General features: G+C 45.6%; 109 protein-coding genes (2 of these 109 cut by a window edge). 35 read left to right on the forward strand and 74 right to left on the reverse strand.

The features are described 5' to 3' along the window. Both MKY23_RS27230 and MKY23_RS27235 read right to left on the reverse strand, forming a co-directional pair. Positions 1-576 carry the 5' portion of an anthranilate phosphoribosyltransferase gene (locus MKY23_RS27230; protein ID WP_336121637.1) on the reverse strand. Its footprint begins 501 nt before the window's first position, so the window shows 576 of its 1,077 coding nt (coding positions 1-576); the start codon lies at positions 574-576; its stop codon lies beyond the left edge, outside the window. Between the two features lie 18 nt (positions 577-594). Beyond that, on the reverse strand, positions 595-1,188 hold the full coding sequence (locus MKY23_RS27235; RefSeq protein ID WP_339833770.1) for an ANTAR domain-containing protein: 594 nt from the start codon (positions 1,186-1,188) through the stop codon (positions 595-597). A 648-nt stretch (positions 1,189-1,836) separates the two neighbouring features. Between MKY23_RS27235 and nirB the strand changes: the two genes are divergently transcribed. From nirB to cobA, 4 genes are read left to right on the forward strand one after another with little or no spacing between them, the layout of a single operon-like run. Next, positions 1,837-4,278 (forward strand): nitrite reductase large subunit NirB, encoded by a 2,442-nt coding sequence (gene nirB / locus MKY23_RS27240; RefSeq protein WP_339833773.1) that lies wholly within the window; start codon positions 1,837-1,839, stop codon positions 4,276-4,278. Positions 4,279-4,294: 16 nt separating this feature from the next. Continuing rightward, positions 4,295-4,612: a nitrite reductase small subunit NirD gene (gene nirD, locus MKY23_RS27245; protein ID WP_154959575.1), complete on the forward strand. Its 318-nt coding sequence runs from the start codon at positions 4,295-4,297 to the stop codon at positions 4,610-4,612. A 49-nt stretch (positions 4,613-4,661) separates the two neighbouring features. After that, positions 4,662-5,543 (forward strand): formate/nitrite transporter family protein, encoded by an 882-nt coding sequence (locus MKY23_RS27250; RefSeq protein WP_339839742.1) that lies wholly within the window; start codon positions 4,662-4,664, stop codon positions 5,541-5,543. Further along, positions 5,540-6,310: a uroporphyrinogen-III C-methyltransferase gene (gene cobA, locus MKY23_RS27255; protein WP_339833776.1), complete on the forward strand. Its 771-nt coding sequence runs from the start codon at positions 5,540-5,542 to the stop codon at positions 6,308-6,310. Before MKY23_RS27250 ends, cobA begins: the two co-directional genes overlap by 4 nt. Positions 6,311-6,379: 69 nt before the next feature. Here cobA and MKY23_RS27260 read toward each other — a convergent pair whose 3' ends face one another. After that, the gene (locus MKY23_RS27260; protein WP_339833779.1) at positions 6,380-7,015 is read right to left on the reverse strand and encodes a TetR/AcrR family transcriptional regulator; all 636 of its coding nucleotides are present in this window, start codon (positions 7,013-7,015) and stop codon (positions 6,380-6,382) included. A gap of 222 nt (positions 7,016-7,237) precedes the next feature. On the opposite strand from MKY23_RS27260, the gene MKY23_RS27265 reads away from it, so the two are divergent. Further along, the gene (locus MKY23_RS27265) at positions 7,238-8,005 is read left to right on the forward strand and encodes an SDR family NAD(P)-dependent oxidoreductase (protein WP_154889991.1); all 768 of its coding nucleotides are present in this window, start codon (positions 7,238-7,240) and stop codon (positions 8,003-8,005) included. 728 nt (positions 8,006-8,733) lie between these two features. Here MKY23_RS27265 and MKY23_RS27270 read toward each other — a convergent pair. The 4 genes from MKY23_RS27270 to MKY23_RS27285 all read right to left on the reverse strand — a co-directional run bounded on the left by MKY23_RS27270 (position 8,734) and on the right by MKY23_RS27285 (position 12,621). Beyond that, positions 8,734-9,852 (reverse strand): IS110 family transposase, encoded by a 1,119-nt coding sequence (locus MKY23_RS27270; RefSeq protein WP_154985940.1) that lies wholly within the window; start codon positions 9,850-9,852, stop codon positions 8,734-8,736. Between the two features lie 262 nt (positions 9,853-10,114). Then, complete coding sequence (locus tag MKY23_RS27275) at positions 10,115-10,402, reverse strand: hypothetical protein (RefSeq protein ID WP_312027643.1); 288 nt, start codon at positions 10,400-10,402, stop codon at positions 10,115-10,117. Between the two features lie 141 nt (positions 10,403-10,543). Beyond that, positions 10,544-11,944, reverse strand: coding sequence for a HAMP domain-containing sensor histidine kinase (locus MKY23_RS27280; RefSeq protein WP_154984320.1), 1,401 nt, complete (start codon positions 11,942-11,944; stop codon positions 10,544-10,546). Further along, a complete protein-coding gene (locus tag MKY23_RS27285) occupies positions 11,944-12,621 on the reverse strand; it encodes a response regulator transcription factor (protein ID WP_339833786.1) in 678 nt (225 codons plus the stop codon). The genes MKY23_RS27280 and MKY23_RS27285 overlap by 1 nt, the downstream gene beginning before the upstream one ends. 249 nt (positions 12,622-12,870) lie before the next feature. On the opposite strand from MKY23_RS27285, the gene MKY23_RS27290 reads away from it, so the two are divergent. From MKY23_RS27290 to MKY23_RS27305, 4 genes are all read left to right on the forward strand, one after another. Next, positions 12,871-13,704, forward strand: a complete 834-nt coding sequence (locus MKY23_RS27290; RefSeq protein ID WP_339833789.1) for a polyphosphate polymerase domain-containing protein — start codon at positions 12,871-12,873, stop codon at positions 13,702-13,704. Beyond that, positions 13,697-14,377: a DUF4956 domain-containing protein gene (locus MKY23_RS27295; RefSeq protein ID WP_251508150.1), complete on the forward strand. Its 681-nt coding sequence runs from the start codon at positions 13,697-13,699 to the stop codon at positions 14,375-14,377. The genes MKY23_RS27290 and MKY23_RS27295 overlap by 8 nt, the downstream gene beginning before the upstream one ends. A 66-nt stretch (positions 14,378-14,443) precedes the next feature. After that, positions 14,444-16,867: a carbohydrate-binding domain-containing protein gene (locus tag MKY23_RS27300; RefSeq protein WP_339833795.1), complete on the forward strand. Its 2,424-nt coding sequence runs from the start codon at positions 14,444-14,446 to the stop codon at positions 16,865-16,867. Positions 16,868-17,251: 384 nt separating this feature from the next. Continuing rightward, entirely contained in the window at positions 17,252-18,370 is a 1,119-nt protein-coding gene (locus MKY23_RS27305) for an IS110 family transposase (protein ID WP_154985940.1), read from the forward strand. Positions 18,371-18,939: 569 nt separating this feature from the next. Here MKY23_RS27305 and MKY23_RS27310 read toward each other — a convergent pair. Together MKY23_RS27310 and MKY23_RS27315 are read right to left on the reverse strand one after the other, a co-directional pair. After that, on the reverse strand, positions 18,940-19,518 hold the full coding sequence (locus MKY23_RS27310; RefSeq protein ID WP_154959567.1) for a class I SAM-dependent methyltransferase: 579 nt from the start codon (positions 19,516-19,518) through the stop codon (positions 18,940-18,942). Between the two features lie 140 nt (positions 19,519-19,658). Continuing rightward, a complete protein-coding gene (locus MKY23_RS27315) occupies positions 19,659-20,339 on the reverse strand; it encodes an FHA domain-containing protein (RefSeq protein WP_123063975.1) in 681 nt (226 codons plus the stop codon). A 241-nt stretch (positions 20,340-20,580) separates the two neighbouring features. On the opposite strand from MKY23_RS27315, the gene MKY23_RS27320 reads away from it, so the two are divergent. Then, positions 20,581-20,736, forward strand: a complete 156-nt coding sequence (locus MKY23_RS27320) for a hypothetical protein (protein ID WP_167375744.1) — start codon at positions 20,581-20,583, stop codon at positions 20,734-20,736. A 116-nt stretch (positions 20,737-20,852) separates the two neighbouring features. After that, positions 20,853-21,278, forward strand: a complete 426-nt coding sequence (locus tag MKY23_RS27325) for a hypothetical protein (protein WP_154984315.1) — start codon at positions 20,853-20,855, stop codon at positions 21,276-21,278. A gap of 136 nt (positions 21,279-21,414) precedes the next feature. On the opposite strand, the gene MKY23_RS27330 is transcribed toward MKY23_RS27325, so the two are convergent. From MKY23_RS27330 to MKY23_RS27345, 4 genes are all read right to left on the reverse strand, one after another. Continuing rightward, complete coding sequence (locus MKY23_RS27330; protein ID WP_339833804.1) at positions 21,415-24,087, reverse strand: DUF2339 domain-containing protein; 2,673 nt, start codon at positions 24,085-24,087, stop codon at positions 21,415-21,417. Positions 24,088-24,347: 260 nt separating this feature from the next. Then, a complete protein-coding gene (locus MKY23_RS27335; protein ID WP_154984313.1) occupies positions 24,348-25,664 on the reverse strand; it encodes an MFS transporter in 1,317 nt (438 codons plus the stop codon). Positions 25,665-25,957: 293 nt separating this feature from the next. After that, a complete protein-coding gene (locus MKY23_RS27340; RefSeq protein ID WP_154889973.1) occupies positions 25,958-26,602 on the reverse strand; it encodes a bifunctional 2-keto-4-hydroxyglutarate aldolase/2-keto-3-deoxy-6-phosphogluconate aldolase in 645 nt (214 codons plus the stop codon). Positions 26,603-26,697: 95 nt separating this feature from the next. Further along, positions 26,698-27,495, reverse strand: a complete 798-nt coding sequence (locus tag MKY23_RS27345) for an IclR family transcriptional regulator (protein ID WP_339833811.1) — start codon at positions 27,493-27,495, stop codon at positions 26,698-26,700. A gap of 288 nt (positions 27,496-27,783) precedes the next feature. Between MKY23_RS27345 and MKY23_RS27350 the strand changes: the two genes are divergently transcribed. Continuing rightward, a complete protein-coding gene (locus MKY23_RS27350) occupies positions 27,784-28,374 on the forward strand; it encodes an ATP-binding protein (RefSeq protein ID WP_154984312.1) in 591 nt (196 codons plus the stop codon). A gap of 117 nt (positions 28,375-28,491) precedes the next feature. Here the strand turns inward: MKY23_RS27350 and MKY23_RS27355 are convergent, their stop codons facing one another. Beyond that, a complete protein-coding gene (locus MKY23_RS27355; RefSeq protein WP_339833815.1) occupies positions 28,492-29,553 on the reverse strand; it encodes an LCP family protein in 1,062 nt (353 codons plus the stop codon). Between the two features lie 112 nt (positions 29,554-29,665). Between MKY23_RS27355 and MKY23_RS27360 the strand changes: the two genes are divergently transcribed. Further along, the gene (locus MKY23_RS27360) at positions 29,666-30,640 is read left to right on the forward strand and encodes an aldo/keto reductase (RefSeq protein ID WP_339833818.1); all 975 of its coding nucleotides are present in this window, start codon (positions 29,666-29,668) and stop codon (positions 30,638-30,640) included. Positions 30,641-30,776: 136 nt separating this feature from the next. On the opposite strand, the gene MKY23_RS27365 is transcribed toward MKY23_RS27360, so the two are convergent. From MKY23_RS27365 to MKY23_RS27375, 3 genes are all read right to left on the reverse strand, one after another. Beyond that, positions 30,777-31,238, reverse strand: coding sequence for a MarR family transcriptional regulator (locus MKY23_RS27365; RefSeq protein WP_154889966.1), 462 nt, complete (start codon positions 31,236-31,238; stop codon positions 30,777-30,779). Positions 31,239-31,381: 143 nt separating this feature from the next. After that, positions 31,382-32,059, reverse strand: coding sequence for a TIGR00266 family protein (locus tag MKY23_RS27370; RefSeq protein WP_090921470.1), 678 nt, complete (start codon positions 32,057-32,059; stop codon positions 31,382-31,384). Then, a complete protein-coding gene (locus tag MKY23_RS27375; RefSeq protein WP_090921468.1) occupies positions 32,056-32,454 on the reverse strand; it encodes a winged helix-turn-helix transcriptional regulator in 399 nt (132 codons plus the stop codon). Before MKY23_RS27375 ends, MKY23_RS27370 begins: the two co-directional genes overlap by 4 nt. A gap of 168 nt (positions 32,455-32,622) precedes the next feature. Here MKY23_RS27375 and MKY23_RS27380 point away from each other — a divergent pair, with 168 nt between their 5' ends. Together MKY23_RS27380 and MKY23_RS27385 are read left to right on the forward strand one after the other, a co-directional pair. Beyond that, positions 32,623-33,843, forward strand: coding sequence for an MFS transporter (locus MKY23_RS27380; RefSeq protein ID WP_339833825.1), 1,221 nt, complete (start codon positions 32,623-32,625; stop codon positions 33,841-33,843). A gap of 207 nt (positions 33,844-34,050) precedes the next feature. Continuing rightward, positions 34,051-34,893 (forward strand): aldo/keto reductase, encoded by an 843-nt coding sequence (locus MKY23_RS27385; RefSeq protein ID WP_154890337.1) that lies wholly within the window; start codon positions 34,051-34,053, stop codon positions 34,891-34,893. Positions 34,894-34,942: 49 nt separating this feature from the next. Here MKY23_RS27385 and MKY23_RS27390 read toward each other — a convergent pair whose 3' ends face one another. The 8 genes from MKY23_RS27390 to MKY23_RS27425 form a co-directional block, all read right to left on the reverse strand. After that, a complete protein-coding gene (locus MKY23_RS27390) occupies positions 34,943-35,122 on the reverse strand; it encodes an aspartyl-phosphate phosphatase Spo0E family protein (protein ID WP_154984310.1) in 180 nt (59 codons plus the stop codon). 252 nt (positions 35,123-35,374) lie between these two features. Continuing rightward, the gene (locus MKY23_RS27395; protein WP_261764580.1) at positions 35,375-36,775 is read right to left on the reverse strand and encodes a transcriptional regulator; all 1,401 of its coding nucleotides are present in this window, start codon (positions 36,773-36,775) and stop codon (positions 35,375-35,377) included. Between the two features lie 565 nt (positions 36,776-37,340). Beyond that, the gene (locus MKY23_RS27400; protein WP_339833831.1) at positions 37,341-38,387 is read right to left on the reverse strand and encodes a pectinesterase family protein; all 1,047 of its coding nucleotides are present in this window, start codon (positions 38,385-38,387) and stop codon (positions 37,341-37,343) included. Next, a complete protein-coding gene (locus tag MKY23_RS27405) occupies positions 38,384-39,496 on the reverse strand; it encodes a glycoside hydrolase family 88 protein (RefSeq protein WP_154984308.1) in 1,113 nt (370 codons plus the stop codon). Before MKY23_RS27405 ends, MKY23_RS27400 begins: the two co-directional genes overlap by 4 nt. A 357-nt stretch (positions 39,497-39,853) precedes the next feature. Beyond that, entirely contained in the window at positions 39,854-40,822 is a 969-nt protein-coding gene (locus MKY23_RS27410) for a LacI family DNA-binding transcriptional regulator (RefSeq protein WP_154889954.1), read from the reverse strand. Between the two features lie 38 nt (positions 40,823-40,860). Beyond that, positions 40,861-42,456 (reverse strand): extracellular solute-binding protein, encoded by a 1,596-nt coding sequence (locus MKY23_RS27415; RefSeq protein WP_090921452.1) that lies wholly within the window; start codon positions 42,454-42,456, stop codon positions 40,861-40,863. An 81-nt stretch (positions 42,457-42,537) separates the two neighbouring features. Beyond that, the gene (locus MKY23_RS27420) at positions 42,538-43,419 is read right to left on the reverse strand and encodes a carbohydrate ABC transporter permease (protein ID WP_090921438.1); all 882 of its coding nucleotides are present in this window, start codon (positions 43,417-43,419) and stop codon (positions 42,538-42,540) included. 29 nt (positions 43,420-43,448) lie between these two features. Further along, entirely contained in the window at positions 43,449-44,354 is a 906-nt protein-coding gene (locus MKY23_RS27425; RefSeq protein WP_090921738.1) for an ABC transporter permease subunit, read from the reverse strand. Between the two features lie 466 nt (positions 44,355-44,820). On the opposite strand from MKY23_RS27425, the gene MKY23_RS27430 reads away from it, so the two are divergent. Next, positions 44,821-45,606, forward strand: a complete 786-nt coding sequence (locus MKY23_RS27430) for an ABC transporter ATP-binding protein (protein WP_339833842.1) — start codon at positions 44,821-44,823, stop codon at positions 45,604-45,606. Between the two features lie 188 nt (positions 45,607-45,794). Here MKY23_RS27430 and MKY23_RS27435 read toward each other — a convergent pair whose 3' ends face one another. The 6 genes from MKY23_RS27435 to MKY23_RS27460 form a co-directional block, all read right to left on the reverse strand. Continuing rightward, entirely contained in the window at positions 45,795-46,523 is a 729-nt protein-coding gene (locus tag MKY23_RS27435; RefSeq protein WP_090921416.1) for a class I SAM-dependent methyltransferase, read from the reverse strand. Between the two features lie 169 nt (positions 46,524-46,692). Next, entirely contained in the window at positions 46,693-47,988 is a 1,296-nt protein-coding gene (locus MKY23_RS27440; protein ID WP_090921414.1) for a glycosyltransferase, read from the reverse strand. Continuing rightward, the gene (locus MKY23_RS27445) at positions 47,981-48,124 is read right to left on the reverse strand and encodes a hypothetical protein (RefSeq protein ID WP_167375743.1); all 144 of its coding nucleotides are present in this window, start codon (positions 48,122-48,124) and stop codon (positions 47,981-47,983) included. The genes MKY23_RS27440 and MKY23_RS27445 overlap by 8 nt, the downstream gene beginning before the upstream one ends. A gap of 18 nt (positions 48,125-48,142) precedes the next feature. Further along, a complete protein-coding gene (locus tag MKY23_RS27450; RefSeq protein ID WP_154959555.1) occupies positions 48,143-49,018 on the reverse strand; it encodes a diguanylate cyclase in 876 nt (291 codons plus the stop codon). A 138-nt stretch (positions 49,019-49,156) separates the two neighbouring features. Continuing rightward, positions 49,157-50,269, reverse strand: a complete 1,113-nt coding sequence (locus MKY23_RS27455) for a glycosyl hydrolase family 8 (protein ID WP_339833849.1) — start codon at positions 50,267-50,269, stop codon at positions 49,157-49,159. An 85-nt stretch (positions 50,270-50,354) separates the two neighbouring features. Next, the gene (locus tag MKY23_RS27460) at positions 50,355-50,795 is read right to left on the reverse strand and encodes a MarR family transcriptional regulator (protein WP_154959613.1); all 441 of its coding nucleotides are present in this window, start codon (positions 50,793-50,795) and stop codon (positions 50,355-50,357) included. Positions 50,796-51,037: 242 nt separating this feature from the next. Between MKY23_RS27460 and MKY23_RS27465 the strand changes: the two genes are divergently transcribed. Continuing rightward, positions 51,038-51,478: a GNAT family N-acetyltransferase gene (locus tag MKY23_RS27465; RefSeq protein WP_339833852.1), complete on the forward strand. Its 441-nt coding sequence runs from the start codon at positions 51,038-51,040 to the stop codon at positions 51,476-51,478. 98 nt (positions 51,479-51,576) lie between these two features. Here the strand turns inward: MKY23_RS27465 and rlmN are convergent, their stop codons facing one another. The 3 genes from rlmN to greA form a co-directional block, all read right to left on the reverse strand. Beyond that, a complete protein-coding gene (gene rlmN / locus MKY23_RS27470; RefSeq protein WP_221790046.1) occupies positions 51,577-52,695 on the reverse strand; it encodes a 23S rRNA (adenine(2503)-C(2))-methyltransferase RlmN in 1,119 nt (372 codons plus the stop codon). A gap of 153 nt (positions 52,696-52,848) precedes the next feature. Then, positions 52,849-54,204: a sodium-dependent transporter gene (locus tag MKY23_RS27475; RefSeq protein WP_221790048.1), complete on the reverse strand. Its 1,356-nt coding sequence runs from the start codon at positions 54,202-54,204 to the stop codon at positions 52,849-52,851. A 312-nt stretch (positions 54,205-54,516) separates the two neighbouring features. Further along, positions 54,517-54,993: a transcription elongation factor GreA gene (gene greA, locus MKY23_RS27480; RefSeq protein WP_090921402.1), complete on the reverse strand. Its 477-nt coding sequence runs from the start codon at positions 54,991-54,993 to the stop codon at positions 54,517-54,519. Positions 54,994-55,275: 282 nt separating this feature from the next. On the opposite strand from greA, the gene MKY23_RS27485 reads away from it, so the two are divergent. Continuing rightward, positions 55,276-56,148: an arylamine N-acetyltransferase gene (locus MKY23_RS27485; RefSeq protein ID WP_339833859.1), complete on the forward strand. Its 873-nt coding sequence runs from the start codon at positions 55,276-55,278 to the stop codon at positions 56,146-56,148. A 190-nt stretch (positions 56,149-56,338) separates the two neighbouring features. After that, positions 56,339-56,935 (forward strand): 4'-phosphopantetheinyl transferase superfamily protein, encoded by a 597-nt coding sequence (locus MKY23_RS27490; protein ID WP_208606796.1) that lies wholly within the window; start codon positions 56,339-56,341, stop codon positions 56,933-56,935. A gap of 111 nt (positions 56,936-57,046) precedes the next feature. On the opposite strand, the gene MKY23_RS27495 is transcribed toward MKY23_RS27490, so the two are convergent. Next, positions 57,047-57,793 (reverse strand): Bax inhibitor-1/YccA family protein, encoded by a 747-nt coding sequence (locus MKY23_RS27495; protein WP_090921397.1) that lies wholly within the window; start codon positions 57,791-57,793, stop codon positions 57,047-57,049. 242 nt (positions 57,794-58,035) lie between these two features. Further along, positions 58,036-58,392, reverse strand: coding sequence for a nucleotide excision repair endonuclease (locus tag MKY23_RS27500; RefSeq protein ID WP_090921395.1), 357 nt, complete (start codon positions 58,390-58,392; stop codon positions 58,036-58,038). Positions 58,393-59,089: 697 nt separating this feature from the next. Here MKY23_RS27500 and MKY23_RS27505 point away from each other — a divergent pair. From MKY23_RS27505 to MKY23_RS27515, 3 genes are read left to right on the forward strand one after another with little or no spacing between them, the layout of a single operon-like run. Beyond that, a complete protein-coding gene (locus tag MKY23_RS27505; protein WP_339833869.1) occupies positions 59,090-60,547 on the forward strand; it encodes a PLP-dependent aminotransferase family protein in 1,458 nt (485 codons plus the stop codon). Between the two features lie 28 nt (positions 60,548-60,575). Next, positions 60,576-61,496 (forward strand): D-alanine--D-alanine ligase, encoded by a 921-nt coding sequence (locus MKY23_RS27510; protein ID WP_339833872.1) that lies wholly within the window; start codon positions 60,576-60,578, stop codon positions 61,494-61,496. Further along, entirely contained in the window at positions 61,493-61,939 is a 447-nt protein-coding gene (locus MKY23_RS27515; RefSeq protein ID WP_339833875.1) for a GNAT family N-acetyltransferase, read from the forward strand. Before MKY23_RS27510 ends, MKY23_RS27515 begins: the two co-directional genes overlap by 4 nt. Positions 61,940-62,025: 86 nt before the next feature. Here the strand turns inward: MKY23_RS27515 and MKY23_RS27520 are convergent, their stop codons facing one another. The 5 genes from MKY23_RS27520 to MKY23_RS27540 all read right to left on the reverse strand — a co-directional run bounded on the left by MKY23_RS27520 (position 62,026) and on the right by MKY23_RS27540 (position 67,054). Then, positions 62,026-62,811 (reverse strand): glucose 1-dehydrogenase, encoded by a 786-nt coding sequence (locus MKY23_RS27520; protein WP_339833878.1) that lies wholly within the window; start codon positions 62,809-62,811, stop codon positions 62,026-62,028. A 63-nt stretch (positions 62,812-62,874) separates the two neighbouring features. Beyond that, entirely contained in the window at positions 62,875-64,323 is a 1,449-nt protein-coding gene (locus tag MKY23_RS27525; protein ID WP_339833881.1) for a GNAT family N-acetyltransferase, read from the reverse strand. Positions 64,324-64,579: 256 nt separating this feature from the next. Beyond that, positions 64,580-66,130, reverse strand: coding sequence for a copper amine oxidase N-terminal domain-containing protein (locus tag MKY23_RS27530; protein WP_339833884.1), 1,551 nt, complete (start codon positions 66,128-66,130; stop codon positions 64,580-64,582). A 187-nt stretch (positions 66,131-66,317) separates the two neighbouring features. Continuing rightward, positions 66,318-66,446 (reverse strand): hypothetical protein, encoded by a 129-nt coding sequence (locus MKY23_RS27535; protein ID WP_261764577.1) that lies wholly within the window; start codon positions 66,444-66,446, stop codon positions 66,318-66,320. A 140-nt stretch (positions 66,447-66,586) separates the two neighbouring features. Continuing rightward, on the reverse strand, positions 66,587-67,054 hold the full coding sequence (locus tag MKY23_RS27540) for a DUF1877 family protein (RefSeq protein WP_090921209.1): 468 nt from the start codon (positions 67,052-67,054) through the stop codon (positions 66,587-66,589). A 156-nt stretch (positions 67,055-67,210) separates the two neighbouring features. Between MKY23_RS27540 and MKY23_RS27545 the strand changes: the two genes are divergently transcribed. Together MKY23_RS27545 and MKY23_RS27550 are read left to right on the forward strand one after the other, a co-directional pair. Then, positions 67,211-67,675, forward strand: coding sequence for a DUF4385 domain-containing protein (locus MKY23_RS27545; protein WP_090921207.1), 465 nt, complete (start codon positions 67,211-67,213; stop codon positions 67,673-67,675). Between the two features lie 104 nt (positions 67,676-67,779). Next, positions 67,780-69,087: a VWA domain-containing protein gene (locus MKY23_RS27550; RefSeq protein ID WP_339833890.1), complete on the forward strand. Its 1,308-nt coding sequence runs from the start codon at positions 67,780-67,782 to the stop codon at positions 69,085-69,087. Between the two features lie 50 nt (positions 69,088-69,137). On the opposite strand, the gene MKY23_RS27555 is transcribed toward MKY23_RS27550, so the two are convergent. Then, entirely contained in the window at positions 69,138-69,920 is a 783-nt protein-coding gene (locus MKY23_RS27555; protein ID WP_339833893.1) for an SDR family oxidoreductase, read from the reverse strand. Positions 69,921-70,172: 252 nt separating this feature from the next. Between MKY23_RS27555 and MKY23_RS27560 the strand changes: the two genes are divergently transcribed. Beyond that, positions 70,173-70,832, forward strand: a complete 660-nt coding sequence (locus MKY23_RS27560) for a TetR/AcrR family transcriptional regulator (protein ID WP_339833896.1) — start codon at positions 70,173-70,175, stop codon at positions 70,830-70,832. A 161-nt stretch (positions 70,833-70,993) separates the two neighbouring features. Here the strand turns inward: MKY23_RS27560 and MKY23_RS27565 are convergent, their stop codons facing one another. The 5 genes from MKY23_RS27565 to MKY23_RS27585 form a co-directional block, all read right to left on the reverse strand. Continuing rightward, positions 70,994-72,055, reverse strand: coding sequence for an LLM class flavin-dependent oxidoreductase (locus MKY23_RS27565; protein ID WP_339833899.1), 1,062 nt, complete (start codon positions 72,053-72,055; stop codon positions 70,994-70,996). Positions 72,056-72,196: 141 nt separating this feature from the next. After that, on the reverse strand, positions 72,197-73,015 hold the full coding sequence (locus MKY23_RS27570) for a class I SAM-dependent methyltransferase (protein WP_339833902.1): 819 nt from the start codon (positions 73,013-73,015) through the stop codon (positions 72,197-72,199). A 497-nt stretch (positions 73,016-73,512) separates the two neighbouring features. After that, positions 73,513-75,174, reverse strand: coding sequence for a DUF4179 domain-containing protein (locus MKY23_RS27575; RefSeq protein ID WP_339833906.1), 1,662 nt, complete (start codon positions 75,172-75,174; stop codon positions 73,513-73,515). Continuing rightward, positions 75,131-75,688, reverse strand: coding sequence for an RNA polymerase sigma factor (locus MKY23_RS27580; protein ID WP_339833909.1), 558 nt, complete (start codon positions 75,686-75,688; stop codon positions 75,131-75,133). Before MKY23_RS27580 ends, MKY23_RS27575 begins: the two co-directional genes overlap by 44 nt. Positions 75,689-75,885: 197 nt before the next feature. Next, complete coding sequence (locus tag MKY23_RS27585; RefSeq protein WP_090921192.1) at positions 75,886-76,227, reverse strand: zinc ribbon domain-containing protein YjdM; 342 nt, start codon at positions 76,225-76,227, stop codon at positions 75,886-75,888. A gap of 268 nt (positions 76,228-76,495) precedes the next feature. On the opposite strand from MKY23_RS27585, the gene MKY23_RS27590 reads away from it, so the two are divergent. Beyond that, a complete protein-coding gene (locus MKY23_RS27590) occupies positions 76,496-77,647 on the forward strand; it encodes a VanZ family protein (RefSeq protein ID WP_339833914.1) in 1,152 nt (383 codons plus the stop codon). A gap of 182 nt (positions 77,648-77,829) precedes the next feature. Here the strand turns inward: MKY23_RS27590 and MKY23_RS27595 are convergent, their stop codons facing one another. The 7 genes from MKY23_RS27595 to MKY23_RS27625 all read right to left on the reverse strand — a co-directional run bounded on the left by MKY23_RS27595 (position 77,830) and on the right by MKY23_RS27625 (position 85,242). Beyond that, the gene (locus tag MKY23_RS27595) at positions 77,830-79,290 is read right to left on the reverse strand and encodes a carboxylesterase/lipase family protein (protein ID WP_339833917.1); all 1,461 of its coding nucleotides are present in this window, start codon (positions 79,288-79,290) and stop codon (positions 77,830-77,832) included. Positions 79,291-79,718: 428 nt separating this feature from the next. After that, positions 79,719-80,804, reverse strand: coding sequence for a metallophosphoesterase family protein (locus MKY23_RS27600; protein ID WP_339833920.1), 1,086 nt, complete (start codon positions 80,802-80,804; stop codon positions 79,719-79,721). Further along, positions 80,804-81,142, reverse strand: coding sequence for a multidrug efflux SMR transporter (locus MKY23_RS27605; RefSeq protein WP_090921184.1), 339 nt, complete (start codon positions 81,140-81,142; stop codon positions 80,804-80,806). Before MKY23_RS27605 ends, MKY23_RS27600 begins: the two co-directional genes overlap by 1 nt. Next, on the reverse strand, positions 81,139-81,909 hold the full coding sequence (locus tag MKY23_RS27610) for an HAD family hydrolase (protein WP_339833923.1): 771 nt from the start codon (positions 81,907-81,909) through the stop codon (positions 81,139-81,141). Before MKY23_RS27610 ends, MKY23_RS27605 begins: the two co-directional genes overlap by 4 nt. Before the next feature lie 124 nt (positions 81,910-82,033). Next, on the reverse strand, positions 82,034-83,410 hold the full coding sequence (locus MKY23_RS27615; RefSeq protein WP_339833926.1) for an ABC transporter substrate-binding protein: 1,377 nt from the start codon (positions 83,408-83,410) through the stop codon (positions 82,034-82,036). A gap of 51 nt (positions 83,411-83,461) precedes the next feature. Beyond that, entirely contained in the window at positions 83,462-84,316 is an 855-nt protein-coding gene (locus tag MKY23_RS27620) for a carbohydrate ABC transporter permease (protein ID WP_154890331.1), read from the reverse strand. A 50-nt stretch (positions 84,317-84,366) separates the two neighbouring features. After that, complete coding sequence (locus tag MKY23_RS27625) at positions 84,367-85,242, reverse strand: sugar ABC transporter permease (protein ID WP_154889888.1); 876 nt, start codon at positions 85,240-85,242, stop codon at positions 84,367-84,369. Between the two features lie 200 nt (positions 85,243-85,442). Between MKY23_RS27625 and MKY23_RS27630 the strand changes: the two genes are divergently transcribed. Next, a complete protein-coding gene (locus MKY23_RS27630) occupies positions 85,443-85,997 on the forward strand; it encodes a transcriptional regulator (protein ID WP_339833933.1) in 555 nt (184 codons plus the stop codon). Between the two features lie 182 nt (positions 85,998-86,179). Further along, positions 86,180-86,983: a LuxR C-terminal-related transcriptional regulator gene (locus tag MKY23_RS27635; RefSeq protein ID WP_339833936.1), complete on the forward strand. Its 804-nt coding sequence runs from the start codon at positions 86,180-86,182 to the stop codon at positions 86,981-86,983. A 156-nt stretch (positions 86,984-87,139) separates the two neighbouring features. Here MKY23_RS27635 and MKY23_RS27640 read toward each other — a convergent pair whose 3' ends face one another. The 8 genes from MKY23_RS27640 to MKY23_RS27675 form a co-directional block, all read right to left on the reverse strand. Further along, positions 87,140-88,519, reverse strand: coding sequence for an HlyD family efflux transporter periplasmic adaptor subunit (locus MKY23_RS27640; RefSeq protein ID WP_339833939.1), 1,380 nt, complete (start codon positions 88,517-88,519; stop codon positions 87,140-87,142). Continuing rightward, a complete protein-coding gene (locus MKY23_RS27645; protein WP_339833942.1) occupies positions 88,516-90,750 on the reverse strand; it encodes a peptidase domain-containing ABC transporter in 2,235 nt (744 codons plus the stop codon). The genes MKY23_RS27640 and MKY23_RS27645 overlap by 4 nt, the downstream gene beginning before the upstream one ends. 123 nt (positions 90,751-90,873) lie before the next feature. Beyond that, positions 90,874-91,038: a hypothetical protein gene (locus MKY23_RS27650; RefSeq protein WP_339833945.1), complete on the reverse strand. Its 165-nt coding sequence runs from the start codon at positions 91,036-91,038 to the stop codon at positions 90,874-90,876. Positions 91,039-91,092: 54 nt separating this feature from the next. After that, positions 91,093-91,245 carry a hypothetical protein gene (locus MKY23_RS27655; protein ID WP_339833948.1) on the reverse strand — a complete coding sequence of 51 codons (153 nt, stop codon included), beginning with the start codon at positions 91,243-91,245 and terminating at the stop codon, positions 91,093-91,095. An 18-nt stretch (positions 91,246-91,263) separates the two neighbouring features. Then, a complete protein-coding gene (locus tag MKY23_RS27660; protein ID WP_339833951.1) occupies positions 91,264-91,431 on the reverse strand; it encodes a class IIb bacteriocin, lactobin A/cerein 7B family in 168 nt (55 codons plus the stop codon). Positions 91,432-91,435: 4 nt separating this feature from the next. Further along, complete coding sequence (locus MKY23_RS27665) at positions 91,436-91,918, reverse strand: hypothetical protein (RefSeq protein WP_339833954.1); 483 nt, start codon at positions 91,916-91,918, stop codon at positions 91,436-91,438. 274 nt (positions 91,919-92,192) lie between these two features. Next, positions 92,193-96,245, reverse strand: a complete 4,053-nt coding sequence (locus MKY23_RS27670; RefSeq protein WP_339833957.1) for an S-layer homology domain-containing protein — start codon at positions 96,243-96,245, stop codon at positions 92,193-92,195. A gap of 201 nt (positions 96,246-96,446) precedes the next feature. Continuing rightward, the gene (locus tag MKY23_RS27675) at positions 96,447-96,995 is read right to left on the reverse strand and encodes a hypothetical protein (protein WP_154889880.1); all 549 of its coding nucleotides are present in this window, start codon (positions 96,993-96,995) and stop codon (positions 96,447-96,449) included. Positions 96,996-97,093: 98 nt separating this feature from the next. Between MKY23_RS27675 and MKY23_RS27680 the strand changes: the two genes are divergently transcribed. Continuing rightward, on the forward strand, positions 97,094-98,011 hold the full coding sequence (locus tag MKY23_RS27680) for a phosphatidate cytidylyltransferase (protein ID WP_339833962.1): 918 nt from the start codon (positions 97,094-97,096) through the stop codon (positions 98,009-98,011). A gap of 69 nt (positions 98,012-98,080) precedes the next feature. Here the strand turns inward: MKY23_RS27680 and MKY23_RS27685 are convergent, their stop codons facing one another. From MKY23_RS27685 to MKY23_RS27700, 4 genes are all read right to left on the reverse strand, one after another. Further along, on the reverse strand, positions 98,081-98,377 hold the full coding sequence (locus MKY23_RS27685) for a DUF6516 family protein (RefSeq protein WP_339833964.1): 297 nt from the start codon (positions 98,375-98,377) through the stop codon (positions 98,081-98,083). A 53-nt stretch (positions 98,378-98,430) separates the two neighbouring features. Next, entirely contained in the window at positions 98,431-99,126 is a 696-nt protein-coding gene (locus MKY23_RS27690) for a hypothetical protein (RefSeq protein ID WP_339833966.1), read from the reverse strand. Between the two features lie 218 nt (positions 99,127-99,344). Further along, positions 99,345-99,911: a hypothetical protein gene (locus MKY23_RS27695; RefSeq protein WP_339833969.1), complete on the reverse strand. Its 567-nt coding sequence runs from the start codon at positions 99,909-99,911 to the stop codon at positions 99,345-99,347. A 214-nt stretch (positions 99,912-100,125) separates the two neighbouring features. Continuing rightward, positions 100,126-100,551 carry a LysM peptidoglycan-binding domain-containing protein gene (locus MKY23_RS27700; protein ID WP_339833971.1) on the reverse strand — a complete coding sequence of 142 codons (426 nt, stop codon included), beginning with the start codon at positions 100,549-100,551 and terminating at the stop codon, positions 100,126-100,128. Positions 100,552-100,819: 268 nt separating this feature from the next. On the opposite strand from MKY23_RS27700, the gene MKY23_RS27705 reads away from it, so the two are divergent. The 3 genes from MKY23_RS27705 to MKY23_RS27715 all read left to right on the forward strand — a co-directional run bounded on the left by MKY23_RS27705 (position 100,820) and on the right by MKY23_RS27715 (position 103,341). Further along, the gene (locus MKY23_RS27705) at positions 100,820-101,872 is read left to right on the forward strand and encodes a trifunctional transcriptional activator/DNA repair protein Ada/methylated-DNA--[protein]-cysteine S-methyltransferase (protein ID WP_154959524.1); all 1,053 of its coding nucleotides are present in this window, start codon (positions 100,820-100,822) and stop codon (positions 101,870-101,872) included. A 51-nt stretch (positions 101,873-101,923) separates the two neighbouring features. Continuing rightward, a complete protein-coding gene (locus MKY23_RS27710) occupies positions 101,924-102,709 on the forward strand; it encodes an isocitrate lyase/phosphoenolpyruvate mutase family protein (protein WP_154959523.1) in 786 nt (261 codons plus the stop codon). A gap of 116 nt (positions 102,710-102,825) precedes the next feature. Continuing rightward, positions 102,826-103,341 carry a hypothetical protein gene (locus tag MKY23_RS27715; RefSeq protein WP_154984282.1) on the forward strand — a complete coding sequence of 172 codons (516 nt, stop codon included), beginning with the start codon at positions 102,826-102,828 and terminating at the stop codon, positions 103,339-103,341. Between the two features lie 157 nt (positions 103,342-103,498). Here MKY23_RS27715 and MKY23_RS27720 read toward each other — a convergent pair whose 3' ends face one another. The 7 genes from MKY23_RS27720 to MKY23_RS27750 form a co-directional block, all read right to left on the reverse strand. Beyond that, positions 103,499-104,197, reverse strand: a complete 699-nt coding sequence (locus tag MKY23_RS27720; RefSeq protein WP_154984281.1) for a hypothetical protein — start codon at positions 104,195-104,197, stop codon at positions 103,499-103,501. Continuing rightward, entirely contained in the window at positions 104,194-105,075 is an 882-nt protein-coding gene (locus MKY23_RS27725) for an ABC transporter ATP-binding protein (protein ID WP_154959520.1), read from the reverse strand. Before MKY23_RS27725 ends, MKY23_RS27720 begins: the two co-directional genes overlap by 4 nt. Further along, entirely contained in the window at positions 105,072-105,452 is a 381-nt protein-coding gene (locus MKY23_RS27730; protein ID WP_339833976.1) for a GntR family transcriptional regulator, read from the reverse strand. Before MKY23_RS27730 ends, MKY23_RS27725 begins: the two co-directional genes overlap by 4 nt. A gap of 142 nt (positions 105,453-105,594) precedes the next feature. Further along, complete coding sequence (locus MKY23_RS27735; protein ID WP_090921152.1) at positions 105,595-105,765, reverse strand: aspartyl-phosphate phosphatase Spo0E family protein; 171 nt, start codon at positions 105,763-105,765, stop codon at positions 105,595-105,597. Between the two features lie 256 nt (positions 105,766-106,021). Continuing rightward, positions 106,022-107,407, reverse strand: a complete 1,386-nt coding sequence (locus tag MKY23_RS27740; protein WP_312027583.1) for a transcriptional regulator — start codon at positions 107,405-107,407, stop codon at positions 106,022-106,024. A gap of 300 nt (positions 107,408-107,707) precedes the next feature. Then, positions 107,708-108,625, reverse strand: a complete 918-nt coding sequence (locus tag MKY23_RS27745) for an aldo/keto reductase (RefSeq protein ID WP_339833983.1) — start codon at positions 108,623-108,625, stop codon at positions 107,708-107,710. Positions 108,626-108,819: 194 nt separating this feature from the next. Then, the gene (locus MKY23_RS27750; RefSeq protein ID WP_154959517.1) at positions 108,820-109,710 is read right to left on the reverse strand and encodes a diacylglycerol kinase family protein; all 891 of its coding nucleotides are present in this window, start codon (positions 109,708-109,710) and stop codon (positions 108,820-108,822) included. A gap of 261 nt (positions 109,711-109,971) precedes the next feature. Here MKY23_RS27750 and MKY23_RS27755 point away from each other — a divergent pair, with 261 nt between their 5' ends. Beyond that, positions 109,972-111,465: a leucine-rich repeat domain-containing protein gene (locus MKY23_RS27755; protein WP_339833987.1), complete on the forward strand. Its 1,494-nt coding sequence runs from the start codon at positions 109,972-109,974 to the stop codon at positions 111,463-111,465. 276 nt (positions 111,466-111,741) lie between these two features. After that, positions 111,742-113,082: a glycoside hydrolase family 30 protein gene (locus MKY23_RS27760; protein WP_339833989.1), complete on the forward strand. Its 1,341-nt coding sequence runs from the start codon at positions 111,742-111,744 to the stop codon at positions 113,080-113,082. 209 nt (positions 113,083-113,291) lie between these two features. Here the strand turns inward: MKY23_RS27760 and MKY23_RS27765 are convergent, their stop codons facing one another. Next, positions 113,292-114,254 (reverse strand): endo-1,4-beta-xylanase, encoded by a 963-nt coding sequence (locus MKY23_RS27765; RefSeq protein WP_339833992.1) that lies wholly within the window; start codon positions 114,252-114,254, stop codon positions 113,292-113,294. A 254-nt stretch (positions 114,255-114,508) separates the two neighbouring features. Here MKY23_RS27765 and MKY23_RS27770 point away from each other — a divergent pair, with 254 nt between their 5' ends. Beyond that, positions 114,509-115,343 carry the 5' end (the start) of a 5'-nucleotidase C-terminal domain-containing protein gene (locus MKY23_RS27770; protein WP_339833995.1) on the forward strand. The gene runs 1,520 nt beyond the window's last position, so only the first 835 of its 2,355 coding nucleotides appear in the window; its start codon is at positions 114,509-114,511; its stop codon lies beyond the right edge, outside the window.

The raw sequence follows: 115,343 nt of genomic DNA on the forward strand, positions 1-115,343 counted from the left end.
ATTATAATCAATCAGCTTCTCGGCTGTATTCAGTACCGTTCGAAAACCTAGTTCTTCCCGTAATGGACGAAGTCTGCGTAACGGCTCACACCAGTCTTCCGCAGAAACATACATTACACCTGTATGGAGAGCAGCACTCCGGGCATTTTCCCGGTCGATCTTCCGTGTATCAATCCCTGCCTCTCTCAATACAACAGACAGCGTAACTCCCCATTTAGGCGGTAAAGGTTCACTACCGTGTAGCGTAACCGGTAAACCCGCTGCCGCCAGTACAAATGCCACAGGGTATGTCGCCATAAATGACTTGGTTCGTCCGTCGTAAGGACCCGCACAATCCAAGCTATCCTGAAATACGGAGAAACGCTCCGCACTGTTCCGGCACGCATGGACAAAGGCTTCCATTTCCTCGACATTCTCCATCTTCATCCGCTCAGCCATAAGAAATGCGGCCGTCTGGGCAGGAGAAACTTGCTGTTTCAATATATTCTCGGCAACGTTCAATGCCTCTGCATAATTCAGATCACGTGAGCCTCGTTTGCCGCGCCCTACCTCTCTGAGGATCTGAGACATATCCATAGAGCATCCTCCTTCCAATTATGACTGGAGCAGTTGATGTGCTTTCACAATCGCTGTAGCTACATCGACCATCCGTTTGCGTTCATCCATCGCTTTTTTGCGTAACAGATCATAGGCTTCCGATTCGGAGATCTGCTTTAAATCACACAAGATCGCCTTCGCCATATCAATCCATTTCCGATCTTCCAATCTAGACTGCAGTTGCTTTCGCTCTTGCTCCCATTGCTTGCGTTCCATATAACGCCGCGCAGCAAAGTGCAGCGTCCAATGAATCTCCGGCCCAGCCATAGACGGTGTAAGAATGCCATCAAACGAGGTATCAACCTCGCAGTCTTCTACAGAGGAAGATGCTGTATCCGGAGCACACCACCAGAGAAGCGGAGTATCCGACTTCTCCTCACCCAGCCGCTTTACCCAATAAGCCACGTCCGCAAGAGACAAATGCAAGACGGAGGCATCGACTTCACGAGCAAGCTTCATCACCTCATCCTCACTGTCCGAGACCTTAACATGATAGCCAACTGCTCCCAGCAGCTTCTCCGGTGTTAGAGGGATTGCTTCGGACGAGCCGGCCTGAATGGGATGTACACGGATGACCAATATGGATCGCATGATGGATCAATCCCTCCTTATATTGATATACAGTACCCACGTTCACTTTTAATACATTACCACACGAAAGCGCTATAATGTCATGTTACCTAACAAAAATCAAGGAATAAACATCTATATTTCAAAATTCCAGGTGCTCTGAAGTATTCGTAAGTAGCATCATGAGATGCATTCTGATCCTCGGTCTGATCCTAATGAATTAAAATGGAACAAATAATGGGTTAATCATGAGTACTATGGCACATTTCCTACATTATATGGCGTTTACGAAGTGATACATGGATTTATTTTCTTATTTTTTGTAATTTAAAGCATATTTTACGTAGCCGATTCAGCTTTTCTTTAAACTCATGTAAACATAATTAACTTCAAATTTCAAATACTTTTTTATGTTAACTATATTGACATGAACAAATCATTCTTTTATAGTTAACCCATAAGAACTCCATAACTGAAGGATCACTCACAGTTACAACGACGTAGCTGGTTGAAACGGCAATGAAGCCTGTTTTGCAAATTCGGAGATAAGGGATGCGTATGTATATGCGCAGTCCTCCGAGGCATGACAGGCTTTTTTCGATTTTTAGGAACAGACGAAGGTAGCGTAGTAAACAGAATACAGAAATGGATCTGAGGGGGCTAACCACAATGAGTACAACGAAAAAACTGGTGCTGGTCGGCAATGGTATGGCGGGAATTCGTACAATTGAGCATATTCTGAAACTCGCACCACATGCATATGACATTACCGTCTTTGGCGCAGAGCCGCATCCAAACTACAACCGAATCATGCTATCTTCCGTTCTCGCAGGCGGAACATCCATTGAAGATATCGTGATTAATGATTGGAGCTGGTACGAAGATAACGGTGTCCATGTCTATCCGGGTGACCCTGTCGTGCAGATCGATACGGTACGCAAGGAAGTTGTATCTCAGAATGGGGTCCACGCATCCTATGACGAGCTGATTATGGCGACAGGTTCACAGGCTTTCATCCTGCCTCTTCCAGGCGCGAATAAAGAAGGGGTCATCGGTTTCCGTGACATTAAAGACTGTGAAACGATGATGGCAGCATCTCAAAAGTACCGCAAGGCGGCTGTCATCGGCGGTGGACTACTCGGTCTGGAAGCTGCCCGCGGACTATTGAATCTGGGTATGGACGTAACCGTCATTCATATTAATGGACACTTGATGGATCGAAATCTGGATCTGCCTGCTGGATTAATGCTTCAGCGAGAGCTTGAGGAGCAGGGCATGAAGTTCCTTTTGAACAAACATACCGAAGAGATTACAGGCAAAGGCCGGGTTAAAGCACTTCGCTTCACCGACCAAACGGTGCTTGAGGCAGACCTCGTTGTGATGGCAGTCGGTATTCGCCCGCAGATCGAATTGGCTCGAAACAGCGGTCTGGACGTTAATCGCGGGGTCATCGTGGATGACTATATGCATACCAATATCCCTGGAATCTCTGCTGTAGGAGAATGTGCGGAGCATCGCGGTATTGCCTATGGACTCGTAGCTCCGTTATATGAACAAGGTATGGTTCTTGCCAAACGGCTCGCTGGTGCAGCGACCGAAGGATACGCAGGGTCGGTCACTTCAACCAAGCTGAAGGTTTCGGGAGTCGACGTATTCTCTGCCGGACAATTCAAGGACTCGCCAGACACACGCAGCATTCGCATTCAGGATGATGTAGACGGTGTTTACAAAAAGATGGTGATCAAGGACGGCAAGCTCGTCGGTGCAGTGTTGTTTGGTGATACGACCGATGGCGCATCCCTCTTTTCCTTAATTAAAAGCGGTGAGGACATCAGCGGTCGTGAAAAAGAAATTTTGTTCGGCGTGCCTTCTGGCGGTTCCGGTTCCGACCCGTCTGTAGCCGAGCGCATGGCTGCCATGCCAGATGATGAGATCATCTGTGGCTGTAACGGTGTAACGAAAGCTGCCATCGGTGATGCTGTTCTCAATAAAGGATGTAACACTGTCGGTGCTATCAAATCCTGCACGAAAGCTTCCGCTTCCTGTGGAGGATGTAAACCAATCGTGGAATCACTGCTCACCTATTATGCAGGGGACAACGTGGGCGAGCAAACCAAAGAAGGCATCTGCGGCTGTACTTCGTATGACCGGGATGAAATTGTGGCACAAATCAAGGAGATGGGCCTGAAAACCGTCAAAGAAGTCATGAACGTGCTTGGCTGGGATGAGCCAGAAGGCTGCTCCAAATGCCGCCCTTCCCTTAACTACTACCTTGGTATGATCTGGCCTACAGAATATGAGGATGAGCGGGTATCCAAATTCACGAACGAACGTTACCATGCCAATATCCAGAAGGACGGCACGTATTCCGTTATTCCGCGAATTTACGGTGGCGTAACATCCCCGGCAGAACTGATCAAGATCGCAACGGTTGCAGAGAAATACGACGTACCTATGGTCAAATTTACGGGCGGACAACGACTCGATCTACTGGGTGTACAGAAGGAAAACCTGCCGAAGATATGGGAAGAACTCGACATGCCTTCCGGCTTTGGTTACGGCAAAGCTTTACGGACAGTAAAAACATGTGTAGGTAATACGTTCTGCCGCTTCGGTACACAGGATTCCATAGAAATGGGCATTCGTCTGGAGAAGAAACTCGACAAAATGGTCGCTCCAGCCAAAGTAAAACTGGCCGTCTCGGGATGCCCACGGAATTGTGCCGAAGCAACGATTAAAGATCTGGGCGTTGTCGCCATCGATGGCGCATGGGAGCTTCATGTTGGAGGCAACGGCGGTGTGAAGGTTCGCGCAGCAGAGCTGTTATGTACAGTGAAAACAGATGCTGAAGTCGAAGAGTGGACTTATGCTTACCTGCAATATTATAGAGAGAACGCAAGATGGAATGAGAGAACAGCGGCGTGGATTGAACGGGTAGGTCTGGATCATGTGAAGGAGGCTCTGGCAGATCGAGATGTACGTCTCGCACTGGTTGAACGTCTGGAAGTGACACTGGGTCACACGGTAGATCCTTGGAAAGAGATTATTGAAGATGAGAAATTGCGTAAAAACTTCACCCCACTGTCCGGTGCAGAACCGGTAGCTCACTAGAAGAGGAGGATCAGCGATGAGTAGATTTCGCATTGGGCATCTGGCCGATATTGATGAAAAAGGGGCTCGTACCTTTCTGGTCGAGGATACCGAAATTGCCGTTTTCAAACTGAGCGACGGCAGCCTTCATGCCGTAGAGAATCGCTGCCCTCACAAGGGCGGCAAGCTATCGGAGGGCATGGTCTGTGGAACAGCCGTTCACTGCCCGTTGCATGACTGGAAGATTGATCTGCGAAGCGGCAAGGTCCATGAACCGGACGATGGTTGCTTGAACACGTACCAAACAGAAGTGGACGGAGATAGCGGAGATATCTATATTACGATTGCGGGTTAACCAAGCGGTTAACCTTACAAGACAATGCTGACAGAAGGAGGGGTGCATGATGGATTTTGTTAAACCTGCAGAAGTATTGCAAGCTATGGTTGACGTTGGTGAACATAAAGCCAAAATGAACCGGGTGCAGATGTTGATCCGCGGTTTTCTGGCTGGCGCCATCCTTGCCTTTGCCACTACACTGGCGTATACTGCCGTGTCTCAGACTTCGCTTGGTTTGGCAGGTGCACTCATCTTCCCGGCAGGATTTGCAATCATTATTCTGCTCGGTCTTGAACTGGTGACAGGAAACTTCGCATTGATTCCACTCGCAGTGATGAAGCGCAGGGTCAGACTTATCGATATGCTTCGTAACTACTTGTGGGTAATTATCGGTCACCTGATCGGATGTGCATTTTACGCACTATTATACGGCCTGACGATAACCAAGATGGGTACAGATATGAGTAACCCACTCGTTCAAACACTGATTCAAACCAGTGAAACGAAAACACTGGGATATCAGCATTTGGGCGGGGCAGGCATCGTGCTTGTCATCATAAAAGCCATTCTATGTAACTGGATGGTTGCGCTCGGAGCCGTGATGGCGATGACCTCTACATCTACACTGGGGAAAATCGTGGCGATGTGGCTGCCCATTACGATCTTTTTTGCCCAAGGCTTTGAACACGCCGTTGTGAACATGTTTGTGATCCCGGCTGGCATGATGCTCGGTGCTCATGTCACGATTACAGACTGGTTGCTGTGGAATCAGATTCCGGTGCTCGCGGGTAACCTCATTGGTGGTGCTGTATTTACAGGTCTTGGTCTGTATTTTGCGCATCACTGGGGAAGCTCTCTTAAGCTCTCATCTCCGCTGGCGACCATTCAGGGTGTCCGCTCAGGGCTAACAGCTCCCAACACGACTTCGAAATGGGGGACACGGTCATGAGCAGAGGGTTGGTAAGTATCATCGGTGCTGGCCCTGGTGATCCCGAACTGATTACAGTCAAAGCCCTGAAACGGATTCAGTCTGCTGATGTTATTATGTACGATCGACTTGTCACAGATGAATTACTTGCTGAGGCGCGGGTTGGTGCTCTACGCATTTACTGTGGCAAAGCTCCTGGGCTTCACTCTATGAGCCAGGAGATGATTGGACGTATGCTGGCTTCTCATGCAGCAGAAGGCAAACACGTTGTCAGGCTTAAAGGTGGTGACCCGTTCATCTTCGGTCGTGGTGGTGAAGAAGCGCTGGTGCTGGCCGAGTCTGGTATCCCGTTCGAAATTATCCCCGGCATCACTTCGGCTGTGGGTACCTCCGCATCTTCACTCATTCCACTAACCCATCGCGGGGTTGCTTCTTCTTTTGCCTGCGTAACGGGAACCGGCAGTGATGGAAGTGTATCCTCTGTCCGCTGGGACCTGCTTGCGCATAGCGTAGATACACTTGTGATTTACATGGGGATAAGCCAGTTATCACAGATACAGCAAGAGTTGCTTCGTCACGGCAAAGCTGCACATACACCAGCCGCACTAATTGAACGTGGAACAACAAGTGAAGAACGAATTGTCACAGGCACACTTGCCGAACTGCAGACATTAGCTAATATGCATCACATCTGTAATCCAGCTTTAATTATGGTTGGAGAGTCCGTACTCATCCGCGAACAATTGCTCCAGATGCAGCATGCTGCATCTGCTTCAATGACGGGTTAACCTTCAGTTGTACGCAGATCCCGCAGCGGGACGCATTCACATAGTATAATAAGCATGTATTTGCATGTATTAGTCCGACAACATACGCTCATTCACCGTCCGACCCTTCTGCCCAGGCTCAATCAGCAGACGGGTCGGTTTGATGTTAATTAGAGCTGTCAGCTGTTCCCCCATATAATGTGCGGAATATTTGAATCCCACCTCTGCCCAATGCATAATAACCCCCACGGTTGCGGATACGAGATAACTTAACATGATGTCATAATTGATCACTTGCTCACTATCTTCAGTTACCAAAATGAAGTCCTGAGTAAGGTAATCCCGGAACACATTGTTGATCCTGAGCGCCATATCCCCATGCATTGTCATGAGCGCCTTGAATTGATCCTGATGATTCTCAATATATTCAAACACAGGCATAGTTGACGGTAACAGTCCGGTCATATCTACTTCTGTAAGGTTAGCATACGGTGAGGCGTAAGCCTGTCCTAATCCTTGCAGGAAGTCTTCCAGAAGAAATTGCAGTAGCTCCGGTTTGCCGGGAAAATGCAAATAAAAGGTCCCCCGATTATAGTCGGCTCGTTCCGTAATATCCCGGATGGTCAGGGCGTCAGCCCCCTTTTCCAATATTAAAGATACCGCCGCAGCGATGATCGCATCCTGCGTTCTTCGTGCTCTCCGATCCTGAGGGTGTTCAATAATCAACACTTCCGCCTCCTTTGTCCATTATTGTAACCTAAATGAACAACGCTTACATCTGTGTTCAGTAGCTGACATTTGCGCTGTCAATGATTATTGTCACATATTTATGTATATCTTAACATTAAGACAGGAACTAAAGACGACAGGTTTTCACCCACTGAATTTATTATTTAATTCCTATGGAGATTACCTGCCCATTATATATTATAAGGAGACGATTCAATCATGAGTACATCCTACACACAAACCGCTGTTATTACAGGAGCTGCCGGAGGAATTGGTAAAGAGCTTGCACGTCGCTTGGCTGAACGTAAAATCAATCTGGTCTTGGTTGATTTGAACGAAGAAGCGATTGCCAAAACGATTGCAGAATTGAATCTCGATCAAGAGCATACCATTGCGGTCAAAGCCAATGTATCCGATGAAGCAGATGTTAAAAATTACGTACAAAAAGCAATGGATGCATTTGGACGTATCGATTATTTTGCGAATAATGCCGGTATTGAAGGGCCAACGGGTCTAATTGAAGACCTGAGCGTTGAAGCACTTGATACAGTATACAACGTAAATATTCGCGGGGTATTCCTTGGTCTGCAAAACGTCATTCCTGTGATGAAAAAACAAAAATCCGGTGCGATTCTGAATACCTCTTCCCTTGCTGGTCTGATGGGCGCTCCGGCGGTATCTCCATATATTATGTCCAAACATGCCGTTGTTGGTCTCACACGTACCGCTGCTAACGAGCTGGCACCTTTCAACATTCGTGTTAACGCCGTATTGCCAGGTACAATCAACACACGTATGATGCGTCAGATCGAAGCTAACTCCGGCAACGTGGAGGATTACCAATCCGCTACAGTATCTGCTATCCCAATGGGCCGTTACGGTGAACCGGAAGAAGTCGCAGCCGTGATGAACTTCCTGTTGTCCGAAGACGCCTCTTACGTTACCGCATCCCTCTACACTGTAGACGGCGGTATGATGGGTCAGTAATAGGTAATTGTAGTTGTAACACCAACATTATTGGCACATGGATGGGCGTATAGTAGAACCTACAGGCGTGTACTCTATGCGATTTCCTCAAGCGAGGTGCCGTGTAGCGTGTAGCGAAATTTTACTGACATCCGGCCAAGTTGCAAGAGTTTTTTACTTCCACACCGCTTGTTTGATGCCAAAAGACCTCGACACCACCATTAAGGGATTTCCCTTTGTGTGAAGTTGAGGTCTTTTTATTATATGCACCAGCTTACATCCATCGGCACTCTACTTATTTTACGCTAACGATCACCAGAAACCTTATTTCCATCATTTCGGCACATTTCCGAATCTAACGATCACCACGGACGCTATTTCGGTAAAAGTAGCCCTTTTTCATCAAAATGACCTGTAAAATCCGAAAATAACGTCTCTCCTGATCGTTGCTATGAACGTTTTAGTCAAGCCCAGCACAAAAATACTGCAATTTCGTCGAAGTCCTAAGCGCGGGGGTCCATATGCGAGCGACGGTTGGCACGCTGCTATCCGTGGGTTGGTTACCACATGGTATGCCTTCGTCAAGGAGAGCGGTTGTAAGCTAGAAACGCACGTTCAGCCCACGTAGAGCCTAGTGCAAACGATCAACACAGATTCTCTCCTGAACCTTTTCATGAACCCCCGGGCGTAAGACTCCGAGTTTTACCCTATTCCCTTGTGACGAACGTCTTGGACAAATGCAAAACAACTTACTTTGCGTTCGGCTGTTCCATGGTTCGGGCAACCGCCCAAATAAAGCCCATCAGTTCACGTGCTACAGCGGCAATCGCCACATTGGGATGCTTGTGTTTTCCAAAGATCAGACGGCGGTATTTAGCATGTAGCCTGTTCTGCGCTTTCCATGAAATCTGTTGTATGTCCGCGGACAGACCTTCTAAACGGATGGCTAAGTCTCCTTTCACCGCCGGTCGGTGACGGTAACTCCAAGCCGATTCGATCAAGGTTCGACGTAGGCGCCCATTCCCTGTTTTGGTGATGGAACCTCGTTTGGTACTGGCTCCAGACGAATGCTCACGGGGAACCAGGCCCAAGTAAGCCATGAGCCTCGCTGGGGAAGAAAACCGGGCAAATGAACCGATCTCCGAAACCAGGGTAACCGCCGTCAGAAAACCAATGCCGCGAAGGGACTGCAAGATGCGGATCATTTCCGTTTTGGGATGGGTCGCCGCTTCTTCAATAAGTGCTTTTTCCAATCGACTAATCCGCTGTTCCACCTCATTCAGTGTGTGAAGATACTCGGTAAATGCGGTTTGCATCGAGATTTGCGGGAAAGTGACTGTTCCCAGCCAGATCCGATATTTTTTCGTCCAGGCCCGTTTGATGTGTTCCGGCGGATGGATCTGGTGGCGAAGTAAAAACTTGAGCACACGCTGGCGAGCCCGGTGTAAATCCTCTTTAGCTGTTTCACGTGCACGAACCAATTCACGCAGAGCTTCATCCTCTGGAGCGGGAACGTAAATGGGAGTGAGTTCGCCCGCACGAAATAAACGCGCCAGTTGTTCTGCGTCGCGGCGGTCGGTTTTCACTCGATCCCCTGCACGTTTGGGAATGAGGGACGGAGCGATGACCACACAATGTGCACCCATAGATTCAATCCAGCGGTGGGTTTCGTATCCTGTCGGACCAGCTTCATAGCAGAAGGACAAGGTATTTGCAGGTCCAAGCGCTTTGATGAGTTTACGTAAAGCGGCAGGCGAATGCGCAATGGACCCGTAATACCGAGGTTTGGCCTGTCCTTCGTCTGCGATAGCCACCGAAATTTTTTCTTTGGACACATCTAAACCGATGAATTTTGTGGTAGACTGCATAGTGATAGCTCTCCTTTGCTGTGTAGCTCTGAAATGGTGGTTTTGTCACTTTCCATTTTAACCTACGAGTGCAGCAATATGGAGGGCTATCCTTGTTTACGTTCATCATAGCTAGATTTAAAATCACCCAAAAAACACTCAAATAACGTCGCTGGTGATCGTTAGAATTCCGGGCAGCCCCGAGAAACACAATGTAGAGTATGAATAACTCAAACTTTCAGCCTTTCCAGCACAATCTTTCTCTCGTCCGTTTGAATCCGTATTAATCCACGTATCCCGCGTGACCTTTGTCCATCAAATAATCCATTTCCGCATCCAAAATGCTCTCTACAGTCAGCTCGTCAAGCTTCACATCTTTGCGGCTTAGAATGTAGTCAGATAGGTCGTCGCCGTCAATATCGACGTCTTTACCTTTGGCATTCTCATGTGCCTTGTTGATATAAGCTTGCTCATGCTTCAATACAAGTTCGATATTTGCTTGGCTAGCCTTTGTTTTGTCCGCGATATATTGCATCATTTCCTGCTCATTAATTGCGTTGTTGTCTGCCACGTATGTTCATCTCCTTGGTTATCCTTCTTGCTGTCATTGTAGCATAGGTTATCCCATTACGGGCAGAACTTATGCCCAACCTTTTGCGGCACCTTTATGATAAGGTGCTCATTTTCGCCATTCGCTACTTTAGCATCGTACCTACGACAACCGCACATAAAATGTAGCACCCTCACCCACCACACTTTTGGCGTAAATCTCTCCCTTATGTTGCTCTACAATAGACTTGGCAATCGCCAGACCGAGGCCATGTCCGCCGTGTTTACGTGCTCTTGATGCATCCGTGCGATAGAAGCGGTCGAAGATCCGTTCCAGATGCTCTGGCGCGATCCCCTCCCCCGTATTGGAGATGGTCAGCATGACATCATGGTTCTGCTTCTGGAGTGTAATGTTCACAGTCCCTGTTGGCCCGGAATATTTCACAGCGTTATCGAGCAAGATCAGAACCACCTGTTTGATCTGCTCCGGGTTTCCGTGAACCGTCAGATCAGGATCAATGCTGTAATCAAGGGAGATATTTTTTTCAAAAATCACGGCTTCCATCGGTAAAATAATACTTTCCACCGCTTCACTCATATTGAACCTGGTATGGATAAGGGTGGACCGTGAGTCCTCCATCTGAGTCAGATACAACAGATCATTCGTTAGTCCAGACATCCGCTCGGTCTCCGATTTGATATAGTGAAGCCATTTGGCCTGACTTTCAATGGTCTCCTCCTGATTCGCCAGCAAGACATCCGTGTTCGTATTAATGATTGCCAGAGGTGTTTTCAATTCATGGGAGGCATCGGCGATAAACTGTTTCTGTTTCTCAAACGCTTCACGCACAGGCGCAATGGAGCGATTGGCAAAATAACGACTTAGGAAGTAAATGACGATCAACATAATCAGTCCAACCACGGAAAAGGTGTAAATCAGATTGGTCAGGATGCCCTGCTGTGCCGTCACATCCATGAACACGATCATGTGCCCGTCCCCGTTTGGATCAACCACATAGGCCCAGTCCGTGCCATCCAGTGCAAATTGTCCAGTCCACCGACTACTGTCACCTTGGCCGATTTTCTCCTGATCTACTTTTTGCAGCGCTTGCGTGTAAAATGAGTCCTCCATATCAAACCGCGAATGGGTATCGGTAATCTTCCACTGCTTATCAGTCTGGATCATAAAAGAAACCGACCGGGCAGGAGGTGCGCCGAGATCTCCACCCGGTCCTCGATACCCACCAAAGTTCCCACCGTTCATGTCGTTACTGTTGTTGCCCCCGCCCCTACTCGGAGAAGAGGGTACAGTTGCCGATCCGGAATTCGTTCCCGTTCCTGTCCCTACTCCTGCTCCCCCACTCTGCCCTTCACCTCGTGACTGCTGAGCACCCAAACCAAACGGGTTATGGTAGAAATCAGATACCTTGTACAGCTCCATATTCGTCTCGCGTTGCACATTCTGGTACGTAATGGTGTAGATCGTTACAAAGGCCACCAGCATCATAATCGAGATCGACACCAGATTGACAATCAGGAACCGATTACGGAGTTTGTTAAACATTAGCTCATCACCTCAAGTACATACCCCACGCCCCGAATCGTATTAATGCGGACAGCCGAATTCAGGAAGGTTAGTTTTTTGCGTAAAAAAGAGATGTAGACCTCCACGTTGTTATACTCCACATCCGAGTCGAATCCCCATAACTTCTCAATAATCTGCTCTTTGGAGGTAATCGCCTGTTTCCGGGTAATCAGCAACTCCAGCAACTCGTTTTCTTTCAGGTTCAATTTGATTTCCTTGCCTTGAACACTCAGCTTCAACTGAGTGGTATTCAGTTCGATATCACCAAACTTCAAGCCATCCTCCGGAACCACTTCCCCTTTGCGTCTCAAGGCTGCCCGAATCCGGGCGAGCAATTCTTCCGTGGCAAAAGGCTTCGCAATATAATCATCGGCACCGTAATCAAGGCCCGATACTTTGTCCGACAGTTCTCCTTTGGCTGTGAGTAAAATAACCGGAGTATGGTTCCCTTCACTGCGGAGCGTTTTAAGCACCGTTATGCCGTCCATCTCCGGCATCATAATGTCCAGCAGTAACAGGTCGTAGATGCCGCTCTGCGCATAATCCAGTCCTGACCTGCCGTCGTGGACCATGTCCACGGAGTAATTATTTTTTTTCAAAATCTGAGATACAGCCTCTGCCAAATGAACCTCATCTTCCGCAATTAAAATTCTCATCCTCTATTCATCCTCTGCTCACGATGGTTTGTATGTTCTTATTCTATCAATTAAACCTTGAACCAACCTTAATAATTAGAACACCGACACGGTATAGATGAAGGAAAAGAAATGTTAACGCAATGTAAAACGATTTAAGATTCATTCAAGGTTGTTTCGCTAAGATACAGACATGACAGCAACACACCACAAACCAAACATAATTAAAACATACACCAACTTATCCATACCCGAAAGGACTGAACCGTCGTGGCGATTGAAGTATTCAACCGATATGAGAGCAAGTACCTGCTGACCGATGAGCAATACCAGCACTTTTACAACGATCTGCTCCACTACATGGAACTGGATGCCTACAACAAAAAACATGAGTTCTACTCCATCAGTAATCTGTACTTCGATACACCGCAGGATTCACTGATTCGAGCGAGTCTATCCAAACCGAAATACAAGGAAAAGCTGCGTTTGCGAGCTTATGGTGTACCCGAAGAGAATGCAAAAGTATATCTGGAGATCAAAAAGAAAGTGTTCGGCCTCGTTAATAAACGCAGAACTGCGCTGAAACTGGATGAAGCTTACGATTTTGTTCGCTCGGGACAAGCGCCCGAGCTGGCCGACTACATGAACCCGCAGGTGCTGGAAGAGATCAAATATTTCCTCAGACTCTACGATCTTGAACCTAAAGTGTATCTCGCCTACGAACGCAAAGCGTTGTTTGACAAGAACAGCCGCGATCTTCGCATTACCTTTGACACCAACATCCGCAGCCGTAGATATGATCTGAAGTTGGAACAGGGAGATTACGGTGAACCGCTCGTGAAAGACGGGCGCTGGCTGATGGAGGTCAAAGCCGAGAAAACCGTTCCGATGTGGCTGTCCCAATTACTGTCGGGGCACGGGTTGTACCGGACCGGATTTTCCAAATACGGCAATGAATACAGACATCTGGTTCGAACCACCAACCTGAATTATCAGAACGAACGAGAGCTTATCCCGGGTACTGATTTCAATCCTAACGATGCGGCCCCGGCTACTCCACAAGAAAAATTAATTAGAGAAAGAGAGCGTGTACTCTATGCTTGATGCCCTTTTCAGCTCCGCCCTAGAAGATTCAACCTTGAGTTTCAGCAGTGCTGTCATCACGATTGGACTTGCAATTATTCTGGGACTTATCATCAGCCTTACCTATATGAAAACCAATCAGGCCACTTATTCACAGAGTTTTACGCTGACTATGGTTGTGCTTCCCGTGATCGTTGCCATCATCATTCTGCTGATCGGTAGCAATATCGCCCGGGCCTTCAGCTTGGCGGGAGCCTTCTCCATCATTCGTTTCCGCAGCGCTCCTGGTGATCCGAAAGACATTGCTTACGTTTTGTTCACGATGGCATCCGGTCTGGCTTGTGGTGTAGGGGCTTTTGGTTACGCTGTTCTGTTCACCGTTATCCTGTGCGTGCTGATGTTTGTACTGAACCGATTTAACTTTGGCGGGAAAAAGAGTCAACAGAAGACGCTCAAGGTTACCATTCCCGAGAATTTGAGTTATGAAGAGGCTCTGAACGAAGTATTCCATACTTTTAATATCCCATTTGATCTGAAAAAAATCAGAACGACCGAACTTGGTAGCCTGTACGAACTGGTCTATAACGTCACGATTCACGAGAGCGTGAATCAGAAGCAATTCCTCGATGCCATCCGTACACGGAACGGCAATCTGGATATCTCGTTAACGATGAGTCCAACGACAGAATATTAAAATTTGGAAGATTGATTTGCTCGCTTATTCGACTAACCCATTATGATTTGGAGAGGAACGATATATATGAAGAAGAAAAATGCTCAGAAACGTAAAAACATCATTACAGGCAGCAAACTGTGGTCCATCGCCATGATTACCAGTCTGCTCGCGGCATGCAGTGCTCCGGCAACGACAAGCAACACAGCCAATGCAGCCGTCTCCACAACAGGAACAACCAAAATCGTATCCGTCAGCGAGTCTACGTCCGTGAAGTATGCCGATCTGGTCTCCCTGGATGCCGATGATACGAATGTCAGCTGGACTGAAGCGGATTCAACCATGATCAAGCTGAACGGTACGTCAGCAACAATTACAGGTTCGGGTGCAAAGGCAGCGAGCGGTTCAGTTACCATCTCGGAAGCAGGCACTTATGTGCTGAGCGGTGAGCTAACCGACGGCCAAATCGTGGTCAATGTCGCCGATAAAGGCGTGGTACATCTCGTGTTGAACGGCGCAACCATTCATGACAATGACAGTGCAGGAATCTACATTCAAAAGGCAGGCAAAGCGGTGATTACGCTTGAAAAAGGAACCCAAAACGCCGTTTCCGATGGTAAAACATATGTCTATGCAGACAGCAGCACCGATGAGCCGGATGCGGCCATCTTTAGCAAAGCCGATCTTACGTTTAACGGTGCAGGTCAGTTGACCGTCACAGGCAACTATAATGAAGGGATTACAAGCAAAGATGATCTGAAAATCATCAGCGGCTCCATTAACGTCAAGGCAGCCGACGACGGCATCAAAGGCAAAGATATGGTTGCCATTCAGTCGGGTACCATTACTGTTGATGCAACAGGTGACGGCATTAAATCGACCAATGACACCGATACCAGCAAAGGGTTTGTCGCGATTGCAGACGGTACCTTTAACATTCAGAGCGGCAGCGACGGCATTCAGGCGGAAACCGCACTTGTCACCGATGGCGGTACGTATAACATCGTGACGGCTGGCGGCAGTACAAATGCACCTGCCAAGGTCGAAGAAGGCCCCGGCAGTGGTGGCTTTGGCGGTGGCCGTGGTAGCTTCGGAGGTGATGGTGCAATGAATGGCGGTACACCTCCAACCGATATGGGCACCCCACCGGATGGTGAACCGCCTGTCGATATGCCAGCGATGCCAAATAGCAATGGCAACGCCAATAGCGGTACAACAACGAACTCCACGAAGTCGGCAAATACCGGTGCGGCTAGCACTACAGCAACATCATCTGAATCCAACGCTGATACAGACAATGCAACGACGACAAAAGAGGAAGAGTCTACAAGCGCCAAAGCACTTAAAGCAGGAACCGATCTCACGGTGAATGGCGGAACATACACCATTGATTCTATGGATGATGCCTTGCACAGCAATAGCAATGTGACAGTAAACGATGGGACTTTCAACATTCAGTCCGGAGATGATGGCATTCACGCCGATCAGGCGCTGACGATTAACGGCGGAACAATCAAAATTATGAAAAGTTATGAAGGGCTCGAAGGGGCAATTATCACCCTGAATGATGGGGATGTAGACTTAACGGCGTCAGATGATGGGGTGAATGCCGCTGGTGGTGAGGCAACAACGAGCAGCACAACAGCAACTACAACGGGAAAAGCTACAAATAACAGCAGTTCTGCTACCGACACAAACAAATCAGCAGATACAGACACTGCTAACTCCACTGGAATGACGGGTACCACATCCACGTCAGATCAGTCGGCACAAGGTTCGGACGCAAGCCAGCAAACCCGTGGCCCTGGCGGTATGGCAGGCGAATCATCAGGCAATAACGAGCTTCACATCAACGGCGGAACCCTTACCGTAAATGCTGGTGGTGATGGTCTGGATTCCAATGGCTCCATCACAATGACGGGCGGAACGGTTATCGTGAATGGCCCAACGAATAACGGTAATGGGGCACTGGATTATGACGGCACATTTGTAATCAGTGGCGGATATCTGGTGGCTGCGGGAAGCTCTGGCATGGCGCAAGGCACTTCCGATGATTCAACGCAAAATGCAATCGTGATGACATTCCCTGAGACACAAAAAGCTGGAACACTGGTTCATGTTCAGGACAGCAAAGGAAATAATATCCTGACGTTTGCACCAGCAAAAGATTATCAAAACGTAGTCGTTAGCTCACCAGACCTGAAAAAAGATGGCTCTTACGTCATTTACTCTGGCGGAACATCGACAGGCAAAGCGGTAGACGGACTTTATACCGATGGTACGTATAGCGGCGGAACCCAAATCGTTGCCTTCCAATCCACAAGTAATGTGACTTGGGTGAATGAATCAGGCGTAACAACAGCGCGCTCCGGCATGGGTGGTTTTGGCGGAGGCAATGGACAAGGCGGATTCGGCGGTGGAAGAAATCGTTCTCAATCCGGTACATCTACAGATACAACAGGTACGACAAGCACAACTGGAACTACAGGAACTACGGATTCGGCAAAGTAACTGATGATGTACTTGTGAGACGAAAGGGCAAGCCTGTCCTGACCTACGCAAATTTAAAAAGTCCGGCTCTGATTTCACAATCAAGGTGAAATCGGAGCCGGACTTTGCTTGTTTTTCACATGGGGAAGATAGGTCATCCAACAGGAACCTGTAAGCCTAACGCGAATATGGATATATACTCTAAAGGTTGCTTGGACTGATTTTCGGTTAACTGCAACTTTAGCACAGGTGAGAGCGGAGAACGCTCAGGTTCACGTCTGAATTAAATTCTAGCTATGATGAACGTAAACAAGGATAGCCCTCCATATTGCTGCACTCGTAGGTTAAAATGGAAAGTGACAAAACCACCATTTCAGAGCTACACAGCAAAGGAGAGCTATCACTATGCAGTCTACCACAAAATTCATCGGTTTAGATGTGTCCAAAGAAAAAATTTCGGTGGCTATCGCAGACGAAGGACAGGCCAAACCTCGGTATTACGGGTCCATTGCGCATTCGCCTGCCGCTTTACGTAAACTCATCAAAGCGCTTGGACCTGCAAATACCTTGTCCTTCTGCTATGAAGCTGGTCCGACAGGATACGAAACCCACCGCTGGATTGAATCTATGGGTGCACATTGTGTGGTCATCGCTCCGTCCCTCATTCCCAAACGTGCAGGGGATCGAGTGAAAACCGACCGCCGCGACGCAGAACAACTGGCGCGTTTATTTCGTGCGGGCGAACTCACTCCCATTTACGTTCCCGCTCCAGAGGATGAAGCTCTGCGTGAATTGGTTCGTGCACGTGAAACAGCTAAAGAGGATTTACACCGGGCTCGCCAGCGTGTGCTCAAGTTTTTACTTCGCCACCAGATCCATCCGCCGGAACACATCAAACGGGCCTGGACGAAAAAATATCGGATCTGGCTGGGAACAGTCACTTTCCCGCAAATCTCGATGCAAACCGCATTTACCGAGTATCTTCACACACTGAATGAGGTGGAACAGCGGATTAGTCGATTGGAAAAAGCACTTATTGAAGAAGCGGCGACCCATCCCAAAACGGAAATGATCCGCATCTTGCAGTCCCTTCGCGGCATTGGTTTTCTGACGGCGGTTACCCTGGTTTCGGAGATCGGTTCATTTGCCCGGTTTTCTTCCCCAGCGAGGCTCATGGCTTACTTGGGCCTGGTTCCCCGTGAGCATTCGTCTGGAGCCAGTACCAAACGAGGTTCCATCACCAAAACAGGGAATGGGCGCCTACGTCGAACCTTGATCGAATCGGCTTGGAGTTACCGTCACCGACCGGCGGTGAAAGGAGACTTAGCCATCCGTTTAGAAGGTCTGTCCGCGGACATACAACAGATTTCATGGAAAGCGCAGAACAGGCTACATGCTAAATACCGCCGTCTGATCTTTGGAAAACACAAGCATCCCAATGTGGCGATTGCCGCTGTAGCACGTGAACTGATGGGCTTTATTTGGGCGGTTGCCCGAACCATGGAACAGCCGAACGCAAAGTAAGTTGTTTTGCATTTGTCCAAGACGTTCGTCACAAGGGAATAGGGTAAAACTCGGAGTCTTACGCCCGGGGGTTCATGAAAAGGTTCAGGAGAGAATCTGTGTTGATCGTTTGCACTAGGCTCTACGTGGGCTGAACGTGCGTTTCTAGCTTACAACCGCTCTCCTTGACGAAGGCATACCATGTGGTAACCAACCCACGGATAGCAGCGTGCCAACCGTCGCTCGCATATGGACCCCCGCGCTTAGGACTTCGACGAAATTGCAGTATTTTTGTGCTGGGCTTGACTAAAACGTTCATAGCAACGATCACCACGGAGCTTATTTTGCAGTAAAACGTCCTTTTCGGATTCTAACGGTCACCACAGAGCTTATTTCCAAAAATCAAGCCAAAAAACAGCCCGAAAATAGCTTTTCTACCGAAATAGCGTCGCTGGGGATCGTTAGATTTTTAGAATGGTTAAATCCAGCCAAATAACGTCTCTGGGGATCGTTAGAAGTTAGCTGAGACGAAATCAAGGATAAGGAGGGAACCATTTTACAGCTATAGAAAATTCCAACCTTCCCTACTCTCAAAAAGCATACACGTACACCTTGGTTCGCAACGCATCGCGGCAGGTGATGGTGCGTAACGGTTCTTTGCCTGGCAATGCAAAACAGACGCTGATCACCTTCGCCCCCGGCGGCAGCTCGCGTTGGAACTTGTCCACGAGCCGAGTCATCGCACCCGGAAACAGATAACAGATCACACCATCGGCATGCGCATAGGAACATGTATAGATGTTGCCGCGGATGAAGCGCAGACGTCCCTTGAACGAATGCTGTTGTCCTCCAGCACGGCGGAGCCCTATACTCAGCCATGTCAGGCATTGAGAAGTCCACAGTGGGATGAGTGAGTTTTCAATGCCCGTCAGTCTTTTGCCAGGACAATGCTTCACCACATCCATGCCAAGTGTTCCCCATCCCGAACCCGCTTCCATAATATCTGCATAACCCGTTATACGATTGACCTCCTGTATCACTACCTGCCTGACCGGGCGGGATGTCGGCATGGGCGAGATTCCATTTTTCCAACTTACGATTACGATCCATACAACGGCAATCAAAGTTAACACGGCAATCAGCCATGGAATTAATTGAATAATCATCATGAACTCATCATAACAAAGGGAAGCTTCGGCGGTCTATGATCGCTTGGAAGCTTCCCTTTCCTATGCCTATATTCTTTTAAAAGACCTGATCATCATTACTTAATATTACTTGGTATTTCTGTCTAGAGGAAGTGATGTGACTATTCGCCAGTCTCCCCGACATGAGATTTCATGTATACTCCTTTTTTGTAAACGGATTTAATCGTAAAATGAATGCCCAGCTTGCGATTCGTGCGGTAGATGAGCGAGTTAATCTCGTCGATACCCACCGGATCACTCTCCAACATACTTCGTTCCGGCCACACCTGCGCAATGATCTGCTCCCTTGTTACAAAATGATCCAGCTCACTATACAGCAGCTTGAACAATTGGTATTCCTTCTTGGACAGCGGAATTTCATCTTCGTTTACCTGCACCGTCTGCAGATGATCCTGTAAACGCACACCCTCGCCGAGCAAGTCCGATATACGATATTCTCTCGTCTCCCCGAGATCACCTTCCACCCGAAGGTGAATCAAACCGTTGACCAGTGTCAGGCTGTCGCCTTCGCCAAACGGATATTTCTCATATGGGACGAGGCGTTGCCCGTTAAGTTCGGTTCCATTTTTGCTATCCAGATCCTCGATCCAGAGCTGTTCTTTCGTGTCATAATGAATGCGGCAATGCCGCTTCGATATCATCTGATTATAGATGGACAAGTCCAGTTCACTGACACCTGTGTAACGCCCCACCGTAATCGAGCGGCCCTGGCTCACATAGGCGAATGAACCATCGCTCTCCTGTCCCGGCGTACGAATGACGATTTTTGCCGTCTCCCGCATGTTATTCCCCACCTTTAATGTCACTCGATCTCTATCTTTTCATTCGAGTACTGATAAATTCATCAGATTTGTTCCATTGTTTGCATGTCTGCCATTTCATATAGTGATATACAGGAACACCATAGACTTAAACAGGCTTAAACATTCTTTACTCATTCTATAACTATACCAGACGTTGTGCATTTTTTCTCATAACGCCCTGACGGACGCTTTAGCTTATTCAACAAGAGAGGTATTTGCCATGAAGAAAAAAACCATTTTGATATACGTGCTGCTTGCCTTCGCTTTATCAATCACCCTAACCGTGCTGTCACGCGTGAGTAACGATGGCGGTGTATCACCAGAAGGGACATCGGCCTCCGAAATCTCGTGGCTTCGAATGAACAATCAACCTTAAATGTGGCAGCTACTCTATTATAAACGCGACTCCTGTACAAAACGTTTCACGAATGTCATCTATACGAAACATTTGTAGCACGTCCTTCGTTCCACAATATAAGGGGAGGAATTACAGTGAAAAGAAATACCATTCACGCAATCACATGTGCTCTTTTTGCTGCTTTGATCCTTAGCAGTTGTCAAAGCTCTGATCTGCCCAATCCAGCGGAATTAAATAAAACTCCACGAGGGCTGGGGTCTTTCTATCCAGATAACATCACTGAAGTAGATTCAATTGAAATCATGAGTGGCAGTGACGGTTCTACAAAAAGAACGACCAATCCCAAGTTGATCCATGACTGGATTGAAAAGATTCGACATGTAAAAATTGTTCAGTATCCAGACGCAGAAGACACAACAGGCGTGTTATTTCATGTGACCATGTTCAAACAGGACACCGTCGTATTTTATATGACACCTACCAATATAAATCATCAGCCAATCGAGCCACAGGGCGAACTGGCAGACCTCATGACTGAGCTATACGAAGCCATTCCATAGCTTTTGTTGCACTAAAAAGGACTCTGAAATCACTATGATTCCAGAGTCCTTTGACAACGTTCAACGAAGTATACAACGTAGCAAGCACAGCGTTTTCTAATATGATACGTTCAACAACACTCGTTATACGCCTACATCAATGTTGTTCATCATCTGTTTCCTCGGATGTACCTGAGGTACTTTTCTCAGATTCATTGGATCGCGTTGATTGATCTGTTGGATTTATTTTATTCGCTGTAGTGGATATGTTCTGACCCTCACCCTCAACCTTCGCCTGAATCTCCTCCATCCGGCTGGACACCTTTTGATACAGATACGAGATACCCAGTAGCAGCAGACCAAAGCTGAAATACGCGATGATTTTGCTGCCCGCCGTCAACAGACTGACATCGTAGAACACCATCTTGCCTGTGGCGAACAACGTCAGGCCCAGACCGAGACGCCGGATCATGACATATTTTCTCCGGAACCCGTACGCGATATAGAGAATAGCCAGCACCAGGTAGACTAAGCTGAACATCAGTCCTACGTCGCCCCACTGGAACTGAATGGTCAGGAACACGGTGATGACGCCGAGCAAGTAGATGCCCGCAATAACGGGATACCACTCGACACTTTTGAACTGACCACGGATACCCGCGATGAGTAGGTCTCGCCCCGCGAAGAATACACCCACGTTGAAAATAATCAGTACCACCAGTCCGACAATCTCGGCTGCCGTATGCTGCTCTACACCTGGCTGCAATGCAGGCATCGTCAAGGTTACTGCCAGTGCAATGCAGCATCCAACCGCATGCAAGAAAAGTGTATATCCCCGCAGGAACGAGTCACGAAGCCATTTCACTTTGCCCAGTCCATACGCCAAAGCAATCGTCAGCGCAGCGAACATAAGCATTTTGTAGAACATGTGTAAGATGAATGTTTCATCAACAGTCCTGACATACAGTTCATTCGATTCATAGAGCACGTATAACCATACATTTATAAGGACTGCCACCCTGAATCCATCCAGGAAACCGCGTTCCCATGGGGCGTAGTTAAATTGTTTTCCCATTCCTTCGGAGGCATTTCCGCGTAGCGCCCAAGCATAATAAAGCGTAATGAGCAGGGTTCCCAGCGTAAGGCTGGAGTATTTTAACATAAAGTGCGACTGTTCCCCCACAAAGAATAATGATAACAAATCATACTGCACAAAGAATGTAATACATAGAAGCACGATGCCCCAGCCCGCACGCTCGACTGCCTTAAATTTTCTGAAATGTCCAAACGTAACCAGTAACACGCCTTCAATCAACCAGCCCATCGACAGCCATTTCGAACCAAACTGGAACGGAACAAACAGAATGGTAAAGGTGAGCGACGTAAGATAGAACAGTAAAATGGTCTGCTTCTCCTGCGCCATATGCCGCTGAACAAACCTCGCAAGTCCGAGATAGACGAGTGCAAAAATAACAGCAAGCAAGCCCTGCGCATCATTCCAGCCCGCCGCATCGAGCAGTACATACAAGACGAGACAGCTTAAGCTCGTATTCATGGCAAGTAAAGCGAAATCCCACCAGGTCAATTTCACCCGATGTTTGAACGGATACGCAAGCGTAATACCCAGATACAGAGCAAAAGTCACCACAGAATACAGCATACCCACCTGTTCACTCGGTGACAGCCATAGCAGAATCAGCATGGACGGCGCATGGAACAAGAAGCTGATATAGTGCACGACCGGCCATCGTTGCCCGAACGAAATGAACACAATGATACCGTTCAGCAGCAACAGATAGATCATTGCGGTATAGACCGCTGTGCCTTCCAGCCCAAACGTGAACAGGTAAGAGAAGAATGGCAAATATCCACCCACAAGACCAAAGGAACAGATCGTCTTGGACTGATACCTTAAAGACAACAAGACGGACACAGCTGACACCAGCACAGATAAACCCAAACCTGTGTACAGCCCGATAATATGCAGCAGGAAATAACTGTAGAATATCGAACCAAATAACACCGATATGCCTCCGCCAAGCAGTCCCATGGCAAATGTTTTTTGTTTCCGGCGAAACAGCCACTCCCCACCTGCTAGCATCAGTGCGCCAAGCAGGAAAAAGCCCGCGCCCTTCATATCATCGCTAAACCACGTTGAATAGGAGTATCGAAAGGCTGCGCCGACTCCCAGAATCAGGAGCAGTATCGCTACCTTGTTAATCCAGCTCAGCCCGATCCGCATCTCCATCCGATTTTGCTTGATTCGGCGCTGGATCGTTTCCTCGCTCAGCTCCTCCTCTGCCATCTGCTCATAACCATGCTGCATCTGGCCGCGAACTGCCTCAGTTCTCTCCCACACAGCCTGCTTGTGCGATTCGATCCGTGATTTCACCTCGTTTGCCAGGTAGGCAATCCGTTCCTTCATTTCAGCCGCATCCTCTTGCAGATGCTGGGAAGCCTGATTGAAGATAGTATTCAGATTAGCTTTGGTTCGATGCTCCAATTCGCTGATATGGTCGTTATGTACTGCCGTTTTGCCTTGAAAATAGGTCTCCATCTTCTCCCGCGATACCCGGATCAGATTCAGCTTCTCGTCCAGCATCTGCTCGGACAATGCCATGCGAAGACGCGCATTCTCTTCTTCCATCTGGCGTGCACGACGTTCCAGTTGTTGCAGTTTAAGTTGCTGCGTTTCCGTCTGCTCCAGCAACTGTTCGTTGCGAACCGTAAGGTCATCGGACTGATACTCCTGTAGTAAGGCTTGATAGTCCTTAGCGAGTTGCCTCTGCTGCTCCTGAACCTGCCTAAGCCGCTCCTTAAATTCCTTCATGGACTTCCTCCATTGGTTGTCATAAGATGTTTTCCTATATTTTACTATACTTATGTCAAAAATTGAGGTTTTCACGATAACTTTCCATCGGATACAATTCTGATCCGCTACACAAAAAAACACCAGCATTCCAGGTCTGTGATATCACAGATGCCAGAAGATGCTGATGCTTATTTATAGAAGCAGCGTGGAGATATCAAAAAAAACGATTGAACTATACTATGGAAGGTAATTATAGAATGTCATTTTCGTTAATCGACTCAATGCGTCGGTTTAGGGATGGGTTTTTTCAAAAATACACCGTAGGACAATGCACCCAGAAGCAGCAAACCTGCGCCCAGCAAAAATACATTGTTAAAGCTACCTGTCGTGTCCAGAATGTATCCGGTTACAACAGGAGCAAGCGCAGCACCCAGGAATCCGCCAAAGTTCTGTATTGCACCCAAGGAGGCTACTTGTTCACCCGGAGCAATGTCTGCAGCCAGTGTCCATATGACACCTGATGGTAGTTGCGAAGCAAAGTAACCAACAGACAATAGAACGATGCTCACGACCGTACTATCGATGAATGGGATAGGCGCTACCGACGCTGCGGCCAAAATAGCTCCACCAACGATAGGAACCTTACGAGAGGTCACTGCATTTACTCCTTTTCGAATGAAAAAGTCTGAGATTAATCCGCCCAGCAGTACGCCGATAATTCCGGCTACAAACGGAATCGAGGCAATCCACCCCGTCTCCTTCAACGTAAAGCCCTGCTCCTTCTCCAAATAGCTTGGAAGCCATGTCAGGTATACCCAGATCGTAAACATAATACCGAAGTTTCCGATGATCATAAACCAGGTGCTTTTGTGTTTGAACAAAGAACCCCAGTTTGCTTTGGGAGCATCAGCGGTTTTTGCTTTATCCGTACCTGTGCTCTGTTCAGCCGCGGCCTCCGGTCCTTTGATCAGCTGTTTTTCGGCAAATGTCGGATCACGATACACTTTGAGCCAGATTAGCATAATAATCAGACCAATGACACCGACAAAAATAAACATCCCTCTCCACGTCATCGTTAACATTAGAACCGTCAAAAGCGGTGGTGCAATGGCATTTGCAATCTGTGATCCCGTGTTAATAATGGAGGTTGGCAGTCCCCGCTCACTCTTGGCAAACCAGCGCTCGGTTACCTTCAAACCCGAAGTGAAAAAGGGAGACTCCGATACACCAAGCAGCATCCGCATCGCGTATAACAGAGAATACGTATTGGTAAACGCACTGAGTATGGTTGCGACAGACCACAGTCCAGACGCCCAGGTAAACATCTTTTTAGGTCCGAATTTGTCCACGAGCCAGCCAGCTGGCAGATTAGCCAATGCGTAAGGCCACAAAAAGGCGGATAACAGCAAACCCATCTGTGTGGAAGATAGCCCGAATTCCGCTGCTATCGTTGTATTTGCAATACTTAGATTAGATCTGTCCAAATAGTTTACGATAGCACCCAGGAGCAATAATAAAATGATGCCCCATCTCAAACCTACTTTTGGTGTTTGAGGTACCGAAGCAGGGGATGGTGATGGTTTTAATGTTGCCATGGAAGTCACTCTCCTCAACATACATAAATATTAAATTACTCATATTATATATAATGAATAAATATGGAAATTACAGGTTTGAGCAAGCGCTGCTCTTCCCCCAACATGGGAAAGATTTTACTAAAGTATACGTTTTCATAACTGGTTAAAAACGCTCTATATCTCTGTGGTTGTCCCAACACGCTCCAGACCTTCATCCCCCTGCATACTCACAACGACCAGCGTAGTGCAAAACCCTGGTCGCTGTGAACTTCGTTTACCTATGCACGGGTTATCCGATCTGCTTGGGTTAATTAGCGCGCAGCAGCTACCGCCTGCAGAAACTCTTCAGCAGCCTTCGTTACTCGTCCGTAATCACCGGAATCCTTGGCTGCTTTGGTGATATAACTGCCGACACCAACGCCAACACAGCCAGCTGCAAGCCACTCATGCACATTTTGCGGCGTAACTCCACCCGTAGGCGCAATCGCAGCTTGAGGCAGAGGCGCAGACATCGCTTTTACATACTGCGGCCCTACAGCTTCTGCCGGGAACAGCTTCACGATGTCCGCTCCCGCTTCAAGTGTCTCTACGATCTCCTTGGCAGTGAACGCCCCACTAACGGTTACGGCCTGGTACCGGTTAGCCACCTTGATCATATCAGGGTTGAGTTGAGGACTTACCAGCATCTCTGCTCCAGCCAGTATAGCAGCTCGCGCCGTTTCCCCATCGAGAATTGTACCTGCACCGATCAGAATGCCTTGGGAAGCATATTTACGTGATAAAACCTTGATCACATCGAGCGCTCCCGGTACACTCATCGTGATTTCAAGTGCCCGGATTCCTCCTGCGATTGCAGCTTCTGCAACGGATAGTGCCTCTTCTTCACTTTCTGATCGAATAATCAGTACAATGCCGGTTTCGGCAATGGTGTTCAAGTTCTCCAGCTTACGCCACATATCTGTATCCCCCTTAACTCATATGTCTATATAAATTGAACTAAAGATTTTACACAATTCACTCCGATGACAAAATAACCTCTCTCCACATCGCCTTACTCTTGTCTTTGCGGATACAAGCGATCACCGCTGTAGCCCAGTTGACCTGAGAGCTTCCATGCGGCTTCTTTAACCAGCTTTACAATGCTAGCCTCACGTTCCGGGGTCATTCCAGAATACATACTAGCTACACTGATTGCAGCCACTGGCTCGTCCCACTGATCATAGACAGCAGACCCGATGCAATACATCTCCAGATGATCCTCACGGTCATCGATAGAGTAACCGCGCTCACGAATCTCCTGCATATCCTGCAAAATATCGGGGACCGTCACTTTGGAGTAGGATGTGCGCGAAGGGATCTCGCCTTCTCCCAAAATCTCCAGTACCTTGCTGGTTGGAAGAGCTGCAAGCAACGCCTTGCCCAGTCCGGTCGTATGCATATACCGGCGAGAGCCCAGCTTGGCCGTTGGACGCATCACGGAATAACTCTCCGCTTTGTCCAAATATACAATCCTTCCCTTGTCTTCAATGCCAAGAAAGGCGGTACTGCCTGTCTGACGATTCAATTCCTGAAGCAAAGGCCGGGCCATATGGGGAACTCCCATATTAGACAAATAGGCCATACCTGTCTCAAATACTGCAATGCCCAGGCGATAGGTCTTGAGACGTACATCGTCCATTTCAATAAACCCTTTGTGCAACAACGTCTGCACGAGTTCAAACCCGCTGCTCTTGGGCATGTTCATCTGTTTGCATATTTCATTCAGTGTTAACGGAGCACCACTTTTGGCAAATAAAACGAGTAAATCCGCTACACGCTCCGCAGATTTATTCATGCGAATATGGTCCATGTTATCTCCTTCAAATTCTTCGACGTCGAAGTTCGCATATGTGAACTTATTTCACATCACCGAACGATGCCCTCATTATAGATCAGCCATTCCGAAAATATCAACCGCTTTCCCAAATTTTTTTTCTGATTTCTTTTTCCCCAAAAGGGATTGTTTTTCTGAGAGAAACAGTTTACTCTAGAAGCAAATGTTCACCAACGCGAATTAAGTTCGTATATGCGAACTATATAGAGAGTAAAATCCATTTACGATCGATATGATCCTGATATTCTGTAGGGGGAATTGGGCATGAAACCTGTACTGATTTTTCTAATCGGCTCCGCTGGCTCCGGTAAATCAACCATTGGCAAGAAGCTAGCTACCGAGCATCACTTTTGTTACTTGGATAAAGATGTTTTGTGTAACACGTTTACAGGCAAACTTCTGGAAACGCAAGGGTATTCTCCTCACGATCGTGACGGCAACAGCTATTACCGCGATATCGTGATGGATCTGGAGTACGAAACGTTACTCAACGTAGCCAACGACAATCTGCAACTAGGCAGATCGGTTATTCTGGATGCGCCTTTTGTTGGTTATTTTCATAAAAGCGATTACATTGATGGGTTGGTTTCCACGTATGGGTGGGAAGAGGTTATTCCTGTTGTACTCCGGGTCGATGTGAATATGGACGTGCTTGAGCAGCGCTTGCGAAGTCGAGGACTGGAGAGGGACAGATGGAAGCTGGAGCACTGGGATACTTTTGTGCAAGGATTGAAAGCCAACGTTTGTACGTGGGAAAATATACAGCTTGTCTCTGTTGATAACAGTTCAGAACATTTGGACCTGGAGCGGCTGACTTCACAGTTGCCCTTAGCTGTAACCTCACTTGGTTCTTAAGGAAGCAAAAAAGTACACAGAGAGCATCTGCCCTGCTGTGTACTTTAGTGTCCTTTATCTCATCATCAGCAAAACGCGAAGCCCTATTGCTCCATATGGCTCCACATTGCTGCAAACCTAGTTTTTATCTGATGTATCGCTTTTCTCTACTGTGCCGCCCTCATCCGTCGATTCAGGTTCGATAAGCTGCGTTGTATTCGGGTCAAGCCAGCTCGTAATCATACCTCGCACATAGGTCAGATCTTCATCAGACAGGTCATAATACCACGTACCGCTGCGCATCTTCCCATCGCCTTTCAGCATATAGTTGCTGATAGTTGGAATGCTGTCTTTCATATATAGAGACTCGGCAAAATTCACAATAAAGTCCGATTTCATATTCGTTGTAAAATTCGATCCGGCAATCTTGATGATGTCCGGGATTTTGGTCAGATTTTTGACCTCCATCGCACGATTCATGAACGCACTTAGGAAAATCCGGTGACGCATCGTACGGTTGAAATCGGAATCCTCCCGATAACGCACATATCCCAGCGCCTCTTCGCCGTTATAGATCGGTTTGTTAGCTTGCACGAACAGCTTCTCATGCGCTTTACTTTTGTTCTCAATGTCTTTCTTAATTGGCAACTCCACGCCGCCCACCGCATCAACAATGTCCTTCAAACCGTGAAAGTTAATCGCAGCATAGAAATCCACTTTGTTCTCCAGCAGCTTCTCCACCGTATCCATCGCCATTTTGGCTTCGCCGTGGGCATAAGCCGAGTTAATCTTGGACTTCACATCACGACCCACAATTTCAGTGTAGGAGTCACGCGGAATAGACAACAATAACACTTTATTATCCTCTGGACGCACGACAGAATAGATGATCGTGTCCGAACGGCTTGGCTCATTATCCCGCTGGTCAATGCCCAGCAGCAACAATGAAAAAGGATCGGTATGTTGAACAACAGGCGCATCCTTATCCCCTGCGGCTTTATACGAATCATCCAAAGCTTCCTTCACCGTACCTGAGGCGAACAGGTTAAATGCCAGCACAACGAGTTGTTTCTGATAGATGAATCCGATGCCTCCGAGCACAATCAATAAACTCAGTATGATGATAAGGGGCTTCTTCCATTTTTTCTTCGGTTTCTTCGGCTTCCGTCTAGTTAAATGTGCAGCACTGTTTTCCATCATATCTCCTTTAGTTGCGGTTTCTTCATTCATTTAACTATATTAATAACACGTTTTCAATAGATTACGATATAATCGGCTATACAAATACTGGACACCAAAGGAGCGATGAGAGATGGAATATCGACGTTTAGGCAACAGCGGTCTGCGTGTATCGGCACTGGGATTGGGCACGAATGCATTTGGCAAAAGAGCAGATCAGGCCGCCTCGACCCGCATTCTTCATGCAGCGCTGGACAGTGGCATCAACTTTATCGACACCGCCAACATCTATGCTGGCACCGAATCGGAACGAATCATTGGACAGGCACTGGCCGGTCGGCGGGAAAACGCTGTGCTTGCAACCAAAGCCGGCTTGCCCCGGCATGATGGTCCCCATGGGCGCGGTTCCTCGCGCTACCATCTACAGCAAGAGCTGGAACATAGCCTGCGGCGTCTGCAGACGGATTATGTTGATCTGTACCAGATCCATACCTTTGACCCGCATACCCCGCTGGATGAAACCCTGCGCACGCTCGACGACATGATCACGTCGGGCATAGTGCGCTACATCGGCGCCTCCAATTACGCCGCCTGGGAGCTAATGAAAGCCCTCGGCATTAGCGAGATGCGCGGATATGCGCGGTATATCTCCACGCAAACCAGCTACTCGCTCGCCGATCGAACACCTGAGAACGAACTCGTTCCGCTGTGTCTCGATCAAGGTGTAGGCATTATCCCGTATTTCCCACTGGCTGGCGGTATCCTGACAGGAAAATACAATGGACAAGCCAGTATTCCGTCCGGCTCCAGAGCAGATACCGACCCGTCGTTCAACCGCTTCTTGCTGGAGCATAATATTCGGCTGAGCGAGCAGGTAAGTGCCAAGGCAGAGGCCGCCGGTTGCTCTCCAAGTACACTATCCCTCGCCTGGCTATTAACTCGCCCGGCCGTATCCACCGTAATTGTAGGAGCCACGCAGACGGAGCAGCTGGAGCACAATCTGGCCAGCCTCGATCTCAAGCTTTCAGATGAATTGCTGACTGAACTGGATCAGCTGAGCGAGGATTTCCGTTATGGCCAGCCATTCGCATCCTACAGACTGGATTAGATTTCAATGACAAATAAACCTTCCAACCTTACATGGTTAGGGAGGTTTATCCATTTTTCGTCATTTTTCGCGCAAAATATATCATGAATTCACTCATGTAAACGAAAGCCGCTGATGAATCAAAATGTACTCCGTATTAATGTTCTGCTCTATTCCGAATAAACTCCTGCATGATTTCCATATAACCCTCTTTACGATCCGCGAGAAGTTCGAAGAAGTTTTTATCCGATTCCTCCACGAGATTCATGCCTTCAATCGCCAGCCTTGTGCCTTCCGGCGTTGTCGTAATGATATTCGCCCGTGTATCCGTCTGATGACGCTCACGCTTAACGTAACCTCTTTTTTCGAGGGCTCGTAACACTTGGGAGGTAACATTAACGTCTACATTGGCAAAATGAGCAATCTGTACCTGGGTAACTCCCTTGCCTTCCAAGTCACGCTCATTAAGCCATAAACAAGTATGCAATAAAATAAATTGAGGCTGTGTCAGATCAAGGGGTTCTAATACCCTGCGCACTTCCTTCTGCCACATCGTTGTTACCTGCCATAACAGGTATCCGGGACTATCTTGCGGATTCGTGTATCGTGAGCTTTTCATTGTTCTACCTCCGTGATGTACGATCTTGTGCAACAGAGATGTATGTATATATCATACATGGTATAACGAATCTGTTATAATAACGCTTCGAAATACACTTCCGTTGCATCTCTATTCATTCATCTATGAAATAATATAACGATTTATCGTGTAGGAATAAATTGTTTTATCCATTGACCAAATCCCTGCGGATTTCGACTCTGGATCAAGATGGTGCCCTCTCCTCGAAAACGGCAAACCAACCCTTCCCCACTCGTCACACTGGACAACCAGCCTTGGGATGCTTTTTCGATGCGATAATCAACGTAATGAGGCCAAGCTACCAAGTGAGCGTTATCGACAATAATCTCTTCGCCAGCAGCCAATTGTATAGGATGTATCGCACCATATGAGGACAGAAACACAGTGCCTCGTCCACTAATTTCAATTATAAAGAAGCCTTCTCCGGAAAAAAGACCTTTTTTCAGATTCTGCATTTTGGTATTCACCTGAATGCCTTCTGTTCCTGCCAGAAATCCGTCTTTCTGTACATAGAGAGAGTACGAGCCATCTAGTTCTACAGCCTCCACACTGCCCAGAGTTGATGGAGATAACAAAATCTCCGCGCTTCCCCCGGCAGCCGTCAATTCCTGAAAGAAAAATTTCTCTCCACTCAACATACGGCCAAATCCAGCGAGCATACCGCCTTCTGCTGATCCTTTGAGTTCAACGGTAGGCGACATGGACACCATGGCTCCACTTTCAGCCTTGAAACGCTCTCCACGCTGTAAATCTACCTTAAGCATAGCAAATGCGCCGTCGTATAGAATTTCGTATTTCACGGTTTCATCAGCTCCCTGTCATTGTCGGTAGTAAAGTCATTGAGTCCATTATCCTCCAGCACGGCTGCTTTGTCGCCATATTCCTTGATGATATGCTGGTCACCCCAATTACATAGTGCGGTCAGAATAGGCTCTAAACTCCGGCCGTATTCACTCAATTCATACTCTACCTTGGGTGGCACCTGATTGTACACGATTCTTTTTACAATACCGTCATTCTCCAGCTCCCGCAGTTGCTGCGTTAACATCTTTTGAGTGATTGCGGGCATGATACGCTTCAGATCACTGGTTCGTTTCTTTCCATGTGTTAGGTGACAGAGAATAACACATTTCCATTTGCCGCCAATAACCTCCAGCGTTGCTTCAACAGATATATTATATTTTTTGCGCTCCATGGTTGTCTTCCTCCCTGTATAACCTATGATTTGCTTCCGTTCATGCTAATGTATAGGCACCAAAAAGTACGTATGGTACTAAAAAGTACGTACTGTTCATGTTATACCGAATAATTCATAATAGCATTTGCCGGTAAGCAAATCTACATTCTAGGAGTTGAACAGGACATGCATCATGAGACAAAACACAGCACTTGGGCGCTACTGGCATTAGCAATCAGCGCTTTCGCAATCGGTACGACGGAGTTTATCAGTGTAGGACTCTTGCCACTGATCGCAAATGATCTTCATATTAGTGTATCTTCAGCAGGGCTAACCGTTACCATATATGCTCTGGGTGTGATGTTCGGTGCACCGATTCTAACATCACTTACATCGGCTATATCACGCAAAACGTTGCTGCTCGCGATCATGTTGGTTTTTATTGCCGGTAACACCCTGGCATCATTATCCACCGGGATTACTGTACTTCTTATCGCACGGGTGATATCCGCTCTCGCACATGGCTTATTCATGTCGATTGGCTCCACCATAGCAGCTGATCTGGTACCAGAAGGCCGCAGAGCAAGTGCTATTGCCACGATGTTCTCGGGACTGACCATTGCAACGGTAACCGGTGTGCCTATCGGTACATTCGTAGGCCAAAATCTTGGCTGGCGGGCAGCCTTTATCCTGATTGCAGCTGTTGGCATCCTTGCCCTGATCGCTAACCTCTTGCTTGTGCCCTCAACGTTACAACGTGGTACACGTACAGCCTTTCGGGATCAGGTGAGACTCGTCACACGCGGTCGTCTGATGCTTGCTTTTATCATCACGGCTGTAGGCTATGGAGGCACATTTGTCGTGTTCACATACTTGTCTCCGCTATTGCATGACATCAGCGGTTATTCGGATCAAACAATCGCTATCATTCTGCTGTTGTACGGTGTGGCCATTGCCATTGGTAATATGATCGGCGGTAAAGCAGCCAACCGCAAGCCATTGAAGTCACTTCATGTCATGTTCATTGTGCAAACGATCATCCTTGGCATCCTGTATTTCACCCTTCCATTCAAATGGGCTGCACTGGTGACCATTATGGGCATGGGCTTGCTTGCTTTCATGAATGTACCTGGCCTTCAAGTCGTTGTGGTTACACTCGCAGAAAAGCTTGCACCGCAAGCCAAAGATGTCGCGTCGGCTTTTAATATTGCTGCGTTTAACGGGGGTATTGCTATAGGTGCCTATCTGGGCGGAGTCGTGAATGACTCCATCGGTTTGATCCATACCACCTGGGTCGGTGCATTAATGGTGCTTATTGCGGCAATCCTGACGATATGGGCGCAACATCTTGAGCAGCAAGTTACGACAAAATCAGACAGGTTGGAACCAAACCCTGTTAAGGTCTGATCTGGAAGAAAAGCACCTTTCTCGTTATAGATCAGAGACAGCTCGAATCCGTATCCGGCCTCATATTATATATCGACAGACTATATACGTTACTATATAGGTTGGGCGTTATTTGATCTAGTATGATTTAATTTTGTATCATGAATTGTTGGCAATATCACTTTAAATGGAAATATAAACAGATTTCAAGGAGGATTTCTCATGACAATAGCAAAAAATCTACAATCGACAACAACATTGCATAACGGTGTTCACATGCCTTGGTTTGGCCTGGGCGTATTCAAGGTCGAAGAGGGATCAGAACTGATTGAAGCGGTGAAAAGTGCAATCAAACACGGTTACCGCAGTATCGACACAGCAGCGATCTACGGCAATGAAGCAGGAGTTGGACAGGCCATCGCTGAGGCATTGCAAGAAAACGGGTTAAAGCGCGAAGACCTCTTTATTACCTCTAAGGTATGGAATGCTGATCTTGGATATACGGAAACACTTGCCGCATTTGATACCACGATGAACAAGCTGGGACTGGAAGTTCTCGATCTATACCTGATTCACTGGCCCAAAGCCGGCAAATACAAGGGTGCTTGGAAAGCCATGGAGGAATTGTACGCAGCAGGCCGAATCCGTGCAATTGGCGTAAGTAATTTTCAAATTCATCACCTGCAAGATCTCATGCAGGATGCACAAGTGAAACCGATGGTCAACCAAGTGGAGTACCATCCCCGTCTAACACAGGATGAATTGCGAGCATTCTGCAAACAGCATGGCATTCAGCTTGAAGCCTGGTCACCGTTGATGCAAGGTGAGCTGCTGGACAACGCGGTACTCACGGAGATTGCTACATCCAAGAACAAGTCTGTCGCTCAAGTCATCCTACGCTGGGATCTGCAAAATGGCGTCGTGACCATCCCGAAATCAACCAAAGAACATCGGATTATCGAAAATGCTGACATATTCGACTTTGAGCTGTCCACTAAGGAGATGGAACGGATCAACTCGTTGAACGAGAATGTGCGCGTAGGCCCAGACCCTGATAACTTTGATTTCTAATTCAATTCTTTAAAGTAAGACCACTAACCTATCAAACAAAGTCGATTATTCATCCATCGGCTTTGTTTTTGCTTTCTCTTTTATGATTAAACTGGTCAATGAGTTTATCCAGAATCACCGACTGCTTGATTACTTCAGGATGTAGAAGTCCATTGTATTCCTTCGCGAGTTCATGCAGGCGGTTCCTAGCCCGCTCAATTTCTAACTGTATAAGCACACTTTTTCTCATCAAATTCAGCCCCTCTGTAATATTTTAGAATTTGATGTCAGATTATAGAATATTGATTTAAAGGCACAAAAAAGTTGTAGTTAAAAATTAAAAAAAGCGTCCTCTCCAATTGGAGAAACGCTTCCTTTAAACACACTCTTTAGAGTACTTATCTTGTTGTTGTTTCAAAATTCATACAATAAACAACTTTAACCTCCCCAGCCATGTCCCATAGTAGTTAATATTACAGGGATAGAAACAATAATGGTGAAACTAAAGAGAGCCCGGCAGTATAGCATTTTTTTTCTCATTTAAATGATACACCTCACTTGATAATTTTTTAAATAATTCTTTTGCCTTAGCATTTGCAAAATCTCTGTATTTCTCAAAAAGAGCCATACATGTAATTATATTCTTACCACTATTCATTTTAATCGATAACTTCAAACCTTCTAAAACAAGTTTTATCGCAGAAACAGCATCATTATTCTCATTAAATCGATATACAGCCAGATCAGTAAGAAACTGGGCATATCCCTCTTTTATTATTGTAGATTCATACTTGTTGAACTCTGCTCGTTCCCATTCGGTTGGTATATATTTTTTAAAACGTTCCAATATCCCATCGATATTAAAATGATACACATTTGCTGCCTCAATTATGTGTCTTACAGCAATGAATATTTCATCTTCCTGTGGTGCTATGTAATCAATGTACTCTTTCAAAACATCGATTTCTCCAGACTTTAAGCGATACAAAAAAGTGTTAGCAGTAGCCCACTCCGAAAATTGTCCGATGATACTTGCAGATTCCTCATCTTTCTCTTGAATCCAACTCTCTCCCTCTGCATACAAAGCCACAAACTCTAATGCCCTTTTATAATCACCACACTCTTCACTAGCTGTTGCACGAGCCAGATTTGCATATAAAATATAATAATATATAGGTCGACCTGTCAGTCTCTTTATTTCGGATGGCCGTACAGAGCGACATTGTAAATCATATTGAATCGTGGCAATTCGGTGCATCTCTTTAGCTAATATTTCAACTTTTCCCCACTTATGAAGTGTTCCATAAACATGCATTAGCTGCTTCAATGCTTCAAGCTGAATGGCTTCATCGAGACGGTTAACATAGGTTTCAAACTTAGTTGCAGCACGCATATTTTCTTCTAAATCTTCTCCCAGATCGATAACAAACAAACGATACTGACACATCGCAAGACGTTCAGAATGCTGATATTTCTCTGCTTCACACACACCTCTATATAGAATTGCCGCTGCCGAATATCTGTTATCTTCAAACAATTCTTCTGCGATATCAAATAATACAGGAACATATGAGAGGTCTTCCAATAAACGGTCCGTTACCTGTTGGATACAATCAACACGATTCAAGTCAGCGCAACGAAATATAAATGGTCTTATTCGTCTGATTGAAACTAGAAATGAGAAACATTCCTCTATGTAATCATTAAAAAAATAATCTTCAGGCAACCCCATCCCAGAGGTGATTGCTGTGAGTTGATTCATTGATATAGGCCTGCTCCCTTGTAATATACGGCTAAGCGTTCCCGAGTTTATACCTGATGTCATAGCAAAGTGAGAATGTTTAATACGATTATCCTGTATATGCTTTATCAGTTTTTCTCGAATTGAATTTGTCCACTCCATCAGGCTCCCCCCAACACAAAAATATACAAAAAATAGGATAAAAAACCTATATATAACTATATACTAGTTAAGAATCAACCATTGGTCAACAACAAAATATTTATATCAAGTGATCTTCTAAATGGGAGTTAACAAACAAATTGATAGGCACTACCTGTTGAGTTATTCTCTACGCTATATTGTTGTTAACTCAGCTACTTCTATCACGTATTTTATTTAAATGAGAGGTGACATGCTTGGGTTCATCTAAAATAAAGCGATTCTACATTTTTTCAGTCTTCATCGGTTTGATACTTATTTTGTCCGGATGTATTCTTTTCTTCCCCGAGACAACATGATCAGATACATCGGTTATTTAATATTACAATGTACACGCATTACGTTATATCCTCCCAATCTTCGGGATGTTACTAATTATTATTGGTTGATACATTACTTAAAAAGAATTGAAAACACTTCAAGCGGAACACAGAGCATTGGAGAGAAAAATCACAAACTTTTTTAAATAACAAGCACCAAAGAGGCTGTATCTAAACTCGATTCGAAATTTAGACACAGCCTCGGCTTATTCAAATGGATTCCAGCCATCCTCCCCTGACAAAACGAGGGACAACGTATACTCGGCTGCTTCTTCCTCCGTCAGTATGTGAGACCAAGGCACGCGCACATCTGCACGTCCGGCTCCTGGCCCGGCACTTTTATATTCGGCATAATTAACTGTGGTTTCCGCTTCGACCTTGTTCCAGTTATGCCAGCCTTCCTGTTTCACGTGCGCACCGAGCCAGCAGTTCAGGAAACAGACTTTGGAATGATTACGCCACGGCCTGCCCAGATACACCGATTGCGGAGGGGCATTACTGGTCAGATCACATTCGACAAACACATATCCGTAACGAACATCCTCTGGTGTAGAAGCCGCTGTAATCCAGCCATTCACATGTCCTTCTGCAACCTCCACTTCCGTCAAGCGACTCTTCGTGAAGATCTCACAACCCTTGAACACAACCGTAGCCGAGCCAAAAATAAAGTCGATATCCCCTTCGATATAACAATCCTCGAAGTACTGTCTTAACTTCCTGCGCTCGGCACCGTCACGAGGCCCACCGAAATAACTGCGGTCCAGCGGTTGCTCAGGCAATGGTCCAGTAAAGATCGTATCTTGATGACCGATAAAACGGCATCCGCGGAACACAGCACGATCCCCATCCACATAGACTGCTAGCGCCTGTCCTACCTCGCTACCTGGCCCAGCCGAGTTCACGAAAGAGATGCCTTCCGCCTTGAAATCATCAGCCCCGATAAACGCTGTGTACGAATGGAATGTATGATACTGTGAACCGTCGGGAAATCGCTTGAGTGCATGGTCATCATAGGTGATAATCGTCTGCTCGGCGCCCTCACCAATCAGATGGATGCCCGGCTTATCCATGTGCAGCTTCTCAACATACACGCCTGCCTTCACTCGGATCGGAAGGCCTTGAGTACCATGATCTGGATGAGCATCCACTGCCGCCTGAATGGTTGTATAATCTCCTGATCCGTCAGAAGCAACCGTAATACAGGGAGTAGATGACTCCAACACGAGATCCGCTGCCGAGCGTTGCTCCGTCATGGCAAACGCTCCATTTCCAGTGCGGCCAGCAACAACGGAGCAACTCCCATAAAGGAATCGCTTACAATAGCCTCGCTAACATAGTAGCTGTACGAGCCATCACGATCCAGACTCAATCCCGCTCCGTGGCAGATGCCGTTCAACCGAACGCCTTCAGTGGTCTCCTCCATTAACTTGGACGTAAGCCCTTGCCACCCTTTTTCCGCCGCAGTTCTGAAGTGAGGTTCCAGATAACGCAAACGTACACCTTTCGCAATTGCATATACAAACATGCTTGAGCCTGAAGCTTCCAGGTAGTTTCCTTTGCGGAATCCTTGATCCAGCACCTGGAACCATAGTCCGCTCTCCTGCTCTTGTACTCGTACCAAGGCATTACACATACGCTCAAAGATACCAATAATCGTACCCCGTTTAGGATGATTCAGCGGGAAATGTTCGACACTATCCACGATGGCCATGGCATACCAGCCCATAGCTCGGCTCCAGAAGTGCGGGGAACATCCGGTCAGGGAATCTGCCCAGATCTGCTCCTTCGATTCATCCCAGCCATGGTATAACAATCCGGTACGTGGATCACGTGTCTGGCGCTCGACCAGCAGAATTTGATGAGCTACTTCGTCAAATAACTCTGGACGCTGAAACGTCTTCGCATATTGGGAGAGAAAGGGAGAAGACATGTACAGTCCATCCAGCCACATCTGGAACGGATAGATTTTTTTGTGCCAGAAGCCACCCTCGGATGTACGAGGCTGCCCTGCAAGCTGCGCTGCGAGCAGATGAGCAGCTTCTGCGTAGCGCCCATCCTCGGCATCATCAAGTAATGCAAACAGGTTCTTCCCTTGATTAATCTGATCCAGATTATATTCTTCCAGGGAGTAGGTTCCGATAGATCCATCTGGCTGTACATACAGATCCATATGTCTTTTCATAAAATCGATATATTCCTGCTTGCCGTATTCTTCTCCTGTTCGTGCCATAGCCATTAACGTCATGCCTTCCACGTATGCCCATCGTCCTGAAGGGAATGCATGGAAACCATCCTCGTTACATTGCTGCATAATCGTTGCTGCAATTCGCTCAGACCAGGATAACTGCGTCTGTACCTGCATCGCGTTACCTCCTAGTAGTTTGTATTGGTTCGAATACAATAACGTGCATCGAATCTGTTACTAGCCACTGCTCTCATTCTACTCATTCGTTCTAAGCTATAATTTGAACTAAAGATGTTTACACGCTTACTCCAATGACAGAACAACCTTCCAATCGATGTTATCACCAGATTTTTTTCGATTCCCTTTTATTAAAGGGAAAATCCGGTGATAAAGGCGAACGCTTCACTTTTTCAGGTTTTTTCTGTCCTCTCCGTTGGTGTGTAAAATAATAACTCAACATGGGATAGTTCTTCATTCAATTATACATTCACTTACTACTTTTAGAGCTGAACTAGCTTTCTATAAAAGCCGGCATTACTGCCGGCACGTTGCTGTTGAATTACGCAGATTCAGCTTCGGCTGGATGACAACCGGTACATCCACCCGCTCGTCACGGATCAGGGATACGATGAGCTCTGCCGCCTGAGCGGCCAGTTCATCCAGTGGTGGACCAATGGTGGTCAATGCCACTTCGGCATACTGCATATCCGGCAGATCGTCATAACCGATAATCGAGATATCACGCGGCACGCTGTAGCCGGCTTCGAGCAACGCCCGAAGTGCTCCCCGTGTCACGAGGTTGTTCAAGCCGATAAATGCCGTGGGAGACTCCGCGCCAAACGTATAGTTCCGGATCGCGAAATACCCGTCCTCCCACGAAGAATGCGCAGGCAACACATCGTCCTCATTGAAAACCAGTCCTGTGCGCTGCAATGCTTCCCGATAACCCTCCAGCTTGACATGCTGCGAGTTACCGATGAATCCAATTCGGCTGTGACCGAGGGATTTCAGATGCTCCACGGCCTTGTACAGCCCCTCCTTACGATCAATCTTGATGTAAGGAGAGTTCGGGGCTTCATCTGTACCGAGTACAAAACATGGCATGTTCAGGGTCGCAAACTTTTTCCAAAATGCATCCCGGTTGTCCAGCGCATAGTCCCACAGAATACAACCATCGACACGCAGCTGGCTGAACACGTCCACCCCGTCATCGGCAACAACCAGAATCATCTGATATCCTCGCTTCTTCAGCTCGGTATGCAGGCTACCCGAAATGTTGGAGAACAATGGATTGCTCAGTTCGTCCAGCACAAAACCGATGATATTGCTTCTGCCGGTGGAGAGTTGCCGGGCCAGCATATTTTTCCGGTATTGGTGTTTTTCCGCTACCGCGAGCACCTTCTGCTTGGTCGCCGGTTTGATCCGGGGATCATCATTCAGTGCTTTCGATACCGTGCTGTAGCTCACCCCCGCCAGTTTGGCAATATCTTTAATGGTAATCAAATTGAATCAACACCTCTCATATGCCTGAAACCTGTCTCTTATTTCTGTGCAGCTTTATAGCGATCATACTGTGCCTGTCTGCCTGCGATCACCTGTTCAACATTCATGCTTTTGAGTGTCTCGATGTACTTGTCGAACTGATCGAGGCTTGCATCACCACTAATAAACTTGAAGTTCATCTCTTCTACATATGTGGTAATGTCAGGCATCGACATGCTCTCTACGCTCGCTTCATCCGGCAAAGCATACACAAACGGGAACGGCTCACGCACATATTTCTCTAATTCTTTGTCCAGCTTCGCATGCCAAGGTGCAACGATCGAATCCGCTGAATCCGTGGACTGGATGTTTGGCAGGTTGACTGGGCCAATTCCGAGCTTTTGGATATATTCATTGTCTTTACCTTTATCCGTGAATTTCTTCACGCCATTCTCTTCTGTATACGTATCATCCTTGATGCCCCAAGTGTAATATGTCTGTGCTTCATCACTGACTGCATAATCCAGGAAGCGGAAAGCCAGTTCCGGATTTTTGCTATCTTTACTGATGCCGAAGATACCACTAACCGGTGTACGTCCGATGTAGAACTGATCTCCATGTGGCCCTTTTAATGGTAGAATACCTTTGATGATCGGCTCTTCGGGCTTGTAATCCTTGAAGAGCGGGCTGTAAACCATCGACATATACCAGCTGAAATTAAACGTCGCTCCCGTTACGTCTTGCGAGATCCGTGAAGTAACCTGGTCGCTTGTAGTGCTCGCGTAGTCCACCCCGAGCAGACCTTCCTTGTACAGACCATTCAAGTAAGTCAGGTATTCCTTGTAGGCTGGCTCATAATAGCTGAAATGCACTTTGCCTTGATCGTCTGCATAGAAATTGTTCGATAGATCAAGTCCAAAGGCTGGACCGAAGGCCATAGGGATAAACTTCGATTCCATGGACAATGGAATCTCATCGGCTTTGCCGTTGCCGTTCGGGTCATCTGTTTTAAATTTGCGCAGCATCGCTGTGAACTCATCAAGCGTAGTTGGCTCAGATAATCCCAGCTTTTTGAGCCAACGCTCATTCACCATGAACACAGGCATGTAGTTACGCGTCAGCGTTTGTTGTGGAACATAATACATTTTACCATCTGGCGTGGTTAAACTGGCTTTCACGGATGGCGACTTTTCATATATTTTTTTGAGATTAACGCCATACTTCTCTACCAGGTCATTAATCGGGATGAACAGACCGCTGTTAATGTACTTCATTAATTGATCCTGATCCGGCAGGTACACGATATCCGGGAGCCCTGTGCCGGCAGCCAGCCTCGGATTAACCGCATCCGCATAGTTTTGAGGAGGGATCAGATCCCAATCTACTTTCACACCCGCATTGCTCTCAATTTTCTTAACGATGGCTGCGGTGGACAGATCCACGTTGGTTGTCCATGCGTTCGTTGCCAGGACTGACAGCTTCGCATCCGGTTGATCCGTTACCGGCCCAGCACCGGTATAATTGAAGGCTTTTTCTGTACTCTCAGGTGTTTTCCCCGCATCGGTTCCTGCACCCGTTCCCCCGCTACAACCCGCCAAACTGATCGCAAGTATCGCCGCAATTACACTTTTTCTTCCTGCCCCTTTGACTTTCATCCATCATTCCTCCTTGGTATGAACCCTTTTGAACTCCCTTGAATGACTTGCTTGAATGACTGTGGTGCTTGGTAATGCACTCTATCCTTTCACGGCTCCGAGGGTAATGCCCTTAACGAAGTACCGTTGGATAAACGGGTAGATCATCACGATCGGCAGAATGCTGACCACGATAGATACATAACGAACCTGCAGCGATGAAACCGCCAGTGCACCGGATGTCATCGTACCGCCCATCTTCTGCATAACTTCTGGCGAAGCCATGATCAGCACCCTTCGCAGGAACATCTGGAGCGGTTGCATATCCTGTTTGCCTAGATACAGTAAGGCTGAGAAAAAATTGTTCCAGTGGAATACGGCGTAGTACAGCGTCAGCACGGCTAGTGTAGGCTTGATAATTGGAACGGCCAGACGATACAACATCGTCATCTCATTCGCTCCATCAATGCTTGCGCTTTCAAAAATTTCATTCGGAATGCCTTCAAAGGCCGAGCGGCAGATCATTACGTTAAACGTAATCACCAGTACAGGTAGCACCATCACCCAACGAGTATTGTACAAACCGAGTGATGTGATCAGCATGTAGACCGGAATGAGTCCACCTGAGAAATACATGGTGAAAGCGATAAAAAAGTTCAGCTTGCGCCGTAGAAAAAACTGCTGTCTCGACAAAGGAAATGCAGCCAGGCAAGTTGCTACAATGTTCAGCAACGTGCCCACAACGGTATACCAGACCGTGTTATAGAAGGACACCCACAGTTCCTTGTACTGCAGTACCATCTTATATCCTGAGAGAGTGAACCCCACAGGCCAGAGCACCACTTTTTGTTTATCGATGGCATCCACCGAGCTGAAGGAAATGCTGACCACGTACAGGAATGGATATAAGGTGACTACAACCGCCAGGATGGTCAGCAGGTAGACGAAGACATAGAATAATCGGTCACTTCTCGATTTTTGCATACAGGCTCTCCTTTGGATCAGTGTGTGTCTTACCAGAGTGACATTTTGGTCAGGCGGCGAGTCAGGGTATTGGCTGCAAAAACAAGGATAAAGGTGATAATGGAGTTGAATAGTCCAATAGCTGTGGCGAAGCCATAGTTCTGACCCTCGATCCCCATACGGTACACATAAGTGGACAGTACATCTGCCGTTTCATATGTGGCTCCGTTATAGAGCAGGTATACTTTCTCGAAACCTACGCTCATGATACCGCCGAGCGACAGAAGAAGCAGAATAACGATGGTCGGTTTGATACTTGGTAGTGTAAGATGCCATAACTCCTGGAACTTGTTCACGCCATCAATTTTGCCGGAGTCATACATCTCGGGGTCAATGCCCATAATGGCTGCGATGTAGATGATGGAGCTGAAACCAAAGCTCTGCCAGATGTCTGAACTTGTGAAAATGGTACGGAACCAGCTGGCATCCATCATGAAGTTTATTTTTTCCATACCGAGTCTTGCGATTAGAGTGTTGATGATACCGTCTGTTGGTGATAGGAAGTTGATAATAATGCCGGCCACCACAACGGTGGAGATAAAGTGAGGAAGATAAGTTACGGTTTGCGCGAAGCGTTTAAAGGTTCGATTCTTAATCTCTACGATGCAGACTGCAAATAGAATGGGGATGGAGAAACCGAACAAGAGTGGCAGAAAGGCCAGTAAAAAGGTATTACGCAATAGCCGCCAGAAGTAAATCGAGTTGACGAACTGCTCAAACCAGCGCAGCCCCACCCATTCGCCACTGAACATGCCTTGACCCGGTATAAAGTTGCGAAAGGCAAGCAATACACCCGGCATGGGCAGATACATGAAGATGAGATAATACAGAAAGATTGGTGAGAACATCAGCAACAAATACTTATCCCGCCGAATCAGACTGAACAGCGTGGACATGCGTTTTTTCAACGTAAACACTCCCCTTCGTCCCAAAATTACAACGTTTGAATTTTTTGATAAAAAAAATCTGTTCCCCTGTAATACATCTGATATTAGGCTAACTCCAATTTTGTAGCGACCTATACTATACCGCATAATCACAAGAAAAATTGCATTTATTCAGTCTCGTTCATGCCTCAACTATACCTTTTCAAATCTTACATCCCCCATAATTACAACGTTGTAATTTTAATTTAAATGTATACGCTTTCATAAACTTTTTCTCATCTTAGCAGAGTCTTGAATGTTTAGCAACAACAAAATCAGGAATACCCTTTAATTTTTATAACGCCATGCCCCGAGGAGCAAACGTGAATATTGCATGGTACCCACATTGGAAAGCTATTGATACTTCCATAACAGTTCCAATACAATAAGTTGAGAAACGGAGGCGCGATATTTATCAGAGAGAAGGAATGGTTCAATGATCATTGATATACAGCATGTGACTTGGAAAAGAGAATCCCTCACCCTGCTGAACGATGTCAGCTGGCGTGTAAAAAAAGGCGAACACTGGGCGCTGCTTGGCCTGAACGGCTCTGGCAAAACAACGCTCCTCAATATGATTACCGGCTACCTGTGGCCTACGGAAGGCAACATCTCGGTACTCGGTCATGAATATGGCAGTGTAGACCTGAGGGAGCTTCGAAAGTCGATTGGCTGGGTGAGCTCCTCCTTGCAAGAGAAACTATACGCTTCTGACCGCACGCAATATGTCGTGATTAGTGGGAAACACGCTACGATCGGTCTGTACGACAAACTGGCAGACGAAGATTTGAATCAGGCAATGCACTGGATGCAAACGCTGGATTGCCAGCATCTGTGGGATCGTGAGTATCGCACTTGCTCGCAGGGGGAGAAGCAGAAATTGCTCATTGCCCGTGCCCTGATGGCGAATCCACAGCTGCTCATTTTGGATGAGCCTTGTAATGGGCTTGATCTATTTTCCAGAGAGCGTCTACTGGACAGCATCAGTGAACTGACAGCACGTTCAGACTCACCTTCGCTGATCTATGTAACGCATCATACCGAGGAAATTTTGCCCGTCTTCAGGCACAGCCTTTTACTCCGTCGGGGTGAAGTTTTTGGGTGTGGATTAACCGCTGATCTCATGACACAGGACGTATTAAGTGATTTCTTTGAAGCCCCAGTAGAAGTAGATCAGCATGGTGAACGAGTTTATGTACGGGCAGCAGCATCTAAAGGTTAAAAACACCCTACCAATGAAAAAGAGCACATCAAATATGGGCATAACAATAAGTAAAACCCAAAGACTTATCCACATGTGGATAGTTTTTGGGTTTTCTACTCCTATATATTGTGTTATCCACGGTTTTCTGTGTAAAACTTTCGCCAATCTGAGTATAACTTCGATTCTATGTTTGCCTCTTCCTTAGCCTACTTCCGTGCGGAGAGAAACAGAAAAAGCGGAATACGCCGTCTGCGCTGATACGTCTCTTCATTGACGAATTCTGCACGCTTAGGTGCTGATTCACGCAATTGCTCCACTCGGAATCCAGCTTCTTGCAGGGCCATGTAATACGATTCAATGGTACGGTGCATTTTTTGGACGGAACCCCCAAGCCACTGCTGCTCCCGATACCCCTCGACGAAGTATTGATCTACGATCCAATTGGTTCGTGTTCCGGAGGGTTGCAGCGTTGAAGTAATCACCGGGTGCTCTACCGAAAAAACAAAGGTTCCATCTTTTTTAAGTGCCCCATACACTTTACGAAAAAGGCTTTCAACATCCTCGATGTAGTGGATCGCCAGTCTTGAAATGGCAAGGTCATATGAATGTACAGGATACGTCCACTCTTCGAGATAAGATTGCTCAATCCGGGCATTCAATCCCTGAACGGACTTGCGGGCAGCCCGAACCATATTCGTTGAACCTTCAATACCTGTATAAGACAAGCCATTATACCTCTCGCCAAGTAGTTCTACCGCAAATTTTGCGTCTCCACAACCGAGATCGAGAATATGTTTACCCGTAACATCCCCGACCAACTCCAGCATAACCGGTCTCTCCAACGTATCATTGGCGTTATCCTGGCCTTGCCGACGTTCCATATACGTCTCAAATACCTCATTATTATCGTAAAAATCAGAACCTCTTTCACTCATATCTGCACTGACCCCCATTCTATGAGTTATACACTAGTGTGGTTCACCCTGCTGCGGGCTATATTCTGTAAAAGTATACCGGATTCAAGCATCTCTCACCATAAAAAAAGCTGCTTGCCGGAGCCCACTCCGCAAACAGCCTTCTACTTTGGTTTGAGTTGTTTAATTCCTAGCCAAATCGCTCAGTTTTGTACCACTTGCTCTCGCGTTTACGAATCTTGTCCATCAGCAGATTGTAGAAGGCCCGGATCGAAATCAGAATAAAGAGCTGAGCATATGTGAAATAGGATACACATGCGTAGATAAAATTCCGGGTGTTGCTCTGCCCGATATCCGCTGCCAGTGCCAGATTGATCTGTAGAACATAGATGAAATACATCAGTGCCCAACCAATGACCAGGTAGACATATGCGTCCCCAGCAAACTGGAATGGAGAACTGACCTCCGGTTTGAATATTGCGATAACCTGATAAACAAGGTTCACCACAAAGATAATGTCCGACACAATAATAGCCAACATAAACCAGAAGTAACTGACCGCATAGTAGAGAACAAGCAATTTATTGCGCCAGCTGGAACGGTTGAACAGGTTATGAATGTTATCCAGAACCACCTGGTAGTTCCCCTTGGCCCAGCGTTCACGCTGTTTCATGTATACACCAAGCTGCTCTGGCTCCTGCTGATATGCTTCCGCTTGCGGCGCTAGGGCCACCAACTGACCCCGGTTCATAATTTCAAACGACAATGCCGTATCTTCCGTAATGGCGGTCACATCCCAGCCGCCGATTTCCCGGATTAGGCTTGTCTTAATAATATAATTCGTGCCCGGAATGGTCCCCAGCTTGAACAGCTCCCACAGCCCGGTGTGGTAGACACGCTGAGACGTTATAATTTCGAGATTAATACATTTGGAGAGGAAGTTCTGCCCACGGTTACGCGCTTTGTTTCGGCCAAATACAACCCCGTACTGTTCAGGATTCTCCAGTGATTTTTGTGCGAGGAACATCAGTGAATTTCGCTCTGGAGCAGCGTCTGCGTCAAATATACAGATCCAATCGCCGGTGGCCAGTTCCAGTCCGTCGTTCAGTGCACCGGATTTTCCACCCGTACCTTTGCGTTCAAGTACCGTGACGTTACGGTGCACATAACTGGTCTGTCCAAGGAACGATTTTAACCGATCGGCTGTGTCATCTGTGCAATTATCTGCAATGACAATCACCTGCACCTTATCCTCAGGATAGTTCAGTCGCAAAATATGCTCCACTGTTGCCACGATGACCAGACCTTCGTTATGAGCAGGTACCATAACCGTGACGTTCGGATAATGATCCATATTTTCCGGAATCTGAATGCCCTTCTTCTCCTGCTTGTGGATAAAACGAATAGCCCCGGCCATAATGACGATCGATTCGAACACAGCGATCCAAATACTGAATATCGACAAGATCAGAATGAAATCAGCCATCCGTTTTCCTCCGATCATACCTTCGAATTACCCTAGAGCGAAATCGGAGCGTGGCAATCGTTAATCCGATGGTAAACACCACAAAAATACAACTGACGGCAATACAGATCGGGATAAACCAGGACATATAATCCATAAGCCTCGCTCCTTTCGGTTAAATATATTCCCCGATTAAATCCGTCTCCGTGTTTCGTTCCAACGCGGCAAGGACAGCGTCCAGATTGTCATACTTGCTGAATTGTTCCTTCTGAAAAACCAGTGCGCCTGATTTGATAATGGTCTGGAGCTGGTTCCCCTTTTTATCGAGCACATCCATATCCATAATATTTTTTTTAATCCGGCGGGTTAACATCGGTAAGTAATCCACATTGACCATCGGACACAAAATGACAAATCGTCCGCGGTCCACAAAAAATTTGTGATCCTCGTATCGAATTTGTTTCTGAATCGACTGTGAGATCTCAAGCAGGAATTGGGAATACCGAACTGAACCAAGTGACTCCTGCACAAGCGGCAGAAATTCAATCTTAAACATGGCGATGCTGAACCCATAGCAGTCTGAATAACGTCTGGCAAGGTTGCTCTGTTTAACCAATGTATCTCCAAGTGCTTCCTTATTGCCCAGCGTTGTATCCAGATCGATCTCTGGATTGTGATCCTTCATCTGCTCCAGACGTTCAATCACCCGTGCACTACGCACAAGTCTTCTTTTGATATAAGCAGCGATTGCCGTGTTCGCCGGAATAAGTAGCCACCAGGAGAACACGAGCGCATTGGGTTCTGCGAAAGTCACGAGCCACACAAAATAAGTGACCAAGTATATAAATATCAGTACGACGGATACACCAACAGGAAGCAAAAGCCCCGCGGCTAGCGCCCCTAGTGACGCTATGCTAAGTACAACATCCAGCTTGGTGTAGCTTTGATTCATGTACAAGTGGAGATATACAAAGAACTGCTGTACGATGGCGAGACTAATCAAGATTGCGTAACCCCAGGCCAGACGCTGGGTAGGTGCGTTATTTCTCATAGTCCTCCTTCTCTGCATCGAATTTCAGAATGACTCGGTGCCAACACCTCTTTTTTTATCAACCGAAAATTCAACAAAAACCGACAATTAAAGACAATAATATAGCAACATATAATCTCTGATTATATAAATAAAAATTTACTTTTTAAGAAAATTATATAAATAAGTTTCGCCAAGCAACGGAAACAAGTTATCAAACAGGTGGGTGTTTCCGTCAAATACGTAACCGCCCGGATATCGTGTGTCTTGCCCTCGCAGTGTGATCATATGTTGATACAGCTGCTTTGCCCAATTTGGATCACCTGAGCGAACAGCAAGCAGGATGGATAGACCATATACCGCTGCCGATTCATAATCTACGGCTGGTTTCTGTGTTCTACGATCATACTGTCCGGGGAGCTTACCCCGAGTGCCGAACTCTTTTTTCAGAAAAGCAATCAGCTTGTCGGGTTTGTGCCCCATCTCCATCACATGATTGGCAACGATGAGCTGATCAATCAGATTGACTTTCTCATCGTAGGTGTAAGCCTTGGTATTGACATTCATGCTCTTCGGATAGAATAATCCATCGTCAGGCATTTTATGCAGTATATCCTCGTACCTGCTGTAAACGTCCGGCTCCAGCATCTGATGGTCTCTCATCGCTTGCAAGGCGAGCAAATCCACATAGACCAGACTTAAGGTGTCCGTGGAATGTCCACTTTTGAAATCATAAAAATCAACCAGGTACCCCTGTTGCTCGGTTCGCTGCGTTAATGTTCGGGAAAGGGCCGATGCGGTCGCCAGTTTGTCTGCTCTGCCTTGTTTCCACTTGTCTGCTGCTTGCAACAGAGCCCCCATAATCCGCAGATCGTCACCTAACGCGTTGGTTGCTACATGGGATTTCCCTTGAGGATCAAGCTTCCAGGCGATATAGATGTCGGGCCTGATCACATAGTATGTCTGGAGCTGCTTGTAGGCCTGCTCGAACATAACTTCGTTATCACTTGCCAAAGCATACTGCATCCACAATCCAAGCGACTCCGACAGTGCCTCTCGGCCAGCAACGATGTCTGCTCTCTGCGACGCCGCTTCCTGCAAATAGGTTGCCAGTGTGCCATTAGGATTCGTCATATGTTCCTTAACAAAGGCGACTGTAGGGGACACCTTTTCCATCACAAACCGCTCCCTCCATAGCATTACAATCGCTACAGATACAACAATCGCAAGTAATATGTACCATGAACGCTTTTTTCGGAAAATAAACTTCACACCATTCCTCCTGACGGGAATATATGACGGAGCAACTGAGCCACTTCTTACATTTTTGGAAGTAGGCCTTATCCACAGTGTGCGCTTAATCATGGATATCCATGTATGAGCGGCGACCGCCCTTTTTGACAAATTTCCAATCGACCTCAATGTTGTGTCTCATCTTCCGCAGCAACTGGATTGCTGTCTCAATCTCTTCCTGTGTCAGACCATCCAACGTTACCTGATCCGAATGCACGCCTTCTTTGCGAATAAACTGCCACGCTTCAAGCCCAGCCTCGGTTGGATACAGCACCTTATTCTTCTTATTACCCAATGCCGGCTGTTTGACAATAAAACCGTCCGATTCCAGTTTGCTAATCGCTCTTGCTGCCGTTGTACGATCCACCTTGATCAGTTCAGCCAGCTGATTCGGAATAATACCGGGGTTCTCGCAAATACGGTACAAATACAAATACTGCCCTCGGGACAAGTTCAGATGCTGAAATTCCACATTACTGATGGAATCCAGACAGCGGGCGATCATGCCAATCTCGCGCAACACTTCCCTCGGCTCGGTCGGTTCTTGCGATTTCTGTGATTCGTCGTTCGGCTGATTCGGTTCTTTGGCTACGTTAGGTTCTTTCGGTTCAGTCACAGAGCTCACACCCCTATAAAATTGTTGCATTCGCAACATAATTAATGATATAACTACACTAGATTAGTGTTAGTGTATCACTTTCAGTTCCAATCCGATATTCCATCCGACTAGGTAAAGGAGAACGATTCATGAATATATCTGTTGTTGAAGCGAACACTCAAGAACTGCTTGATGCGTGCTTTGCCATTCGTATGGCCATCTTTGTAGAGGAGCAAGGCGTATCTGCAGCCGATGAATTCGATTCATTTGATGCGTTAGGGACAGAAGCACGCCATATTCTGCTCTATGTGGACGGTGTACCTGCCGCCTCCTCCAGACTACGCATTGTGGAGCAAGTTGCCAAGCTGGAACGCATCTGCGTGATGTCCGATTACCGCAAGCATGGCCTAGGCCGTGTGTTAATTAACAAGCTGGAGGAGATGGCCAAGGAGGACGGATTAGAGAAAGCCAAGCTGCACGCACAGGTCCAAGCCTCCGGTTTCTATGAACGTCTTGGCTATGCTCCTGCTTCTGAAGTATTCATGGAGGATGGCATCCCCCATCTACTGATGACAAAAAAGCTGAACTAAGAGACATGATCTCTCCGTTCGAAATTAGCTTGCAACTCAAAGAAAACGCCTCTATCTTCACTTCGTCAGTGAGTACATAGAGGCGTCTGTTGTGTTTTTTATCCCAAAGCCAGACGGCTGGCATCTGGTTTTGCAGCTGTTTTTACATCTGCTTTAGCTTCCGCATTTTTCATCTGCTTGCTACGTAGCTGTCCGCAAGCCGCATCAATGTCTGTACCATGCTCCATACGTACCGTAGAGTTGATGTTGTTCTTCTTCAGCGTATCATAGAATCCCAGAATACTCTCCTCCGTACTGCGCTGGTACTGGCTATGCTCATCCACCGGATTGTATGGAATCAGATTCACACTGACCATGCTCTTACGACTGGACAGCAGTTCTGCGAGTTCAGCCGCATGTTCGCGCTGATCATTCACATCCCGAAGCAAAATGTATTCAAACATGATGCGTTTGTTTGTTTTCTCCAAATAATAATCCACCGCATCCATCAATTGTTCAATCGGGAATGCCCGGTTGATCTTCATGATATGTGTACGTAGCTCATTATTCGGCGCATGCAGTGAGATCGCAAGGTTCACCTGCAGACTGCTGTCTGCAAATTCCTTGATTTTATCCGGCAATCCGCTTGTGGACACCGTGATTCGCTTCGCTGCGAGCGCTAACCCTTTGCGATCCTTGATCACTTCGATAAAGTTGCTCATATGTTCAAAGTTATCAAACGGTTCGCCAATACCCATTACCACAACGTTTGTAACGCGCTCACCTTGACCCGCTGCATCCAGATGCCGCTGTACATGCATGATCTGTTCTACAATCTCTCCTGCGGAGAGATCACGGCTCTTCTTGATCAGCCCGCTGGCACAGAAGCTACAGCCAATATTACATCCGACCTGTGTGGTAACACAGACAGTTAAGCCATATTTTTGCCGCATGAGCACCGTCTCGATCAGGTTGCCATCCTGCAAACGGAGCAGGAATTTCACCGTACCGTCTGCCGACTCCTGCTTCACGTGTTCACTCATTGAATTCAAGGTGAAATGCTCAGAGAGCACATCCAAACATTCCTGACGAACATCGGACATGCCGTTAAAATCATGAACCCGCTCCTGGTATAACCACTCCCAGATGCGGGACGCGCGGGATTTCTTCTGCCCATGCTCAGGCAACCAAGCACGTAATTGCTCTAATGTTAATCCATATATGGATGATTTAATCATGGTATAAACCTCTTTTCACAAAAAACATATGGCTCATCGGTCGTCTTACCCAAAAAACCTCTACTCTGTATTGTCCCAAAATTAACAAGGGAACACAAGGGCTTTTGCATTTCTTCCAAGAGGTTTTATGCTTGGTAAATCTGCGCAGACGACCTAGAAGTGAATAATGCCAGACGTATGCAACAGAACGAGCAGAACCAGAACAGGTGCGACATAACGAAGCATAAAGAGCCAGATGCGGAACCAGCCGGAGCTCAGACCAGCTGCTTCAGCAGCCGTTTTCCAAAAGTATCCCGCAAAAATTGTAACTAACAATCCACCTACAGGTAACAGAATGTTGGATGCCATAAAGTCCATCCAGTCGAACACACTCTTCGATCCGATCTTCCACTCTGGGAACAGTCCGAGCGACAGCACGGAAGGTAGCCCTACGATGAAAACAGCGAGAGAGATGACCCATACGGCACGGTTACGACTCCAGGAAAGACGCTCCATGAAGTATTTAACGGGAACCTCAAGCAGTGAAACTGCTGATGTCAACGCTGCGATTGCCAGCAAAACAAAGAATAATCCGGCAAACAGGAATCCTAGCGGCATTGCCGAGAATGCTGCAGGCAGCGCAATGAAGATCAGGGACGGCCCTTGGTCTGGTGCAATGCCAAAAGAGAACGTCGTCGGGAAGATGATCAGTCCCGCGATAAAGGCATAGAGCAAGTCGCCCGCACCAACAGCAACTGTTGCCGCACCCAGGGATTGGCTTTTATCCACATACGAACCATACGTTACGAGGATACCCATACCCAGCGACAGCGAGAAAAAGGCATGTCCGAGCGCAACCAATGCCGACTCCGTTGTAAGCTGGGAGAAGTCCGGATTCAAGAAAAAGGAAACTCCAGCACCTGCCCCTGGCAGCGTAACGGCACGAATCATCAACACAATTAACAGAACCAGCATGGCTGGAATTAGAATTTTGTTAAACTTCTCAATTCCGTTCGATACACCCTTCGCTACAATCCAGCCTGTGATCAGGACAGAAACCAACTGCCATACAATCGGCATATAACCGCCGACAAAACTACCGAATTGTGCGCCATAATCCGGATTATTAAACAACGTGCCACTGAACGAAGTTACAGCATATTGTAATGTCCATCCTGCGATGATGACGTAGAAGGACAGAATGATAAAAGGCGTCAATACTTGCAGTAAACCAGCCGCTAACCAACCTTTATGTCCACCTGCTTTAATAAAAGCAGTTGCTGCGCTCCCCCGTCCACTTCGTCCAATAGCAAGTTCGGCAAGCAAGACAGGCAAACCAATCAGCAAAAGACAGATAATAAAGAGCAGGAAGAAAGCTGCTCCCCCATTCTCGCCCGTAATATAAGGGAATTTCCACATGTTACCGAGACCTACGGAACTACCGATGGCCGCCAGAATAAAACCGGCACGCGAGAAGCGTTCCCCTTTGCCAGCGTTGTTTGGGTCTAGATCAGACTTACTCAAATTCATTGTATCTACTCCATCACTTTAAAGTTTTCCCGTAATTATATACTAGTCCGCGTGTCAGGTCATGCAAAAATCAGTATTTGTCGAAAATTCACCAAATTGGAGATGATTTCAGGATGAATTCAGTATGGGAAAATAACCTGAAACTTAACCATCCCCTATTAACAATGAACCCTGAGTTAACTTGGGAAAACACAAAAAAAGATGTTTCAGACAGCTCTTGGCATAGCCTCTGAAACATCCCCTTTTTGAAAGATGGTCTATATATCGCAGGGTATTGTCCCGCATATGTGTATTGTTTTCGCTCGATGCTGTCTAGATTTTGATCTCTAGCAACTCATATTTGATTACACCCATTGGAGCATTGACATGAATCACACTTCCTACTTCTTTGCCCATCAGCTCTTTGCCTAATGGACTCTCATAAGAAATTTTGCTGTTGGATACATCCGCTTCCGCTGGACCGACCAGCTGATACTCGATCTTTTCAGCAAACTCAAGGTCGTTCAATATCACTGTTGAACCAATACTTACTTTATTGGAATCCATATTATCTGAGCTGATGACTCTTGCTTTGGTTAACATCTTTTCCAGAATCAGAATGCGGGTCTCCATAAATGCCTGATCATCTTTGGCTGAATGATACTCGCTGTTCTCCTTCAGGTCCCCGTAACTGATCGCAAGCTTCAGTCGTTCTGCCAGTTCCTTGCGCTTCACCGTTTTCAGTTCCTTCAGTTCTTCCTCCAGCTTTTCCAAGCCTTCCTGTGTCAAAATCACTTCATCATTAGCCATGTTTTCCATCTCCTAATCCTGCTATCTATCTCTATTCTAACCTATTTCCACTCCAAACGGTTAACATACCCCGGAAAAAGAAACCAAACTATCATTTATCATAAACGTGCGCAAAATATATATGTGTACCCTATTTCCACTATGAGTATCATTAGAATTGTACCGGTACAATCATAATAAACTTGTGTGTGCATTTCAGATGCTCACTTATACAATGAATTCAGGGCAGTAGCGTTTGAGGCATTTCCCCTGCAGCCCATGATATGACTTGAGGTGATCGAGATGAATGTTACATTAACTCCAGCTGAAATAAACGCTTATCTGAAACGGATAGGCATAGATACAATCAAGAAACCCACTTTAGAATTCCTTGCCGAGATGCAACAGGCACATATCCATCATCTATCTTGGCAAACGGTCGATATTTTTGCGGGCAGGCCTGCAGGCATCGATCTGCAAGAATCCGTGCAGCTGATCCTGCAAGGACGCAGTGGCTACTGTTTCCATTTGAACGGCGCATTCAGTGTTTTACTTCATTCCCTGGGATATACGGTGCACTGGCACCGCGCGGGCGTTCAGCCGCATGGAGAACAGCCACGTGTGAACTCGTTCCATCTCGGTCTGTCCGTCTCTTTGCCAGATGCGGACCCGAATGTGGAACGTTGGATTGTGGATGTCGGTCTGGGAGGCATGCCTTTTGATCCGCTCCCTCTCCGTTACGGAGCCTATGGACCCGCACCGTTTACGTATACATTGATGCCTTCTTCCGTTGTTCCTGGTGGATGGAGGCTTGAATACGAGCCTAACGGACCAAGCATGGGAGTGGATTATGATCCCGAGGAGCTTACCCGTCTGGAAGAGTTTATTCCCAAGCATGAATTCTACAGCCAATCCGTGGATTCACCCTGGCATAACGCATTTCTGCTCCGTCAGAGAGATACAGCCCACAGCTATGAGCTTAGGGGATGCGTGCTTCGAACGCATGGAATCGAGGGCATTAGCAAGACAGAAATTCGAAATTACAATGAGTGGAAAGACATACTAACCAAGCTTTTCTATGAACCGTTGGTGAATTATACAGAACAAGAGCGCAGAGAGATGTGGGATCGAATACAGATTGCGCATGAAGAATGGAAAAAAACACAACTAGCCTGATCCGCTGGGAAAAACGCGAGATAAGGATAAATATAGAGGAAAGCCTGTCATCCATGCCGAATACAACGTCAGGTGATAAATGATGATAACTATACAAGTACTGCAAGTGCCCTCCGTTATACCTGAACCATATTGGGATCTTTTTCTGTCATCCGTCTCTGAAGAGCGGCGGGCACAGGCTTCACGCTTCATGCATCAAGCAGATGCATATCGGTCAGTGCTAGGTGAAGTGCTGACCCGTGTGAAGTTAAGCAAATTGACCGGCCTGGGACATAGAGAGATTACGTTTACCCGTAACAAATATGGAAAACCCGCCCTTACTCACGATGCTGATGCACAATTTAATGTCTCGCACTCCGGCGATTGGATTGCACTGATTGCTGGAGGTAAAGATGAACTCGGTGTCGATGTGGAGAAAATAGCACCGATTGACCTGCAGATCGCAGAGCGTTTCTTCTCGCCACAAGAGAATACGTATCTGGCAGCACAGCCTGCCGATCAACAGCGGCATACCTTCTATCGCCTGTGGACGCTAAAAGAGAGCTACATTAAAGCTGTAGGCATGGGCTTGTCCATGCCGCTGAGTTCCTTCGCTATTCTGCCCCATGTTCAGCAACATGGAGAGCCTGATTGGAGATGCAACCAAGACGGGCAGATCGTTAGGCATCGCTTCTACAGTCACCCATTGGATGAACAGCATATGTTCGCTGCCTGTGCTACAGAAGGCGATTTGCCAAGCCAGCCCGAGATCGTGACGCTGGAGAGCCTATACGCTGTATTGGTTTAATTTTCAGAGAAAGACCTGTAAAGCTTAAAAAAGGAGCGAATCCATCCGGTGGTATAAATCCCCGGCGGTTCGCTCCTTTTATCTGTAAACACATATTACTTATCGGTAAGATTAGTCGCGGCTCCGCAGTTTGCTGAGCAGACGAAGAATCTCGATGTAAAGCCAAACTAGCGTGACCATCAACCCGAAGGCACCGTACCACTCCATATACTTGGGTGCCCCTTGTTCTGCACCACCTTCAATAAAATCGAAATCCAGTACCAGATTAAGCGCGGCAACAATGACAATCACAACCGAGATGCCAATACCAATCAGGCTGTTCTCATGAAGATATGGAACGGTGATGCCGAACAGACCGAGCACAAAGCTAAGCAAATACATAATCATGATACCGCCCGTTGCAGCCACTACGCCTAACTTGAAGTTCTCTGTTGCTTTGATTAACCGCGTTTTATAGGCTGTTAACAGGGCAACAAACACCGCCATGGTTAGCAAAGCTGCTTGTAACGTAATTCCGTTGTACAAAGACTCATAACTTGCCGAAAGTGCACCCAGGAACATCCCCTCTGCTACCGCATAGATCGGTACAAGATATGGAGATACCACCGGTTTAAACGAAATAATTAGCGCCAAAATAAAACCGACAATTAACCCGCCATATGCAAGCGGCATCACTTCCTGTCCTTTGAAAAACATCATCCATGTTGCAAATGCACTGCCCAGCAAAATGATCAACGTGATGAACGCTTTGTTCACCGTGCCGTTAATCGTCATGTAGTTCTGGTACCGATCCTCTCCATAACCTCTGTTCTCAAACGTGCTGTCCTTAAGTGTAGGATTACCGCTACGACCGATCAACACAATCACCTCTTCTTATGTATTGGGTAAATCTGTGAAACCCATTTTCTAGTGCTAATTCCTTGAAAAGTAAACTTTTTAGCTTCTATATTTGTTACGTAGAACTATATTTGCAAAGGGAATGGAGTTGGATGCAATCCATGGATCACATCCTGTCCACCTGCACACGAACCTAGGACATATGTCCTAAATGCATTTCAAGCTTACTTTCTTGCTTATGCACCTTAAATAAACTTTTTTACTTACTTATATAGAACTTTGTCTACATTATACTTCGCCCGCATCGTGTTAATGATATAGGTCTCATAAATTTCACGATCCATTGGATCTTCTACCAAACAAACTTCAATCTTTGTGACTTCGTCGCGGTGATTCTTCATTGGAGATACCGTATCTTCAAAATGCTTTTTGATTCGCGGTCTTAATTTTCGCGCTTTCCCGACAAATAACAACTCACCTGCGGCATTATAAAACATGTAAATTCCGCCTTGCTCGCGCGTAATCAGGTGAAAATCAGTAAATCCATAAATGTGGCTTAACTGCGGATTTTCCTGCTTGGTAATGGTCACATCTGGTGTAGGAACCGTAATCTGAATCATCCATTTCACTTCCTTATATTCTATAGAAATACATCCTAACACATATCATAATCCGACACCATTTCGAGTTAAAAGAAGTACAATTCACGGAATTTTCGCTTTTGCGACAAATATTTCAAAAAAAAGGTTAACTTCCCTGATTCAAAGTGGTACTATAGGGGTATGAGGAAGAATTTGGGCACTAAGACATATGTCTTTGTATCCACGCTCGTTTTATAGAGCCTACCATTTTTCATCTTTTTCATACTGAATTCGGTGACGTGCACACGAGAAGAGTACAGTTAGTAAGAACCGTAGCTTTGAAGTAGATTGTAGAATCACCATCTTTACGAAAACCTATTGCAGCAAGCATTGAGTGGCAATAATTAGCCTTTTAAGATTTCTTTTTATTACAGCATCAAGTTTATCATCTAGAATTAGAATAATATAGACAAAGCATATCGCATAGGAAGTAGATCCACTTAGAATTATACAGACAGGTATTTCTAGAGACTAGTCAGAACATTCAACTGTAGCTAGAACAGAATAGTATTACACCCTTAGAATTGAACAGGCTTCACCTCCAGCCCGGCATATGAGCCAGGGCTTTTTCCCGTTGTGCGTACAACTCAGGCCACCTTAGCTACGAAACAGAGGTATCGTGGTTCTTTCTGCTGGGTTTATAATATGGCAAGATACCAGTAGAGGGAGTGATGGGATGTATTCCGATCTGCAATTGACGGAGGACCGCCCTGTATATATACAAGTCAAAGATTATTTGAAACGATTAATGTTAAAAGGCGGTTTGCAACCCAATCAGAAACTGCCTTCAACCCGTGAGCTGAGCACGTTGATGAAGGTAAGCCGAAGCACCATTCTGCTCGCCTACGCAGAGCTTGAAGAAGAAGGGTTGATCTATGCGCTCAAAGGTAAGGGTAATTACGTCAGCACACTTATTGAAACGCAGCAGACCAATGCAATCCATTGGCAACTAGACTGGACGGCAGAGGTAAGCGATTATGCAATCCAGGCAGAGCAATATGATCTGATGAAACATGGCTCAGGAGCCGAGCGCGGCGAAATTTCCTTTACCAGCATCGCGCCGGATGAAAAACTGTTTGATCTTCAAAATGTGAAACGGGCCTTCCTGGATCGCATGTCACTTGAAGGAGAAGTTTTACTTAATTACGGCTACGCGCAAGGATATAAACCGCTCATGAATTATTTGATGAACTACATGGAAAACAAAGGCGTCGACCTTACGGGTAAGGATATTTTGATTACGAACGGGTTTACGGAGGGATTTGACCTGGTCCTTGGGGCATTGCGCAAGAAGAGCGGTAAAGCACTCTGTGAGAATCCTACACATCACACGGCGATCAAAAACCTGAAGTTGCACCAGTTTCAGCTAACCGGTATCGATATGGAACCGGATGGCCTGGATCTGAAGCAGCTAGAGCAAGAACTATCTGGAAGTGCATATGATCTGGCATATCTTGTGCCCTCGTATCACAATCCGACCGGAATCGTGACTTCGCCTGCAAAACGAACTGAAATTATACGTTTAATGAACGAATATCAAGTTCCGATTGTTGAGGATGGATTTAACGAAGAGCTTCGTTATTCCGGCTCCCATGTCTCACCCTTGATCGCCAGTATGGGTAAGGGTAACGGCCTTGTCTATCTCGGCAGCTTCTCCAAAGTATTGTTTCCCGGACTGCGTGTGGGCTGGATTATCGCGGATGCTACATTGATCGATTATCTGGAAAGCATGAAGCGGGCACGCAGTATTCATACGTCTACTCTGGATCAGTCCCTGTTATATCAATATTTGAGCAACGGCAATTTTGAAAAATACCTAAAACGGGCTCGTACAGAGTACAAGCGAAAATATGAACTCGCTGTGCATTGTCTGAAACGGCATCTGCCGATGTGTCAAATATCCGGAGCAGGCGGTTTGCATCTGTTTGTGCAGTTTCCACCAAAGGTGCGAACAAGAGAGTTGCTAGCTGCCTGTAAAGTAAAAGGGGTAACCTTCACTCCCGGAGATACCTTTTATCTGGAGCTTGGTCAAGGACTTCACACCATGCGGCTTGGATTCTCCAGAGTCAGTGACGAGAACATCCGCAAAGGCATCCGTATCATTGGGGAAACCGTTGCGAGCATGATGAATTGATTTAATAACATTAGGGGAGGATTTTCACATGAAAGTCGGCGTTATTATGGGCGGTACATCTTCAGAGCGGGATATATCCCTGCTCACCGGACAGGAGATGATTGCGAATCTGGACAGAAGTAAATACGAGGTCATACCGATTGAGCTGAATTCCAAACGCGATTTAATAGATAAATCGGATGGAATTGATGTAGCCTTGCTTGCCCTGCACGGAAAATACGGAGAAGACGGCACGGTGCAAGGCACGCTTGAATCCCTAGGCATTCCCTATACAGGTTGCGGCGTACTTGCAAGTAGCGTATGCATGGATAAGGACATGTCCAAACAGCTCATGCGGCAAGCAGGGGTACTCACCGGAGACTGGCTTCAAGTGAATCGAATGCAAGATCTGTCCTCTGTGGCTGTCCAGCACTTAACGTACCCTGTCGTAGTTAAACCCAACTCAGGCGGCTCCAGCATTGGAACACAGATCGTTCATGAGCCATCAGCCCTGCCTGCAGCAGTAGAAGCTGCTCTTGCCTGGGATGACAGTGTAATGATTGAGCAATATATTGAGGGTGAAGAGATTACCTGCGCTATTGTAGACGGTAAAATGCTACCCGTGATCTCGATTCGTGCCAATGCTGCCTTTTTTGATTATGCAGCTAAATATGATGATAACGGTGCGGATGAGCAGATCGTGCAGCTTCCTTCAGAACTGCATCAGCGTGTAGAAGCCGCTGCGCTAACCTGTTACAACGTACTCAAATGCAGTGTCTACGCCAGGGTGGATATGCTCATTCGGGATGGAGTGCCTTACGTGCTGGAGGTAAACACCTTACCGGGGCTTACCCGAAACAGCCTGCTACCCAAAAGTGCAGCCGCTGCCGGGATTTCTTTTGCCAAGTTGCTCGACACCATCATTGATCTGTCTCTTAAAGAACGTTCCGGGGAGTTGTCACGTGTATGAGTCTAGATGTAAATATTCGGCATAGCACCATACAGGATGTACAGGACATGGTTATTCTCATGGATCAACTGGGATACCCCACAACCTACGCCGAGATGCAGGAAAGATACGCTCATATCGCTGCTGATGCCAATTTTACAACGTTGGTAGCCGAAGTGCGCGGACGTGTAGTGGGACTGATTGGCATGCAGACATCCTATTCATATGAAAAGAACGGCAGACATTGCCGCATCATGGCACTGGTTGTTCATGAGCATTACCGCGGCTCCGGTATCGGCCGTCAGCTTCTACTCGCAGCTGAGCAGTCGGCAGCCGAACAGCAGGTGGACTCTCTATCGCTAAACAGCGGCAATCGTGCGGATCGTGAAGCCGCGCATGCATTTTATCAGAGGATGGGTTATACGGCTGGCAGCACCGGATTCAGTAAAAATGTCATTCAATGAAAATCTAAACAACAAAACATGCCCTTCCAAGCGCTAATGTGGCTCGGAAGGGCATATTTATGTTTCATGATCTTATCCTGACTGATTTAGTACTTGGCAGATTGTGCACCGTCAATCGGAATGATGGCTCCGTTGATAAATGGCGATTCACCGGACAACAGGAATGCGACCAGACGTCCGACTTCCTTGGGATCACCCAGACGTTTGGCCGGGTTGTCCTTTACAAACTCTTTGGACGCCGACTCCCAGTCATTTGGGTTAATCTGTTTGAATGAACCGATAACCATGTCTGTCAAAATGGCTCCCGGAGCTACTGCATTGATGCTAATACCATGCTCTGCATATTCAATCGCAGCATCCTTGGTCATTCCTGCAACGGCATGTTTACTTGCCCCATAAGCGATCTGATTAGGCACAGCGCGAATACCACCCACGGAGGAGGTGTTGACGATAAAGCCCTCGCCTTGCTTTTTCATCACAGGCAGCACATGTTTTAGGCCATAAAATACACCTTTCAGATTAATGTCGATTACCTTGTCGAACATCTCGGTTTCATAGTTTTCGATCAGGTTCTGCTTGCCCTCAATACCCGCGTTGTTAAAAAAGGCATCGATGCGCCCGAACTTGTCCACGGTATCCCGAACATAGTTCTTAACCGCTTCCTCATCGGCTACGTCTCCCTCGATCAACAGAAACTCAGCTCCGTTCACTTCTTCCGAAATTACCCGCTTGGTCTCCTCCAGTGCCTTCATGTTAACATCCACCAGGGATAGCTTTGCCCCTTCTCGCGCGACCTCTACTGCAGCCGCCCGGCCAAGCCCCGAGCCACCTCCTGTAATCAAGACCACTTTATTGGTGAACCGTTCTGTCATGGTATAGACCTCCTAATGATTTTTTAGATCATCCATACTTCAATACCCTTTTCAAATTGGACTCTAACATGGCTTCGACAACTCATATGCCTCCATTAATTTCTCGATGGGAATCCCATTAATTTTCATTCCTGCCACTTGGCAAGCTTCAAGCTCAACACCTGAAAAATCACAGTCGACAAAATGACTTCCACTCAGGTCACAATGCTTCCACTGCATTGGCACACGGTCTGCACCAAGATGTGTATCCTGAAACTGAACCCCGCCCAGCGCACAGAATTCCAACTTGGTGTTTGTTAAACGTAAATCTGCCAGCAACATTTCCGTCATATTCAGGTTCGTTAGTTTGCTTCCACTCAGATTACAATCGGTAATGCGGCTGTTCTTCATTGTACTGGCGCTGTACCACATCGAATCCAGGTCCGCCTGAACGTGTTCTCGCTCCTTCACTGGATCACGCTGGCCGCTCCCGCCATCGATCTTCTTCTCATAACCGTACTCCTTGTCAGAGGCATACATACGAACATAACCGAGCTTTTCGTAAAATTGGTGATTTCCCCGTTGCCGACCAGAAGTCTCCAGCCTCCAATGCCGAATCTGAGGATAAGCGGCCTCCATCCGACGAATCACTTGGGATCCAACACCTCGCCCTTGGCAGACAGGGTCGATATAGATTTTATCCAGCCTTGCGACTTCATATCCCAACAGATTGATGCTGAGTCCACCGATTACACAACCATCTGCTTCCACTACATAGTAGTCCCACTCACGAATGACATACTCATGTAAGCGAACAGCATTATAACCCGGAGGACAAAGATTGCTATCCAAGTCCTGCTCTCCGTTCGCCCAGATGTGCATGGCATGATCAAAAGCACGTGTGCAGATTTCTGTCAGCACAACTGCATCTTCGTGTTCTGCTCGGCGCAGGTTTATCGATAATGGTTTGGGTTTAATCCGCCCAGTGGCTTTCCCATTGGAATCCATGCTGTGAAGTTCAAAATAATCATAGACCTCCCCGTCAGACAGGCGTCTCCGATTCACATACTGGAAGCCTGTATGCTCCAGCACTTTACGAGAAGCTGGGTTGTACGTCTTCACGATGCCCACAATCCGGTTTAACGACGTATGTTCGAATAGATATGCTGTCAACGCTCGTACCGCCTCCGTGATATAACCTTTGTTGCGGTGATCGCGTGAAATGGCATAAGCTACCTCACGATCAGACGGATCAAGCATATCGTTAGGAAACACACCGCACCAACCGATCAACCGCTGACTCTCCTGATGAATGACCGCAAGCATAATCCGTACATCCTGCGGATCAAACTGTTCATAACTCCCTACAACAAACTGCAAAAATTCACTTAATTGCTCTTCTGTCATCTTCCAATCGGGTAACAGGTCGGTAATTTCAGGCTGATGTGTCAAGGTTGCCAGCGCGGATTGGTCTTGCAAGGTAAAGGGACGTAACATTACCGAATTAGCAACAATCGTGAAACGATGATTCATATAGAACACCTCTTAGGGATTATTTTGTGATGACACGACAAAAAGGAGCACCTCCAATAGAGGTACTCCCTTGTCGTTTCATCCTTTCAGATCAAACGCCGAAGCTCCTCGTAATGGGTCAAAAAAGGACAGACGTATCCCGTGTTGGTCTAACGGAATTTTTGCGCCTTGTTCTTTTCTACATCATTACGAGAAATCTGGCATTCTCTGAAATCCCCTTTCAATTCACGCATCGTTTATAACGATCCACATTGTATTATGGACGATCAATGAAAATCCAGCCTGTATCTTGTTCTTTTTCAATCGTGGCTCCAAGTGATTCTGCCATGAAACGAAGCGGCACATAAGTCTTGCCGTTTTTGCCAACAAAGGCGGATTCCACCATCGTGACTTCTTGCCCCGCAACGGTTGCTTTCGGAGAATCTACCGTCAGTACGATCTCGTCTCCAGTGATGTCGTCAATGACAACGATCTGTTTCGAGCCTTTCGTCCATTTCACTTCTGCATCCAATTGCTTGGACAGATACCGAAGCGGCACAAAGGTTGTATTTTTGACCGTTATTGCTCCAACTTCTTCGTCTTCCGGATAGAGGAAGATACTTTTGGATGTAATCTTCATCTCATTTTTCAGGAGTTGATAAACGAATGAATTCGAATCAAAATTTCGAAGCACCTGACCTGGTGTAACTTCCCCTTCGGTTAGTTCCATCACACCACGGGAAGCATCCACTTCATCCACAGTGACCGCGCCGCCGATGTTCCATAGCTCACTGTCTGCGCTAACCGTTACAGCACGCACTGGCAAGTCTTCTGATGCAGGCACAGCCACCTTCAAAGACATCTTTTGTTTGCGAATATCGAGTTTACTATCCAGGAAAAAGTCCATATTCAATTTGGTTTCAGGGCCAAATACTGTTTTCAGCTCCGGTGTATCTTTCAGCAGATTGTTCAGTTCCTGATCATAGTTCACCAGAATGCTGTCCAAGCCTTCTTTGATCATGGCATAGATGGATGTAACTGCTTCCTCCTTCGATTTTGGCAAGATAGAAGTCATCTCATCGTCTTCCATACCTTCTCCTTCTATACCTTCCAAGCCCATATAACTTTCAAATACAGGGTACAGTACATCATACAAGTCTCCAATCAACTGTTTGAGACCTTGCTCATCCTTAGAAATACTTGTCAGGAACGGCTTAACCATCGCAAGCAGCTCTTCACCGTTAATCTCAATATGCAGCTTGTTCAGAGACAATGTTTCACCATTAACGGCTTCCTGAACAGGGGTAACGGATATGTTTTTCGGATTGGACAGATGTTTCATGACAAAAGTTAATACCTTTGGAGAAAGCTCTTGCATCTGTTTCTCCAACTCTTTTGTATCTATAGGAAGCAGCATCGTCTCTGCTCCCCCAAGTGTATCCAGAGATATGTAAACCGGTTTCTGTGCACCATCGACATCGATGGTCATGCCCGACTTGTCCATAGACAGATGGAAAGGCAATTTCGTTCCTTCGATGCTCACTGATCCTTTGATCGATGCCGTGTTCGTATCCTTCATCTTGGCATGATCAATGTTGAGTGAAATGGAATTGATTCGTTTAATCATTTCGAGGTCTTCGTCGGTTGCGAATTGTTTGTCCGGTTCTATGTTAATATGCATGGATTGTTTGGTTTCACCGGATTTTACATTGGTGTTATTGACCATGGCTTGGCCAACATCTACTCCGCCCACGGCCTGACAACCTGTAAGAATAACCAGTAACAGGACAAGCGGTACTGCCATCCATTGTCTTAACTTTCGGCTCATAATTGGGATCTCCCCCTTAGCAAAATATGGTTCATTCCTTATTATGAGGGCACTTGGAAGCAATGTAAACGGATACGCATAAAAATAGGCCAAATAGGCCGGAACACGTCCGGCCTTCTGGTTCTTCTATCACTCATATGTCATAACATGCGCGTGGAAACATGCTGTTTCATGTATTATTTTCAGACTATTCCTGCTCCTGATCCTCCGCAGACCCTTCCTCTTCCACTTCATCTGCCGGTGTTACAGGGGTCTCGAATTGATCCGGTTCATCGTCTTGAATCGCTTTGTTCTCTTCGTTCTGATTTTGTGTCATAATCGCTCTCCCTCTCTTCAGCGGAATATCATCAAGGCACTGCCTTGTTTGTATCAATAACCGGATGGCATATGAATCAAACATTGTTCCAAACCATGATTGCACACAGATCGGAATTCATCCCTTTAGAAAGAGCCCTTTCAGAAGACGTAAAAGATAATCCCGTTGCCGTTCTCTACGGTCACTTGAAACAAAGCCTGTATCTGATCAATCGTTTGCACGATCTCCTGAAAAGTCTCCTCTTCGTCCCAACCTTCCATTACGGGATATACCCCTTCAGCAAGCATCTTGTCCAAGCTGAAACGCGTCCTCACATCCTCAGGGGTAAGTTGCTCCAATGCCATATAAGCCTCTAGAACCTGCTTGTTATTAATCAAGAATAGATCCATATCCGAATAGTTCCCCAAATACTGTTGACTAGCGAGCGGCACAACATAACTTAGTGGAGGTTCTCCATCTACGAGGTTACCATTCAACGTAAACTGTAGCATCTGCCACGTTTTATCAATATCCAGATCAACCTGACAATCATGCACACTAACCTCTCCCGATTGAATGGAATTCAACAACTCATCGGTTACTACCACATATCTACCCGACATGCCCATCGCGTTATCCCTCCTGACATTTCCTTCTATTATTCCCCATTAACCGTGCATGTTACATCAGAATCGGGGTAAAAAAGGAAAAAGGGCACAATAACGTCACCATACGATGCTCATGTGAGGAGCGTAAACGAACCATTTCCTAAGGAGGATATCCCGATGAAAAAATTTGACTACAGTCTTAATTACGAGGAACTCGATCTGCGCAAGCAGCCTGAATTATATACCGTTGGCCGGGGCGAGCAAGGGGTACTCATGGTGGAACCCTACAAAAGCGAGATTCTGCCGCACTGGCGATTCAAAACACCTGAGATTGCGACAGAGTCATCGGAGAAGATCTATGAACTATTTTTGCAGTATAAGAAAAAGGGGGATTTCATTGGCATGGATATGGCTCGCAAGTTTTTACAGATGGGATACACTCGGGCGAGACGTTATACCAATCATAAAGGCGGGCGTAAGTATTCCAAGGATGATGGCTCCATTCTGCCTTATCAGAATGACCCCGTGAAGGCGGAAGCAGCAGCCATTTTCAAAGCACAATGGGAGGTAGCGAAGAAAGATCCCGACTACGTGAAAATGATGAAGAATCATCGGGAAAAGTACGAGTCAGAGGAGGGCTAGGCGCATATCTGAAATCATTGACTTGTGGAAACATATGGTTCAGAATCTATCTTGTTACTGTTTGTTTTCCACCACTATTTTGGAGAAAAGAGGCGCAGCCGACTATGACAGATTCGTTCATACAATTAAACACAGGCCAGAATACCAACATCAACGAATGCGCTCAGCTTCAGGTGACGATCAAGTGCACATCCGCCCCCTCTGCCTTGGATGTTAGCTGTTTCATGGTAAACGAAGCAGGAAAAGTTCCCTCTGACGACTATTTTGTATTTTACAATCAGGAGGCTGACCCGCATAACAGCGTTCGTTTGCAACAGATAGAGGAATGGCAGTCTACTTTTGTACTGGATACGCATATATTGCGGCAAACCTCTGTAGAAAAATGTGTGTTCACGGCTACACTTGATGCGGGACATACATTCGCCGATGTTCGTACATGCCAGGCGGTTGTTCAAGCGGGTTCCCAGCAGATTACGTATGAGATTACGCAGGCCACAGCAGAAACAGCGCTTATTTTCATTGAAATTTACAAGTATCGTGACGGATTCAAAGTTCGGGCCATCGGACGTGGTTTCTTTGGTGGATTACAGCCCCTGGCAGAATCCTTCGGGGTAGAGATTGAAAGTAACCAAGCCTCGGAAGCAGAACAAGCTCTGCTCACAGCACAAGCTGAAGTAGCAGCAACCTCTTCCCAAACCACAGCACCTGTTGCTGAATCAGTCCTGAGCCCTCCACCACTGAACTTGACCAAAATCGATCTTCTCAAGCATAAAGTAACCCTGTCTCTCCAAAAGAAAAAGGTTGAACCTATTCAGGCACGTGTTGCCGTTGTATTCGATGCATCAGGCTCCATGTACCATCTGTATCGTAAAGGCATCGTGCAAGAAGCCTTTGAGCGAATACTGGCGATTGCATCCGCATTTGATGATAACGGAGAATTAGACGTATGGTTCTTCGCCAAAGACTTCTTACGTGCCCCTAGCGTTACCGCCAAAGATTTCGAGAATTATATTGAACGTACATATAAGCTGGGTAGCAAAGGAGGTACTAATAACGAACCTCCTGTAATGCAAGATGTCATTCATAAGTACACCATCGAGGAACCCAATGTAAAGATTCCAACGTATATTATCTTTTTTAGCGATGGCGGGGTTAGTCAAAAAGGAAAAATCAAGCGATTGATTACCGAAAGCTCAACCAAAAATCTGTTCTGGCAATTCGTTGGTTTAGGTAGAGCCAATTACGGTGTTTTGGAAAATCTCGATGAGATGGAAGGGCGTTTCATTGATAACGCTAACTTCTTCGCACTGGACGACATCTCGAAAATCAGCGATGAAGAATTGTACGATCGTCTGCTCAATGAATTTCCAAGTTGGATCAAGGAAGCTCGGGCCAAAGGCATTCTGGCCTAAAATGTTCATCTTCTATGCTTAATTCAGGCTTGTAGCTTTAACTTGCAATCTTAGAATCGTGGTCTTAACATGCTGCCTACAATTCGCAGCATGGACTTGCGTGGCATGAGGCGGGAGAACTGTGCTGTCCAGTAATTTCGGGCTCCTGGTACTGCATATGGCTTGCCTTTCTCCAGCGCCCTCATGGCCACGGCCACGACATGCTCAGGTGTATCCCGTTTGCCTACAGAAGCTTCACTAGCACCTACCACATCAAAGAACGGCGTCTCGGTTGAACCCGGACATAGTGCCAAAAATTGAACCCCACGCTTCCAATTTTCTTCATATAACGCCTCTGTAAAAGAAAGTACAAATGCCTTTGTGGCCCCGTACACCGCCATAAACGGATCAGGTTGGAAAGCTGCCGTCGAAGCCACGTTAATAACCGTGCCATTCTCCTTCTCTAACATGCCTGGCAAGAAAAGATGCGTCATGTTTGTCAAAGCTAATACGTTCAACATAATCTCATCCTGTTGCCGGGAACCAGGCAATTGTTCAAAGTATCCATGAGTAGCGAATCCAGCGTTATTGATCAGGATATCAATCTGTATTCCCCGTTTCTGGCATTCCTCATATACCTTCTGTGGCGCGTCTAATTCGGAGAGATCCGATACGATCACTTCTGCCCTTACTTGATATGTACGTTTGATTCGTTCTGCCAATTGTTCCAGCTTAGACTCCGATCTTGCTACCAGCACAACATGGTTACCCTTCGAAGCCATTTCGAGTGCAAAAACTTCACCTATTCCTGAAGAAGCTCCTGTAATAAGTGCCCATTGATGTTGTTTTATCATTTCTCATCCACCCTTTGCATGAATATAAACACATGTTTTCTATCGGAAACAACGTTTCTATATGGAACCATCGTAACCACTATTCATGATCCTGTCAACTGCAATCTGTTTAACTCGACTTCAGAATGTAGTGCTTACTTTCAAGAATCCAATTCAATTGACGTGATCTGGCGTAAAACAGTAGAATGACCATAAGCAAAGGAAGCGTCGCAGTTTCTGTTTAACAACAATACGGTTATGAGGATGAAATCAATGAAGGATACACATTCGGGTTCCGCGGAATCTGCACATACTGTAACAACCTTTCAGGAAGCAAGGCTGCAGCACTCGGATAATCTTCGGCAAAATATTGTGCATGCCGCTGCGGCTTTATTACAAGAGCATGGACCGGAAGCCGTCACGGTACGCCGCGTAGCTGAACGCATGGAATGCTCCACCAAGATCATATATAACCTTTTTGGCAAAAAAGAAGGGTTAGCCAAACATCTATATTTAGAGGGATGCTCTGTTATGGCTCAGCATTTTGAAGCTGTTCCCCGGCAAGCATCGTTCGAACAATATTTCCGTGATCTGGCCTACGTCTACTGGGACTTCGGCATTTCTCAATCCAGCTTCTATCAGCTGATGTTTGGAGGTTCTTTTTCCGAATTCAAACCGGACGGAGAGACGTTACAGGGAACAGCCACTGCACTGAAACAAGTGTCTGGGTTAGTTGAATTAGCCATTGAACAAGGAATGATTCAGGTGCAAGATCCCCTGCTTGCGGTGCGTATGATCTGGGCTCCCTTACATGGTGTGATACATCTGTACCTGGGAGGACATATTGAAAACGAAGAAGCCGCCAAAACCCTCTATGATCATACGTTATCGATGGTTATAGGCTCTCTTGTGAACAAATCTGCGAATGGATAAATACAAGATTGTTGCATGTAGAAACGGTTAAAATTAAACGTAAAAGGAGCCTGTCCGCTCGCGTATGTAATACGCTTAGGACAGGCTCCTTTTTCTTTTGCTACTCTATTTCGGTGTACTGAATAGATCAATTTAGATCATTTTTATCATCTATAGCCGGCTTAGCGTGCTTCCTGATTCTCCGCTTCCCAACGTGCAATTTCCTCACGAACTTTCGGCGCTACTTCTTTGCCCAGTAGTTCGATCGCGTGCATAACCTCATCATGCGGTTGTGTACCCAGTGGTGTATGCAACATGAAACGGGTGATGCCCACTTCTTTGCGCAGATAGATGATTTTCTCAGCGACGGTGTCCACATCCCCTACGTACAGCGCACCTTCCAGGCTACGTGCCGCATCAAATGTCTCTCTGCCATAATGTCCCCATCCGCGTTCGCGTCCCAGCTGGTTCATTACCGCTTGTGCAGGGCGGAAAAACTTCTCTACCGCATCATCGGTTGTATCGGCAACAAAGCCATGAGAGTGGGAAGCAACGGTTAACTTGGAAGCGTCGTGTCCGGCATGTGTGGCTGCTTTTTTGTACAGCTCCACCAGAGGTGCGAATTGTTTTGGACGACCACCGATAATGGCAAGCACCAGCGGCAATCCGAGCAGACCTGCACGGACAACCGATTCCTGATTACCGCCGCTGCCAATCCAGACCGGAAGCTTCTCCTGCACTGGACGCGGATAGATGCCCAGGTTGTTGAAGGAAGGGCGATGTTTGCCTGACCAGGTTACTTTTTCCGACTCCGTCAGTTTCAGAAGCAGGTCCAATTTCTCGTCGAACAATTCATCATAGTCGCCCAGATCATAGCCGAACAATGGGAAGGACTCGATGAATGAACCACGCCCTGCCATAATCTCCGCACGTCCATTTGAAATACCGTCCAATGTCGCAAAGTCCTGGAACACACGTACTGGATCATCCGACGACAACACGGTCACTGCACTGGTCAAGCGAATGTTTTTCGTCTGCGAAGCTGCCGCCGCAAGAATGACTGCCGGGGATGAAGCCGCATAGTCCGAACGATGATGCTCCCCTACACCGTACACATCCAGACCCACTTGATCTGCCAAAACGATTTCTTCCACAACATCACGAATACGCTGCGCATGGCTAATTACTTCTCCTGTATTAACATCCGGGTTTGTTTCCACGAATGTACTAATTCCGATTTCCATGATATGTTCCTCCCTGTGTATGAAGCGATCCGTCGTTCATCTAACCTATTGTAAGTAGATCACCTTTTGTTATTTACCTCTATATTGGACTATTTTGAGCAGAAATACAAGTACCCTCTGTTTCCAGAGGGTACTTTTCTTCTACAACTTCCTTCCGACATACAGCAGATGAGACGAGATTCCCAGAATGGAAGGGTCTTTGGCCGCCTCAATCAAGTATTGAAGCAGTTCTTGCTCCTCGCCCCGTTCCTTCCAATAGTACTCCTGTTCATCCGTGATCATTGCTTTAAGGCTGGAGGAACCAATCAGCTGAACAGTCTCGAAGCCGTGCTGTTCCATGAACGGTACAACATCCTGCACATGAAAATAGTATGCTCCCGTAAAGCGGCCCTGATCCTGATGATCAAATGTGCCTCTTTCTACAAAAGACCGGATCGCATCCATGCTGTCATTGGGCCTCCAATGATGCGGCGATTGCAGTGAGTTGATGCTCATCCGCATCCGGGTCTGTACCGCCACAAATACAACGCCTCCCGGCTTTGTTACCCGATAAAGTTCACGCACTGCCGCCTCCCGCGCTTCTTCCTGTTGCAGATGATAGAGTGGCCCCAGCATAAGCGCCGCATCATAGGTTTCAACGGCAATCCCGTTCAGATGAGTCGCATCCAATACATGAAATCCCTCAAACTGCTGCGTCAGCCCAAACGCTTCGGCCTTTTCTCGTGCTTGTTCTACGGATGAAGGTGTAAGATCCGATAAGGTAACCTGGTATCCCCGTTTGGCGAGTTCCATCGCATATTTCCCCGGCCCTGCACCGTTATCCAGAATCAGACCGCTTGGCGGAAGATGTTCGCGAATATAATGCATGTTAATGATGAATTCAATGGGTTCACGCTCCAGCCTGCCCCACTCATCAAAACCGGAATAATATTGAATAATGCGCTCTCGATCTCTATCCATCTCTTGTGCACCTGCCCTTTTCTCTGGAATTAAGCTTGACAGAACATCAAAAAGACCTGCCACCTCAGCTAAGAGGCGACAGGTCTGACCTTCGCGGTACCACTCTTTTTGTTCATAGACAGGATTACACCAACCTATCCTTCCATAACATCTCATGACCTGATGACGGAGGTTACTCGTCAGAATCTACGTGAATTCAGTTCATCATATCCACCATTTCATTCAGTCCTTCGTTCGCTGAACCAATGAAGACACTTCTACAACTGTTCTTCGATCCTGCCGCTCACAGGTGAGTTGGGGACAGGCTGGACTGTCTCTCACCGAATTGACAGTTCTCTGAACCACGCCATATACCTTAATACTCCTGATCATTGCGTTTGTTATTTTAATTTTACCAAGTATAGTTCTCCTAAATATTTACTGTCAACTCTAAATTCACAATAAACCAGAATAGTTCACTCATTTATAAAATACAAACCGTATTACATCAACCCTTCTTATTTTTGCATCTCTTCCACTAATGGTACAGCTATTTTAGCTTCCGGTTCTTCTATACTGTACATCCATGGATATACAACGGCCGTATCCGATGTATACTTCTCATACCGATCAATGCCCTGATTGTCTCCGTCGCCTGCAAACTGGGTCTTGGTGGGCATACCATAGCTTCGTTCACCCTTTAAGAGCATAAATGTCTGATTCATCCCCCCGAAATGCGGATCATCACTATACCTCTCCACGTACAAATCCCCGTCCTTAAGGTAATATGTCCAATGGATTGTATAACCGCCAAGTTTTGAATCCACAACTTGTGGCTTCTCACCAATTGAAGGTAAAGTAACCGGCTCGAACTCACCCTCAATATATTGAACTTGATGATGGGCATACAGAGTCATTGGGGTATCCGGATTAATCTTCAGACCTGGGTTTACTTCAAAGCGCAATTCCATTTGATTTGAATGATCTGACGGCCATACGGCACCTTGCAACCGGGTACCATTCACATCCAGATCATATTTCAAATAGGGCAGTTGCAAGATGGCTCGATCCTGAGCAAGAATCACCCGGATTTGTGTCGGCGTAATGATGGCCTCCTTCACGAGTACTCCATCCGATTGCTGGCCCAGAGGGAGATTCAACACTCTTTTGCTCGTGCCGCTAAGCATCTCCGTTTTATCTAATCGTATACCGATATTCAGGGGCTGATCCATTCTACCTTCTTCTTTATGATACGCGAGTACATAAGATGAGGCTTGTTGATTTAACGTATCCAGGTTATAGAACTGTTCTGATATATATTCACCATGCGCTCCTGGCTTACCGCTTATACTCGGTGCAACCGAATCTAATGTCTGTCCTTTCTGATCATAAATCTTCAAAAAAGGATAAGCATACTCACGGACATCAGACTGGTCAAACGTTAACGATGTAGACAGCATCACTTGATTATCTTTCTCGTTGAACACACTCACTGCAAGTTTACCCAAGCCGTCTTTATGAATATCAAACCCTTGTGACTGCCGCTGGGAAAGATCCAGGTTAATTGCCTGTTCCTCGGGAGCCAACACCTGGACTCCATTTACTGTGAAATCAACATTGGCCTCTTTTGCTGACGGTGTCCACTCCGTTTCAAAATAACCTTTGTATACTCCGTTCGCCTGATCAAAATCATGATAATACCTGCCTTCGATTTGCTTCCCCGTCTCATCCCGCAGGCCGATCGAAGGGAATCTTACCGTATCCCCTTTGTACTTACCGGGGTTCAAGGTATACAAAATAACGGTACGATTATCATCAGTAAAGGCAGTATCGAGTGTTAATGTTACCCCGCCGACTGTCACCGATTGATTCAGTTTCTGTCCAAGTCCATTTTGCAGCGCATTCTGGATACCACTCCGGTGATCCAACAGGTCAAACCAGTCATAGTGGACTGCTGCATATACAGGTGTCGCCATAAGAACAACGGCTGCTGTTCCGATCAGTGTGGTTTTTTTCCATCTCGGGTTCCGACGTACATTTTCTTTCCTCGCTGAAGCATGAAGCTCAGGGCAACGTTCTTGATCCTTTTGGATCTGATCCCACATGGCATTAAAATCGGGATAATGGATATCCGCATCATTTTTCAGATGATGAGACAATCTTTTTTCTGTTTGTTTCACTGTACACTTCCCCTTTCTGATATTGTTTGCTGGCCTTCTCCCATTTTTTCCTCAGCAGACGAATTCCCTTATATATTCTTGACTTCACCGTACCCAGCGGAACTTCCAGCGTTTCGGCCGTTTCCGATAAACTGAATTCGTTCATATAGCGTAGCAGAATGGCTGAACGTATTTTCTCAGGCAACTCCTGAACCCATTGTTCCCAGAGATCCGAATCCTCCGCATGCTGAGCCACCTCGTCAACCGGATCAACCGTTCGTTGCGGCGTGAGCATAAAAAGCCTTTTTTCCCGTTGCTTGGATGCATGCTCTCTTTTCATAAAATTAAGGCAGTGATTCACTGTGATTTTCATCAGCCATGTTTTCATGTAATCTACCTTCCTCCAATCCTGACGGAAGACGGTAACAAAAACGTCGTGGCATACATCTTCCGCATTCTGCGCATGATGGAGCATGTAGTAACACGTCCGGTACACATCTTTGTTGTACATTTCGAACAGTTCTTTTTCAGTCAAACAACTCTCCTCCTTTCTCTGCATCAGCCTTTTCAAATCTATAGACAAAGCCGATCCTTCAAAGGTTCATTCTTCTTCTTTCAGCACAGCCAAAAAAGAACGTTCACTTCCACAGCAATGCAGAAATGAACGTTCTTCATGGATGAAGACAAGTATATTTGAACTCACGTACAGTGCAGTCCCTGAACGACAGCAGCCTAGATCTTTTTCACAAATTCGGACTTCAACTTCATCGCGCCCAAGCTATCGATCTTGCAATCAATATCGTGATCTCCATCGATCAGACGAATATTCTTCACCTTGGTTCCTTGTTTCACGACGAGTGAGCTGCCTTTCACCTTGAGGTCTTTAATGACCGTAACAGTATCCCCATCATTCAGTACATTTCCATTGGCATCACGCACAACTTTGGATTCCTCAGCGTCCCCTTGATCTGCTTCCAAAGACCATTCATGCGCACATTCCGGGCAAACGAGCAAATTTCCGTCCTCGTACGTATATTCCGAATTACATTTCGGACAATTAGGCAAAGTAGACATATGTATTAAACTCTCCATTCTAAAATTGGCTTACATGCAAGTATACGGGATTTGGGCCGTTTGTTCCATACGATGGATCACTGCAACACGGTTTAACTTATATGGAAGGTTCCACCTACACCGAATTTAAACCAAATTTAAACTTGATTCTACCCTTGCTTTAAGGAAATCCGCTTAATATATAAGTATCCAAACAGACGAAATCATTTTATAAACCTTACGGACATTGTCCTCTGCTTATATTTCCATGCCAAAGGAGTTTCTGCTTATGTCATCCTATGTTTTCCCCATTCAGACCGCGTTTATCATCTTTGTCATTGCTTCCATGTTTTTGCTGGTGCCGTGGTTAATCTATGGTTATCGCAAAGACGGCTTCTTTAGCTGGTCCCGGTTTGCCGTCAGCTTTTCTTTTATTTTCTTCCTCATGGCTGCTTACTGCCTGGTGATCCTGCCGCTTCCCGCGACTCGAAATAACTGTGCTGGCCACGCAGCGAATGCGGTGTATTACAACCTTCAACCCTTTATGTTCGTGAAAGACATTATGAGGGAAACACCGATCATCTGGTCTCAACCCTCTACGTGGATCAACATGATTAAGGGCCGAGCTTTCCTGCAAGTGCTGTTCAATGTATTACTGCTCATGCCACTGGGGGTATATATCCGGTATTTCTGGCAAAAGAGGGCGTTCTGGAAACATGCCTTCGTCGCTGGTTTCGGGCTTTCCTTATTTTTCGAAGTCACCCAACTCACCGGGTTATACGGATATTTCAGTTGTCCTTACCGACTGTTTGATGTGGATGATCTGATGTTGAACACCTCCGGTGCAGTGATTGGATTTTTCGCAGCCCCGCTAGTGTTGGCCTTGTTCCCGTCACGTGAGAGTATTCAAGCCAAGAGTGAGCAAATCGTGGAGCAAAACCGCGTCTATCCTGTGCCACAGTTACTTGCACTGCTGATCGATGGTATTGTGGTGGTGATTATCGCCAATCTCATGTCAATCTTCACCTTGTCCAACGATATCCAGGATGTACTAAATACGTCCACGGCGATGGTTATTGTTCTGTTCTTTATCCCATGGGTTCAAAGCGGAGTTACACCAGGCTCTGCCGTTCTCCGGTTCCGATATGTCGATCGTCAAACGGGTACTCCGACGCTTTCAACACTATTGAAACGATTGATTGCTATCTATGCTCCGTGGCTTCTGTTAACGGTTATTCAACTGGTAAGTAAATATGCATACCCTAACTATCGAGATGATGTCATTCAGCCTTATCTCGTCTGGATTTCGCTCGGTATCAACATGGTGTACTTTCTCGTGTATATCATCCTGTTTATCCATGTGTTGGTCGTGATATTCTCGGGTGGAAAACGTTCCTTCTACTTCGACGAAGTCTCCCGTACGCGAGCCTCGCGTAAATAATAAATCAAGTGTACTCTCTCTTACAGGGACGATCACATAGGCAAAAAAGCGGCCTTTCATGGTGAATCCATGAGGCCGCCTTTGAATTTTCGGATACCGAATCTGATATCGAAATTAATACTGAAATCTGTAAAGTTGTTGAACTCTCTGCATAACATCAGACTTGTGAAATGAAGGATGTCTTACTTAACCCCCAGCAGTTCGCGTTTGGACGCCTCCGGGTCATGCACAACCTCGATCTCATGGTTGAAAATGAGTGTCGCCCGATTCTCACGATATTCAGGCCATTCGATTCCTGCTGTCTCCGGCTTGCCGTTTTTCGCGAAGGAAATCCAGGCATCCTGTACCTTGAGAGCAAGCGCTTTAGCCGCTTCATCCGGCACAGCCTTCATGAATTTCAGCGTATCCAGCGTGTTAAATACAAAGAACATCTCAATGCTGTGGATCGCTCTTTTCAGAAGGGGATGCTCCGGCATCACCCAGTCAAAACGGTACATCCACACCGGGGCATGCTTCTGCTGTGCAGATGCATACTGTAGTGCTGACCGCCAGAAGAACATATCCGTCATGACTTGAGCTTGTCCATCCGCTGTCTTCGGATAACTATCCGCGATAGCAGCGCGATTCTCCAGATCCGGCGTCATGAAGTCGACACCCTGCACCATATCAATTTCGTTCGAGAATGGTACATCCGGCTGAATAAATAACGATCCCTCATGCAGTGTTGTGCCGATAAGTACAGAGACATCCTGTGCGAAACCCTCACTAACAGCCTGAAGTGGTATTTGAGGCAAAGTCTCACCATCGAGCACAGGTTGGAACAACAAGGCCATGCCTGCTCCGCTCTGCTGCTTCACCGTTTCTGCTGCCGCCATAATCTGCTCTACCGGAATGCTGTTCAGCTTAGCTAGGTTGTCTCGGTCCACACCAAGAACCTTCAACATGCCCTCACGCAAAGCCGAAGCTTGCTCAGACGGCATGAGCTGCGAAGCACCACTCTCCATGATGGCACGTTGGAACAGCCCTTTGGCTGCTGGCATCGCCATTAATGCGGCAATACTCATACTACCTGCTGATTCGCCGAACACCGTAACCTGACCCGGATCACCGCCGAAGGCAGTAATGTTATCTTTCACCCATTGCAGCGCAGCTACCTGATCCAGCAGGCCTGCATTGGATACATAGGAATCACCCAGCGGAGCCATATGCAGGAATCCTAGCGGCCCCAGACGATAGTTAATCGTCACCACGATAACATCGCCACGAACGGCTAGTTGTGTGCCATCGTATACAGGCAGACTGCCTGATCCGGTAACAAACGATCCCCCGTGAATCCAGACCATAACGGGAAGGGGGTGACTGCTTTCTTTTTCGGGTGCCCAGATGTTTAGATACAGACTATCTTCTGACTCTGGCGGCTTCTGCCCGCCCATCCACTCTGAATCCCGACGCGGTTGTATATTCTCAGGCCCGAATTCGGTCGCCTGTCTGATTCCTTCCCATGACTCGGGCTGTACCGGAGCTCGGAAACGCAGCTCTCCTACTGGCGGCTTCGCATATGGAATACCCTTCCATACACTTGCACCGTGTAAAAGCTCGCCTTGAACCGTACCATATTTCGTTTGAACCTGAAGTTCTCGCATTCCGCTTCTACATCCTCTCCGTGATTAAATACATTCATTGGTAACCATGATTAGAGCTTTATGAGGGCTAACCATGTGTATATATTTGAGTATAAATCTTCGGCATACCCATTTACAACTTTGCCCAAATGGATACATTGGGTCATGCCCTCTTTTGAGTTGGATTAAAAAATTCGATCTAAAAATTCTCCGAATGTATATCCCGTACTATAAAATTTTTCAGCAAGAGCAACTATGCTTTTGAGTAGAAAATTAAAAGTATTAAAAATAAATTCATTTACCAAAACGATTATCCAATCTCCCAACGGAATACATTTATAATAAGACGTATATTCCAAAAAATACAATATTTATTAGTAATGAGATTACAGTAAACATGGAAAAAAAAGAGTCATGCTTATACACAACTCTGCTTATATCGCTATTATTCAACTCTCCACTACTGGATATCGCACTGTATACTCAGCACCTTCAACCCATTTCCCGGCAGTGAAGTCCCGCCCTTTCACAACGACTCGATCCTTGTAAATCTCTACATGCAACCCTTCGCTACCCTCCAAATGATCATCCTCATCCGTCCATAGATAGGCAACAGAGGAGGCGTTGAACATGGTTGGCATTTGGCCTGCACCATCGTACATCGTATGCGGTGCTTGCAGTTGCCAATGCGTATGTCCAGAGAACAGAATTGCTTGTGGGTACTTGGCCAGCACGGCCTTCAGTTCTGCATCCTGATTCACGCCATACCAGCCTTGTGCCTGAAGCGATCCCGCAACGGTGTCCATTAACGGCTGATGGATAAAGATAAAAATGGGATGATCTGGCGTAGCCTGTTCAGCCAGCTTCGCATCCAGCCATTCCAGTTGTTTAGACGACATCTCACAGTCCTTCGGATGCGGCTGCTCCGTACCAAGGAAGATATAATGATATCCATCGATCCAATGATCGTGGTACGTTCCCTTCATTCCTGTCGCCACTTCAAAATCAATCAAACGCCGATGCCATAATCCCGCAACGGTAATGGTTTCAGCTCTAGCGGATATGTCTGCGTGAATTTCCCCTTCATGTGCGGTCTGCCCTGGTAGCACGAATTGGTTGCCAGCCAGTTGCTGAATCAGCGCCGCTGACTCCTCCGCAGTCTGTTTCACCGGATGCTCTAACTCCGCATCTTGCTCCAAGATCCCCGCTACCTGGCCTTCATTCATCTCAAGCAGAACCAGGGGCGGCTTCTGCCAGATGACTGCACCAATATCATGATTACCCACCGTGAAACGTATCTCCGGCAACTTCTCCGCATATTGCTCCCAGATTCGCTGCCATTCCCGATACTCGCTCGGCAACCCGCGGTCGGTTACATCACCCACATGCATAATGCCACTGCTTCCATGGCTGTAAGAGGCAATATCCGCAAGCGCCTGCTCCAGATGCCGGTTATGAATATGATCTGCCTTGTCCCGTACATGTGTGTCTGTGATCACCTGGAAGGTAGCCAGTGGCTGCTCAGTAGTACTCATTACGAATCACTCCATTTCAGTCCAATAATGCCTATCAAAATAAAACCGATCCATACCATCGACGTCAGCCGCAGTCGTTCACCAAAGAAATAATGCCCCACCACGCCAATCATCGTGATCCCCACGCCTGACCAGATCGCATAGGCCACAGCCAGCGGCATATACTTAACGGCATAATTCAGAAAGGTGAAGCTTGCGGCGTAACAAACAAACATCATCACGGAAGGCCACAATCTGGAGAAACCATCCGACACTTTAAGTAAGATCGTGGCACTCAGTTCCAGACCAATGGCAAGTGCCAGCAACACCCAGCCCAGATAAGTCTGACTACTCGTCATCGGCCTAACCCACCGGAGAACAATTCATGGAACGTCTGGATTGTGCGATCCGCCAGTTGTATTTTCCCAGACTCACCAATGCCAATCTTGTAGCCTGCTCCAGCAGCTCTCGCCATCTCCATATCCCCGTCCGTGTCCCCAATCACCATGACCTGCTGCGCCTGTACACCGAGTCGCTCACAAGCAAGTAGCAACATATCGGGAAACGGTTTTCCGCGGTCTACCAGATCCGTTCCAATGATGACATCGAAGTATGCGTCCAGCCCCATCCATTGCAGATGTTTGACTGCACTTGCCGTTTCATCGGCTGTCACTACGCCCATTTTCAACCCCTGCTCGCGAGACTGCTCCAAAAACTCTCTCACACCGGGTAGCGGATGCGCCGGACGATGTACCTCCATCGCTTCCTCGGCCTGTGCGAGGCATGCTCTTACGATCATTTTGGCTTCTGCCCAGCTGAGTCCTGCACGATATCCATGCCACGTCAGCACGGCATATACTTCATCCATCGTACCCATGGCGAGCGGGCCCCGGACATCATAACCGTTCATCCGTCCCTGTTCATCGTGAAACGTGCCCCAGATCTTTGGAAGATCGGCTTCATCCATCTCTAGACCACGAATAAGCAGTTGTTCTCTGAAATCATTCAACACACAATCTGTCCAGAACCCCCACATGCCTGTAAAATCAAGCAACGTCCCATCCTTATCAAACAGAATGGCTTCAACCTGCATCTGTGTTCTATCGTCTACTCTATTCTCTTGCATGGACTAAACTCCTTGTCTGTGATCGTAATGAATGGAAAGGGCGGTACGTGGTGTACCGCCCTTTTTGCTTAGGCACTAAAGCTTATACATGAGAGGGGATGCAAACTTCATGTATTACAATGAATTATTTTGCAATGCGATCCAGTTCTTTCTGTGCTTTCTCTTTGGCTTCCTTCAGCGCCTGCTCTGCAGGAACATTGTTGATCTGCACTTTATCCGCTGCTTCTTTCAGGGCATCGTTAATTTTGCCGCCCGTTGGATCACGGAATGGAGCTGAAGCATGTGCTGCCTGTTGCAATGGTACCGTAATCTGTGGATGCTCTTCACTAAACTTCTTGAAGTCTGGATCTTGCTGTGCAGATTGGCGTACCGCAATGTAACCTGTGTCCATCGACCATGAAGCGGTGTTCTCGGTTTTGGAGAAATACGTCAGCCATTTATACGCTGCCTGTTGTTGCTCTGGACTAGCTGCTGCCGGAATACCTGCAAGAATTGCACTCGCTACAGGTTTACCTTCGCCAATGCCTTCCCAGCCTGGCTGTTGCATGGCCGCAACGATTTTAAAATCCAGATCGCCTTGGTCACCACTTGAACCGGTGTATCCAGCCGCTTTATTTTTCATCACATCGTCAATGGTCTTGTACCAATACTCCCAGCCTTGACCGCCATATTGAATGCCCATGATTTTGTCTTCGTTGATCCATTTACGGAACAGTTCCCATGTCTCGATCCATTCAGGGGAGTCGATCATCACCGTTTTACCGTCATCACTCAGAATTTTTCCGCCTTTGCCCATAACAGCATCGATCATGTTGTCTCTACCCCACATCGGCTCCCAGCCGTAGAAAGTGGTTTTGCCATTTTCTTTCTTGGACATCTTCGCGGCAGCCTCGGCAAATTTCTCCCATGTCGTCAGGCTTGCCGGGTCAATTCCGTTCTCTTTGAAGGTATCCATACGGTAGTACATAATTTGCGTCGTGCCATACATCGGTAAAAAGAACTGCTTGCCATCTACATTCCCTTGTTCCAGGAACGTTTGAATGAAATCGTCTTTTTTGAAGTTCGGGTCAGCCGCGATCATCTCATCCATAGGTGCATAATAACCTTTGCGGGCCCAGTCAATATTGGCACTCAGAACGGCAGCAGGCACTTTCTTGGACGCAATGGCTGCTTGAAGTTTCTGCTCCGTCTCCGTGTAATCCGCTTGTACAATCCCTTTTACAACCACTTCATTCTGCGAAGCGTTGAAAGCATCAATTTTCTTTTTCATATTGTCGCCCAGGTTACCGCCCAGACCATACCAAAACTCAATCTCCACCGGCGCTTTGGCCTGAGTGTCCGTGCCGCCGCTAGCAGCCGCTGTTGAATTCGATTCTGCCGGGGCTTGTGTTCCACAAGCGGTTATTAAAGCGAAGCTTGCGGCGAGTACCAGCGACATGCCACCTTTCCAGCTCAGCTTCAGTTTCTTTTTCAAAGTCATGCCTGACTTGCTCCAATTCATTGTTGTTCCTCCCGTTTTTAGGTGACTTTTTAAGCAAAAGTGCGAAGCATATCAATTCTTGTTTACGCCAGCCGTCATGTTCACACTCTGCATGATCGTTTTCTGGGTGAACACGAAAAGAATAAGTAAAGGTGCGATGGTAAACGCACTTGCAGCCATAATCTGCGGCCAAGCCAGTCCATAGGCACCGCCTTCCACGAAGAAACTTCGCAGCCCGGCAGATACCAGCTGTAGGTCAGGGTTTTTGGTGATAAGCATTGGCCAGAAATAGTTGTTGTACTGTTCGATGAATGTAATCAGCACCATCACGGCGAAGCTGGAGCGAACGAGCGGCGCAATAATCGTCCAGAGAATGCGGAAATGTGATGCTCCATCCAGCTGTCCGGCTTCCACGAGTTCATGAGACACCTGCATAAAGGCCTGACGAATCAGGAAAATGGAGAACACACTGACACAGTTGGATACGATCAGACCTGTGTAGGAATCCAGCAGATTCAGCTCGCTTAACACCAGATAACCAGGCAGATACACTGCCGTGCTGGGAATCATGTACCCCACCAGAATGATGCCGGTTAACGTGCCCTTAAGGCGGAATTTCATATGAGTCAAGGCGTATGCCATCATGCTGGAGTTCACAATCTGGAGCAGACAGATCGCTATGGCGACCCCGGTGCTGTTCAGCATGTACCGTGCAAACGGTGCGGCGTTCCAGGCATCCACGTAGTTCTGCCACAGAAATGTCTTTGGCCAGAAGGTCGGCGGGAACTGCCAGATTTCATCATTCGTTTTGAATCCGCTGATCACCATCCAATAGAACGGAAAAGCAGTGGCAAGTGCAATAATAGCAAGCGCCAGATAGCGAAGGATGGCACTGATTTTTACTTTTTTACGGGATGCCTTATGCATCTCTCTGGGCTTCATTTGGCTCGTTTTACTTTTGGGCATGGTCATTGTCATTAGTAGTGCACCAGGCGTCTGCCAAGCAGGAAGGAAACTCCCGATAACAGCACGCAGATCAGAATAATAACTACAGCGATCGATGAAGCTTCTCCGACGTTAAACGATTCAAAAGCAGACTGATAATACATATACAGCAAGGTTCGAGTTGATCCAGCAGGTCCACCTTGAGTCATGACGTTAATCTGGTCGTAAGCCTGTAGCGATTGAATAGTCAGAATGATCGAAAGGAAAAAGGTCGTTGGTGAGATCAGCGGCAACGTAATGCTTCTGAACTTGTCCCAAGCTCCCGCCCCATCAATGGAAGCTGCTTCAAGCAGATCGGAAGGCAGATTCCTTAGAGCTACCAGATAGAACACCATTGCCCAACCAATGGACTTCCACAAGGTTACAATCAATACTGCAACAAGTGCCCAATCCATATCGCGGAGCCATCCAATCGGTGATACTCCTACCCAGCCCAGCATCAGATTGGCTAGTCCCACTTGCGGTTCAAAAATCCATGACCAAGCGATGGATACGGCAACCGTTGGTGTCACCCATGGTGAGAAGAGTAATGTGCGAAAAATACCGGATGATTTCATTTTGCTATTCATCAGCATCGCTAGTGCAAGTCCTCCCACAATCGTAGGGATCACACTCCCGAGTCCGAACAACAGCGTCACTTTCAAAGATCGATAGAATTCAGAGTTCGTTAGCAGGTACGTGTAGTTATCCAACCCGACGAACAGCTTGTCCGGGCTCATGAAGTCCCAGTCCGTAAAACTGAGATATACGATGTATCCCAGAGGCCCCAGCCAGAAAATCAACAGCGGGATTAGAGCAGGCAACGTGAATAGAACCGCCTCCGACTCCCTCCAACATTTCAAACGCAATTCTCCCACTCCTTATTGTCCAAATTTTCTTTAACAATTGGCAATTTATAGATGTATATTGGCTTGTTTAATCTTCTGTACAAAAATGATTGTACATTCGAATTGAAAAATCTATTTCGGGGTTGTGTTAAAATTCGAAGGAGTCATGTAAAATATGAATATGTTCGTGGAAACGTTTATTCTATTGCCGAGGTGACATTGTGGGAAAAGAAATTGTTGGGAACCCGAATCATTTATCGTTACCTGATCGGTCTGCACTGAGGGAGAGAGTCATCGAGGCGATTGCCAATACGATGGATCTCTATGGGGTTAATCATACGTTTGGTAAATTGTATGGTGTGATGTATTTCGAAGACCGTCCGATGACGCTGGAAGAGATGAAGACCTCTATGAATATGAGTAAAAGCAACATGAGTTATGCCGTTCGTTCGTTAACCGAGTCTCAAATGATCTATAAATTAGAGGAGAAAAAGGAGCGGCAGGATCAATATGTGGCGGAGACAGATTTCTTTCGCACGTTTCAAAACTTCTTTGGATTAAAATTGCAGCGGGAAGTGGATGTGATGTTGGAAGGCATCCGCGAGGTCATTCCCGACCTGACAACCATGATTCTATCGGAACACACAACTGCACAAGAACGGGAAGAGGCATTGCGAGATTTGCACAAGCTCCAGCATGCAGAGCAATACTATGTCTGGCTTCAAGGATTCGTGGATCGGCTACGAGAGGGTAAGCTGTATGAAAATGGCATGTGATTAACTCATAAAACACGATGAACATGTTATTCTTCCCCTGTAGAGGGGCACCCAGGTTTGGGTTTGGGGTCACTTACAAATTTTCCAATAAGTATTTAAGTTTATAATTTTGCCTTATATTAGGCTATACTATATAATTATTCTTGAACACTCATACAGAAAATTATGAGAGGAGAATTGTATTGCTTCTGCCTAATATATTAAAGAATCATGTTCCAGAAAGTTGGAACACTAAAGATGATTTTCCAATAGCTTTATGGACAGACTGGGAATCCGGTGAATATTCGTACCTCAATAGAGACAAGATGGTTCCTGAAGAATTTTGTATTGAGCACTCACAATTTGAAACTAAGCTTATCAAAAAAACTGAATTTGAAGTAATGATTATAAAAGAGCAATTGGCATTCCCCCATTTATTTATTTTAACTGATTCGAACGGTATCGTATTGGATCTATGGGGTGAAGACTCCCTACATTGGAATATGAAGCCTTTGAAGATTAAAAAGGGAAATTTAATTAGCCTTCAGTCTACTGGCATTAATGCTTTATCCCTTTCAATACAGACGGGAAAACGTATTTTTCTTACAGGTAGTGAACACCAGCCGAATGTACTTCACAATTGGAATTGCTTATCCTCACCTGTCTATGTTAAAGATGTAGTAATTGCATATATCAATTTTAACTTTTTCTCACCTCATGTACTTAGCACCTCGTTTGCATTGATGACATTCCTTGTTAAACATATAGAAAGGGAACTCGAGAACGAACGAATTGATGAAATCCATTTGCATAAAGTGTTTAATACATATCAACTTACAGAAAGAGAAAAATCAGTTGCAATATTTTGGTTACATAACAAGGGGGCGCTCTACATTAGCGCAGAACTTGGTATTACAGAAGGAACAGTACGAAATTTTGTCAAAAAGATCTATTCAAAATGTAATGTACGAGATCGCGTAAGCTTTATACAAAAGTTTCATAATTAAGATTGATTAGAACCAAAAATAATTTACCTTACATAGAAGAAGACTCAAATAACCCATAAGAGTCACTACATTATTTAATGAAGACCAGTACGGTTGGCATTACAGAGTGCCAACTGTGCTGGTCTTCGTTAAAAGTATCCATCATAGTTTATTTAATTACTTGCTCCAGAAATCAATTTTTTCCAGAATCCATTGAAGCGCCGATTTTTGCTCTGTGATGACATAGGCTTCTGTCTGCATTCCTGATTTAATAGTAACTTCTTGACCAAGAGTATTTATAAGGGAGTTTTTTTCTAGAGAAGCCTCAACAATATAATAGGATGAACCGTCCTTCGGATTAATCAGAGCATCACTGCTTATAGATTGTATTTTCCCCATTACAGACCCATACTCCTCACGAGGATATGCTGCGAAATGAAATCGTACGCCATCCCCTTCATGAATTCGGCCGATATCTTGATGATTCATTACGATTTGGACAGAATAAATCGTATTATTGGTCGGTACAATATCCATAACTTGTAAACCTTCTTGAATTAGTTGTCCTTCCCCAATATCACTTAACATATTGATAACACCTGAGATAGGAGCTATATTTGTATACTTATCCAATGTCGTGTTAATAACATTTGACTGACTATTGAGGTCTGATATTTGTTTGTTCAACTCTTCAATGCTTACTTGTAACTGAACATATAAATCAGATTTTTGTTTATCTATGTTCTCCTTCTGTTCAAGAGCAGTTTGTAGCTCTGTTTGAACTGTGTATCTGAATTCACTTCGACTTGTCTCTAATTGTAATTTCAATGTTTTAATTTTATCCATTACAGTGCCAGCTGCAGTTTCGTCATTACTAAAAATTGCACGTTTATAGTCTTCCTGTAACTGCTCCTCTGCTAAGAGATTTTGTTTGATCTTAAGCATAAAATTCTCATATCTCTCGTATTCGGCATCCTTGGCAACCAAATAATTTTCACCATAATTAAGACTTTTAAGTAACAGGCGTTTATTTGAAATTGTGACATCCGTTTTTGCTTGATTTTTAATTGTTTGTGAGATTTCCAGTTTTAATTTATTTTCCACTGAGTTACTTTTTCCCAACACAGTATTGCTAGTATACGTTTGTATCTTTGTCTGATCCCCAGATTGAACTATAGCATATAGCTGCTTCAGTCCAGTCAAGTTTTTCTCTATTTTCTCGTATTCCTCTGTTATCTTTGCTTTATCTTTTTCTAGTGTACCAGTCTGTATAGAAAATAGTTTTTCTCCCTCTTCAACCTGTTGACCCTGCCTTACATAAACTTTTGATACGCTTCCAGTTGCTTTATTAACAACTTTTGAAATTTTTTCATTTGGTCTCACGGTTCCAGATGACTTTATAACAATATCAATTTGGGCTTTCCAGCTCCACAACAGAGCGATCATTAAAGTAAATGCCAACAAAACTAAAAACCAACTAATAAATTTAGGAGATTTTCTTTCAAGAATCTCTCTAGTGTCTATCATTTCTTCAAAATTGTTAAGTTTAGTGCTCATAGAGTTGCTCCTGCTAATTCATACTCATCTATGTTGTTATCTTCTTCGTTCCTCTGTAATGCATCAATACCAGGAAGTTGATCCTTCCATAGTTCATAATAACGCCCCCCTCGTTTTAATAATTCATCATGTGTGCCAGTTTCTACGACTGCCCCCTGATCCATTACAAAAATACGATCACATCGCAGGACGGTACTTAAGCGGTGAGCTATAATAATCATAGTCATCTCTGTTAATCCATGAATCGTTTCAGAAACTGCTTTTTCAGTAGTTGTATCTAAATTACTTGTTGCTTCATCCATAATTAAAATATCAGGTTTCCCAAGTAAGGCACGCGCCAAAGCCAACCTTTGTCGCTGTCCACCTGATAGGTTTGATGCATTCTCCTCCAGCATTGTTTGGTACCTCAAGGGTAAGTTATTAATAAACTCGTGAGCACTAGCTTGTTTTGCAGCCTCAACAATATTATCCATTTCAATATCTGACGTGGAACCTAGTGATAGGTTTTCTCGAATGGTACCACTAAAGAAAAATGTCTCTTGAGGAATATAGCTTATCTTTTTCCTTAATGAATCAATGGCGATATCTTTAATATTGTTATCCCCGATTAATATCTCGCCACTTTGGGCTTCGTAAAATTTAAGAAGCAGCTTGGACAAAGTAGTCTTACCAGACCCGCTCTCCCCTACTAAAGCAACCTTTTCTCCTTTTTCAATCCTTAAGGATACACCGTTGAGTACCGATTCACGCGTACCATAACGAAATCGAATATCTTGAAAGGTGATAGATTCTTTTAAAGAATTCGGTTTTATATTTCGGTCTTCTTCTTCATTTTTTTCCGGCTTCAAGTCCATAATCTCTGCTAAACGATCAGCTGCCACAACTGCTGTTTGTAAGGAAGGTTGCAAATTGATCAGATTCAGAATTGGATTGATGAAGTATACTAATAGAGCATTAAATGTAATTAGTTGTCCTGCAGTCATGCTCCCTTTCAGTACTTCATTTGCTCCTATCCATAGAATTACTATTCCTCCCACACCTTGTACAGCACCCTTTAATGAAGATTGTATGTTATTAGAGAACCCAAACTTGAAGATTGTTCGTAAAAGCCTGATGAACTTCTTCTCTGTTTCTAAGTTGGCTTGTCTTTCTCCCTGATAGGCTTTAACTGTTTCGATCCCATTAACGGATTCAACAATATATGAAGTAAGAGCTGCATTCTCCTCCATCTGCTTTCGGTTTTGCTTATCGAAAGTTCGATGGAAACCCCAAACAATTAAAGCATATAACGGAACCATAGTAACCGTTATGGCAAAAAGAAAAGGGTTCTGATTGTACAGAATAATTCCACCTGCTACAACCATGAGTGTATCAATCATAATAGTCAAAGCTGCGCTTGAGATAGCTTCTCTTACTTTTGAAGCATCTAGGAGTCTCGAAATTATTTCTCCCGTCTTACGTGTTTCGAAAAAGGAGAGAGGGAGCTTTAAAATATGATAATAGTACCCCATAATTAGTGATATATCCAATTTTTGACTTAAATACAATAATAAATGACTCCTAAAGGCATTCAAAATTGTCTGTAGTACGGTTATCGTAATTACCCCGATAGAGATCCATGTTAAAGTATCTTCCAATCTGTAAGGGATAATAGAATCCAAGAGAAACTTGAAATAAAAAGCACCTAATATGCCTAAAATAGTATATAAAAGGGATGCAAAGAAAATCCCTAATAACATTCGCTTTTGGGGAACAAGAAGGGAGAAAAAACGCGAAAGCGTTCCTTGAGTTTCATCTTTCCTCTGGAACTGGGATGTAGGTACCATTAGAATGAGAACTCCAGACCATAGTTTGAAAAATTCTTCGGGGCTATATGTTACAATTCCTTTGGATGGATCAGCAACAACCACTTTCTTTTTCGTGATTTTATATATGACAACGTAATGTAAAAGCGCCTGATCTATGACAACATGTGCGATACAAGGAAGAGGAAATCCACTAAAAAATGCTTCTTGGTTTCCTTTAACTCCTTTTGATGAAAACCCCATTTTTTCTGCTGCTTTGATAAGTCCTAGTGCATTAGTTCCTTGCTTATCAGTGCCTGCAATCTCTCGTATTTGTGCTAAGGGCATTTTTAACCCGTAATGCTGTGAAATGGTGGCTAGGCAAGCAGCACCACAATCTTTTATATCATATTGTTTTTGTACGGCATATCGTTTGAATAGAGACATACTGACCTCCTGATGCAACTTCACTATACATTATATGAATCACTAAAAATGAGGATCGATCCTAAGTATTCTTAATTTACTTACGTAATAAAGAATACTTAGGGAACCATCCTTAAGTTATTATCAATTAGATTGCTTTAAGTAAATAAACTCCCCAACGTCTTTGCCAAAGTTATAAATAAGTAATGCTCCGCTGGCAACAAAAAAAATGAGAAGTACAAGACCTACAAAGGGATTCTTATCAACATATTCACTTAAATTTAAAAAAAACATTTTTATTGTATTCACAATAAATACAACCCCTTAAATACTTTGATACTTATTTCTAGAGAATAGAGATGTTTAGTTTGCGGCGCCCTTGTATCCGCTAATTACTCCCGCAACGAAAATAACTACCACCACAACTACCACTACTACTGCTCCAATGCCTCCGCCGTTCGTTTCCAACTTTTCTTGGAGAGTCATTTCCTGCATTGCACCCATGCTTATGTTCATACGTATCTCCTCTTATAATTAATGTGTTAAATGGTACGCTGTTTCTCCGACAGCTTTGCCTACCTCATAAACTGCAACGATTCCGGCAGCAATAACTGTAATAATTTTTCCCCAGCCTCCGCCGTTGACAGTCATTAATTCTTCATCACTCAAAAATTGCCCATCAAACGTAATTTGGTTGTTCATGGTTTCACCTCCCTTCAGTACCAGTAATATTCATATATATATCTACCTTAATCTCTGAGGTAAATCCAAACATGTCTTTATAGTCATAACAATTGTATACTACACCTTGATCTAGTTTCTTTTCTTGTGCATACATCACTAGCCCTCTGTATATATCTTGAATCTCAGAGGGGCTTCCCTCATACCTATAATATAAATTGTCACTTACTTTGAATTGGGGTACAACTCCGTACGGATAAGGGATGAGTGAAACATTCTTAACTGGAAGTAGTATACTCATTACTATAAATTCTTCACTGTCGATCTCCTGCACACCCATATTCGCAGTTACTAATGGCCCAACTATTTCACATCCCGATGTTGTAATTCCGTTTATAAATTTAGATATTTCAGGATTTAATTCTTCTACCTTTGCTTTAAATTCGTAAATTGCTACATTGTCGAGACATAGTTCGCTATTCTCTTTAACGAAGTCAGAATTAAACAATAGAACCACTCCCATAATCACATTTAATTAATAAATTTCATATTACTTATATTTATTTAATCAGAACATATCTCTTACTAGATATAGACATGATGATATTTAGATAGAACTACACATAAGATATACAAAAACTCGATTATATGAGATTGGATTAATACTTTTATACTATATAAAATATATAATAAATAACATTATATGGTATAAAAAAGCAAAAGAGTACTTCTCTGTGTATCTCGAGAAGCACTCTTTATATCACTATTTCATTAATTTGAAGCTAATTCTGTGCCGCAGCTTCAATATCTGCATATGCCCAGTGGGTTGCAGGCACGTCGCTAAAGGATGGCGTTGCCACTCCCGTCAGCGGTGTACGTTTGAACAATACGTTCAGCACTTTTACCGCTTCTGCACGAGTCAGCTTGCTGTCTGGTTTGAATGTACCATCACTGTAACCCGTCATCAGACCAGTGGACTGCACATAGGCAATCGCATCGGCTGCCCACAGATCCGCGGCTACATCCGTAAAGGACGCCGCTTCTGGTGCTGTTCCTGTGGTATCCGTTGTTGCTACAGCGTTCGTTTGTTGCTTCTGCAACCAGCGGTACGCGATTGTTGCCATCTGTGCACGCGTAATCGAACCTTCCGGCGCAAACGCTGTGTCACTGAGGCCGTTCATGATACCTGCGGCCTGCGCCTTTTGAATCTCACTCGTTGCCCAATGTGTTGCGGCTACATCGGCAAAGGTTGTACCTGCCGCCGTAGCTGTTGCCGTTTCACCCGGCAGATTACGAGCCAGCATCGCGGCCATCTGTGCACGTGTAACGAACGCATCTGGACGGAAGTCGGCACCGAAACCTTGGATATACGGCTGATTTGTCTTTTGAGAAGCTTTCAGCCCATCGACGACAACCAGTGTAAACGTACTGAACTTGGTTACCGTAAACTCAATGCCTTCGCTGTTATTAGCCAACTTCACGAGTTTGCCTTGTATCAGTTCCTTGGTACCGTCACTGTGTTCAATGTACACAGCCAGGTTATCCAAGATCTGTTGACGAGCTGCCGCATCGGTTGGCAGGCTGTTGCCTAGTGGCAAAGTCAGTGTCACTTCACGGCTCTGCATATTCGTTTCGATCTCAACTGGACGAGCCAGTACACGGACATTCGTATTTGGAGCAACTTGCTGAATCACTTGCTCTTTCTTCGCCCGCTCTTCCAAGTCTTTGCGCTCGGATTCCTTTTTGAGTGGAACCACGCGGAAGTATAGGTCTTGATTAAATCCGGCGATAGATTGGGTCGGAATCGAAATGACCGCATTTTCTGTTGAGATTTCCAGTTTCATTGAACCGTCACTTAGATCTTTGACAGCTGTTTTCGGAACTTCCACACGTGTCTCGGACACGGCGTCTTTGGTATCTGGAATCACAATGCGCGCCGTATTGCTACCCAATTGTTTTGCTTTTTCAACCGATTCCTTAGCAATTGCATCTGTCATTTTGACCAAATCTTTAACCGTGCCGTTGGTTTCGGTTGTACGTGTGATTGGGGTCTTGGTCAGGTTTACACCGTTAACGCCGTTCACATCTACGACAATCTGCTCTTGCTTGGTCGTTGGTGCAGGTGTAGACGTTACTGGCGCAGATGATCCACCGCCACCGTTACCACCTGTGTTGTTACCCGGGTTAGGTGTCGACCCATTACCATTACCATTACCATTACCACTGTCACCATTGGCTGTAAAGACAATTTTCACAGCACGGCCTGGCAACTCATCACTAAACGCTTTATGACGAACCCATACTGTTTTGTTACCGCTAAAATCTAACTTCTGAATGGAAGCCAGATCAATCCAGTTCAGTTTGCCATCGAAGGAAATTTCCATCGTATCATTTAGACCTGTTATTTTGTTATTGATATCGTCCCCTTTTACATTAGGAGCAGTGAAGAAACGATTAATTACATATTGTAAATTCCCAATATCCTCATAGCTCTCTTGCTCATCAAGTACCCATTGTGCCAGTTCCTTTTGATCTTCTGTGCTAAGTTCTGCTCTTTTGGACAGGTCGAGGGCACCCGTACGATCAAAAGCATATTTCTCGAAGAAAGCCTCACCCTCCATTTGAACTTCCATAGCACTTTGGAGCCACTGACTCATTGGATCAATTTTGGTGGCCTTCTCAATAGATTGATATGGGGCAGTCAAAAGCCCTAACACAACCATTGGTTCCACGATATCTCCTTGATAGAGTCCTTCCAACTTTTCATAGGCCATCGAATACAGGTATTTATAAGCAAAAACTTTTTTGTCTACTTTATTGGTAAGTTTCAAATAGTTTTGACCAATGCTTCCATACTCTTCTGCATCTTGGTCATTAAAGTACTCTGATATATCTACCAACTTTTGTGCAAGTAGATCCAGTTTATTGCTCAAAGCAGTAAGCTCCGTTTGTTCCCAAACAGATTGTGCCAACATGCCAAGTTCAATCATGAGTTGAACCTGATTTTTATTCTCGTAATCCTCACTGACGTATTGGATCAAAAATCCTGCAATGAAATCTCTAACCTGTGGGTTTAAATTTTCGTAGCCGTCAGGAAATTTAATTCCCAAAGCCGGATCTTCCATAGCTTCACGCATGGCTGTTTTATTTCCACTGTTCCTCGCAGCGTTCAAGACAGACAATACATCCGTGTTATTATCGCTGGAGAAAAATTTGTCAAATGCGGTCTGGATTTGAACAAAGGATTCGTACCCGCCAGCTGTCCGCTCCGCAATCATATGATCTGCCAGTGCATTTAACTTCTGTGCATCTGTCTTTATACCATCCATCTTACTCACATCTATAGGAAAGCTATTTATAGGATGTTCTAGGTTTTTATTGTTGTATTTCGTAATTTCAGACTGAATATGTTGCAATTCGAACAGAGTAGCCAGCATTTCATTAGTGGTCAGCGCCTTGTTAATTAAGGGGGTGAACCTTGCTTCATCATCGAGAGAAGTTAATAATTTGAATACAGACGACGGACCCTTTTTAAGTTGTAGCTCAAGCATAGCCGCTGTGATACGTTTTTCAATGCCTGAGAATTCAGAATATTTACCAACAAATTGATAAAACATACTGTCAGGGGCAGGTTGATCCAGATAGTTAACTTGTTGCATTTGCTTCGCATATAGTTCATCAAGTGAATTCATTTCATCCGGTCCACCAATGTCATGAATGAATTCAACCGCCTTTAAAGCTAGCTGCACGAGGTATTCAACTTGCTCTTTATTGGCGTACCCTTCACTGGTTGGTGGATCTAAATTAAGCATATAAACTGCGATATCATTCTGATCCTCTGAGGATAGTTGCTTGAAACCAGGCGCATCTATGAAACTTTCATCACTCAATAGTTCAACAGCATCAGCTAAAAAGTTGTTTGCGTTGCCTTTTGCTACTTTTATTAATTCGTTGTACTTTCTCAGTCCTGGTTCAAAAAACGCATCAAATGCTTTTTGCACATCAGATACCGTTTCATAGCCATCCTGCTTGTGATCAAGCATCCACTGAGCCAGTTCATTTTTTTCGTCGTCATTCTGAATTGTAGACATCTTCCCCATGTTAAAAACAAATGGTGGTAAGTTCAGATCTGGCCTAAAAATTGCGTAGTTTTTGATAAATGTATATATTTTAAAAAGTGAGTCAATCGCCTCGTTCATACTGTTGATATCCGTTGCTTTATTTATCTCTTTGTAATCATTAAGTTTCTCATATAACATTGCGAGCTGGCTATTATGGTAGATCGTAACAGAACTGTTTTTGAAAACAATATTGAATAGCAATATATTATCAATAAACATCGTCCAATCCGCACCATTCAGATGCATATAACGAGATGCAGCTTGTGTCCATTCTGCCTTGTCGACACCGGGGAAATAGGAGTTCCACTTCCCTAGCAAATTGTATACATATTCCATTTTTTGGCCTAAGGTCTCAATCTCGAACTGTCCGGGCATTACACTGACGTTATAAATCAGATTAAATGCATATACAGCATGATTGTCACTATCATATTGCACATCTAGTGGAATCAGCATAATCATACCTCTGGCAATCTCATTCTTTTGATCCTCGCTTAATGCTGCGTAACCTTGAGGCAGCTGTAACAATTCTCCTTCCTCAAGCAAATGACGAACATTAGCTATTTTTTCGCCAGGGTTGGAATCATCATACCCTTGTCTCTCCATGTTTAAAAGTTCGTATGGGTAAGATCGAGCACTTACCACACCTCCAGGACTTACAATCTGAAGCAACATCATAGCCACCAACATAAAACTTACTATCTTTCTGAACAAGGCTTCGCTCTCCTCTCATTTCATGTTTGATCCTTATGCTTGTATCTTTAGACCTAGTTTAGAACACAACAATAAACAGATTCTAAACAAGAAATGATAATAAAAGGAAAAAAATCCACTCCATAGTTGAAAACAGAGTGGATTTATTCATATTTTTCGTCAAAATTCATCATTTCAAAAAAATTTAAGCGAAACTTCTTGTTAACGGTCCGGATTTACCTGATATTCACGCAGTCTCCCCTCATACACCAGCTTCAGTTGCTCGCACTGGCGAAAATCATCCGGGGTTACAAGTGCAGGTAGCTTGTTCCACAGCTTGATCCCTGAGCGTTGCAGGATTTCAGCTACAAACTGTGAACAAAAATAGGAGTTGCTGAACTCTACTGGTTCCTTGAGTGTAATACCAAGAACGCCCAGCAGGTTGTACATATATTTCTGGCGGCTGCGAATGAAAATGTGCAGCACTCGTTTCATTTTTTCCACTTCACGCTCCGTAACCTGAAGCTCGTAGATGACACATGTCGTATTCGGATATTTACTATACGTCCCTGTCTGGATATCTTCCTTCACAAACCCACCATTCAGCGGATTGCTCGGATGTTTGCGACCGAAGCTGTACAATTCCGTTAATTCCCGGTCGAACGAGATGGAAGCGTGATTATACGGTGCTTTGGTGTAAGTCTGAATGACTCTTGTAAATAACGTACCTGTATTCGTCAGCAAAATATAAATCGAACGTTCGTCGGTCATCCTCATATTTCCCCTTATCAAGTTGGCACTATTCCTTCATAATAACATAGGTACCCTATAATGGAATCTTACATTGAATAAGCAGGTGATCTTCGTACATGAACAGCTCTCTACTAACATTAACTCTGATTTTCGCAGCTCTACTCGTTATACATATTGTGTACAAAGTGATTGCCAAACTGCAGCCAGACAAGGATTATTCGGGCATTGGGACAAAAATCAAAACCTGGTGGGGCATGCTGGCCATCTTTTGCCTCGCTACCCTATTTAATCCTATCGTTTCGCTGATCTCGCTCATGGTGCTGGCATTTTTCTCGCTCAAAGAGTACTTCTCTATGATCCGCAACACCCGGAAAGCCGACCGCCGTCTATTTCTATGGGCGTATCTCGCAATCCCGGTGCAATTTTACTGGATATACATTGGGTGGTATGGCATGTTCATCATCTTTATTCCGCTCTATGTATTTCTCGTCTTGCCCATGCCACGTCTGATCAACAAGGGAACGATCGGATTCCTGCGCAGTGTCAGCTCCACCCAGTGGGGACTCATGCTCATGGTGTTTGGATTAAGTCATCTCGCTTATTTTCCGTTTGCCTCACCCGAGTACGGATCGAAACTGGTGTTGTTCCTCGTTGTGCTAACACAGCTTAATGATGTGGTGCACTATCTCGTATCTCTTTATCTGGGCAAACGAAAAGTGGTGCCTACAGCGAATCCTTTTATTACATGGGAAGGATTTGGGTGTGCATTCCTGGTCACGACGGCAGCCTCCTATTTCATCCATCCCTACCTCACGCCATTCGACTGGCCATTTTCGTTGTTTATCGGGGCATTGATTGGCCTTGCCGGATTCTTCGGCAGCCTCACCGTATCTGTGCTAAAACGAGATCTGCTCATCGGGGATGACAACAAGTCGGATGCACTCAAAAAAAGTTATCTCAGCCGGGTCGACAGTCTCACCTATACCTCGCCGGTCATGTTCCACGTTGTTCGTTATTTCTTTGAATTTATGTAGTTATCAGATATGTCAAAAGGCCTCCCTCATCACCCTTAAAAAAGGATATGGAGGAGGCCTTGCTACAATTTAGCGTTTCAAACTCAGTTGTCTTAATCGAATAAATTCAAGAATATCATTTAATTCATGAAACTTCTCATTATGATGTCTTTCATCATCAGCAGAGTGAATATGGAATGGATCATATTTTGTTACAGAAGAAGGCGTACCTTCCGGGTGTTTATGAGCGTGGAATTTCATGATCAATTGTTTGTTGCTATCGTACCAATCATACCAATATAACTCGATGAAACATCGATCCATATCCAATTCCTCAATACAAATTAATTTGGAGAAATCATGAAATACTTCGAATTCCATTTGCATTTTCTCGAATTTCGGAGATGATATCCGAAAAGTTTTTCTCTATGAATTTAAAGTTACTTTTCGCTATCTTCAAACTCAAGTCTCTGCCTCCCAAGCAAGTGTTGCCAAACTTGAGCATCGGTTTCTTCCTCAGATGTCAGTTCACTTTTAGTCCCGAGCGTTTGTTCAAATTCACCACTGTATTTTTCTTCATAAAACGAGATTTGACGAGTGTAATATTCCAAGTTGTTCTCTTCTTTGGTTATAGATTCATTCTCCTGTTTTCTCCACATATCTACAACATCACGAATAGTAACGACATTCCCTGATGTCATCCTAAAGGCTGTATCATCTGCTATTTTATTATGTTTATTAGCAGCGGCCTTTTGAACACCAATGAATCTGCCTTGTTTAAGCCAATTGTGAATCGTCATGACACTAACACCGAAAAACTGGGCTAATTGGCTGGGAGTATATTCTTCAGCGATTTCTTTTTTCCCTGAGGGGGATACAAGCTTTGTATCCTTTTCTGTCGCGACAATTAAAGCGTGCTGTAGCAATTGCTCAAATCCTTTTTGGAAAGCTTCATGGTTTTCGAAGATTTCCTCATTTAACTCTTGCATAAGAGTCTCATTATTACGCAATGAATGTGCAAGAACTTTAAACAGCAGAACGCTGTTTTCATAATCACCTAACCTAAATGCAAGTTCCTTAGCAATTTGATTTGAATTTTTGTTAAATAGACTCTTCTCACTATATGTAATAGACATGATCAATTCACCTCACACTCCTATATTATGTCATTCTTCTCTAAAATTCAATAACCAAGTTAAATCATATTAAATCAAATTAAACAATATTCAATACTCTAGTATAGCTTGCATTTGAAATTTTATACCACATGAGCAAATCCCAGCTGTAAAATAAAACTCCTCCGTTCTTTACGAACGAAGGAGTTGAATCCATCCACTTCTATACTTAACTACGTCTACTTCAACTGAATCTCCTTCTCGGACATCAGCATATTACCCTCATCATTGGTGAAGACAAATGTGGCTTTTCCGCGTTCACCCTTCATCTCGTCTGAATAGATAAAGCCTGAAAACTGTCCATTGCCGCTAAAATAAAAGCCGTCCTCTCCGTTCCCGCCATGCTCGATCGCTTCCTGCATCGTATTCACAATCGTTACCGTGTTGGATGTCCAGCGCATTTCCGTTAGGCTGTAACCTTTGGGCACTTGTTTGATCGCAAAATCAAAACTGTTGCCTTCACTCGGTTTATCCGATTGATCAATGACAATATCAATATCCTCTGACATTGCCGCAGCGTTAGACTGCGTCTGCATCTTGCCCTCTTCACCTTTTGCGCTATTCTGATCATTTTTGTTTTTGGCCTCTGCATTAGGTATAGATCCCTGTCCAGCCTCCTCGATCGGTTGCTTGGATTGCGGGTACGCGTGCTCCTGTACAGACTCTTCATTATTTTTGGCGCCACAAGCGCTAATAACAATGACCATACATAACACAGCAGTATACAGTGCGGATCTCTTGATCACCTGTCTCATACTCCATCTTCTCCCTTCGTTCTTCTTGCATCCTTCTCACACACAATTAGAACCTTATTCATCACTACACCATATCGTCCCTCATGAAGCTCCATAATATGTAAATGATTTTAAAATTCCAGACTGCACTTGTTCTTTTGTAGTGATGAGTGTATGAGTTTTCATGCAAAAAAGATGGGAATCAGACGTGTATCAATTCTTATCATTAATGTTGGAATTGCGGCAACTCCAGCACCTGTCCTGTCTGAATGGTACCGTGTGACAACTGGTTTGTATCTTTGAGCGCTTCGACATAAATCCGAGTATCCATCTGATCCGGTTTGTTCGCAAGAGATATACTCCATAGTGTATCCCCCGAAGATACAACAACCTGTTCATTCAGCAGCACAGGCTGATCTCCCGCCGATGCCTTGAATACTACACTGCAACCAGCAATAAATACGCTCATCGTAATGAGTAGCTTAATCATCGCCGGGCGTGTGATCTGATCTCGTAGAAAGAGCTTTGAAGCTTGTTTTTCATATGAGAATTCCGGCTTGGTTCTTAGAACCTGCTCAGGTTCATGAATGCTTTTGTACGTGGAATACTTCATTTCCATCTGACCCCCGATGTTATCTTCCTTTTTCGTCAATCTTCAACTTGCTTGCCTATATGACTTCACTTAACAACATAATTTCCATCTATCTTTAAAGCCAAATAGGCACATATTACTAGCTTTTAATCGTATACATAGGTCTATGTTATCACTTCATTCTAAACAAATTCTGAACAATGCTCGGGCCGACTGAACAAAAGTTTCAATTCGAAAATAGATGCCTGATTTTCGGCGATGGGACGTGTAATTCTGCCCTATAATAAGGGAAAGATTGTGATTCTACTGGAGTAAGGACGTGCGGTTTATGATCTCTGCAGATCTGAAGGAACAGTATTACCAGGCACTGATCGCTAAGGATTCAGAATATGAAGGTTTATTCTATGTCGGTGTTAAAACAACAGGGGTGTTCTGTCGTCCCACCTGCCCGGCTCGGAAACCTAAATTTGAGAACTGCGAATTTTATGAAACCGCTCAGCAAGCCCTGCTTGCGTCCTTTCGACCATGCCAGCGATGCCGGCCTTTATCTCACCCCAATCATGTTTCGGATGTGGTTCGCATGCTGGTGGAGGCGGTTGAGAAAGAGCCGGAAAAACGCTGGAAAGGGCAAGATTTCAAGGCACTATCCATTGATGAATCTACTGCTCGCCGTCAGTTCAAAAAAAGATTCGGGATGACCTTTATCGAATACGCTCGCGCACGGCGTATGGGACTAGCACTGAAACATATTCGTTCAGGGCGCACTGTCATTGAAAGCCAACTCTCCACCGGATATGAATCCAGCAGTGGATTCCGGGATGCCTTTTCAAGAATTATGGGAGCCGCACCTACACATGTAGATGACGAACGGGTACTAAGGGCAGCCTGGATCGATACCAGACTTGGCCCCATGATGGCTATAGCGGATGAGCAGGCTTTATATTTAATCGAATTCATTGATCGCCGAGGGCTGGAACGCGAGGTGGAACGCCTGCGCAAGCGCACCAAATCTGCCATTGTGCCAGGCACAACAGCACCTATTCAATCCATTGAACGGGAATTAAATGAATATTTCGACGGCAAAAGGACAGCGTTCGACACGGCGTTGTTCTGTTTAGGAACACCATTTCAGAAACAGGTATGGGAGGTGTTATTAACCATTCCGGCCGGGGAAACGAGGTCTTATCAGGAGATCGCAAAAGCCCTTGGAAAGCCTTCTGCATGCCGGGCCGTAGCCCAAGCGAACGGGGCAAATCAGCTAGCTATTGTTATTCCGTGTCACCGTGTGATTAACGCAAGTGGTGAATTGGGCGGATATGGAGGTGGACTGACACGGAAAAATTGGCTGCTTCAGCACGAGAGACAGATGTCATTACAGTAGGAATTTTCAGTAACAGCACCTTATCTATTTCTATAAAGGAAGTGAGCCAAAATGAAAAACAACCATTGCACACAGAAAGAAAAAGCTGAACAATTTCATCAATATCATGTGAAGGGACAACCACTCGTACTGGTGAACGTGTGGGATGCCGGGAGCGCGCAGACCATTCAATCTACAGGTGCCAAAGCTATTGCTACGGGAAGCTGGTCTGTTGCCGCCGCTCATGGGGAACAGGATGGTGAAGCCCTTCCGTTCCAATTGGTGCTTGCTAATCTTTCACGTATTACAAAGAGCGTAGATCTGCCTGTAACCATCGATATAGAGGGAGGGTATGGCAGGTCCGTGTCAGAAGTGAAGCAAAACGTGTTGCAAATTATTGAACATGGGGCAGTAGGCATTAATATCGAGGACCAGTTACCACATGGTGAAGGCCTATACAGCGTCACAGAACAATGTCTGAGATTATCCGCTGCTCGCGAAGCTGCAAGTGAGGCAGGCATTTCTCTTTTTATCAATGCACGCACCGATTTATTTCTACAACAAGTTCCTGAGAAACATAATGAAGCGTTAGTTAACGAAGCAATTGCACGGTCCGAGGCATATGCGGAAGCGGGGGCAAACGGTATATTCATTCCAGGTTTACAGGATCAGCATTGGATTCAGGAACTATGTGACCGTTCGCCAATCCCCGTCAACGTGATGGTAACCTCCAACGAACCTTCACCGAGACATTTGGCAACACTAGGGGTAGCACGAATCAGCTACGGGCCTTATCCTTATCTGCAAGTTATGGAGAACCTGAAAGCACTTGGGCAACGTATTTTAACAGGAGCATAAGGATTATACTGATGAGGTGTGTTCATACCACGCCGTCCCGCACGGACAGAAGATAGGATGTTTCCAGCCTTCACCTGTGGTATAATCCCACTACCTAACAGTAACAGGAGGCACATATGCTTAACGTTGAACAAAAGCTTGAAATTCTGGAGTCGTACCCACAGCTGCAGCGCAAAAATGTTTCCCTGGGTCGTGTGAATTTCCACTACGAGGACAGTGCCTACGAGAAAAAAATTGTAGCACTCCATATTCACCCGAACGGTAACGGCTATATCTATGCAGGGTTATTGCCAAACTACGAGACGGATGCCAAAGGGTTCGTCAATGTCCGTGATTACTCCGAAGCAGATCTGCGCACATTGCTGGATGCAACACTCAAAGCGATGTCTCATAATCCAGACGCAGTTGAAGTGACTGAGAACGTACCCTCCCCTAAAGAATCTGCCCCGGTTATCCTGTCATCAGGCGGTGGTATCTGGATCAATGAAGATGGACACACACTTACTTTAAAATATGACAATGACATGTGGTGTGTATATGCTGGTTCGGAGCTGGAGATGGCTTTTGAATCACGTGGCGAAGCTGGCGAGTATCTTGAAGAGGAAGGATTCAAACCGCAAGCTCAAGCGTAGATTAAAGTACAACCCATAAGAGACGACAAAGAAAAACACGAGGCGAGCATACGTCCTCGTGTTTTTCTTATCCCTCGTGTCTAATTACTGGTGTGATTATTACTGAACATCCTCATTTGCGTTCCCCTAACGGCTTAAACTCTGTAATTCATCACAGTTAGTCTTTGCTGCCTTTGCGTACCAACGGAGCATGCTTCATCATGGGATAGGTGGACAGAAGCAGCGCGCCACCGATTACACCCAGCACAGTGAATACGAGCATTCGATTTTGATAGGCAATCCAGAGCGTGAATTGTCTCATATCTCCAAATGCAATCACCAGCGACAGCACCAGACCAAAGCCAAACAACAGAATCAGGAAATTACGCAGGCCCAGCCGAATCCAGCAAACCGTCAAGAAAACAGATAGACCGAGTACCAAGAGCCCCAGCATCACGTCAATCCACAGATAAGGAAACACAAGATAACTTGAAGAATAAAGCATTCCCGGTTGGTACAACGTGACCTGTAGCCATCCCCCGACATTCAGCAGATGAACAACCCCATAGATCACATGCAGAATGATCATTGTGCCCACAACCATACAGGCTCCCATCATATAGAAAGATTTCATGAATTGAATCCGTGTACTACCCATACCAATGGCTACCGGGTAGAGCGTGATCAGACCTGCAATGGCAAAAGTACAGATTCCTCCATACATCGGCCCGAACAACTGCGAGGCATAACTGACATGAAACAGAAAACCAATCGCGACATAGACTGCTGTCAACCCAAGCGCAATGGATGTAAAGATCAGCATATATAAACGCATGTCATCTAAAATTAGCCGATTCGTTCCTTTTACTGCATTCATGCTCTCACCTCCTCCTGCTTCCGTGTTACATTCACCAGATAATCCTGGAGCATTGCTTTTTCAATGGAAAGCCCATGATGTTGAGCCTTGGCTACCCACTCCTTCGAGTACACATCATCAATCATCACTTTGCCGGTTGTACCCATGCGAGCAGAATCAATAATATTAGCACCCGCAGAGGCCATCTTCACATCTTGAATTAACCCTGTTAGGAGAACCCCGCGTTCGCGCATCTCCTCCATGGGGTGATGATATAACACTTTACCTTCATGTACCACAATCAGGGTTTCACACAAAGGCTGTACCTCTTCGATATGATGTGTTGATATCAGAACCAGACGAGGGTTATCTTCATACGTTTCCAATAATGCTTCATAGAAAAGTTTTCGTTTCTCGGCATCTAGTCCATTCGTAGGCTCATCCATAATCGTCACACTGGCGTTACTGCACAGCCCCAGAATTATTTGAGCAGCTGTCTTCATGCCCTTCGAAAATTTACTCATTTTCTGTTTGGACGGCAGTTCAAAAACATCGATGAGCCGCTTGGCAAGTTGTTGATCCCACTGTGAATGGAAATGTGATCCGATGCTGACCAGATCATTCATTGTCCAGTTTTTACCGAGCGGATGATTCTCCTGGATATAACATAGATGCCCTTGAGCAGACAGATTATTATACGGGTCCTGACCCATAATTTGAATGCTGCCACTGTCAGGACGGTTGTGCCCGGCAAGCAAACTCATTAGCGTTGTTTTACCAGCACCGTTCCTTCCCCAAATTGCACCAATTACAGGTTCATTCTCATGCAGGGTGACACTGTTCAGAATAGAGGGTTTACTCTTTTGATAGCTGTAACATACCTGCTCCATATGAATCATACTTCACTCTCCTTATCTTTCTTACCGCGAATCAGATCAATAATCATGTCCTCGTCCATCCGAATACGTCTGCCTTCTTCAAGTAAAGGTTTGATGTATTCTTCGTAAAAATGTCGCTTTCGTTCAACAAGCAAGGCTTCTCTGGCTCCCTTGGCCACAAACATTCCCACACCTCGCTGTTTGTATATGATGCCTTTGTCTACCAACTCCTGTAGCCCCTTTCGCGCCGTAGCCGGATTAATATTGTAAAAGCGTGATAGTTCATTCGTCGAGGGAACCTGCTCCTCCACTCTCAATCTGCCTTCCACAATATCATCCATGATCATCATGGCGATCTGATGAAAAATAGGCTGGGATTCATCCAAGGTCGATTTCATCTGTTTCCAACTTTCATACATAATAATGATTTGCGTGTGTCTTATATGGGGGTCAATTTTTTCTTTTCTTAATTAGTTAGTCGGTTAGTTACTCATGTAACTAACTATAGTATACAAGAACATAAATGTAAATAGACCCTTGTTAATTGATCAACTTCTCCACACGGATTCGGTTATATTGGTTCAGGAGAGCGTCAAGGACTACGGATTGTCTGATCACTTCAGGATGAAGCAGACTGCCATATTGCAGTTGTATCTGATGTAGCTGTTGTCTCGCGTCTTCGATCTGCGATTTTAATTCCATACGATCCATAGCACCCCCTCCTTTTGTCATATTTTAGCTTATTATGCCAATCGGCAGTTTAATGAGGGTATGACAGATATGCTCTTCTATGCGTTACTGGACCGTTTATACATACAAAAAAGAACGCCTCTGAGTTATTCAGAAGCGTTCTGTGGCTCAGGCTTATGTCCCTAAACCGTGATCATTCGTTCGGTAGATTGGAGGAGGGGTATCTTCCTTGACTGGAGATGGCCCGGTAACGGTCGGCAGGATGTTCACCGCGATACTACAAGTAACTATCAGCAAAGCCAGTTTTTTCTTCATTGATTTTTTGCACCTCACCAATCAAGATTTTGTATTGCTGTATAGCAGTATCGGACGCGTAATCCCTGTATTGTTCGAATAGTCCGACACTTCTAAGCATACCTCGTCCATCACTAATTTCAATAGCAAATCTTAAGCTATCCAGAACAAAATTTAAACCTTGTGCAAAGTGATCCCTCTTCAGATAATACTTGCCCAATCCAGCCAATAATCGGACGTAACGATCATCCGTAACCTGCTTGCTGACTTTTCCAATTCGGTTCCGTTGCTCCTGATAAGTAAAATGCGGTGCATACTCTTCTAACACATCATCGATATCCATATCGTATCGATTTGCCGCAGTAACAATATCACATAGCGCAGGAAAGATCTCGTTCTCTTTTGTTGAAATGTAGGCCAGATACTGAGGAAGAATTTCGAACTGTCCAGCCATTAATTGATATATATAACGATTCCCTTCAGCCCATTCCTGAAATTGTTGAATAACAACCATTTCTTCATGATCCGGACCTTTGACCCAAGAGGAATCGGTGTATAACGAAACATATTTGAGGGCCATCTCATAGTTGTCTAAATGGAAATACGCACTTCCCGATGCCAAATAAGCATACATAACATAAAAAATGATAGGCCGTTTCGTTTCTTCCGCTTTCTTTCTCCCATTCAATTCATAGTGAATGGTTGCCTTCACCCGCAGTTTCTCTGATAACTCCTGCACCTTACTCCACCGATGAAGTGAGGCGAACGCATTAATCAATTCATTTAATGCATCCAGTTGATAGCGTTCATCCAGTCGATCCACATAATATTCAAATTGAGCCGCAATAATAACATTCCGCTGCTGATCATTCGACAGTCCGAGCTTGAACAGACGATACTGACAGAGCGCAAGCCGCTCGGAATGTTGCATCTTCTCACTTTCAGCGATTGTTTCATATAAGAGAGTTGCCGGTTTCCATTTACCAGCATGATAGAACTCCTCCGCCACATCAAATAACATCGGGATATACGAAAGATTATCCATCATCAGACGAACGACCTCTTCGATACAGTCCAGCTTATCCAGTTCAGCACATCGATGCAGAAAAGGGCCTAACCTCCGCCAATCCGGCGTTGCGTGCACAAAGCACTCATCAATATACAACTCATAGAAATGGCCCGCTGCAAGCTTCATAGCTACCGTAATACGGTCCAGCTGCTGCATGGAGATAGGTCGATTCTTATTCAAAATGTTGCTGAGTGTGCCAGAATTAATTCCGGACAGCTCTGAAAATAAACTGATCGACATCTGTTCACGCTTCAGATAGCTTGCTAAATGATCGCGTATCGTGGTTGTTGTCGGCTTCAAGGGAACACCACCCTCCAAAATAAAAACACAAAAAGCGAGATTACAGGTACATGCAAAAGTAATTATATGTAATATATACTTGCATTACAATAAAATAATTTCAACTAATTTGTATTAATTACATTTTAATCCTTTTAGAGCGATAAAATATGTATCTATATTTTATATCGAAATGGTCTGTTCTTCCAAGACCCAACTGCACAAAAAAACACGAGCCAGACAGGCTCGTGTCATTTGTCCGAATATCATTACGCATTCAGCGTATTTCACGGTGTTATTCCATACTCAATCTAATGTGACCTAAGGCAGTACATTCCCTGCAGCACGATAGATTTCATACCACTCTGGACGAGTGAGGTGAACCTCACCTGCTTTCACACAATCTTGCAGACGTCCAATATTCATTGTGCCTGTCACAGGTTGCATCTTGGCAGGGTGACGAAGCAACCACGCAATCGCAATGGTCGTATTGCTCACGTCATACTTCGCAGCGATCTCATCGATCTTTGCATTCAATTCTGGGAATTTCTCATTGCCAAGGAAGACACCCTCGAAGAATCCGTATTGGAACGGAGACCACGGTTGAATGGTAATATCATGCAGACGGCAGTAATCCAGAATGCTGCCATCTCTGTTCACCGCAGCGTCATTCTCCATATTCACGTTGATGCCGCTATCGATCATCGTCGTGTTGGTAATACTCATCTGCAGCTGGTTGGCTACCAGAGGTTGTTTGACATATTTTTTGAGCAATGCGATCTGGTTCGGATTCTGGTTGGATACACCGAAGTGGCGCACTTTTCCCTCACGCTCCAACTGATCGAATGCTTCAGCCACTTCCTCCGGTTCAACAAGTGCATCCGGGCGGTGCAAGAGCAACACATCCAGATATTCCGTTCTCAGACGTTGCAGAATGCCATCCACCGAATTCAGGATATGCTCTTTGGAGAAATCAAACATACCCTTGCGAATGCCGCATTTGGATTGAAGAATCAAATTTTCACGAACCTGGGGATTCATCTGCACAGCATCGGCGAAAATCTCCTCACATGTTCCTGTGCCGTAAATATCAGCGTGATCGAAGAAATTCGCGCCTACTTCCATAGCAGAACGTACAAAATGCTCCGCGTCCTTACTGTCTAATGAATTGATTCGCATACAGCCTACAGCAACTACAGGCACATCGAGTGCACTGCTGCCCAGTTTAATGGTTCTCAAGATGTTTCCCCTCCATATTCAAAAATAGTTTGTGCGCATGAGACCCTGATACATATCCATATATGTATGTCCATGCCTGTCTTCCGTCTATGATTGTGACATATATCTGCAATCGGTTTCAATAGACTTTCCCCACATTTATATGGAGAAATGATTTGTTATAAGTAATACCGCCCAGCCTTGGGCAGTAATCGTTAATCTTTTTCCGGCACGATCACCTTCATATAACCAGGCAATACACGGATATCAATCGGTAAAGCAGGGCCTTCCTCTCCATCCACATTCGTACGAATGGTTTCGTCGGAGCGAACATGCACTTCTTTGGCTGTAAAATAGTGCACGTCCTTATGCTCCTTCAGATTGCCGAAGAACAAAGAAGTGCCTAAGGTCACGCTGTTGAATACACCGATATTTTGAATCACAAAGCAGTGGATCAGTCCGTCGTCTACCTCTGCATCCGGTGACAATTTTTCGAATCCTCCGACCGAGTTAGTAAGGGCCGCCACAAAAAGCGGTGACTCTCCTTCCCAGAATTGCCCGTCATATTCGATCTTCAGAACGTTTGCCGGTGTGTTTACCAGATCCTTCAATCCTTCTTTCAGATAAGCGAATGATCCCAGCTTTGATTTTTCCTCAGACGAAACAGAGAATAATGCCTCCGCCAAGGAGCCGGCAGCCACCACATTGGCAAACAGTCGCCCATTCACCATGCCGAGATCGACCAACCGGGTCTGTTCCGAACGTAACTGCTCAATCGCTTCCTCCGGGTCAAGAGAGATATGTAACGCCCTTGCAAAATCATTCACTGTTCCCAGTGGAACAATACCTAGAAGAGGACGATGTTCCTGATCCAGCATACCATTGATCGTCTCATGTAATGTGCCATCTCCCCCGATCGAGATGACCAGATCACACCCATCTTTGCAGGCATGTAGACCGTAATGGGTAGCATCGCCTTCCCCGGCTGTTTCGTTCACCACTACTGCATATTGACTGGCTTCCAGAATAGCCCGAACCTGGGATACATAATGCTCTGCTTTTTCCTTGCCTGACGACGGATTGCTAATGATCATTGCTTTCCTCATCGATACATCTCCCTCTCCGCATATAACCTATGTACATCCTTACCCTTTTCACCAAGAGGTTGAATACAGTGTGATGCAAATATGTTGATCACCATGCAAATTTTTATAATTTACACAAAGTTATGCTGAAAAAGTGCAGGGCATAGCCCTTGTCATATAGAATAAAATTATAGATAGATAAACGTTATAAAATTACTGTTCCTATAATCCCAAGATGGGTTAATAAGCTAGAGACGTTATGATTTGGAGGGAAGGCATGTAATGAAGAGAATCACACTTGTATTGTTGATATGTATTCTAAGTATAGGTACGGCGGGGCAAGCAATGGCATACACCACCACGGATTCGGATCATTCCCTCATTAAAGATTCTGCGCTAGAGGAAGGACTCAAGCTAATTTTAAATATTCCTGTAGGTGAACCCCTGACATCTAAAGATCTGAAGCAGCTTCGTGTGGTGGATCTGAGCAATGCAGGCATTCAGAGTCTTTCCGGGCTGGAACATGCCGTGAATTTGACCCATCTGCGTCTGTACGGTAATGAAATTACGGATCTCACACCACTGGAACACCTGACGGAGCTTCGCGAGATTGACGTCCGAAACAATTACATTACGTCCATTCAGCCTCTTGCTGCATTACAGCAACTGGGACGTCTATATGTCAGTAACAATTCGATATCCTCCATTGACGTTGTGCGAGAATTTCCCAGACTACATACACTGCATGCCAGCGGCAATCAGATTTTAAGCCTGAATGCTCTAACAGAGCTGCATTCGCTGAAATGGCTCGAAATCTCAAATAATGATATAACCGATCTTACACCACTTGCGGAACAGGCTCAGTTGAAGCAATTGAATGTGGCGAACAATCATATTTCGGCACTTGATGCTCTCGCAGAGTTGCCAGATACCATGCGTGAGCTGAATGTGGCAGGTAACCATATATCTCGCCTGGCACCCCTGAGCCACATGACAGAACTGCGGAAACTGGATATCTCGGGTAACCAGATCCAACAACTGAGCGACATCGCAACATTAACAAACTTAACGGAGCTGAATGCGGAGTCCAATCAGATCTATAATCTGGAGCCGCTACGCAAGTTAACCAAACTAAACGTCTTGAAGCTATCGGGCAACCGGATATGGGATCTGACACCAATCTCGGAATTATCCTTCACACCGGATAACTCAGATGTACAAAGCGTAGACAACATCTCTGCTTCCACTTCTATGTCCTTAAACACACCAAATGTGATGACAGAGGCAACTGATGCCGGGCTTACTGTACATAACAATTATCTGGATGTGACAAGTGGTAGCCACACGATGCAGCTACTCAACCAGATGAATGTCAGAGAGCAGAAACGTACGCCACAGGGGCGTTTTCAACGCCTGATCGAAGGATCTGCCACGGCATATGTGGGCGACCGTGCGTACGAACTGGGGGCGGCTCCTTTTATTAATGAAGGCCGGACGTATGTGCCTCTTCGATTTGTATCCGAGCATTTAAATGCTCGTGTGAACTGGAATAACGGTACACGCGAAGCAGTCATTACACAAGAGGATCAAATCATTCGCTGGGGCGTAAGCAACAAGCAGGTTACCATTAACGATGAACTCATCATGAATGATGCTCCGCTGTTAATGAAGGATGGCAATGCCTATGTTCCCATTCGATTTATTTCAGAGAAGCTTCATACAACCGTTGGATATATCGCCAAGAGTAAAACGATTCTGATCTTTGAAAACAAATAACCATATCCCCGCTGCATTGTTAGCGGGGATTTTTTCTGTATTCTGAGGAATAGGGTATATCGCGCTAACTATATGATGAGCCCTTAATTGTGGCCAACATAAGTGTTATGGGTGTAGTGAGCCACTCCCTCCACTCCATAATGATTCATTTCCAAACGAACCACCTTGGATTAGGGTAAATATTGCACGGATTAGCACATCTGCTTTTGCAGTGGAAGTTGGTATACTAAACGTAATCAAAAGGATTACTCACCAGCCTACGAGGAGGATCATCATATGACATTTACGTTTAACGGATTTTCGACTACACCTACAGAGCCGTGGAACCAGTTATCTTTTTCAGTCACCAATGAAAGCGTTAACTTAAAATTAACCGGTGAACAGCATCAGCTTGTTGAAGGGTTCGGTGGTTGCTTCAATGAGCTTGGTTATTTGGCTTTGGCCCATTTAAGTGACGAGCAGCGACACGAAGTCATGCATTCCCTGTTCCACCCGGAAGGGGAACATCGGTTCACGATCTGTCGCCTGCCGATTGGCGCGAGTGACTATGCAGAGCAGTGGTATAGCCACAACGAAGTAGACGGAGATGTGGCCATGAACCATTTTTCCATCGAACGAGATTTCAAATATCTGATCCCTTATATCAAGGAAGCTTTGAGTTATAACCCGGATTTGCAATTATTCGCATCGCCATGGAGTCCACCAACCTGGATGAAGTTCCCCAAAGCTTACAACTACGGAACACTGCGCTGGGAAAAGGACATTCTCGAAGCCTACGCTTTATATTTTGTGAAGTTTGTTGAAGCCTACCGTGAAGCGGGCATTACGATTCATCAGGTGCATGTGCAGAACGAAGTGATCGCCGACCAGAAATTCCCGTCTTGTATGTGGACAGGCGAACAACTGCGTGAATTTATCGCTGATTATCTAGGGCCGGCTTTTGACAAACATGGGCTGGACACCGAAATTTGGCTGGGTACGATTAATGCGCCTGATCCGTGGGAAGAACTGATGAAAAAGAAAACAACCGGATTCGATGAATATGCAGGACTGGTGCTCAGCGATCCCAAAGCGTACTCCTATATAAAAGGGGTTGGATACCAATGGGCAGGCAAACATGCCATTCAACGTACCGTAGCAAGTTACCCGGAGCTTCGTTACATGCAGACCGAGAATGAGTGCGGGGATGGGAACAACTCTTGGAACTACGCCAAGCACGTGTATAACCTCTACCAGCACTATTTCAGTAATGGCGTCAACGCCTATATCTATTGGAACATGGTGCTTGAGCCTAAAGGACGTAGCACATGGGGTTGGGAGCAGAACTCAATGATCACTGTTGATCCTGCAAGTAAGGACGTCACTTGTAATCCAGAGTATTATGTCATGAAACATTTTGCTCATCATATCGTTAACGGCGCTCGCCGGCTGGGTCTGTCTGGAGCATGGAGCGGCAAAGCCGTTGCTTTCCGCAACCCGGATAACAGCCTCGTTATCGTTGTTAACAATCCGTTCCCGGATCGCCATGACCTTCACTTGACGTTCGCCGAAGGACAAACGATTCATGTGCAGTTAGAAGCCGATTCCTTTAACAGTATGGTAATTACAGCGAATTAAAACACCGTATAGACGGCAAGAAACGCAAACATGGCATGACACTGATGCAAGCTAAAAGACCCTGTCCCACATCGTAGTGGGACAGGATCTTTTTTGAGGGGATAATGCATGTTAACTGATTTAAACGGGTAGAGTGAATCCATTCTGCCTGTGATTGTACTTTTACTAAAGTTTATACAAATGCCAACTCCAAGGTTCTGTACCTAGGCTTATGGATTGTTCGCCATGTAGGTTTTCAGCCACTGCATTGCAGGACGCTCTGTGCCATTGCTTCTTATCAGGTGGGAACCACTAGTCCAAGTTTGATTTTCGTTGTAACCCCACAGCGTAACACCTTTAACAGCCGGGTGTTTCCACAGTACAGGGAACTTCTGTTGGTAACGTTGCAATTGGGTATTGTCATCGCCAGTCATGTCCAGCTCAGATACATACACTGGAAGGCCTGTTGCTTGCAGTTTGTTCAGAACAGTGTTCATCGTGTTCACAGATACATTGTCCATATTGAAGTAGTGCGCTTGAATACCGATGCCATCAACGAGACCTCTGTTTTTCAAAAGGTTGATGATTTGGATATATCGATCTGCCTTCGCAGGGTCACCGATAATGCCGTATTCATTGATCAGCAACTTGGAATTCGGGAAGGCTTGTCTTGCTTGTTGGAATGACCAGATGACCCAATCCCAGCCCGTCTGTCCATCTCCACCAATCGCATTGTGGAAGGCTGGCTTTGCATGCAACGGCTCATTGACTACGTCAACAAACTCCGACTGAGAGTAGCGTTGTCCTGCAGCTCTGATCCATTGAATTACTTCGTTTCTCTGATCTGTTGCAGAAAGGCCATTCATCCAGTTAGGTGCCTGATTTCCCCAAACAAGGGTGTGGAATTTGAAAGGCATTTTATTGTTTTTCGCATAGTTGTAAGCCATATCTGCCTGGCCCCAATTCATCACATTACGCGTACCTTCTACCGCACCCCACTTCGTGGAGTTCTCCGGCGTCACCTGATTCCAGTACGGACTGAAATTGTTTGGTACCTGGTTAGCTATAATATTCCCCAAGAATTTACTGCCTTTAGCCAATCCGGCACTGACACTGCCCACCGCGACTGACGCGGCCAGCACACCTGCCAGAGCAAGCGTACCTACCGTCTTAAACCATTTGGACTTCAACATAATATTCCTCCTTGGTTTGGTTTATTTTATAAAGCGCTTACAAGGACATCATAATGGATAATTTTGGTTTTATACACACATAAAACATACTATTTACTTTGAAAAGTATACTTCCTATTGCTTTATCTTTTTTCCCTGCTTTACGCAACTGTATCGAACATATATGTTACATCAGCGTTTACATTACCTTGATGTTTCTCTAGTATGGATTGATAGATATCATTACACACATTAGAACACAAGGGAGATTACACATGCGTACACATGGTTTAAAACGTTTCGCTAGTTGGTCATTATCCATTCTATTAGGCACTTCCGTGCTACTCGCGCCGCTCGCTTCGGAAGATGCTCACGCAGCTGAAGCAGATCCAGAGACTAAGATTACTTTACTTGGCACATCTGATATTCATGGTCGCTTTATGCCATGGGACTACGCACTGGATGGCCCCAACCCTGCCGGAAGCATGACACAGCTCTATACGATGATAAAAAAAGTTCGTGCTGAGAATCCCAACACTATCCTGCTCGATGCAGGAGATATGATTCAGGACAATTCTGCCGAATTGTTCAATGATCAACCCCAGTCACCGATGATGGTGGCCATGAACGAGATGAACTATGATGCCTGGGTTATGGGGAATCACGAATTCAACTTTGGCCTGGATGTGCTGGAGAAAATCTCTTCTCAGTTCAAAGGTCAGGCGCTTGTCGGTAACATTTTCAAAGAAAACGGCGACCGTTACATGCCTGCATATACGATTATTGAGCGCGATGGTATCAAAGTAGGCGTAATTGGTATGAACACCCCGATGATCACCGAATTCGAAAAAGGAACCGATCACCTTGATGGTGTTATTGTTAAAGACCCTGTAGAAGAGACACGCAAAGCCATTGCTGAGCTGAAAGGCAAAGTGGATGTGATGGTTGGTCTCATGCATATGGGACTGGATAACGAGAACGGCAAACCGGGAACCGGCGTCACGGATATTGCGAATGCCAACCCAGAGCTGGCTGCTATTTTTGCCGGACACATGCATCAGCTGATTGAATCACAGACGGTAAACGGCGTGCTGATCTCTGAACCCAACA

Source organism: Paenibacillus sp. FSL R7-0272, from assembly GCF_037969905.1.
Lineage (GTDB): Bacteria > Bacillota > Bacilli > Paenibacillales > Paenibacillaceae > Paenibacillus > Paenibacillus polysaccharolyticus.

What these genes read in the sequence shown, in the direction of transcription:
- MKY23_RS27235 (WP_339833770.1), bottom strand. Translation starts at nt 1,188, where the DNA reads ATGCGATCCATATTGGTCATCCGTGTACATCCCATTCAGGCCGGCTCG.
- nirB (WP_339833773.1), top strand. Translation starts at nt 1,837, where the DNA reads ATGAGTACAACGAAAAAACTGGTGCTGGTCGGCAATGGTATGGCGGGA.
- nirD (WP_154959575.1), top strand. Translation starts at nt 4,295, where the DNA reads ATGAGTAGATTTCGCATTGGGCATCTGGCCGATATTGATGAAAAAGGG.
- MKY23_RS27250 (WP_339839742.1), top strand. Translation starts at nt 4,662, where the DNA reads ATGGATTTTGTTAAACCTGCAGAAGTATTGCAAGCTATGGTTGACGTT.
- cobA (WP_339833776.1), top strand. Translation starts at nt 5,540, where the DNA reads ATGAGCAGAGGGTTGGTAAGTATCATCGGTGCTGGCCCTGGTGATCCC.
- MKY23_RS27265 (WP_154889991.1), top strand. Translation starts at nt 7,238, where the DNA reads ATGAGTACATCCTACACACAAACCGCTGTTATTACAGGAGCTGCCGGA.
- MKY23_RS27270 (WP_154985940.1), bottom strand. Translation starts at nt 9,852, where the DNA reads ATGCAGTCTACCACAAAATTCATCGGTTTAGATGTGTCCAAAGAAAAA.
- MKY23_RS27280 (WP_154984320.1), bottom strand. Translation starts at nt 11,944, where the DNA reads ATGTTTAACAAACTCCGTAATCGGTTCCTGATTGTCAATCTGGTGTCG.
- MKY23_RS27285 (WP_339833786.1), bottom strand. Translation starts at nt 12,621, where the DNA reads ATGAGAATTTTAATTGCGGAAGATGAGGTTCATTTGGCAGAGGCTGTA.
- MKY23_RS27295 (WP_251508150.1), top strand. Translation starts at nt 13,697, where the DNA reads ATGCTTGATGCCCTTTTCAGCTCCGCCCTAGAAGATTCAACCTTGAGT.
- MKY23_RS27300 (WP_339833795.1), top strand. Translation starts at nt 14,444, where the DNA reads ATGAAGAAGAAAAATGCTCAGAAACGTAAAAACATCATTACAGGCAGC.
- MKY23_RS27305 (WP_154985940.1), top strand. Translation starts at nt 17,252, where the DNA reads ATGCAGTCTACCACAAAATTCATCGGTTTAGATGTGTCCAAAGAAAAA.
- MKY23_RS27310 (WP_154959567.1), bottom strand. Translation starts at nt 19,518, where the DNA reads ATGATGATTATTCAATTAATTCCATGGCTGATTGCCGTGTTAACTTTG.
- MKY23_RS27315 (WP_123063975.1), bottom strand. Translation starts at nt 20,339, where the DNA reads ATGCGGGAGACGGCAAAAATCGTCATTCGTACGCCGGGACAGGAGAGC.
- MKY23_RS27320 (WP_167375744.1), top strand. Translation starts at nt 20,581, where the DNA reads ATGAAGAAAAAAACCATTTTGATATACGTGCTGCTTGCCTTCGCTTTA.
- MKY23_RS27330 (WP_339833804.1), bottom strand. Translation starts at nt 24,087, where the DNA reads ATGAAGGAATTTAAGGAGCGGCTTAGGCAGGTTCAGGAGCAGCAGAGG.
- MKY23_RS27335 (WP_154984313.1), bottom strand. Translation starts at nt 25,664, where the DNA reads ATGGCAACATTAAAACCATCACCATCCCCTGCTTCGGTACCTCAAACA.
- MKY23_RS27340 (WP_154889973.1), bottom strand. Translation starts at nt 26,602, where the DNA reads ATGTGGCGTAAGCTGGAGAACTTGAACACCATTGCCGAAACCGGCATT.
- MKY23_RS27345 (WP_339833811.1), bottom strand. Translation starts at nt 27,495, where the DNA reads ATGGACCATATTCGCATGAATAAATCTGCGGAGCGTGTAGCGGATTTA.
- MKY23_RS27350 (WP_154984312.1), top strand. Translation starts at nt 27,784, where the DNA reads ATGAAACCTGTACTGATTTTTCTAATCGGCTCCGCTGGCTCCGGTAAA.
- MKY23_RS27355 (WP_339833815.1), bottom strand. Translation starts at nt 29,553, where the DNA reads ATGATGGAAAACAGTGCTGCACATTTAACTAGACGGAAGCCGAAGAAA.
- MKY23_RS27360 (WP_339833818.1), top strand. Translation starts at nt 29,666, where the DNA reads ATGGAATATCGACGTTTAGGCAACAGCGGTCTGCGTGTATCGGCACTG.
- MKY23_RS27365 (WP_154889966.1), bottom strand. Translation starts at nt 31,238, where the DNA reads ATGAAAAGCTCACGATACACGAATCCGCAAGATAGTCCCGGATACCTG.
- MKY23_RS27375 (WP_090921468.1), bottom strand. Translation starts at nt 32,454, where the DNA reads ATGGAGCGCAAAAAATATAATATATCTGTTGAAGCAACGCTGGAGGTT.
- MKY23_RS27380 (WP_339833825.1), top strand. Translation starts at nt 32,623, where the DNA reads ATGCATCATGAGACAAAACACAGCACTTGGGCGCTACTGGCATTAGCA.
- MKY23_RS27390 (WP_154984310.1), bottom strand. Translation starts at nt 35,122, where the DNA reads ATGAGAAAAAGTGTGCTTATACAGTTAGAAATTGAGCGGGCTAGGAAC.
- MKY23_RS27395 (WP_261764580.1), bottom strand. Translation starts at nt 36,775, where the DNA reads ATGGAGTGGACAAATTCAATTCGAGAAAAACTGATAAAGCATATACAG.
- MKY23_RS27400 (WP_339833831.1), bottom strand. Translation starts at nt 38,387, where the DNA reads ATGACGGAGCAACGCTCGGCAGCGGATCTCGTGTTGGAGTCATCTACT.
- MKY23_RS27405 (WP_154984308.1), bottom strand. Translation starts at nt 39,496, where the DNA reads ATGCAGGTACAGACGCAGTTATCCTGGTCTGAGCGAATTGCAGCAACG.
- MKY23_RS27415 (WP_090921452.1), bottom strand. Translation starts at nt 42,456, where the DNA reads ATGAAAGTCAAAGGGGCAGGAAGAAAAAGTGTAATTGCGGCGATACTT.
- MKY23_RS27420 (WP_090921438.1), bottom strand. Translation starts at nt 43,419, where the DNA reads ATGCAAAAATCGAGAAGTGACCGATTATTCTATGTCTTCGTCTACCTG.
- MKY23_RS27425 (WP_090921738.1), bottom strand. Translation starts at nt 44,354, where the DNA reads ATGTCCACGCTGTTCAGTCTGATTCGGCGGGATAAGTATTTGTTGCTG.
- MKY23_RS27430 (WP_339833842.1), top strand. Translation starts at nt 44,821, where the DNA reads ATGATCATTGATATACAGCATGTGACTTGGAAAAGAGAATCCCTCACC.
- MKY23_RS27435 (WP_090921416.1), bottom strand. Translation starts at nt 46,523, where the DNA reads ATGAGTGAAAGAGGTTCTGATTTTTACGATAATAATGAGGTATTTGAG.
- MKY23_RS27440 (WP_090921414.1), bottom strand. Translation starts at nt 47,988, where the DNA reads ATGGCTGATTTCATTCTGATCTTGTCGATATTCAGTATTTGGATCGCT.
- MKY23_RS27445 (WP_167375743.1), bottom strand. Translation starts at nt 48,124, where the DNA reads ATGGATTATATGTCCTGGTTTATCCCGATCTGTATTGCCGTCAGTTGT.
- MKY23_RS27450 (WP_154959555.1), bottom strand. Translation starts at nt 49,018, where the DNA reads ATGAGAAATAACGCACCTACCCAGCGTCTGGCCTGGGGTTACGCAATC.
- MKY23_RS27460 (WP_154959613.1), bottom strand. Translation starts at nt 50,795, where the DNA reads ATGATCGCCCGCTGTCTGGATTCCATCAGTAATGTGGAATTTCAGCAT.
- MKY23_RS27465 (WP_339833852.1), top strand. Translation starts at nt 51,038, where the DNA reads ATGAATATATCTGTTGTTGAAGCGAACACTCAAGAACTGCTTGATGCG.
- rlmN (WP_221790046.1), bottom strand. Translation starts at nt 52,695, where the DNA reads ATGATTAAATCATCCATATATGGATTAACATTAGAGCAATTACGTGCT.
- MKY23_RS27475 (WP_221790048.1), bottom strand. Translation starts at nt 54,204, where the DNA reads ATGAATTTGAGTAAGTCTGATCTAGACCCAAACAACGCTGGCAAAGGG.
- greA (WP_090921402.1), bottom strand. Translation starts at nt 54,993, where the DNA reads ATGGCTAATGATGAAGTGATTTTGACACAGGAAGGCTTGGAAAAGCTG.
- MKY23_RS27485 (WP_339833859.1), top strand. Translation starts at nt 55,276, where the DNA reads ATGAATGTTACATTAACTCCAGCTGAAATAAACGCTTATCTGAAACGG.
- MKY23_RS27490 (WP_208606796.1), top strand. Translation starts at nt 56,339, where the DNA reads ATGCATCAAGCAGATGCATATCGGTCAGTGCTAGGTGAAGTGCTGACC.
- MKY23_RS27500 (WP_090921395.1), bottom strand. Translation starts at nt 58,392, where the DNA reads ATGATTCAGATTACGGTTCCTACACCAGATGTGACCATTACCAAGCAG.
- MKY23_RS27505 (WP_339833869.1), top strand. Translation starts at nt 59,090, where the DNA reads ATGTATTCCGATCTGCAATTGACGGAGGACCGCCCTGTATATATACAA.
- MKY23_RS27510 (WP_339833872.1), top strand. Translation starts at nt 60,576, where the DNA reads ATGAAAGTCGGCGTTATTATGGGCGGTACATCTTCAGAGCGGGATATA.
- MKY23_RS27515 (WP_339833875.1), top strand. Translation starts at nt 61,493, where the DNA reads ATGAGTCTAGATGTAAATATTCGGCATAGCACCATACAGGATGTACAG.
- MKY23_RS27520 (WP_339833878.1), bottom strand. Translation starts at nt 62,811, where the DNA reads ATGACAGAACGGTTCACCAATAAAGTGGTCTTGATTACAGGAGGTGGC.
- MKY23_RS27525 (WP_339833881.1), bottom strand. Translation starts at nt 64,323, where the DNA reads ATGAATCATCGTTTCACGATTGTTGCTAATTCGGTAATGTTACGTCCC.
- MKY23_RS27530 (WP_339833884.1), bottom strand. Translation starts at nt 66,130, where the DNA reads ATGAGCCGAAAGTTAAGACAATGGATGGCAGTACCGCTTGTCCTGTTA.
- MKY23_RS27535 (WP_261764577.1), bottom strand. Translation starts at nt 66,446, where the DNA reads ATGACACAAAATCAGAACGAAGAGAACAAAGCGATTCAAGACGATGAA.
- MKY23_RS27540 (WP_090921209.1), bottom strand. Translation starts at nt 67,054, where the DNA reads ATGGGCATGTCGGGTAGATATGTGGTAGTAACCGATGAGTTGTTGAAT.
- MKY23_RS27545 (WP_090921207.1), top strand. Translation starts at nt 67,211, where the DNA reads ATGAAAAAATTTGACTACAGTCTTAATTACGAGGAACTCGATCTGCGC.
- MKY23_RS27550 (WP_339833890.1), top strand. Translation starts at nt 67,780, where the DNA reads ATGACAGATTCGTTCATACAATTAAACACAGGCCAGAATACCAACATC.
- MKY23_RS27555 (WP_339833893.1), bottom strand. Translation starts at nt 69,920, where the DNA reads ATGATAAAACAACATCAATGGGCACTTATTACAGGAGCTTCTTCAGGA.
- MKY23_RS27560 (WP_339833896.1), top strand. Translation starts at nt 70,173, where the DNA reads ATGAAGGATACACATTCGGGTTCCGCGGAATCTGCACATACTGTAACA.
- MKY23_RS27565 (WP_339833899.1), bottom strand. Translation starts at nt 72,055, where the DNA reads ATGGAAATCGGAATTAGTACATTCGTGGAAACAAACCCGGATGTTAAT.
- MKY23_RS27570 (WP_339833902.1), bottom strand. Translation starts at nt 73,015, where the DNA reads ATGGATAGAGATCGAGAGCGCATTATTCAATATTATTCCGGTTTTGAT.
- MKY23_RS27585 (WP_090921192.1), bottom strand. Translation starts at nt 76,227, where the DNA reads ATGTCTACTTTGCCTAATTGTCCGAAATGTAATTCGGAATATACGTAC.
- MKY23_RS27590 (WP_339833914.1), top strand. Translation starts at nt 76,496, where the DNA reads ATGTCATCCTATGTTTTCCCCATTCAGACCGCGTTTATCATCTTTGTC.
- MKY23_RS27595 (WP_339833917.1), bottom strand. Translation starts at nt 79,290, where the DNA reads ATGCGAGAACTTCAGGTTCAAACGAAATATGGTACGGTTCAAGGCGAG.
- MKY23_RS27600 (WP_339833920.1), bottom strand. Translation starts at nt 80,804, where the DNA reads ATGAGTACTACTGAGCAGCCACTGGCTACCTTCCAGGTGATCACAGAC.
- MKY23_RS27605 (WP_090921184.1), bottom strand. Translation starts at nt 81,142, where the DNA reads ATGACGAGTAGTCAGACTTATCTGGGCTGGGTGTTGCTGGCACTTGCC.
- MKY23_RS27610 (WP_339833923.1), bottom strand. Translation starts at nt 81,909, where the DNA reads ATGCAAGAGAATAGAGTAGACGATAGAACACAGATGCAGGTTGAAGCC.
- MKY23_RS27615 (WP_339833926.1), bottom strand. Translation starts at nt 83,410, where the DNA reads ATGAATTGGAGCAAGTCAGGCATGACTTTGAAAAAGAAACTGAAGCTG.
- MKY23_RS27620 (WP_154890331.1), bottom strand. Translation starts at nt 84,316, where the DNA reads ATGCATAAGGCATCCCGTAAAAAAGTAAAAATCAGTGCCATCCTTCGC.
- MKY23_RS27640 (WP_339833939.1), bottom strand. Translation starts at nt 88,519, where the DNA reads ATGAGCACTAAACTTAACAATTTTGAAGAAATGATAGACACTAGAGAG.
- MKY23_RS27645 (WP_339833942.1), bottom strand. Translation starts at nt 90,750, where the DNA reads ATGTCTCTATTCAAACGATATGCCGTACAAAAACAATATGATATAAAA.
- MKY23_RS27655 (WP_339833948.1), bottom strand. Translation starts at nt 91,245, where the DNA reads ATGAACATAAGCATGGGTGCAATGCAGGAAATGACTCTCCAAGAAAAG.
- MKY23_RS27660 (WP_339833951.1), bottom strand. Translation starts at nt 91,431, where the DNA reads ATGAACAACCAAATTACGTTTGATGGGCAATTTTTGAGTGATGAAGAA.
- MKY23_RS27675 (WP_154889880.1), bottom strand. Translation starts at nt 96,995, where the DNA reads ATGACCGACGAACGTTCGATTTATATTTTGCTGACGAATACAGGTACG.
- MKY23_RS27680 (WP_339833962.1), top strand. Translation starts at nt 97,094, where the DNA reads ATGAACAGCTCTCTACTAACATTAACTCTGATTTTCGCAGCTCTACTC.
- MKY23_RS27685 (WP_339833964.1), bottom strand. Translation starts at nt 98,377, where the DNA reads ATGCAAATGGAATTCGAAGTATTTCATGATTTCTCCAAATTAATTTGT.
- MKY23_RS27690 (WP_339833966.1), bottom strand. Translation starts at nt 99,126, where the DNA reads ATGTCTATTACATATAGTGAGAAGAGTCTATTTAACAAAAATTCAAAT.
- MKY23_RS27705 (WP_154959524.1), top strand. Translation starts at nt 100,820, where the DNA reads ATGATCTCTGCAGATCTGAAGGAACAGTATTACCAGGCACTGATCGCT.
- MKY23_RS27710 (WP_154959523.1), top strand. Translation starts at nt 101,924, where the DNA reads ATGAAAAACAACCATTGCACACAGAAAGAAAAAGCTGAACAATTTCAT.
- MKY23_RS27715 (WP_154984282.1), top strand. Translation starts at nt 102,826, where the DNA reads ATGCTTAACGTTGAACAAAAGCTTGAAATTCTGGAGTCGTACCCACAG.
- MKY23_RS27720 (WP_154984281.1), bottom strand. Translation starts at nt 104,197, where the DNA reads ATGAATGCAGTAAAAGGAACGAATCGGCTAATTTTAGATGACATGCGT.
- MKY23_RS27725 (WP_154959520.1), bottom strand. Translation starts at nt 105,075, where the DNA reads ATGATTCATATGGAGCAGGTATGTTACAGCTATCAAAAGAGTAAACCC.
- MKY23_RS27730 (WP_339833976.1), bottom strand. Translation starts at nt 105,452, where the DNA reads ATGAAATCGACCTTGGATGAATCCCAGCCTATTTTTCATCAGATCGCC.
- MKY23_RS27735 (WP_090921152.1), bottom strand. Translation starts at nt 105,765, where the DNA reads ATGGATCGTATGGAATTAAAATCGCAGATCGAAGACGCGAGACAACAG.
- MKY23_RS27750 (WP_154959517.1), bottom strand. Translation starts at nt 109,710, where the DNA reads ATGAGGAAAGCAATGATCATTAGCAATCCGTCGTCAGGCAAGGAAAAA.
- MKY23_RS27755 (WP_339833987.1), top strand. Translation starts at nt 109,972, where the DNA reads ATGAAGAGAATCACACTTGTATTGTTGATATGTATTCTAAGTATAGGT.
- MKY23_RS27760 (WP_339833989.1), top strand. Translation starts at nt 111,742, where the DNA reads ATGACATTTACGTTTAACGGATTTTCGACTACACCTACAGAGCCGTGG.
- MKY23_RS27765 (WP_339833992.1), bottom strand. Translation starts at nt 114,254, where the DNA reads ATGTTGAAGTCCAAATGGTTTAAGACGGTAGGTACGCTTGCTCTGGCA.